Origin of the sequence: Sphingomonas sp. 22R3R2A-7, from assembly GCF_036856055.1 — a bacterium.
In the GTDB taxonomy this organism is placed as follows: Bacteria; Pseudomonadota; Alphaproteobacteria; order Sphingomonadales; family Sphingomonadaceae; genus Sphingomonas.
Window position 1 is genome coordinate 2,202,047 of the sequence record NZ_JASPFR010000001.1, and the last position, 114,851, is coordinate 2,316,897.

The following is a 114,851-nucleotide window of genomic DNA, read 5'->3' on the forward strand; positions in this document are numbered from 1 at the left end:
ATCGTGGTCGCCATGGTCGTGCGCATCGCCCGCGATCCGGTGCATCGCCTCGAGCACATCATCCAGCCGCGCCGGGTCGCCGATCGCGAGCACATGGCCCTCGCTCGCGGCGGTCAGCGGGTCCCCGTTCCAGTCGCACATCATCCCGCCGGCGCCTTCGACGACCGGCACCAGCGCGGCGAAGTCGTAGAGCTGGAGACCGGATTCGCAGACGACGTCGAGATGACCGCTCGCCAGCAGACCGTAGTTATAGCAGTCGCCGCCATAGACGGGCCCCTGCCGCGGATTGCCGCCCGAGATCGCGGCGACCAGCGCGAGATAATGCGGGACATCGCCCTCGCCGAACAGATGCGGGCTGGTCGTGGCGATCGTCGATCCCGCGAGATCGCGACAGGCGCGCGTGCGTACCGGGACGCCGTTGAGCGTCGTCGGCCGCCCCGCGACGCCGACCCAGCGTTCGCGCTGGACCGGCTGGTCGATGATCCCGAGCACGGGCCAGCCATCCTCGACGAGCGCGATCAGCGTCCCGAAGATCGCACGGCCGACGGTGAAGCTGCGCGTGCCGTCGATCGGGTCGAGCACCCATTTACGGTTGGTGACACCGACCTTTTCGCCAAACTCCTCGCCGACGATGCCGTCGCCCGAGCGTTCGGCGTCGAGCAGCCGACGCATCGCCGATTCGGCCTCACGGTCCGCGCGCGTGACGGGGGACTGGTCGTCCTTGATCTCGACGCCGTGCTCATGGCGAAAATAGGGTCGGATGACGTGGCCCGCAGCATCCGCGAGGCGGTGCGCGAGGTCGATATCGGCTTGGGTTACTGGCATATTCCCTGCCTATCGGCGCACGCCGTCATGAGCAATGGACGAGGCGCACGGCGCGGCGTAGGTCATTGCGATCCAACCGGAGTATCGCCCATGCGCCTCGTCTCGACTCTCGCCGCCGTCGCTCTTCTCACTGCCGCACCGGCATTCGCGGCGCTGGCGCCCGGCGCCAAGGCTCCCGACTTCACCACCCGTGGCGCGATCGCGGGCAAGGTCTTCACCGTCCACCTGGCGGAACAGCTCAAAAAGGGCCCCGTCGTCCTCTATTTCTTCCCGGCGGCGTACACGGGCGGCTGCAACGCCGAGGCGCATGCCTTTGCCGAGGCGATCCCCGCCTTCACCAAGGCGGGTGCGACGGTGATCGGCATGTCGGCGGACAATGTCGAGACGCTCAGCAAGTTCTCGGCAGAAAAGTGCGCGGGCAAGTTCGCGGTCGCGAGCGCCGGGCCAAAGGTCGTCGCGGGCTATGACGTCGCGCTGGGGAAGCAAGTGCTGGGTCGCAACGTGACGAAGCGGACCAGCTATGTCATCGGCAAGGACGGACGCGTCGCCTTTGTCCACGACAACATGAATCCGACCGATCATGTCACGACGACGCTTGCCGCAGTCGAGAACCTTAACCGGCGATAACGCATTAATCGTCATCGCTTACTAACCTTTTCGGGTTTATCTTGAAGCCGAATCGGGGGCGATAACATGCGAGATGCGCAGGGCGCACGGGCGATGGCAGTGGAGGGATTGTTCGAGCGGATCGGACAGTTTCTCCGTGACCACCGACTAAGCCCCGAACCGGCGCATTACAGCTTTGCCTACAGCGTGCTCGCCGCGCCCGATGGTCCGCTCGCCGCCACGGTGGCGCGGCTGACCGAGGGCGGCGTGCGTCTGTTGCGCAAGGATATCGAAGCACTCGGCGGACAGGTCGTGATCCCCGTGTCGACCGGCGACGCCGATGTCCGCAACGGCGAGGCGGACCGGCTGGTCGCCGAGACGCAGGAGCAGGTCAACGACTTCGCCTCGATCATGCAGACGATCCATGCCGAGACCCGCGGGCTTGGCCACGAGCTCGCCGAGAGCGCCGCGGCGATCACGATAGCGCCCGGACTTGCGGAGATCGACCAGATCACGCGGATCACCAGCGCGATGATCGAGCGGATCCGCGAATCCGAAGTGCGGCTGGCGACCGCGACCGAGGAAACCAACCTGTTGCGCGCCAAGCTGGCCGAGGCGCGCGACACCGCCCGGCGCGACACGCTGACCGGGCTTCCCAACCGCCGCGCGTTCGACGAGGCGTTTGCCGCGCGCGACCTCGATGCCGGCCCCTATTGCCTAGCGGTCTGCGACGTCGACCGGTTCAAGCGCGTCAACGATGCGTTCGGTCACGGCGTCGGCGACCGCGTCCTGACGGTCATCGGGCAGACCATCGCGGAGGGATGCGGTGGGCATCTCGTCGTGCGGCACGGCGGCGAGGAATTCGCGGTGCTGATGCAGGGCGTCAGCCTGAGCGATGCCGCCGCGCTGCTCGATTCGGTTCGGGCGATGGTCGCGGCGAAGCGGTTCCGCAACCGCGAGACCGACCGGCCGCTGGGGCAGGTGACGTTCTCGGCAGGCGTGACCGCGATCCACGCGGACGAAACCGCGGAGGCGGCGTTCCTGCGTGCGGACCGGCTTCTGTACACCGCCAAGGGCGATGGTCGCGATCGGGTGTGCACCGCCTGATCGGGTGCGGCGTCAACCGCGCCGATAAATGGGATATCCGGCCGGTCGGCATGGCGTAAATTGCTGTCTGGCCAAGGCCGCACAAACAATATCGGCTCGTTTCAGTCACATGCTGAATTGGCACGCTGCATGCAATGCCCTGGATATCGACGCCGGATGGTCCGGACGCCGACATCACAGGGACCGCCATCATGACCTTCCTCTTTGCCTCCGCCCGTATCGAAGCCGCCAAGCGCATCGCCGTCTCGTTCGTCGGCGCGGTCGTCTTCGCCGCGATCGCCGTCAGCGCCGCCGCTCCGATCGTCCCGATCGCCTGAGCCACGCGCCGCCTTCACCCCATCCCGTATAGCTGGAGACACACCATGGCCCGCAGCCTGCTGATCGGCCTCGCCGCATTTTCAACGACTGTCCTGCTGATCACGACGCACAGCGCCGCGTTCATCTGACCCAGGGTATCGGCACGCGCCGATCCGGTCAGGCGAGCACGCCTGACGACACCGGTCCGACCGGCGCCTCCTCCTCGCGCGAATAGGTCCCGACCAGGACCCCCGCGGCGAGCACATGACCCTTTATCGCCTCGACAAAGGCGGATCGACCGGGTGACGTCCCCGGATCCCCGAGTGCGGAGTCGAGCGCGAAAAGCTGGAAGACATAGCGGTGGAGCCCGTGCCCGGTCGGCGGATCGGGCGGCAGCCACCCCTCGCGCAGATATGAGTTGCGGCCGACATCCCCGGGCATCGCAGCGTTGGCCTGGCCGGCGCCATCGGCGACGATCGCACCCTCGGCAAGACCGTTTGCGTCGGCAGCGATGTTCCACACGACCGCGTGGACGAGTGGCTGCGGCGTCGGCGCGTCGGCATCCTCGACGATCAGCGCAAATGCCGCGGTGCCCGCCGGGGCGGCACCCCAGACGAGCGGCGGCGAGACACCGTCACCGTCCGCGGTAAAGCGCTCGGGCAGGCGCGCGTCGCGCGCAAACGCCGGGCTCGACAGGTCGAGCGACGCAAGTTGCGCGTCCGCCATCGCACCAGCGGCGAGGTCGGGTCGCGCGATCACGACCGCATCGGCGCCCGCGCGCCACCCCTGCATTGCATGACCGAGCCATGCGGGAAGATGTTCAAGCATTGCTTATCCTTCCGACGGACAGGAACCGGGACGGAAGGTCGGTCCGCCATCGCCATACCAGCGGCTGCGATCGCCCATGCTGTCCGCATCGTGATAACAGGCCTCGGGTCGTCCGGCATCGGCATCGCCGGCCTGGCTCGCATCCGCGGCGACCGCGAACATCCAGTTGTGATCGCCGCAATTATGCTGCTCGCAGCCCCAGGCAGCAACGCGCGGCCCGCGCCGGAAGATCGGCGTCTCGGGACCGTCGCGGGTCCGGATCAGCGTGCGGACCTTGTCGTCGCCGACCGCGTCGATCAACGCGTTCGCGACCTCGGTCCGGTCGAAGAAATCGACCCCGCCAACCGCGTCGTGCGGATATTTGCCGACATAGGCGGTGATCGGCGTCGTCTGCGCCTGCCCTGCCATCGGCTTGGGCGCGCGCATCGCCGGCGGCGTGAAGTTTCCGACCGCATCGGCCTGCGCCCGGTCGTCGGCCTTGCCGCAGCCCGTGAGCGCGAACGCCGCGAGCGCGATGGGAACGAGCCTGGCCATCATATGCATCGCATCCCCGCCTTCATGACCTTCCTCAACGCGCCGGCGGGGTCGAGGTTGCGATCCCGGGCGATCCTCCGGTTGGCGCGCACGCCCGCGAATATGCGCGCGTGCGGCACCGTGACCGTGTAGCATGGCAGCACCGGGGCGCTCCGCTCCGTCAAAGGGGCAGCATCATGGCCAAGAGCCAGAAGAAGTCGAACAAGGAAGTGCGCAAGCCCAAGGCCGAAAAGGCGCCCAAGGCGAATGCTGCGAACCCGACGACCAAGGGCAAGCCCGTCGAGATGACGACGCTGAAATGAGCGGGTCCGAGACGACGGCCGGGACCAGCGCCGAGGACAGCTATGTCTATGACGAGGCGACCGGCGAGTGGGTGGCCGCAGGCGCCGGGGCGGACAACGAGGCTGGCGAGGATGGCGAGGATGGCGTCGTCGTGCGCGATTCTGGTCGGCAATGTCCTCGCGGACGGGGACCAGGTGACGCTGATCAAGGACCTGACCGTCAAGGGCGCAGGTCAAACGCTCAAGCGCGGAACGCTGATCAAGTCGATCCGGCTTACCGGTGACGCGCAGGAGATCGACTGCCGATACGAGGGTATCAAGGGGCTGGTGCTGCGCGCGGAGTTCGTGCGGAAGCGCTGACGCCGGCGATGCGAGGAGCATGAAGCGGGCGATTCGCGCGCGTCCGCGTCGCGCGCCCGACGCTGCGGCGGGTGCGAATCACAACGCCCCCGCCGCGCTCATCGATAGTCCACTCATGACCGCGGTGCTTCCACCTTTAACGATCCGACCATGACCAAGAACAACAGTCACTGGTCGATGGTGCGTGCGATGCCCCGAGGAGATCATGGCCAGCCCCGGGCGAAAGCGAGCGGTAGTTGCTGTGGGGCCGTACTAGTCGGACAATTCACGCACGGCATTCGCCTCGCGCCCGTGCCGACCGATTGCTTCGAGCCGCGCTGCTGCTCCTGCAAGCGTTGCGAGGACTATTTGTCGATCGCCGCCGGCTCCGACGGTTCGCCATATTCTTACAACACCCGAATAATAGTATTATCGCGCCTCCGATTATAAACGATTTTTTATTGTCGTCCGATTTGCTTCTTAACTTCACTTCCTGCCGCTACTATTAAGTTCGCAATGCTGCCCATTGAATTGATTGATTTTTTCAAACTCAACTAAGCCCCGAATACATGGCGGCTTCACAATAGAAATTTCGTTCGAAAATTTCGCGTAATTGCATATTTTTGTTTGATTTCTGGCCCTCCCTGTCCCATGTTGAGACAAAGCGAGCGATATGACCGCTGAGGAGAGTGCCATGAATGAGCTTCACCGCTCTGTGATACAACCGCCGTCGTACCACGATGCCCCGCAGGCCATGTTCGGGCTTGTCGTGGGCCTTTCCATCAGCATCGTCATTTGGATGCTGATCGCGTTGGCGTTGATGCTGGCCTATGCGTAACAGGTCTTGGCAAGACCCGTGTGATACATGCTGCCGATCTGCGCCGCCTCATTTCTGACAAGCGGCGCAAGTTCTTGGGCGGAGGCATGACTTTCAGACTGTATGCGCCGGCACTCGTCTGCAGGTTCCAGTAAAGCCGGTCAGGCCATGTCTTGGTCGCAAGCATGGCCGCTGATCTTTAGGCCGGACATAGGCTGGCGGATGTGGCGCCGTCCCCTCCATACCGTTTTCGTGTAATAACGATGCGATTGCCCACGGCGGCGTTGGAGCTGGCGATTTCGACCAGACGGTTGTGACATCATCTGTCACGACATGATGCCCACCGCACTGCATGGCCAAGCGCGGCGGACCCCGCGCTACGGTCATCATGGGTACCCGAAACACCGCGGCTGTTCGCAATGCGACGCTGCGGCAACATCGATGCTGGCAGTGACACTCGCGAGCAGATCCGCGATCGGCTGACCAAGGCTCGTGTCGGCGGCCGCCTGCCACGCGGAACCCGACTCACGCTGCCCCTGACGCCTGTCCGTATGAAGCGATTATCCACGCTCACGACGGAATTCAAACCGCGCGCGCCACCACCTCCGCCGCTCACGCATCATCCAAACGTGATGCGTTCGTCACGCGCACGATACCGCCCCGTAATGTCGTTGACTTTTGTAATAAAAGTGTCAGCTTCGTTAACCAAGATGGGGAGCGGAACACCGTGTGGGGGCCAGTCGGATTGTCCATGATGATAGCGTCGCCGCTGGCTGCCGCCGCACCTGACGCCGTGGACGCCGCACCGTCGTCGCAACGCGTGATGCCGTCCCCGCTATGGCGCGGTGCGGCGCGTATCGGCCTGATGTGCGACACGGGGATCGCGCCCGCGCTATGCGACGTCATCGCCGACGAAGCGCGGCGGCGCTCGCTTCTGCCGGTAACCCCCATCTCGCGGGACCACCGCGCGACCAAGGCGGACCGTGACACCGTCATCGTTGCCGTCGCGATCGAACAGCATCCGCAGGGCGAACACCTCGTCGTCGTCGTCCGCCGCGCCGTCGAGATCGACGACGCCGAGATCGCCCGCGCGGTACAGTGTCGTATGGCACGGCACGGCGCCGCCACGACCACAGATCGACGACGTGTTGCAGAAAAGCCTGCCTCATCATCGCAACGCCGGGAACAGACCAGAATAGGCAGTCCGGGCGCGCGTACATATCCGCCGACACAGGGTTAAAACAGGGAGAATAGCATGACGTTCGAAGCATCCGGATCAACGGCAGGGTTCAATGACGGCGGGACGTACAATGATGGCGGGCCCGTTCCCCTCGCCGCTTCGCTCGACCCCAATGCGGGCGGCACATCCAATGACAAGACGATCTGGACGCTCGATCAGATCAACGCGAACTTCAATCGGTCGGGATATGACTGGTACACCAACAACTATGGCGAACTGAACGACGGCGTCCTCAACTATGGCTTCTGGCTCAACCAGGAGGAGCTGGCGAACAGCTATTACACCAACGTCACGGGCACGGTCGCGCTCAACGAATATTTCGATTTCACCGCGTTCAACGCCGGTCAGACGGCGCTTGCCCAGCGGTCGATGACGTTGTGGGACGATCTGGTCGCGATTTCGTTCGAGCAGACCAAGTCGGGGTCGGCGGACATCACGTTCGGCAATACCGCGACCGGTGGCGCGCAGGCCTATGCCTATCTGCCGTTCGGCAGCACCGACGATGCGGAGATCCTCGCGGATTTCGGCTTCGAGGATTATGGCCGGCTCGGTGGCGACGTCTGGATCGACGGCGGCGTCGCGTCGAACTTCTCGCCGCTGACCGCAAGCTATTACGCACAGACGACGATGGTGCACGAGATCGGTCACGCGATCGGGCTCAGCCATCCCGGCGATTATAACGCGCTCGACGACAATGACGGCGACGGCGTGCCCGATCCGATCACCTATGCGAGCGATGCCTTCTACGCGCAGGATTCACGCCAATACAGCATCATGAGCTATTTCGATGCGTATGAGACGGGCGCGCAGCATATCGACTGGGCGCTGCTGAACTTCGCCTATGCGGCCACGCCGCTGGTCCATGACATCGCCGCCATCCAGAAGATCTATGGCGCCGACCAGACGACGCGGACCGGCAACACCGTCTATGGCTTCAACGCCACCGCGGACAACGCCGTCTATGACTTCTCCGCCAATACCCGGCCGATCGTCGCGATCTGGGATGCGGGCGGCACCGATACGCTCGACTTCTCCGGCTGGAACACCTCGTCGACCATCGACCTCAACCAGGGCGCCTTCTCGTCGGGTGGCGGTGTCGACGACTTCCTGACGCTCGAGCAGGTCAATGCCAATCGCGCGGCGCTCGGCTTCGCAGCGCGCTCGCAGGCCAGCTACGACTTCTACGAGGACCTCAAGACGCAGCTCGGGCTCAAGAGCGGGTTGTTCACCGACAACGTCTCGATCGCCTATGGCGCGGTCATCGAGAATGCGATCGGTGGCGGCGGCAACGACCGGATCATCGGCAACGAGGTCGCCAACGCCCTCACCGGTGGCGCCGGCCGTGACATCTTCGAACTGCGCTCGGGCGGGACGTCGGGCGCGGATCGGATCACCGACTGGTCGCGCGGCGATGTCCTCGCCACGACCAAGGCGATCAACGACGCCAATGGCGACGGGATCATCACCTGGAAGGGTGCGTCGCTCACGCTCGACGGCAGCGACGGCGACCGCGTCGAACTGGTCGGCGCGCAGGGCAGCAGCGGACTGCGGCTGATGGGCAGCATCGACGGCGTCTTCTACTATGAGGACGCGCGGGTCCGCCCGGTCGCGTCGAGCGGGCAGAAGGTGTATGAGAGCGGTTTCGGCAACGACGTCCTGCGCGGACGCACGACCGCAAGCGCGACCGACGTCTTCTTCTTCGACACCGCCAACCCGGTGTCGTCGCTCGGCAACGATACGGTGTCCTTCACGAAGAACGACATCTTCGTGACCACGACCAAGCTCGCCGATGCCAACAACGACAACAAGATCACGTTCGGCAAGAACGGCGTGCTCGATCTGGGCGGCGATCATGGCAGCGTCGCGCTGAGCGGCACCTCCGCGCTCGAATATGACGGCGTCGTCACGAACAACGGCACCGAATATTACGTCTACAGCAATGTCGGCTCGGCCGTCGGTGTCGGCGCGCTGCACTTCTGACGCTCGGGGAGCGGCTCCGGCCCTCCCCCACTCGCCCGCGGCACAGCCGGGTCGCGGGCGCACAGGGCACAAGAACGAAGCCGCTCAGTCAGGGCGGCTTCGTTTTTTTGCATGGCGTCGAGGCATGACGATGCGGGATCGTGCACTAAACCGGCGGCCGCGCGCTTTGCGGCATGCCGCCGGCGATGATCAGATCAGACCCGATACCGTCCGATCAGCGAGTCTCAAGCTCGATCGCGCGCGTGGCACGGGGGCTCAACGCGCGCCGACATAGTCCTTGTACCATGCCGCGAAGCGCGCGAGGCCCTCGGGAAGCTGCGTCTTGGCTTCGAACCCGCAAAGCGCCTTCAGCTTGGACACGTCGGCATAGGTCGCGGTGACGTCGCCCGGCTGCATCGGCTTCATGATCATGTTCGCCTTGCGGCCGATCGCCGACTCGAGCGAGGTGATCATTTCCATCAGCCCGACCGGCTGGCTGCCGCCGATGTTGAGGATACGGTGGCCGTGCCGCGCCGGCGGGTTGTCCAGCGCGCCGAGAATGCCGTCCACGATATCATCGATATAGGTGAAATCGCGCGCCATCTTGCCTTCGCCGAACACCTCGATCGTCTCGCCCGCGAGGATCTTCTGCGTGAACGAGAAATAGGCCATGTCGGGTCGCCCCCAGGGGCCGTACACGGTGAAGAACCGCAATCCGGTCTGCGGACCGCCATAAAGCTTCGTATAGGCCGCGCTCATCAGCTCGCAGGCGCGCTTCGTTGCCGCATAGAGCGAAACCGGCTCCATTGCGGGCTCGTCCTCGCTGAACCCCTGCCCGCCCATGAGACGATCGCCATAGACCGAGCTCGACGAGGCATAGACGAGATGCTCGAACCCCGGCGCGTGCCGACACGCTTCCATCACCGAAAGATGGCCCGCGAGGTTGGACCGCTCATACGCGAACGGGTTCTCGATGCTGTAGCGGACGCCCGCCTGCGCCGCGAGATGGACCACGCGGGTCACGCGTGCGTCGCGGACGATCGCCGCCACCGCATCGGCGTCGGCGATGTCGACCTGCTCGAACCGGAAGCCTTCACGCCCCTCGAACGTCGCGAGACGCGCATGCTTGAGCGCCGGGTCATAGTAATCGTTGACGATGTCGATCCCGATCACCTGCTCGCCGCGGTCGAGCAGACGGTGGGCCGTCGCGTGGCCGATGAAACCCGCCACGCCGGTGACCAGAACCGGTGCAGTCATATCAGCGGCCAACCGCGTGATAGGTGAACCCGGCCGACTCGACCATGTCGCGCGGATAGATGTTGCGCAGATCGACCAGGATCGGCTCGCTCAGCAGCGACTTGACGCGTGGCAGGTCGAGCGCACGGAACGCATCCCATTCGGTGACGATCACGAGCGCATCGGCGCCTTCCATCGTCTCGTACGCATTCTCGCAATACGCCACGTCGGTCAGGACCTTCTGCGCCTGCTCGGTGCCCTCCGGATCATAGGCACGAATCGTCGCGCCGGCGTCCTGCAGCGTCTGGACGACGGCAATCGCGGGACTGTCGCGCATGTCGTCGGTGTTCGGCTTGAACGTCAGGCCCAGCACCGCGACGGTCTTGCCGCGAACATCGCCGCCCATCGCCGCGATCACCTTGCGGCCCATCGCACGCTTGCGGTTGTCGTTCACCGCGACGACCGCCTCGACGATGCGCTGCGGCGCCTCGTAATCCTGCGCCGTCTTCAGCAGCGCCAGCGTGTCCTTGGGGAAGCATGAACCACCATAGCCGGGACCGGCGTGGAGGAACTTGCCACCGATGCGACCGTCCAGACCGATGCCGCGCGCGACGTCCTGCACGTCCGCGCCGACCTTTTCACACAGGTCCGCGATCTCGTTGATGAACGTGATCTTGGTCGCGAGGAACGCGTTGCCGGCATATTTGGTGAGCTCGGCACCGCGACGGCTCATCTCGACGATCGGCGACTTGTTGATGTGCAGCGGACGATAAATGTCGCGCATTACCTGCATCGCGCGCTCGTTGTCGCCGCCGATGACGATGCGGTCGGGCCGCTTGAAATCGTCGATCGCCGCGCCTTCGCGAAGGAATTCGGGATTGGAGACGACCGCGAAATCGGCATCGGGGTTCGCCGCTGCCATCAGCCGTGCGACCTCGTCACCGGTGCCGACGGGCACGGTGGACTTGTCGACGATGACCGTGAAGCCCTGGATCGACATCGCGACCTCTTCGACGGCGGCGTAGACATAGCGAAGATCGGCGTGGCCATCGCCGCGGCGCGACGGCGTACCGACCGCGATGAAGACCGCGTCCGCGTCCTTCACCCCTTCGGCAAGGTCGGTCGTGAAGCTTAGGCGGCCCGCGGCGACGTTGGAGCCGACGAGGTGATCGAGGCCGGGCTCGAAGATCGGCATGCGACCGGCGAGCAGAGCGTCGATCTTCGACTTGTCCTTGTCGACACAAACCACGTCGTGCCCGAAATCTGCGAAGCAGGCTCCGGAAACGAGCCCGACATACCCCGAACCGATCATCGTAATGCGCATGAAGATTAAAAGCCTTGTATCGCGACCGTCCGGGTCCAGACTCGCCCCGGTCGGACAATGCTGCGCCGCGGAATTGCAGATTACGTGCAGTGACGCAACGCCTGTTCGCCGAGTCGACTGTACAACAAAGACACAGCGCGCCCGGTGCAAAACATTGCGCAGGGGCGGAATAGGATGGCCGCTGGAGTCACATCCGTCAGACGTCTGAACCGCTTTCCCGCGCACACATGCGACGGGATTGGAGCGTCATTCGCGTGGCGCTTTTCCGCTCGCGACGCGGTCGTACACCGCCAGGGTCTGCGCAGCGATGCCGTTCCAGTCGAACCGCAACCGCAGGGCGGCGGGATCGATGGCATAGGTCTCGGCCGGCGCCGCCAGCTTGGTCGCAAGATCGTCGATCGATCCCGTGCGGAAATAATGGTGCGCCGGCAGGCCGATGTCCGTGTTCGCCGGAATATCGCTCAACAGCATCGGCGCGCCCACCGAGCCCGCCTCGAGCGCGGCGATGGGCAGCCCCTCGTGGAGTGACGGCAGAACGAACAGGCGACAGCGTTGGTACAGGTCGCGCAGGGTCGCGCGCGTCTGCACGCCCGCAAAGACGACGTCGGCGTCCGCCATCGCGCGAACACGGTCGGCAAAGGCGCTCTCATGATCCGAGCCGCCAACCACCAGAAGCTTTGCACCCGGCATGCGGCGAACCGCCTCGATCAATTGGTCGACCGCCTTTTCGGGGACGAGTCGCCCCACCGTCAGGAAATAGTCGCCGGGCACGAAGCCCGCGGTCGCGAGCACCTCATCGGCGGCCGACCCCTGCTCGGGAAGCCGCGACGTGCCGTTCGGGATATAGACCAGCCGGTCGCGCGCAGCAGGGTTCTCGCGCGCCAGCGTCTCGCGCAGCGACGGCGCGACGACGATGATCGCCTGCGCGAACCGCAACGCGGCCTTTTCGCCGAGCCGCAGCATGATGCGCGCAAATCGTCCCCATTTCGCCCGTGCATAGTCCTCGCCGTGATGCGTCACCACCACGCGCAGCCCGAGGATCCGGGCAAGCGGCGTCAGCAGCGCGGGCCCGACCGCATGGATATGGATGAGATCCGCCCGCTGCCGTCGCGCATGGAGCACGGAGAAGAACGTACCGACGATCGCTTCGAGCCGTGCGTTGCGTGTCGATGGCAGCGGGACGACATGGAGGCCGTCATGGTCGAATGGCGCGCGGTTCACATAGGGCCGCCGCGCCAGGATCGTGACGTCGAGCCGTGGCGACTGTGACAGCGCGCGGGGATAGAGTTCCTCGCAGTGGCTTTCGACGCCGCCCATGATGTCAGGGATGCCGCGCAGCCCTGTTACGAATACTCGCATTGATCACGCCGCTCCGTTTGATCCGCGCCAACGCGACGATGCCAGTGGGCAGCGCGGGAACCTAGGCACTAGCGCCAAAGTCGTCAACGCGGCGTGAACCCGCCGGGTTTGGACACGCGCAAATGCCGTGTATGCACGCGGCTACTCTTCCATCGCGCCGGATCGGGCTTCATGCACTCCCCTCCCCCTGATTTCCAACCGATAGAGGGCGTGACGGCGCGCGCACACGTCCCGCTGTCGACGCTCGGCCGCTGGCGGATCGGCGGCCCGGCGGATCTTGTCCTGACGCCGACATCGACACGGTCGCTGGGCCTGACACTGGTCGCCGCACGGGATCTGGGCAAGCCGGTCATCATCATCGGTGACGGCACGAACCTGCTGTTTGCCGATGAAGGGTTTCGCGGCACGGTCATTCGCATCGGCCCGGCGATCGCGGCGGTACGACATAGCGGGCCCGGCCGGATCGAGGCGGAGGCCGGGCTCTGGGTGCCGAGTTTCGTACGCCTCGCCATCGGCGCGGGACTGGGCGGCGTCATCCATGCGATCGGCATCCCCGGTCGGCTGGGCGGGCTCGTCACGATGAACGGCGGCAGCCAGCGCAAGGGGATCGGCGATCATGTCGAATGGGTCGACGCCTTCGATCGCGATGGCGTGCTGCACCGGCTCGATCGCGATCAGCTGAACTTCGGATACCGGCGATCGCGGCTGCAGGACGGCAGCCTCGTCGTCGCGCGCGCGGGCTTTCTGCTGCCGCACCGCGCGTCCGAGGAGTCCCGCCGCGAGGCGATCGCGATCCTGGCGGCACGACGCGCAAAGTTTCCCCGCATCCACGCCAATTGCGGCTCGGTCTTCGTCAGCGACCCTGCGCTCTACCAGAAGATCGGCCCACCCGGCCAGGCCATCGAACTGGCGGGACTGAAAGGCGCGACGCAGGGCAGCGCCCAGTTCTCCCCCGACCACGCCAATTTCATCGTCAACCGGGGCGGCGCAACCGCGCGCGACGTGCTGTCGCTCATCACGCTGGCGCGCGATCGCGTCGCGGCGATGACCGGCGTAGCGATGCAGGCCGAAGTGCGCTATGTCGCGCCGAACGGAGCCGTGACTGCGGCACATGAAATCCGAGGGACTTAAGGCGGACTCGCTTCGTTCACCGATCATGACGTAGGGGCGCGACGGGCGCGCGGATGGGCAGGGCTCGCCAGGGCTATGCTCGAGAGATGGAGCGCGACGACGTGACTATTGTAACGCGGCACTCGGCCGAGGTGCCCGCCATGTCGCGCGACGGCGAAGGCGATACGCGGATCCTGACCGTCCGGCCGTCGCAATTGCGTGGCCAGGTCCGCGTCAGCGGCGCGAAGAACAGCGTCCTGCGGCTGCTTGCCGCGTCGCTGCTGACGCGCGAGCGGATCGTCCTTCACAACTATCCCGGCGAACTGCTCGACGCCATCGTTCATGTCGGGATGCTCGAGACGCTCGGCAAGACCTGTCGCGTGATCGGCGAGACGCTCGTGATCGAGGCCGAAACGGCGCCGCCATCGTCGACGCTGGCATGGCAGGGCCGCTCGATCCGCAACACCCTGCTCATTCTCGGCGCGATGGTCGCGCGGACCGGCGCCGGCGCCGTCCCCGCGCCCGGCGGCTGCGACCTTGGCGATCGCAAATACGATCTCCACGAACTGGTGCTGACCAGGCTCGGCGCGCGCGTCTGGGAAGAAAACGGCATGCTGCATGCGGAGGCGCCCGATGGCCTGCGCGGTGCCGAGATCACGTTGCCGCTGCGCTCGACGGGCGCGACGGAGAATGCGCTCATCGCCGGGTCGCTGGCGAAGGGGCGAACCACGCTGTGGAACCCGCATATCCGCCCCGAGATCATCGACCTCGCCCGGTTCCTCCGGTCGATGGGCGCGGCGATCACGATCAACGGCCAGGAAAGCATCGTCATCGACGGCGCGCCGACGCTCGGCGGCATCACGCACCGCGTCATGCCCGACAACATGGAAGCGATGACCTGGCTGATCGGCTCGGTGATGACCGGCGGCGATGTCGAGATCGTCGATTTTCCGTTCGAGGATCTCGAAGTCCCGCTGATCTTCCTGCGCGAAAGCGGCGCCAGGATCTTTCGCGACGGCCCCGTGGCGATCGTCCGTTCGGGCCGCCCCTACCCCGTCGAGATCAGCACAGGCCCCTATCCGGGGATCAATTCGGACATGCAGCCGCTGTTCGCAGCGATGGGCGCGTGCGCGCGCGGCGTTTCCCGGCTGGTCGATCTACGGTTTGCGGGACGCTATGGCTATCTCGACGAATTCGCCCGGATGGGCGTTTCGAGCGAAGTGCGTGACGGCGCCGCGCACATTACGGGAGGGGCCGCCATCGAGGGAGCCGATGTCCGCGCGCTCGATCTGCGCTGCGGCGCGGCGCTTGCGCTGCTCGGCATGGTCGCCCGCGGCGAAACCCGGATTGCCGACGCGTGGCAGATCGAACGCGGCTATAATGATTTTGCGCGGAAAGCGCATGAACTTGGCGCTAACCTGGCATATACAAATGCATGCTAAGACGCTGAGCAATAAGTTGCCTCGGCCGCTCTACTATTGGATTTCCGCATGACGGATGGCTTGTACGATCTGAATCCGCTGCGTGCTGCGTTGCGCGCCTGCAAACGACACTTCCTGTTCGCGGGGCTGTTCAGCGGCCTCATCAACATCCTCTACCTCGTCCCGTCGATCTTCATGCTCCAGGTCTATGACCGGGTCGTGCCGACGCGCGGCGGGGCGACGCTGTTCGTCCTCACGCTGATCCTGACGGTCTCGCTCTGCGTCTTCGCGATCCTGGACTCGGTGCGCATGCGACTGTTGCTGCGCGCGAGCGTCCGGCTCGAGCGGATGGCGGCATCGAACATCCTGCACCGCATCCTCGGTGCGGGCGGCGCGACCGCGCTGCAGCGCGCCACGGCGATGCGCGATTTCGATACGTTGCGCGGAACGCTGACCGGTCCGGCGATCATCGCGATCTTCGACGCGCCATGGGCACCGATCTACATCCTGATCTGCTTCCTGCTGCATCCGTGGATCGGCGCGCTGGCGCTCGTCGCGACGCTGCTGCTGACCGCGGTCGCCATTGCCAGCGACTTTGCCACCCGCAAGGGTGTCAGCGAGACCACGCTGCGCTCCAACGCGTCCTATCGGTCGCAGGATTATTCGATCCAGGCCTCGGAGGTCGCACGGTCGCTCGGCATGCGCGAAGCGCTGGTGCGCCGTCATCTGCATGAGCGCGCCGATCTTGTCCGCCGCCAAGGCGAAGTCGCCGAAAGCTCGGGGACGTTCCTTGCGATCACCAAGTTCCTGCGCCTGCTGTTCCAGTCGCTCGCGCTGGCGCTTGGTGCGTGGCTCGCGATCAACCAGAGCATCTCGGCAGGGTCGATCTTCGCCGCTTCGCTGATCCTGGGTCGCGCGCTCCAGCCGGTCGAGCAGATCCTCAATGCGCTCAAGAACGTGCTGGGCGCGCGCAACGCCTATCGCGGGCTCGACGAATTCTGCAAGCTTCCCGACATCACGATCGCGCGCACCGCGCTGCCCGCCCCGCGCGGCAAGGTCGAGGTCTCGAACCTTACCGTGCGCGCGCCCGGCAGCGACCGCGTACTGCTCAAGAACATCAACTTCGTCGTCGAGCCTGGCCAGATCGTCGCGCTCATCGGCCCGAGCGGCGCGGGCAAATCGACGTTGCTGCGCGTTCTCTCAGGCGGTCTCGAACCCGACGAGGGCGAGGTCCGCATCGATGATGCGCGCCTCGACGACTGGAACCGCGAGGACCTCGGCCGGCATGTCGGCTATATGCCGCAGACCCCGACGCTGTTCCCGGCGACGGTCCACGCCAACATCTCTCGCTTCCAGGCGGCGGTTGAGGGCGGTGGCGAAGCGCTGGACCTCAAGGTCGTCCATGCCGCGCAGCTGGCCGGCGCGCACGAGCTTATCCTGCACTTCGCCGAAGGCTATGATACGCGCCTGGTGATCCGCGAGGGCGGTGGCCTGTCCGCCGGCCAGCGGCAGGTCGTGGCACTCGCGCGCGCGCTGTTCGACAGCCCGTCGCTGCTGTTCCTCGACGAGCCGAACGCGCATCTCGACATGAACGGCGAATCGCGGCTGATGCACACGCTCGGCGAATTGCGCAAACGCGGCGCGACGGTGATCGTGTCGACGCATCGCACCGGGCTGTTGCAGGCGGTCGACAAGATCCTGCTGCTCCGCGACGGCGAAGTTCAGCTTTTTGCGAACCGCGAGGACGCGCTGCGTCCGCAATCGACGCCAGTCGGCGAGCAGCCCGACGGCGCGGCTGCGGGTACCGACGCGGGCCATAACGACGACGGCGACCGCCGGCTCGAAGGAGCGAATTGATGAGCGAAGGCGAACTCGTAGGCCCCGTCACGGCCAAGTCGCAGGAGCTGGTGCAAACCACCAGACCCGTTCCGGCGACACCCGAACTCGAGGATTCACCGCGCGACGCGCTCTGGATCGGCGGTCTCGTCGCGGTCCTGTTCTTCATCATCCTGATCGGCTGGGCGAGTTTCGCGCGGCTCGACGCCGCCGCCTATGGCGAGGGCCAGGTCTCGGTCGCCGGCAACCGCCAGACCGTGCAGCATCGCGACGGCGGCAACGTGCAGCAGCTCGACGTCCGTGAGGGGCAGCACGTCAAGGCGGGCCAGATCCTGATCCGCCTGTCGGGCGCCGAGGTGGCGGCGACCGAACGCGCGCTGGCGAACAGCGTCATCGACCTTCAGGCGCAGAAGGCGCGCCTCGAGGCGGATATCCGCGGTGGCCCGATCCAGTGGCCTGCCTCGTTCGCCGCAGCGACCGGCGATGACCGGGCGCTGGTCGCCAAGGCGATGCAGCTCCAGATCGCCCAGCGCGCATCGCGGCAGAGCCTGCTGGCGTCGAGCCGCAACGTCCTGCAACAGCAGGAAGCGCAGGTTTCCAAGCAGTCGGGCGGGTATAACGCGCAGGCCGGTGCCAGCGCCGCCCAGCGTGCCTCGCTCCAGGCACAGCTCGACCGGACCCGCAAGCTCGCCGACGAAGGCTATGTCTCGCGCAACTCGGTCAGCGCGCTCGAGCGCGCGGTGGCCGAAATCAACGGCGCCAACGCGGATTATGCTGCACGTGCGGCCGCATCGCGCGAGCAGATCGGCGAGACGCGCCAGCAGATCATCCAGACCGAGCGCAAGTCGATTGACGACAGTGCCAGCATCCTGCGCGATACGCAGTTCCAGCTGAACGAAGTGATGCCGAAATGGATCGCCGCGAGAGAACAGTTGGAACGCACCGTCATCCGTGCACCGATGGCGGGCAGAGTCGTCGGCCTGCGGGTCTTTTCGGTCGGGGGCGTCGTCCAGCCCGCGCAGCCCATTCTCGACATCGTTCCGGATGCAGCGCCGCTGATCGTCAAGGCGAACTTCCAGCCGAACGACATCGACGGCGTCTATGAGGGACGCGAAGCCGAAGTGAAGTTCCTGTCGATCCACGAACGCGACCTGCCGATCCTGCTTGGAACGGTTCGCAACGTCTCGGCGGACAGCCTTCGCGACGAGCAGAGTGGCCATACTTACTATAGCGCCGAAGTCGTGGTACCGAAGTCGCAGTTGGATCTGCTCAAGAAGATCCGCGGCGAGGATACCGGCGTTCGTGCCGGCGTACCCGTTCAGGTGCTGGTCAAGTTGCGTAAGCGTACCGCACTGCAATATTTTTTCGATCCGCTTACCGAAGCCTTCTCCCGGTCGTTGCATGAACGGTGATTGTCGGGTTCACGGTAGGCTTCCGGGAATGCTCTTGTGATGAATGGTGACACGCGCATGGCCGCAAAGACGAATACGCTGTCGGACGAGCTGCACGAGGGCGAGTCCGACGCCCGGCTGATCGATCTGCACCGGATCTTCGGGATCGCCCGACGTCGCCGCTGGTGGATCGTCGCAACGGTCGTGATCATCCTCGTGCTGACCGCCGTCGCCTATACGATGGTGCCGCGGCGCTACATGGGCACGGCGAGCATCGCGCTCGACCGGCGCGCGGATCAGATCATCGCTGGCCAGTCTCCCAACCAGGAGCTGCCGACCGATTCACCCACCGTCGACACCGCGGTCGAGGTGCTGACATCGCCCTCGCTCGCCGCACGTGTGGTCGACACGCTCAATCTGCAGCGCGAACCCGGCTTTGGTCAGGCGATCGACGGCCCCGTCCTCTCGCCGGCTGCGGCGCGATCGCGGGCAATCTCGAAGGTCCAGAGCGGGCTGGCGGTCAAGCGTACCGGCCTGTCCTATGCGATCGACACGAGCTTCACCTGGACGGACCCCAAGCACGCCGCCGCGGTGGTGAACGCGCTGGTCGACGAATATATCGCGAGCCAGCGCGACACCAAGGTCGACTCGCGGACGAACGACAACAAGCTGCTGCGCGAACGCCTGTCGCGACTGCGCGACGAGGTCATCCGCGCTGAAACGGCAGAGGCGCAGTACCGCGCGAACACCAACCTGATCGACGTGCAGAAGGACAGCACGGCGGTGCAGCAGGAACTGTCGTTCCTGAACACGCAATTGGCGACCGCGCAGGCCGACCAGGCAGCGGCCGAAGCCCGGTTGCGCGCGGCGCGCAGCGGCGGCGGCAATGCGGCGGCGGACTTCGGGTCGCCGGTGATCCGCGGCCTGCGCCAGCAGCAGGCGCAGCTGAGCGCACAGCGCGCGGACCTGGCGGGGCGGTACGGCCCGCTGCATCCCGATCTTGCCAAGCTCGACCGGCAATATGCCGACGTCAACAACAGCATCCGCGACGAAACCCGCCGGACGCTCGCCGGTCTCGTGGCCGACGCGCGCGTCTCGGCGGGCCGGACATCGGCGATCCGCTCCTCGCTCGACCGCGCACAGGGCGGGCTGCAGGCGGGCAACCGTGCCTCGGTCCAGCTGAACGAGCTGCAGCGCAACGCCGACTCGGCGCGCGGCCTCTATCAGGCGTTCCTCGACCGGTATCGCCAGTCGGTCGCCGGTGAAGGCACCGACAAGAGCAATGCTTCGGTGATCTCGCGTGCGATGGTCCCCGGCGGACCGGTCTTCCCCAACGCCGCGGTGTTCGGCGCTGGCGGCATTCTCGCGTCGCTGCTCGCCGCGGTCGGCGTCGTATTGCTGCTCGAGCTGCTCGAAAGCGGCTTCCAGAACCGACGCCAGGTCGAGGCGCGGCTTCATGTGCCCGTGATCGGGACCGTTCCCGACCTCGCAACGATCCCGGGCGCGCGGATTTCGAAGCGCGATCCGATGGCGCCAGCGAATTTCCTCGTCGAGAACCAGGGGTCGTTGTTCAGCGAATCGTTCCGCAGCATCCGGTCCGCGTTGAAGATCGGCCGCCCCGATCAGGTCGTTCGGTCGCTCGCGGTCTCGTCGGCACTGCCCGGCGAAGGCAAGACGACGATATCGATCTGCCTCGCCCGCTCCGCCGCGCTGGCGGGCGCAAAGGTCGTCGTCATCGATTGCGACGTCCGGCGTCGCACCTTCAGCCGCTCGGTCACCAATGACACGGCAGTCGGCCTGATCGAGGTGCTCGACGGCACCGCGCAGCTCGACAAGGCGCTGCTCCACGACACGGCGTCGGGTGCGTATATCCTGCCGCAGAGCAACACCAAGTCGATGAACTACGAACTGGTCGCGTCGCAGGCGATGTTCTCGCTGATCCAGTCGCTCTCCGAACGGTTCGACCTGGTGCTGCTCGATACGCCACCTGTGTTGCCACTGGCCGAGGCACGCGCGATCGCGGCGATGGCCGACGGCGTGCTGTTCGTGACGCGGTGGCGCAAGACTCCGGCGAATGCGAGCGAGCTTGCGGTCGATATGCTCGCGCGCGAAGGCGCCAAGATCTACGGCGTCGCGCTCTCGCAGGTTAATCTCAAACAGCAGTCGCGCGCAGGGTTCGGCGACGAGATGTCCTATTATCATCGCTTCAAGGGATACTACGCCGAAGCGGGCTGACGAGCTCAGCCAGGATCGAAAACGAATACGGGCCGGGAAATCACATTTCCCGGCCCGTATTTTTTGGCGTGAGGGCGGCGCTTCTTCGAGGGGGTGCGTGCGCCGATTTGGGACTTACGGCGTGATGGTGAAGCCGAACGTCGCCTGCAACTGGTTGAAGGTCCGGGCGGCCGGAATGCCGAGGATCTCCCCATTGCCCTTACGGTTGCGATAGCTCGCCGACGCGTCCGCGCGGAGATGCTTGCTCACCAGCCAGCGGACGCCGCCCTCGAGGCCATAGCCCTTCGACGTCGTATCGAGGATGACGAACTTCGATTGGCGGTATGACAGCGAGCTGGACAGGATCACGTTGCGCAGCAGCTCATGGTCGACGCCGATGTCGAATTCGGTGGCCAGCGCGGCAGGCGAGACCGCCGCCGCGACGTTCTGGAAATAGCGTTGCGCGCTGAACTTCACGGTCGTGAGCTCGGTCACGAGATAGTCGAGATCCGCCTGGAACCCGAGCGCACCGCGCGACTCGATGTTGGGATCCTTGAAGTCCGCATAGATGTACCCGAGGCCGAGACGTCCGCGGAGCAGCGGGGTGATTTCGCTGCTGACCCCGCCGAGAACCTCGATACCATCCGCATCGCGCAGGATCGGCCCGCGCGGCAGACGGAAGCGGCGCATGTCACCCGTGGCCGATAGGAAGAATATCGGGCCGGCACCCGTGCGATAGCCGAGTTCGGCGGATCCGCGGTACAGGCTGTAGTCGCGATATTGCTGATCGACGGGCTCGCCGGTCGGACGTTCGGCGTCCTCATAATTGTAGCGGCCGGCAAAACCCGTCAGCTGCGTCGTCAAATGGCCGAATTCCTTGGTGCCGGAAAGCTGGCCACTCGTCAGCGTATAGCGAACGGGTTGACGCGTCAGGATCAGATCGCCGGTGCCGCCGCGGCGGACAAACGCGCGCTCATGCTGGACGTCGGCGGAAATCGCGGAATCCTCGGCGATGTCATATCGCGACCGTACGCGGCCGCGATACGTGATCCCGCTCTCAGTGACGAATTTGCTATAGGCCCGTTCGTTGACATAGCCGTCGAAGCTCAGCGAGTTCCGCCCCCAGTTCGACTTCAGCGCGACGTCCGCACGCAGGATGCCATAGGCGTCGGATACGCCGTCCTGCTGCACATAGACGTTGCTGTCATAGCCGCCCCGCGCGGTCAGCGCGGGAAAGAGCGTGAAGCTGCCGAGCTGGATTCCCGACGGATCGAATTCCGGCCGCGACCGCGCGGCGACCGTGACGCCATTCACCGTGCGCTTGGCGGATGGCAAGACGGAGTCGTTGCGAAAGCCGATCACATCGCCGCGGGGCAGCGCGAGCGAGCCCGTCCCGATCGCCGGGGCGTCGGAGCGATCGCCTCCCGGCAGCGTAAGCGGTGTCGCCTGCGGTGCCGTCTCCGACAGAATTGCCGGCGTTCCGTCAGCGACCTGATCCTGCGCGGTTACCACCCCCGGTATCGCGCCGACCGCAAGCCCCGCAACGAAGAGTGCCGACCGCCGCCCCTGTGTCCTGTGTCGCACGCGCATTGCCTCAGTTAATGTTTGACCGCCCGGAACGCCGCAGGACTCAGAAGTACCGCTCGCCCACGCGGAGCACGTCGCCCGGGAGGACCTTCAGATTGGCGTTGATGTCGACTTCGTGCTCGGCGGTATCGCCCGCACGACGGACGAACACCTTGTTCTTGTTCGCGCGGTAGGTGAACCCGCCTGCCGTCGCGATCGCGCCGAGGATCGTCGCGTCTTCGCCGGCTGGATAACGGCCTGGCTTGGCCACTTCACCCAGTACGAAATAGGGCCGGAAATCGTAGACTTCGACCGCGATCTTCGGGTCCTTGAGATAGCCGGCGGCGTAGCGTGCGACCAGCGCCGCTTCCATCTCGCGCGCGGTCAGGCCCACGGCCTTGACGTCGCCGATCAGCGGCATGGTGATCGCGCCATTGCCCGACACCTGGAACTCGCCACTCAACGCGGGCTCGCCGAAGACGTTGACGCGCACCTTGTCGCCGAGGCCCAGTCGATAGACGTCGACGCGGGCGTTGATCTGTTCGGCGGTCAACGGCGTCTTGGGCTGCGTCGCGCAACCGGCCACCGCCAGCAGCGTCGCCACCGCCGCTCCGAAACCCGCAAACTTGCGTGCCGCACTGATCGCAGTCATCCAGCCCTCCTTGAATATCAGCGTTTGTCTATACTGACCGCGTGACCAAGCGCCATAGAGATACCGCGACGATTCACGACCGGAATGACCGTAATGGGTCGATTGCCACGACGGCATGGCATGGCTAGGCGAACATCGGGCCAAGGAGGAACGCGATGCGACGCAAGGTTTTATTCGCGATCAATTCGCTTGCGGGCGGCGGCGCCGAGCGCGTGATGGCGACGTTGCTCGGAGGATCGGAAGCGCGTGCGCGCGACTATGACTGCGCGATTGCGCTGCTCGACCGCGACGAGGAGGCCTATGCCCTCCCCGACTGGATCCGCGTCCACCGGCTCGACTGCAAACATGGCTTCGCCGCGAGCATCGCGGGGCTGACGGGTGTCGTGCGCCGCGAAAAGCCGGACGTCGCGCTGTCGTTTCTTACCCGGGCAAATGTCGCGACCGCCGCGGCGATGACGCTGCGTCGCCGTCCCTTCATCTTGAGCGAGCGGGTCAATACCACCGCGCATCTCGGCGAGGGGCGTGCCGCCACCGCGAGCAAGGCGATGGTCCGCCTCGCCTATCCGCGCGCGACGCGGATCATCGCCGTGTCGCAAGGCGTCGGCGATACGCTGGTCGAGGATTTCGGCGTCCGCGCCGACCGGGTCGTGGCGATCGCCAATCCGATCGACACCGACCGGATCGAAGCGCTGGCAGCCGAGCCCGCCAACGACCATAGCGCCGTACCGTTCGTCGTCGCGATGGGACGGCTGGTGACGAACAAGAACTTTCCGCTGGCGATCCGGGCCTTCGCCGCCTCCGGACTCGCGGGAAACCTGGTGATCCTGGGTCAGGGACCGGATCACGCCGCGCTGCGCGCGCTGGGCGACTCGCTCGGCCTTGGCGCGCGGCTGGTGCTGCCGGGATTTGCCGAGAATCCGTATGCGATCGTCGGCAAGGCGCAGTTTCTGGTGCTCAGCTCGAATGCGGAGGGATTTCCCAACGCGCTTGTCGAGGCGCTCGCGGCGGGGGTCCCCGTCGTGGCGACGGATTGTCGTTCCGGGCCTTCCGAGGTGCTCGACGTATCGATCGCGCCGGGCAACGTCGTTCCTGGTCAGGGTCGAGGGGGGCTGCTCGTCCCCGTCGACGATCTCGCGGCGATGACCGAGGCGTTCCGGATGATGGCCGACCCCGCCCGGCGTACGGCATTGGCCGCGGCGGGTCGCGCGCGCGTGCGCGACTTCAGCGTCGCGCACGCGGTCGAGCGCTACTGGGCAGTGATCGACGACGCGCTCGCGACCCGGCGGTGATGATCCTGCGCGGCGTTGCGACGGCGATCGCGGCGGTTGCGGCCACCGCGGCCCTGCTCCTGTCGCTTGCGCCATGGGCGGGTGACTGGATCGCCGCCGCAGACATCGCCGCAGCGGCGCTGCCGGTCGCGCCCGTGCTCGCGGTCCTCGCGATCGGCTTCGCCTGGCGGCGCTCCGTCATGCTCACCGCGATCGCCATGATCGCGCTCGGGATCGCGACGGCGACCTTTGCCTATGAGTGGCGCGACGCCCCGAAGGTCTCGACGCCCGGCCGGGGCCTCGTGATCATCACGCACAATATCGCCGTGCGCAACGCCGACCCTGCGGGCACCATCGCCACGCTGGCCGCGAGCGATGCGGACATCCTCATCCTTCAGGAGACCGAAGGCACGGTTCGTCCCTATCTGGGACAGCTGCGTCGCAGCTTTCCCTATGCGAGCGAGTGTCGCAAACCCTGTTCGCTGGCGATCTTCTCGCGGATCCCGCTCACGCGCGTCCGCTATCGATTCCGCGACGAGACCGGCAAGCCGTTCGGGCCGGGACTGGTCCAGACGCGCGTCAGGCTGCCGGGCGTGACCGGGGGATTCGTGCTGGCCAGCGTCCACCTGTCCCGCCGGCTGACTCTCGAGGGACAGAGCGAGGCACGCCGTGCGCTTGCCGAGGCGGCAGCCCGCGTGGGAACCCGGTCGCTCGTCGTCGCGGGCGATTTCAACCTGGTCCCATGGTCGGCCGCGATGCGGGATTTCGACGCCGCCGTAGCGCCGATGCGTCGCGTGACGCGCGGCCTGTTCTCGTTTCCCGCCGACTTTTCCGGCCATGCCGTGCCGGTCCCCGTGCTGCCGATCGACCATCTTTTCGCAGGTCCCGACTGGGGCGTTCGCGCCGTCCGACGTCTGCCCAGGACGGGGTCCGATCACTATCCGCTGCGTATTGAACTCGTCTGGAAAGGGCCCGACCACTGTGTTACGCAAGATTGTCGTTAACGTGCGACATCAGGGGGATAATCTATATGCGGCGGGCTCGTTGGTTGATGTGCGCGTGCTTACTTGCGGGCATCGCCGTGCAACCGGCGTCGGCAGATACGCTGGGTAATGCGATCGCCGATGCCTATCGCAACAATCCCCGCCTCGAGGCGCAACGTGCCCAGCTGCGCGTTCTGGACGAGCAGGTCATCCAGGCGGCCTCCCCGTACCGGTTGAACGTCGGCGTCGTCGCGAGCCTTTCCTATCAGGAACAGGTGCAACGCGCGGGCTTCTTCAACGACTTCCAGAAGTTCGATCAGAAGATGATGGGCGCGGCGGTGTCCGTCTCGCAGATCCTGAGCACGGGCGGCCGCACCGCGGCACAGCTGTCGGCGTCCGAAGCCGATGTGCTGTCGGGGCGCGAACGCTTGCGCGAGGTCGAGAACTTCATCCTGTTCGAAGTCGTCGACTCCTATGTCTCGGTGCGGCGCGACTCGCGGATCGTCGCGATCCAAGAGCGATCGGTCGGGTCGTACGAACGCCAGGTCCAGCAGGCGCAGGCGCGCGAGCGTGGCGGCGATCTGACGCGGGTGGATATCGCGCAGGCGCAGGCGCAGCTCCTCATCATTCGCACGTCGCTGGCGCAGGCGCGCGCGTCGCTCGAACAGAGCCGCGCGCGGTTCGCAGCGGTCGTCGGCCGCAACCCCGGCGTGCTTGAGCCGGAGCCCGCACTGCCGGGCCTGCCGACGTCGATCGACACGGCGTATCAGATCGCCGAGAAGGAAAGCCCGACCCTCTGGCAGGCGATCCTCAACGAGCGCGCGGGACGTTCGCGTGTCGCGGCAGCGCGCGCGGAGCGTAATCCGACGATCGCGACCGAGGGGCGTTACGGTTATAATGCACCCGCGAGCTACAATGTGCGCGATATGGGTCGCGCGCTGTCGGGCGTCGTGACGGTGACCGTGCCGCTGATCAATCAGGGTGTCGTCGGGTCGCAGATCCGCGCCGCGATCGCGAACCAGCAATCGCTGTCGTTCCTGATCGAGGACACGCGGCGCAGCGTCGACAGCGCGCTGCTCAACGCGTGGAACCAGTCCATCACGTCGCAAGATCAGGTGACGAACGGCCAGGCGGCGGTTGAAGCCGCGCAGGTCGCGCTCGACGGCGTCCGCCGCGGATTTGCCGAAGGCTTCCGGTCGAACTTCGAAGTTCTCGATTCGGAACAGCGGTTGCTGAACGCGCAGCTCATCCTCGCGAACGCGCAATATTCGCAATATGCCGGACAGGCGAACGTGCTCGCCTATCTGGGCAGGTTGCAGGCGGCGGCGATCGATCAGGCGGTCGCGATCTATGATTCCGCGGCCAATCTCGAAAAACAGAAGCGGAGCCAGTTGAGCCCGTTCACGGCCATCGTCCGCGCTTTCGACAGTATCCAGGTGCCAAGCAGCCGCAACCGCGCCGCGCCGATCCTCCCGCCCGCCACCGATACGACGGTCATCGCGGCGGTCGCGCCCCCGCCAAGCGGTCCGCTGGCGACCACGCTGCCCGTCGACCCGACCGGCCGGCCGACACCACCCGAAGGCGAGGCCCCCTCGCAGCGACGCTAAGCCCCTGCTAGATGGCCGGCGACGACCGCAACCGCTGCGGTCGATCGAAAGGACGGCGTATGGCGTACCGGCTTGGCATGTTGATCATATCCTTGGCGCTCGCGTCCGGAGCGCCGGCGAAGCAGCTGGAGTCGGGCGCGGCCGGGGGCGCCGGTACGGCCGGCCTGCCCGCTTCCGATCGTTTCGACGCGCGGCGGGGTGCCACGGAGCGGATCGCGCCGCGTGCCAAATCGGTCGTCCAGAACAAGCGCTATGGCAACGCCTACCGCCTGCTCGATGACCCGCTCGGGATCGCGAGCGGCAGCCGGTTCGAGAATATCGATGCAACGGTGCTGCGCGGTGGTTTTCGCTTCAAGGGTGATGCGCACGACATCGTCATCCGGAACACGACCCTGCGACTGGCCGCGCCGACGGCTGCGCCCGAACTGCCCGCGGGTATCGAGCTCCAGGGCAACGTCCACGACATCCTGGTCGACTCCGTCACCGCAAGCGGGTTTCAGATGATCCATCGCGAAAAGCGCTATACCAACGGCGATGGGTTCTCGAGCGAGCGCGGCGCCGCGCGGATCAGATTCCGTAACAGCACCGCCAACGACAACAGCGACGGTGGCTTCGACCTGAAGTCGACCGACACCAAGCTGGAGAACGTGTCGGCGGCGCGGAACGGGATTAATTACCGGTTCTGGGGCACCGGCACGGGTACGCGGATCACGAGCACCGATCCCGCCAAGGCGCATCTACAGATCAATCCCGGGGCCGACTGGCACATCAACACGCTCGTCGTCCGCTCGACCGAGCGCAAGCCGATCATTGTCGTGCATGGTCAGGGGCAGCTAACGATCGACCGGTGCGAACTTCATGTGCCGGCAGGCACGAAGATGATCCGTCTCGATGCCAAGGTGACGCCCGACATTCACCTCGGGACGGGATGCACGCTGCCCTGACGGCACCGAACGCGAAGCGGCCGGACAATAACGACGCACAGGCGTATGTCGGGCTCATTCCCTAACCCTGCGAGCTGGCAAAGTGGCCAGCCCCCTCAAGGGACGTCTAACTTCAGTTAAATTTGCGCTCTGCTCGACGGCCTTGTCCGACCGCGTAAGCTCTTGAGCCGCCTGTATTCAATGGGGGATGGCAAGTGACCGGCGAAACGTTCGGTCCGCGTTTTGGTTCCCAAGGTTAACGGAAATTAGACGTCTATGTTGAGAAGCCGTCAATTGGTCCGTGCCATTTCTATTGAACGGTTTTGGGTGATTCGTTGTGAGAAAGCAGCGAGTGACCCGCAGTTGCCGTGACATTCAGGGAACCAGAACGCCGTGCGGATAAACCCGCGCGCCGTCTGGAACGGGGGAACAGCGCATGACACTCGACGCAACCATCGGAAATGAGATTTTTCTGCAGGGTCAGTATCTGAGTCTGGGCATCAACGGCAGCGGCACGCTCGGGACGCGCGCCACCGCACCGGTCGGGTTCGTCACCGATGCGGTTAACGGCTATATCCGCCTGGGGCTCGTGGGCGACACGGATGGCTTCGGCAAGGGCGCCGCAGCGACGCGCGACGCGATGCTCGCGGGAACGCCCGTCGAGAGCTTTTCGATCGGCTACGACATCGGCGCCAAGCATTACACCAGCGTCAACAGCGAGCGGAACGGCAAGAGCCAGGTCGCCGGCGGCGTTTCCTCCGACCTGTCGAGCGATGGGATCGGCAAGGCCGGCTGGACGGGCGCGACGACCGAGGGCGTCAAGGTCGCGCAGACGATGTCGCTCGCCGATGGTGCGAAATACATCAAGGTCGACGTCACGCTGACGAACACGACGGGCAAGGCCGTCGCCGATCTGCATTACATGCGCTCGATCGACCCCGATCACGGCGCGACCTTCGATACCGTCAACACGGTGATCGAGCAGGGTGGCGACGGTGCTGATGGCGCATTGATCGCGGCCTATGCCTCCAGCGGCAAGACGCCGCTGTTTTACTACACCGCCGATGATCGCGCGATGGTCTCCACCTTTAAGGGGTACGTCAACGAGAACCCCAACGCCGCGGCGACCTTCGATGCCGCACCCGCCGAGGGCTTTTCGCTCAAGGGCGACAACGCGATCAACATCAATTTCGGCCTCGGCACGCTCGCGGCGGGTCAATCGACGACGTTCACCTTCTACATGGGGATCACGAACGACCTGAACGCGACCGTCGCCGAGATCAAGGCGAGCGCCGTCGCGCGCCCCGAGCCCGTCAACGCCGCTCCCGTTGCGGCCGACGACTTGGTCGCGATCGTGGCCGGCAAGAGCGAGAGCGGCAATGTCCTGACGAACGACCGCGACGGCGACGGTGACGCGCTCACCGCCAGCCTCGTCAAGGGACCTACGCATGGCTCGCTGCTGTTCAATGCCGATGGCAGTTTCACCTATGTCGCGGACAAGGGCTATGTCGGCAGCGACAGCTTCACCTACGCGGCAAGCGACGGGAAGGCCTTCGACAATGGCGTCGTCTCGATCGCGGTCGCGGCGGCGCCCGTCGTTCCCACCATTGCCCCGCCAGTCCTTCCCCCGTCGTCGTCGTCCCCCCGGTCACGCCGCTTGTCGCCAAGCCGTCGGTCCAGGACGGCAGCAGCTCCGCCTCGCAGACGCTCTCGGGCACGTCGGGCAACGACATGTTCTTCTTCGACATCGCGAAGAATACCGGCACCGACACGATCAAGAACTTCAGCCACGAGGACGTGCTCGCCACCACGGCCAAGCTTTTTGACGGCAATGGCGACGGCATCATCACCTTCGCAGCCAACCGCCTGTCGCTCGATTCGCCGAAGAGCAACGATTACGCGGTCATCGAGGGCGTTTCGGGTCTCCGCCTGATGGGCGCCGATTCCGCCGGGCGCTATATCTACGCGGATGCGAGCGTCCGTCCCAAGGGGGCGTCGGAAAGCAAGCTCGGCAACGACAAGATGTCGGGCGACTCGACCGACAAGAAGGCCAGCCAGTTCTTCTTCGACACCGCGATCGGGCTCGATCTCGGCCACGACACGATGTCGAATTTCGGCAAGAAGGACGTGCTGGTCACCACGGTTGCGCTGCAGGACGACGGCACCGGCCACGTCAAGCTCGGGGCCAAGGGCATGCTCGACCTGGGCAGCAGCGCGGGGATCGATCTGGGCGACGTCGCGATCGGCGGGCTGAAGGGCGCATCCGTTTCGATGCTCGAGTTCGACGGCGCGGTCTCGCACGACGGCATGACCTATTATGTCTACAGCCTCGACGGATCGGCGGCCGGCATCGCGACGCTGAACTTCTGATCCGGCGCCGTGCCGGGCGACCGCGGTTGCCCGGCACGGGTCTAGAGCGCGTTCGCACCCGAGCGCGGCAAACAAAGAGAGAGATTTCCGTGAGGAAATCTCTCTCTATCATCTCTCCCGAAGAAGAGCCGCGGGCATTAGCCTGCGGTGTTGTCGATGCCGTAGTGGTAGTACGTCACGCCGTTCACCTCGTTGGTGGACTGCAGGTACAGACCGCTGACGCCGACGAGGTCGATCTGGCCGCCATGTGCTGCGCCGTCATCACCCTTGGTGTTCATCATTTCGCCCGACAGATCCAGCACGCCGTTGTTGCCGAACTTGATCTGCACGCCTGCGTCTGCACCGGCCTTGCCGTTGAAGATCTGCGAGGTCGTGACGATCTGGTCGTCCGCGCCGAAGCCCGTGATCGTGTCGCCGCCGAGGTTCAGACCGAGTGCGGTGTCGTAGAAGAACTTCTTCGAACCCGTCGCCGCGTCAAACGTGTCGTTACCAACCTTACCCTCGGTGAAACCGGCAAGCTTGACCGTTGCGTCGGCATAAACATGCATACCGCCCTTTTCGCCAAGATAACGGAGCGACTTGCTCTCCATACCCTGCAGCGTGATCTGGTCTGCACCGGGATTCTTCTTCGAAGTGCGGTCGATGTCGAGGATACCGTTCGGACCGAAGTCGATGATGCCGTCGCCGTTGCCGTCGAAGATCTTCTGGTAGTTCAGGATCGTATCGTTCTTACCGAAGTTTTCGATGAGATCGTCACCTGCGTTTCCTGCACTGAAGCTGAACGCGGTCGCGCCGACGGTGTTGGCGACATTGTCGTTAGTACCATTGTTCTCAATCGAGACCTTGTCTGCCGTCGTGATCAGCTTGCTGTTGTCGCCGAATGCCATTGTCTTGTCTCCGCTACCGTCGTTGTTTGAAACCATGTTGTCACGTTTTGCCGTGCCCAACGCTTAATGCTTTATTAAGGATCGAGTTCAATTAATTCAGCATCGTTGTCAACGATTTCGCCGGCCGCCTGTCTCGCGATGGGACAGATCGGAATCTTGCATGCAGCAAGCAACGGTCCGGATATCAGGTTTCCGACGGACGATCCGGACCACCGGCAAAGTACAGCCGTCGAGATACGAAGATGTCTTCGCGCGGCGCTGATGGTTTTACGGGCCGGCTGGCCACTATGCCGGCCCTTGCAGGGCAATATGGATCGGCGTCTATAGTTGGATCGCCCCGCACACTTCGTGTGCGGTGCGGTTCAGCGCTTACCAGGCCGCTTCAAATACGGGATATGCGTCGCCAGAGCGGCAAAATCGGACCGCCGGAAGGCGACCATGTCGCGCACGGTGAAGCCCGTCATGCGCGCATAAAGGCCGACGTACAGGATCGTGGCCACGACGTAGGTGATGCTCGACGCCAGGGCGGCGCCCATCACGCCGTCGAGGCGAATCATCCACCATCCCAGCATGATGTTGCACACAAGCACCGGCGCCATGATGATCAACGACGCCCAGGGCTTTCCCTGACCGGCGAGGTTCGTGTTGAGAATCTTGAAGACGATAAACGCCACGACGCCCGGCAGGAGCGCGTTGCAGACCGCCGCGCTTTCGGCGAACTGCTTGCCGAACAGGAGGGGAAAGGCGAATCCCGAGACGATCGCTATGCCGATCGCGAGCACCGTCGCCGCGAGGAACGAGACGCGCGCCAGGACGAGCACCTTCGTCGAAAAGGCCTTGTCCTCCTTTGCATTGACGCTGCGCGACAGCAGCAGCGAACTGACTGCGGTGGGGATTTCCCAGATGAGTTCGGCGATGACCGTTGCCTGCGCATAGACGCCGACCTCGCGCAGCGTCGCGAACCGCGTCAGCAAAAGGATCATGATCTTGTAATTGAGCATCATGACGAACAGTGACGCGGCGTAGGACAAGCCCCGGCGTTGCAACCTGACCGCGACCTCCCGGTCGAACCCAAGGTACAGCCGCCCCTCCTTGGAAAGCAGATAGAGCGCGTAGCCGGATCCCAGCACCGAGGCACCCAGATTGGCGATCAGCACGCCGTACAGACCGAGATCCAGTGCCCACCCCAGGACGATGATCAGGACGAGTCGCAGCAACGCCGGCCGCCAGCTCGTCCGACGAAACGCCGCGATCCGCTGCCGCCCGAGAAAGACGCCGCTTGCATAGCTCGACAGCAGCGACGTCGGGATCGATGCAACCGCTAGCGCGCGCAGCATCCAATCATCGCGTGCGACGCCCGCATAGTCGAGATAGGCCAGCGCCAGCAGGACCGCGATCGTCCCCGCCAGCGGAACCAGCGTCAGCAGCGTCGGCAGCAGCCGCTCGAGCGGATAGATACCGCGCCCGAGGTGGAAGGCGGTGGACTGGCGGATCCCCATTTCGGAGAAGTTGACGGCCAATTGGGCCGGCACGAGCAGCGCCGCGACAAGCCCCCTCCCCTCGGGGCCGAGCAATCGGGCGAGGATGAGGCTCGTTATGAAATAGCTGCCCTTCTGGAAAAAGCGGCTGATCGCGACGGTTATGGCCTCCCAACCGAAGCCGGATGGTGCGCGCCGCGCTTGCGGGGAGGAACCGGCCTGGCGTGTCATCTCGACTATCAATCCTCTGGAGATGCCGCCCAGGTCGACAAGGCGGCGCGCCTAGCATATGCGACGCGTCGGTAAAAGCTGGGCGCTCCACTGCGGTCGCGGGCAAAGTGCAGGGAGGCATGACGTGACGGACCCCACTATCGCCGTGGTTATTCCGGTGCACAACAAGGAGCGCCACGTCGTCCGCTCGCTGGACGCCGCGCAGGGACAGACATCGCCGCGATTAATCGAACGTCGATTAGTCGACCTATGAAGTCGATGAGCACCAAAGTTTATCGATTTCATATTAACATCATGCGGACATCACTATGGCTTTGAAACATAAGTTATAACCGCGTCGACAGATGGTACTTTGCCAAGCGCTACATCATACCAACATTTCCGCTCCGACTGGCCTGTAAATTCTAACGCACAGTTCACGTTTGACGGTGAAAGACAGTACGAGGGGCCAACGCCGACACTTGAAGTATCCTTCTTTACGCGAACCACAACCAGACTTTAGGCCCATCGCCATTCCAGTAGTCAGTGAACGGCGAACGGCGAGCGGCGAGCGGCGAGCGGCGAACGGCGAACGGCGAACGGCTTCACTATTCGCCGATAAATGCTATCATACGCCCTTATTGGATGACGAGCCGCCTTACCCACGCGGCATGTCCAGCGATTGATCGATAAGCGACTCTCCGGCAGGCACCTACGTGTGTTAACGGCAATATCAGATTTCCCGCGGAGTCTATTACGCGATTAACAAGGAGAGCCATGCCTTTGACTGCTATACCCAAAGTGTCATGCATTACTGTTTTTTACAATAGAGGCGATCTTCTGGATCGCTCTGTCGATAGCCTCATTGATCAAACGTTACAGGATCTAGAGATAATCGTCATTGACGACGGGTCAACCGACGAGACTATGACGAAACTCAAATGCAAGTCCGACCCGAGGCTCAAAACTGTATTCCAGGCCAACATCGGCTTTACTGCCTCAATGAATCGAGCGATCCGAGCGAGCAAAGGCCGGTATATCGCCGTACACGGCGCTGGAGACATTTCCACCCCGATAGATTGGCCCTTCAAGCATCTTACCTTGACGCCAATCCAGAGGTCGGCGCCGTGGGCTGTCGCCGATCAGATAATGGACGGTTAACGATTTCAAACGATCATGTAAGGCGGGGCCCGATGCTGGCTATCATGCTCGAGTCAAATCCTTTCAGTCACGGCGAGGTCATGTTTAGGCGATCATTGTTTGATAAAGTGGGCGGATATCGCGAAGCATTCCGGTTTGCCCAAGATCGTGACCTATGGCTAAGAATGGGACGATATTGCGACTATGCTGTACTTCCGCAAACCTTATATTTCCGCGAGTACATATCTGGCAGTGTAACAAAGACTCCACAAAGTCTTTACTTACAGACACGACTTTCCAGCTTCGCCGTCCAATGCGCAAAGACTATCAACTCAAGTGGCCAAGACTTATTTGATGCGTTAGGGCCAAGCGCATTCTTTTTATCACCTGTCGAAAAGTCGCTTGCGCACAAATATACGCTATTTGGGCTTCGAGCGATCAGAGATCACGAGCCTGAAGCGGCCCACATATTCCTCACGGCAGCTTTTCGCGAACACTTTTCATTTTATACGTTAGTCGGAAAAATAGCTTTATCTGCCTCGCGCATCCCAAAGATTAATCATGCCGTTCGACGCATTTTGCAAATATTTACACCTCGCCCTCTATAGGATGATAATAGGCCTTACGCGCATTTTTGATTGCACAAAGCAACAGGCTAAGCCGGACATTGATTCACAAAGATTTGTAAAACCTATCAACTTTATCTGCAATAATTGACCATGCGTTTGCCGAGGATAAGTTCAACACCCTCGCATGTTTTCCAACGTTGTTTTCAGGTGATGCAATTGCCTGAAGTAATGCTGAAGCCGTTAGACTCTTTACTTGAACCACACCTTCACCGCCCAGCTGTCCATTTAATTCGCTGAACGCATCTGACTGGAGCGTAATGATGTCACAACCGCGCTCGGCAACCAGCATTGCCATACCGGAAGTTGACTCCGTTAGATAAGGTAGAGCAACAATAGTGCTTGCGGCAATTGCATCGACCAACTCCTTATCACTAAGCCTCTGATCAAACACATGTATGTTGCAGTTTGATCTACGTATTATTTCAATACGATCTCTTATCGACCTCCCATACGTATCGTCAGGAATTTTCCCGGCGATAAGAACGTCGTAATCCGGAAGACTGCCAGCGACACAATCAAGTAGCTGATCAAGCCCTTTATAGGGTTTTACGTCGCCGATGAACGAAACCACTCTGACATTGCTGCCGATGCCAAATTGTTCCCGAGCTTTTTCAGGTGATGCACTAGGCGGGTAGACATCGCCGTACAGGCCATGCGGAATTTGGCATGAACTAACGTTTCTTATCCTCGGAAACTTTACTCGAGCGTCCTTCTCCGCAGTTGCCGTCAGGTAAATTACCCCATCTAAAAGCCATACGAAATAACTCATCACGACCTTTTCAAGCAGCCGTCGGTTGCCTGAATGAGACTGTATATTATGCGCTGTCCACACGAGTTTGGCGCCTCGTGCCTTTTGTATTGTCAACATGGTTACAAATGCCAGTGTTCGCCGCACAAAAGCAAAGCCCGCCGCGGTCGCAACCTGCTGAGGCCAGTGAACATGAATAATATCTGGCCTCCCGAAGAATGTATCTAGCATTCCCGGATCAACCACACGCCAGCCGACCTTCTCCATTGCCTCAGAGAATAAGAAATTATATGGATTTTCTTTAAAATTCCTGCGCGCTGGGAACGCAAATACTAATCTGCGATGCAAGGTATTTTTCCTTTTTAGGCTCAGAATCACTTTCGAAGGCCTTACCTAGCTTTATGAGTGCGATCATCGAATAATGCTGGAGAATCGATGAGCTTCTCGTTGGGTGCGACATAGACCGGTCCGAGCATACGAACAGACCTAATTTCATCGCACAATTTCCGATATCGCCAAACGCGTTGATGAGGCACAACCCTACCGTTGCAGCCTTCCTCCTGATAATAAAAAAATACCGCGATGTTTGAGTTAACGTTATCTTTTACTAGTGCGACTTCTTAGCCGTCGCTGATTTTATAAGGTTCGAGAATGGGGGTGATCACCATAAGATGGTTCAGGGCCTTCTGGTTTTATGCAATCTAAGGGTGCCCCCCCGCTCAATCGGCCGCTCGAACGGCCACGGGTCGAGCATAATCGACCAATGCCCCCCAGCCAAGTGATGCGTGAGGATAGGCCTGCGTTAGCGCCACCGGTTCCATCGGCACCGCAATACGGTGTTCCCGGACCCGGAAAGACGCAAACGGAACGATGGAAACCCAGCCGAGAGTTCAGGCTTAGTGCGGTGAACCTAGGTGCCGGCGTGACAACGCCGGAGGAGCGCGAGTTCCAGCAACTGCGCCGCGAACCTACCGAGCGGAGGGCTGAGCGCGGCATTTGGAAAAAGCAATGGTAGCCTTTTGCTTGGCGAGAGAATCGATGAGCGGTCCGAGCCCCCTTTAAAGCACGGGACGATCTGGCTTTGATGCTGGATCTGCGAAGCGCTCGGTCTTTCGGGTAGTGGCTTTCATAATTGATCAGTTCGGACACCCAGCTCCCGCGCAAGTAGCAATAGTGTGTTCGCTTCCACGGCGCGCGCCAATTTCATCTCCACCGTCAGAAGGTGCGGTGCGCTCCGCGTCTGACACGTACTCCAGCCTACGGCCTGTCAACCGATTCGCACTGTATCAAGTACCTAATGCTGCGGTCGATCGGTGCAAACAACACCCTCGAGCATCGGTTGACCGTCGAGGCGCCACGTCGAGGCGGATTATCGGCCTCACTTGAACTAGGACTGCCGAAAGGCGGCACGTCACCGTGGTCATCGACCTGCTTTTGCCCCGCGTGGTCCCCCTCGACATGCCTAGGAGACCAGGAACGACATTTGACTGCCCGGATGAAGACCAGCCGGTTGCTCATGGCAAGTCGGTGATGTGCAAGCCTGACTCCCTGCTGCACCACTGGGAACGAGGATAGCAATATACGATCGGGCAGTCTCGGCGGTTGATGGCTGACAATTGGGCCATCTACGCGACGCGCGGGTCGGACAACGTCTGGAACGACCCAGCGAGGAATTCTTCTTCCACGAGATGAAGACCGAACGGGTCGGACGGAAGACGTATCGAATGCGTAATCGCGTATTGGAACCGAGCTGACCCGTTACGCGGCCCTCGCCTGATGCTAGGACACTAAAAGCGGAGCGTTACACCACATCGGGCGCACCGAAAGGCCTCGTCGCAGGCTCTATTGGTCGCTTTCGCAATGCGTGTCGGAACGAACACCAGGCCCCTCACTCGCTACTGCGACGCGGATCATCAAAGCATTGCGGACGGACTCCGAGGCCTAGTGTCCGTACAGCAGGCATATCGGCGTCAAAACTATGTTATCGTCGGACTGAAACACGGCGCAGATTATCAGGCAACCAAGAGCACCGCCCGACACAAGCGCACTATCACCAAGTTCGTGACTACGCCAAGAGCGCTGTGTTTATGACTAAATGTTTTAGCTGGTTCACAACCTACTCTCCCCGTTGTTTTGATCATCGTAATAACAACGAGGTTCGAACTCATAGTTTTGCAATTTCAGACGGCGCATAACGTCATCGCGCTATTGAGTGTCGCCCTCCTGCTTCTGAACGATATATCCTGTGTACCGGACATTGCCATGACGCGTGAAATGAATTCAACGCCGTTTTGGCTCTTGTACCGTCGGATCAGAACCCCAGTTGCGCGAGCCCTGCAGCGCTGCCAATCGCGCTATAGACATAATAATGCGTGTCACCGACGACACGCTCGCCGTCGAATTCCAGCGCGCCTACCGATTTCCCTGCCGTATCGGTGACCGTGAAGTCGCCCAGATCGATGCCGTCATGGCCAAGCGAGAACACACCGCCGGCCGCCGCCACGGTAGCGCCTGCGTCGCTGCCGCCGATCTTGGTGGTCGTGACGATGATATCCTTCGCCCCGAATTTGGTGACCTTGTCGTGCCCGAGCGACTGGTCAAGCGCGCTGTCGAAGAAGAACGCCCCCGCCTTCTTGTCGCCCGCGTCACCTGCCAGCGTGTCAGCAACGCCGAACTTGCCCTCCACCGCGCTTTTCGGACGCACCGACGCGGCGGCATAGGCGAAATGGCCATCGACCAAGCCAAGATAGCGCAACCCGGCATTGACGCCCTCGAGCTTCACGGTGCCCATCTTCGACCCGAGGTCGAGTACCCCGTTCGAACCATAGGTGATGATCCCGTCCTTGTTGCCGTCGTTCAGCATCTTGGCCGTCATCAGCAGGTCGGTGGCACCGAAGCCGATGATGCTGTCGGCCCCCTGCTTGCTGACCTGGTTGAAATAGAAGCTGTCGGCCGCGCTGGTTGCCTTGATCGTCTCGTTGGCGGCGTTCGATACGAAGTGGAGTGGCGAAATACTATCGCGAGGCGCTTCCACGGCAGGCGCGACCACGACGGGCGCAGGGGCGGCAGGCGCCTCAGCGACCGGTGTCGATACGATCGGCGCAGCAATGACCGGCACCGTGATAACGGGCAGCGTGACGACCGGCGCGAGCACGATCGGAAGCGTATCGAGCAACGAGCCGACCACGGGCACGTTCAGCCCGGCGTCGAGCGAATAGGGGCCCGTCGGAACAAGCTTTTCGACGGTCGTCAACGCGCCCGTCAGCGCCTTGCCCGCAACCAGCTTGGCGGTGCTGGCAAGACTGACGCTGACGTCGGACACGGTGAGCGTGCCGTTGTTATAGAATACGGCCGTGTTGCTGCCCGAGTCGGTAAAGCTGCCGCCGTCGATCGCCAGCTTGGCACCCTCGTTGAGCCAGACCTGCGCCTGGCTGGTGATTCCGCCGCGCTTGTGCGGATCGGTACCGACCGAGTCGATCATCGTCGCCTCGCCCCAGATCCGGAAGTTGCGGGCATTGTCGTCGGCGATCGCGCGCACGAGCGTCGTCCCGGTCGACTTGAGGTCATAGCCGGCGTCCGTGTTGCCGCTGGCCACGGTATCCTGGAACAGGACGTTGTACACGCCGCGCTCGGTCGCGAAGCCGTCGCCGTTCCAATAGCGCGAACTCGTCGTGTCGGTCGCATTGGCCATCGACGTGCGGATGATCTTCACGTCATGCGCCGTGCCGTCCAGATGCACGCCGATTGCGAAATTGTCGCCATCCTGCTTCAGGCTGTCGCCCCGCACATCCTCGATCAGGATGTTGCTGCTATTATACTGAAGCCGGATGACGCCCTTCGAAAAGCCGTCGACCTCGACGTCACGGATCGTAAGCCCGGTCACGGTCGCGGTCTTGTTCGCGCCACCCGCATAGTCCTCGAAGAACCGCGCGACATTGCTCGCATCGACATGCTCGATGGTGATGTTCGACACGTCGCCGGCGGCACGGAACACGGTCCCGGTGTTGTTGACCTGGAGGTTCTCGAAGTTGAGATTCCCGGCACCCGCCTGTAGCTTGAAGAGTTCGTTCCCGGCCGCGTTGCTGGCGGCATAGACGGAGGGCCGCGTGCCTTCGATCGTTGCCTCCATCGCGTTGCCGCTATGATCGACGCCCTTGATCGTGACGGCTGCGCCCGGCGTGCCGCCGCTATAGATATTGGTCGCGTCGGTGACCTTGTAGCTGCCGGCGTCGGCCAGCAGATGGACTTCACCGCCCGGCCCGGCCTTCTTGATCATGTCGTTGAGCTTGCCGATCGACGCGGCATTGGCCCAATCCGAGCCGCTCTTGTTGCCTGATCCCGTCGGGGAGATGTATGCGATGGGCATCGAAGGAATCCTGACACGGACGCGACACGGATGTGTGCGTGATGATCGCTGGATACCTTCGCCAAACTGCAATTGAGTATCGAGTTCCGGTAAAGAACTCGTTCATTACGATGAGGCAAAATTGATGGCGGATTTCTCGGTCGTAGTTCCGCTGTACAACAAGGGTGCGCATGTCGCGGCGACGATTCAGACTGCTCTTGCGCAAACTGCCCCCCGCGCGAGATCATCGTCATAGACGACGCCTCGACCGACAACGGCTTGGCAATCGTCCGCGAAATCGGACATCCGTCGATCCGGATCATCGAGCGCGATACGCCCGGCGCCGGGGGCTATGCCGCGCGTAATGCAGGGATTGAGGCAGCATCGGGTGCCTGGATCGCGTTTCTCGACGCGGACGATAGCTGGCACCCCGACCATCTGAAAAACCTGTCAGCCGCAATCGACAAGGCCCCCGAACCGGTAGGCTGCGCCTTCTCGGGAATCTGGATCGTCGAAAACGACACGCGCCGCCCGTATGAGGTCAATGAACGCTATGTGCGTCCTGGTGCTGCACTCGACCTGTCGGATATCGTCGAAGGCTGGCTCAACGCGCGCGATTGCCCGATCTGGACGGGGGCGCGGCATTTCGCCGCGATGTGCTGATCGACGCCGGGCTATTCCCTGCAGGTCGTGCCAAACGGGGAGGCGACAAGGACCTGTGGGTTCGCGCCGCCGCGATCACGAAGGCGGTGTATTCGCCCGAGAAGACCGCCAGCTTTCATCAGGACACGCAGAACCGGGTCTCGAACTTCACTGCGCACGTCGATCTGCCGATTCTGGTGTCGACGATCGACACGCTCATACCCTCGGCCGACAAGCGCTTGCGCCCTTTGCTCAAACGCCTTTCGAACCGCGAAATCGGACGATACGCACGGCGTTGCACAAAGGCCGGGACGCCGATCCCCGCCCCGTTCTACCGGTCGCTGCGCATGCCGCAGGGCGTGGGGCAGCTGGCCTATCTGATCGGGCTGAGCATGATCAGGCCGTATATGGCGTCGAAGCTGAAATAGGCCGCCGCTTCGTCGCATCATATTTGCGCGCGCTGACATACGCGTGGACGGTGCATCCGCATAATATGCCGTAAAGGATCATCCCCTCGATCTGCCAAAGTGGCATCGTCGCCATGTTGAGCAGAAAAAAGCTCAGATGCCCGCACAGCAGGATCGGTCTTGCTCTGGTCTTTGCCATTGCCGCCAGCGCGAACATCCAGATCCAGAAGAATAACGTCGCCAGCACGCCGAGGATGCCCAACTCATACAGCGCGGACACCAGCGTGTTATGCGCATAGACGACGAACACCCCGTTCCACGCATTCGGGCCGGACCCTATGACGTGCTGGATCGGACTGCTGTCGCGATAGCCATAGATATACTGGCTCCAGATCAATGGACGCCCCGACATCACATGCCGGTCATCTATATCGAATTCGCGCGGCGGCTTGATGATCGATGTCCCGCGTTCGATGACGGTCGCGATATCCGCGAAGCGCTCCTGCTGCGTCGAGCCGATGGCGACGCCGCCTATCCCGATTAGCACCGTCGCCAAACCGATCACCACCATGCGCTGCGCCCGGATGACGCCGCGCCACGCCCCGATCAGCGCGATGCCCCCCAGGAGCGGGGCAATCGCGACGATTGCCGTCCTGTAGTTGGCGAGCAATATCGAGAGGCAGAACATGCCGACCAGCGCGGTCTTTGCGAGGCCTGACATTCGCTGACGCAATGCGAGGACAAACAGACCGCCAGCCAAGGCGACGGAGAAGGCTGCCTCGTGATTGAAGCCGCCGATATAGCTGGCAGATCCATCCGTTTCCGATGCCTTTACCACGCCAAGCACGACCGAAAGCGCCTGGAAGGCGACAAGGATAAGAAACGGCAGGAACATCTTTCCCAGCGCCTTGTCCCACCCCGTCTCGGTTATCGCATCGATGACTGCCAGGATGATGACGGCCATGTAGATGTATTTGACCAGCATATCGACCATCGGCGAAACGCTGTGGTTGACGAAGCCGCTGATCGCGATGACCAGCAGGATCGGGTAAAAGGGTACGAGGCCGACATCAAATACGCCACGCGGCTTCAAAACCCACGCCCCGAGACCGCAGATGAAGATCGATCCGAGCGCGTTGTACGACAGCCCGGCGGGGGAAGCGCTGAACGTGATCGGATGAAAGGCGGACAGGATGAACCGCAGCCAGATCGCGAATATTACAAAGCGGGTGGCGCGCCCTTGGCTGCTCCGCAACGCCACGAACAGCATCGCAAGCGCCAGCAACGTCGCTGGAATGGATGCGTAATAGGGTAGAGCGCGCCCATTCGCGACAAGGGAGTCCATGGATGGCATACCTAGCCGATCACGCCGACGACCGCCAGCGCTACGGTCTTGACCACGCCCGGATCAACGCCGTAGGTCGCGTTGCACCGCAACAGGATACCTGATCGTGACACATGTCGACGAAGCTGATCTTGAACAGCTCGGAAAACCGCATCGCAGGGGCTGCATACGCCGCTTCAGTGCGTTACGTGCCGTCCTTGCAGCCGACCTTTACCGGTATTCCGGATCCGTCGATGCGAAGAATTTCCTGAAGCATTACCTCTTTACGCCCGGATACAAATACACGGTGCTGATGCGCCTGACGGGGTATCTCGCGCTCAAGCCCGCCAAGGCCGGCGGGCTGTATTTTCTGCTCAAGTGGATGCTGCTGCGGGCACGCTACAAGTTCGGGATCGCAATTCCCGAATACACGCTCATCGCACCGGGGCTTTTCATCAATCGGTTCGGCGGCATCTATTTCAACGGCGATGCCATTGTCGGCTACAACGCGAACATCACGCACGGATCGATGCTCGGCCAGGCCAATCGCGGCCCGATGCGCGGCAGCCCGACATTGGGCGCCCGCGTATTCATGGGCGCTGGATCGAAAGTGGTCGGACGCCTGACGATCGGCGACGACACGTCGATCGGTTCCAACGCCGTGGTGACCAAGGACGTGCCGCCGACGAGCGTGGTGGGCGGTGTCCCCGCGAAGCTGCTCTCACAGGCGGGCTCGCTGGGGTACGTCAACCGACAGGTCCCCGAGGCGCTGGTACGCCGGTGCGTCAATGCGTTTCATGGCCCCGTGCCGGCCGGATTCTACGACGGCTGACCCCTCTCACCGACGCGGCGTCATCCCCAGACGCGCCACCACGGTCGCCGGGCCTGAAGCTCGATGCCGCGCTCGGATGCCGCACGCGTCAGGTCACGGGCAAGAGAGCGCAGCTGGCGATCGTTCAACGCGACCTGGACCTTTGCCACGCGCTGTTCCTGATACGCCTCCACCGACTCGACGATCTGCATCGTCAGCACGATGCCGCTCATTCCCTCGCAGCGCTTCCATCCGGCCAGAGCGCCGGTTGCAATCGTAGACATGACACCCTCCCGTTATGAAACATCCTTAACGCGGATGCTGCCCCGTCAGCAATTCATATCCCAAGACAGCGGTTCGCGCGAGGCGATTGGCGGCATGGGGTTGCGACGCGTGGGACAGGCTGCATAGAGGCCACAAGACAATCGCAACCAGGAGTGCGAGAATGATCCGCCGAACTATCTCGAAGCTTTTTCCGAAGGCGGCAACGACAGCGACGCGCGCGATCGCCGCGCCGTACCCGATGGTCGAGCTGTTTCACTGGGAGCCCAAGGACGGCAGCCGGAATTTTGGCGACCACCTGTCGAAGATCGTCGTCAGCGGCGTCGGCATGCTGCGCGGGATGACGCTGGATGACGAGGTCAAAACCGCACGGCGACTTCTCGGCATCGGCTCCATCCTGCATTTTGCCAATGATGGCGACGTGATCTGGGGCAGCGGAATCAATGGCAAGGTTGCCAGCGGCGACATCCCTGCCCGGCACCTCGACATACGCGCGGTCCGCGGACCGAAGACCGCCGCGCGGCTGCGCGACATGGGAATGTCCGTACCCGATGTGTTCGGCGATCCCGCCCTGCTCGTACCGCGCCTGTTCAAGGACCGGTTCGTGCCGACGCCGAACCGCGACTATGTCATCGTCCCCAATCTCCACGACCTGCCGCTCGTCACCGATCAGACGCGCTTGGTCTCGCCGCTCTGGGGGTGGAACCGGTGCATCGAGGAAATCCTGTCGGCGAAGTTCGTGATCGCGAGCTCGCTGCACGGCCTGATCCTCGCCGAAGCCTTCGGTGTTCCGGCGCGCTATCTGCGCCTGTCCGAAACCGAGTCGACGTTCAAATATGACGATTACGCGCAAGGCACGGGACGCGCATCGCTCGACCCGGTCCGCTCGGTCGAGGAAGCGCTTGGCGAAGGCCCCCACCCCGCGATCAGTTTTGACGCCGATGCGTTGATCGCCGCGTTTCCGTTCGACCTCTGGCAGCGATAACGGTCTAGCGCGCGACAATCTGGCGCAGATACGCCGTAATCCGGCTGCCGATCAGCGCCCATTCCTGTCGCGACAGATCCGGGCCCCGCGGATCGCGCGGCTGGCGTGCCCAGTCGAGCGCCGCCGCAAGCTTCTCTGTCGTCAGATCGCCTTCGTACAGCCAGACCCACGCCTCCCCGACCTCGTTCTGCAGATCGACGAGGCTGCCGAGGCGTGGGGCGATGACGGGTCGTAACCGCGACAGCGCCATCAGCGCCGAGCCGCTGTTCAGGATGTCGCTATAGGGCAGCATAACCGCGTCTGCGCCGTCGATCAGCGCCTCGAGGGCAGCATCCTCGAGATACCCGAGCTGGATATCCACATTCGACACCCCCGCGGCGATCGTGGTCAATTCGCTGCCGAGATCGGGATCCTTGCACTGCCCCGCGATGACGAGCTCGCACCGGTCGGGCGACAGGCTCGCGACGAGCCGGGCGACGATGTCCGGTGCCTTGTATCGCTTGACCTGTCCTATGAAGGCGAGTCGGATCGGACGCGGGCCGGCGACGTCGCGGACAGACGGGACGGACCGCTCGCGCGATCGGTAATGGTCATGCGGTACGATGATCGACGGCACCGCATCCAATTGCGGATAGGTCTCGCAAAACAGGCTTTGCGAGGCTCGCGACAGGAAAATCAAACCGTCGACCGCACGGAGAAACACCGGCAGCCGGATCCGCGACACGCGCACCCCCGCGCTGGTGCTGTACCAGATTATGGCCGACCCATATGATCCGCTTGCGCTGGACATATTTCGCGATCAGCCGCGCCGTCAGGCTGCGCATGCCGCGAAACCGGTGGCTCAGGCTCTGCGCATAGAGGAATTCTCGGGCGAATGGAGAATGAGAACGTCACCGGCGGCGAGGTCACTCGCCTTATTCTGGTACAGTTCGCGAACGGTTACGCCTTCCGACGCGAGCGCATCGGCAAACATCGCCGAATAGGGGTTGGGCCCTCGCCAGGCAGGCCGCAATGCAACACGTAGTGTCCGGCTGGGCAAACCCTCATCCTTCTCGCAAACGCGGGAACGCTATGGCCACGCACTGAAAACGATACAAGTTGCGCCTTCCCATTTCGACGTGCGCTTTCTAACGGGTCACCAGACGCATACGCGCAGCGGCTGCGTCGATACGTTCGAAAGGAAGACGCTCGAATGAATGTGAAGCGCAAGCTTGCCGCGAGCAGCGTATGGACGGTGACCGCCAGCGTCTTCAACAACGTATCGACGATGGTTGTCTTCATCGCGCTGGCGCGGTTGTTGACGCCCGCGCAATTCGGGATCGTGGCCTTCGCCTCGGTCTTCATCGAGTTCAGCCGGATCCTCGTCGGCGCGGGCATCCCGGATGCGCTGATCCAGCGACCGGACTGGGACCGCGACGTATCGAGCACCGCATTCTGGACCAATATCGTGATCGGCGTCGCAATTGCCGCGATCCTGTGTTTCGTCGTAGCGCCGCTTGCGGGCGTCTATTACGACCAGACGTTCGGCTATGTGCTCGCGGCGCTGTCCGCGCTGCTGCTGATCGAAGGCGCATCGACCGTTCACACGGCCAAGCTACGACGCGAATTCCGCCACAAGATCATCGCGCGACGCAGTATGAGTTCGAACGTCATCGGCGGCGTGATCGGTGTCACGCTCGCCTATTGGGGCTGGGGCGTCTGGGCGATGGTAATCAGCCGGTTGTTCGCATCCGGCATGTCGAGCCTGTTGCTGTGGCGTTCGTCGGGCTTTCGCCCCCGGTTCCACTTCTCGTTTGCCGAATACCGGCAGTTTGGCCAGTTCAGTTCGCATCAATTGGGAAGCCAGTTGCTGGCCAACGGCAACTCCCAGGTCACGGCGTTGCTGATCGGCAGCTTCCTCGGGCCGGCGGCGATCGCCCAGTATCGCGTCGGATCGCGCGCGCTGAACATGCTTGTCAGCCTGGTCATCACGCCGTTGCAGTCGGCCTCGATGTCCGCCTTCTCGCGCGTGCACGAGAACAACCGACAGATCGGCCCCGCCTATCTGCGTGTTACCCGGGCGTGCGCGCTCCTGACCTGCCCCGTGTTCTTCGGGATGGCGGCGACGGCGCCCGATATCGTCCGCCTCGTGTTCGGTCCGAAATGGCACGAAGGCGGACTGATCATGATCGCGCTCGCGCTGGTCGTCGGACCGGCAACGCTCAATTATTTCCAAGGTCCCGCCCTGTCCGCCGCAGGACGTACCGGCCTCACCTTCTGGGCGACGTTGATCGGCTTCATCGGCAATCTGCTCGTCGCGTTATGCACCATCAGCTTCGGGCCGATCGCGGTGGCGGCGGGGCATACGGTGCGCGCGCACATCACGACGCCGCTCTCGCTGCGGTTCGTGGCGAAGGGGATCGGCGTATCGCCGTGGCGGGCGATCACGAACATCGCGCCGCCCTATCTGTGCGGCGCGATCATGGCGATCGCCGTCACGACGCTGCGCCTGTTCGTGCTCGATGATTTCCCGCCGCTTGGCCGATTCCTGCTTTGCGTCACGGCAGGCGGCATAGTGTATCTCGTCGCGCTTCTTGTCTTCGCACGCAAATTCACCATGGCGAACCTTCAGGAACTGCAGCCCCTGTTGCCGCGCGCGATCGGGCGGCACGTGGCACGGTTCACTCCTTCACCATCCAAGAGATGAACTGAGCAAATACTTGGACTTGCAGTGGCGAACAAATATAGGATGTCCACGGCATTAACCATCTTTGATAGAGTTGTTGCGCTATAAATCGGCTATTGGCTTCGCGACAGCGAAGGAAATAACTATGGCAGCAAGGGCTAACATTCGTCGGGTCAGGCCGATCGAAGTCGCTCCGGCAAGGACCGAGCGCGCGCCGGTTCAACTCCCCCGCCGGCGCATCGCCCGCCGGCGATCTCCAGCGCCGGGTCAGCGACGCCGCGCTGCGCGGATTCTATTCACCGACCAAGACGCCACGCTGGCGCGGACGGTCGCAGCTCGTCCTGGTGCTCGGCACCGTCGGCCTCTGCTGGGCAACGGTATTCGGCCTTGGGGCAGTGTTCCTCTACTAGCACCAAGATGGGCCAGCGCTCGGTCGGGCTTAATGTTTGAGACTTGCCCGCGTTCTGCTACACCCCACTCAAATGAACGGGCCGTTTGGACCGTGCGGGGGCAGGGGAACAGAATAATGACAAGCACGCCGGCCGTGGCAGCGCGATGAGCGCAACGTTGTCGCAGCATGTCACTTCTGTCACCGATGCCCAGACTATAAAACCGACGCTGCGTCTTGCCGTGATCGGGCTACGCGGAATGCCCGATGTCATCGGCGGCATTGAGACCCATTGTGCGCTGATATATCCGTTATTGGCCGCCGAAGATCACGACCTCGATATCCAGGTCCTGGCGCGCAGCAGCTACATGCCCGCCCGCACCGCGCAACTTGGCCGTGTCAATATTCGCGCGCTTTGGGCGCCGCGTACCAGCGGGCTCGAAGCGCTGGTCCATACGGGCCTGGCGCTGCTCTACACCGCCGTCCGTATCCGCCCGCATATCGTCCACATTCACGGCATCGGTCCGGCCTTGTTCTCGCCGCTGGCGCGGGTGCTCGGCCTCAAGGTCATCGTCACGCACCACGCGGCTGATTTCATGCGGCCGAAATGGGGCTGGGCCGCGCGCACGTCGTTGCGGCTCGGCGAGAAGCTGGCGGCGCGTTTCGCCCACCGCGTCATTTGCGTCAGCGCGACGTTGCAGGCGGAGTTCCTCGCGCGCAATCCGAACGCCCGGGACCGCACCATCACGATCCGCCACGGCATCGAGGCGCCATCGGAGACCGTCAGCGCACCCGCCGCATTTCTCGAGTCGCTTGGACTCGTGCGCGGAAGCTATGCCATCGTCGTCGGCAGGATCGACGAGACCAAGCGACTCGACGATCTGATTGCCGCGCACGCGGCCGCCGGCCCGGACGTCCAGCCGCTCGTGATCGTCGGCGCGGCGACCGCCGCGTCGCGATACGATGAGTGCCTGCGCGCGACCGCGGGACCGGGCGTCCATTTCATCGGCTATCACAGCGGCGAGGCGCTCGCGGCGATCTATGCCGGCGCATCGCTGCTCATCCATCCATCCGAGATGGAGGGTTTCGGCCTCGTCATCCTCGAAGCGCTGAACGCGGGTGTGCCGACGTTCGTGTCCGACATTCCGGTCCACCGCGAATTCGGGTTGCCCGAAGACCATTATTTCGACGTCGGCGACGTCCCCGCGATCACGCGCATCATGACGATGGGCGCTCGCCGGAAGATGCCATGGCCCCCCGCCAAGCCGATCGTCGCACGCCACCGCATATCACTCGCCGTACGGGCGTACAGCGACCTGATCCGGCAGGTCGCGCGCGGGACCGCCAGACAGGCTCAGCGCGTGGCGGCCAAGACCCCGTCAAAGGTATCCCAGTAGCGCGCGGCGATCACGGCAATGCGGAAGTCGTCCATCCGCCTGCGCGCCGCCTGCCCCAGCCGCGCGCACAGCGCGTCGTCGTCGATCCGCGCAAGCCCCTTGGCGAGGCCGTCGACATCGCGGTTGCAGACGAGCAATCCGTACTTTGCCTCGACAACCTCGCCAGGGCGCACCGCGACGCCGCCGAGCAGCTCGGCCGGCCCTGAGGGGCAATCGGTCGCGAGCACCGGGCGCCCCAGCACCATTGCCTCGGCGATCGCATTGGGGAAACCTTCGTTGCGCGACGCCGAAACGAGACAGCGCGCGCGCGCCATGATCGCGAAGGGTTGCTCGACGAACCCCGGGAGCAGGACCCGCCCGGTCAGTCCGGCCGCGGAGATCTGTGCCTCGAGCGCCTGCCGTTGCTCGCCATCCCCGAGGATCACGAGCGACGGGGCGGGATCGGCACGCCGGTACGCCTCGATCAGGTCGTGAAACCCTTCGCCTCGACCAGCCGGCCAACCGCCACCATGTAGCGCTCCGGCAGGTCGATGACTGGCCGCTCCGCGCCCGCCCGGGTGATCGCGTCGAGATCATAGGGATTGTGGATCGTGCGCGTCCTGCTCGGCGCGAGACCGAACGTATCGATCAGATCCTGCTGCACGCCTTCCGACACCGCCAATATCAGGTCGGCACGCGGATACAGCAATCGTGGCAGCAGCCGCAGCGTCCGCAACGCCGCCCCGGTATAGCGCCCGGCGAGATGCGAGCTCAGATGCATCCGCTCGCACAGGATCGTTCGCCAGGGACGTCCGACCCCGGCCACGGCGTTTGCCAGGTTCGACCGTACCAGCAGGCTGACGACCAGATCCGGCTGGAGCGCATCGAGGCATGACCGAAGCCGGGAGATACTCTTGAGCAGGCTTCCCCGGGCGTCGAGACAGTGGCGACCGTCCAGCGCCGGCAGGATCCGCCGTTCCGGTTCGTCATCGAGCAGGACGAGATGCATCTCATAGCGTGCGGCACGATCGCCAACCGCGCGCAGCACGGTATCGAGCGCCCGCTCCGCCCCGCCCTCGCCGATCGAATTGATGACGAACACGAGTTTCCGGCGACGGCTCATCGGTGTGAAACCCGCCGTAAACACTGCTTGTGAACCATGATCGACACGCTGCTGCTTCCCCATCCCGCACATGGCGATCCATCGATCCGCGCCCCGCCGCCGATCTAAACCCGCTGCCGGGACCGTCTAATGGAAACTGCGGCAGCAACAAGCTGGCGCAAGTGGCTCGGCATCGCGAACAGTGACGTCGATTGAATACCGACTGTCGCCGGTACCGAGGCTATAAGATCGTCGCGATGATCGTCCAGCACATGGCACCGGCGAGCCCCATCAGGATCAGGCCGACAGCGGGCGATGCGATCTTGGTACCGTGTTCCCGGCCCGATCGCGGTCCCAAAGCGGCGTCACCGGCCGAAGCGCTGGCCGGGGTTATCGTCAGAACGTTCGACGTCGGGCTGAAGGCTGCATCGAACTGCGCCTTGGTCAGCGCGGGGCGAAACAGGCAGCCATGGCAATTGCCCTTCCGCCAGGCGACGCGCGCGCCGGCGCTGCCCGCACCGGCCAGACCGACCTTGATCCGCCCGCCGACCGCCACGACGGTGTCGCTGGTGAAGGAGAATCCCTTGCGAGACAGGTTTTCGATCGTCACGTCGTAAGGCGCGGCGTCGACGTTCCGGACCGTGCTCGATCGCACGATCGGGGTGCGTTCTTCCGTTCGACGACAGGGCGTCGGCTGCGACGAAGACAGTGCGCTCATTGGCTCGCCTCAGGCGATCCAGCCGACAAAGGCGGCGAGTGCGACACCGAACACGATCGGCCCCGATGCGGTCGAGCAGAACCGGATGATCCGCTCGCCACGCGTGGGGACTTCGGGCGGGAGCAGCCAGGCATCGAAATCGATGCGGTCGTCGCGAAGCCGATCGTTGCTATGCGCATCGTCGTCGAAGGGTAGCGCTTCCACTGAGCGCGCATGAAATGTCGAACGGGCCATAGCGACGATTTGGACCACTTAGGTTAAGATGGCATATTCCGAGATGGTTAAGCAACGATACACGATATCACTTCCAAATGATTACATCACGACGCGGCAGCGTAATCATTACGCGGCCAGCATATCAGAAAGCGTTCTTGTGTACCACCACTCGTGCAGTGGAGACGAGAATTGCAAAATCCCGCCATACGGACCAGCCGACGATATATTCGAGATCGGCCTGAAGCCGTCGTGTCAGATCATCGCGGCGATGGGTCGCACCACGAAAGCCGCGTACCTGCGCCAGCCCTGTAATCCCGGGCTTGAGCGCGTGGCGATGCCAGTAACGTTCGTCGACCTCCCAGAACAATTGCTGCCCGGCGAGCGACCCGAGAGCGTGCGGACGCGGGCCGACGATGCTCATCGAGCCGAACAGGACATTGAGCAGCTGCGGCAGCTCGTCGACACTTGTCGCACGGATGAAACGGCCGACGCGCGTGATCCGGTCGTCGTCGCGCGAGGCGGACACCGAGCCGGCGGCATCGCCCCGGTCGGTGTGCATCGACCGGAATTTATACACCTCGAACAGCGCGTTGCCGCGCCCGACGCGTTGCTGGCGGAAGAACACGGGCCCACGACTGTCGAGCTTGATCAGCGCCGCCGTCAGGACGAAGACGGGGAGCAGGACGATCAGCGCCGGGACCGCGAACATCAGGTCGAAGACGCGCTTCACGAGCCGGCTCTGCGTGCTGAGCGGACCCGCGGCCACGACGAGTGTCGAGCGACCGTCGAAGGATCCCATGCCGATCGCACCGACCTGATCGAATTCGTTCGAGATGATCTCGCCGTTGATGCCCGCGCCCTTGAGCAGGACCGCCCATGGCCGCTCCTGCTCGGGCTGGCACGCGACGATGACGCGATCGACGCCGCGCAGACGCCGCGCGAGGCGATCGAGCATCATCGGATCGCGAACGTTGGGCCGCAGGTTCGTCGAGGCCGTGTCGATCACCTGATAATGCGCCGGCACGGGCACGACGACATCATCGAGGATCACGACATCGGACGTGATGCGTTGCCCGATAACGCGCTTGAAGATCTGCGCCAGAATCAACCGGAACGTGATCAGCAGGATGAAGCTCGCCGCCATGCCGACGCTGGTGGCGCTCCGCGGCTGGAACAGCAGGATCCTGAAATAATAGGAGATGAACAGGAAGCTGGCGAAGGCGAAGACCAGCGCCGCCGCTGAACGCGCGATCCCCACGCGTGCGCGACGCAGCACGTCGATCGAATAGGCGCCGTTGTTGAGCGCAGTAAGAATGTAGATCGGCAGTGTAACGACCACGACGTCCATCGCCGACTGCCATCCGATCGTGCCGTACCGGGCAATCATGCCCAGCTGGAACGCACCGACCACCGCGAGGACGTCGAAAACGACAAGTATGATATACAATACAACGCGAACTTCTTCGCGGTGCATCGCATTTCCTGCGCGACGCGAGCCCGCCAAGTGCTCACTGCTGTGTTGACCAGATTTCACCGCGTCAGCCCCTTGCCCTGCCGTAGCGACAGTTCCGTACAATAGCTCGATAGTTGAGATAGGCGCCCGCGGTAAACCAGCGATGCAGCCCGTCCGATGTCTCGTAATAGGATGGCGGAAGCGCGCCCGAGCGCGGAAAACCGAAACCGTGCATGGCATCCCTTTTTACGAGACGAAGCTTCGGGCCAAAATGCACCAGCATGCTCGACATGTTGAAGCTCCCCGCATGTCATGTCCGAGCCGCCATTGTCCAGCGATCTCAAGAGCAAACTTGACCGGTTTCTTTCCGTCGAACCGTTATGGGGCCGTATCGACGAATACAGGGCCGATCAAGGCGCCATCCGTCGCGATCGATGCGGCGGGAGCGGTTTGCGACGGCCTGCCCCGCACAAGCGCTGAAGCTGCCCGGACCGGGGCGCGTGGCGCCGCAACGCGGGGCTTACGCGTGGTCCTTCAGGAAGCAGGCCGCGCGCGCGACCCTGTCGCTACCGTTTATACGGTACCGGCTCGGTTACGCCTGCGTCGGTCTGTATCACCGGCACCATCGTGCCGTCCGGATTGTAGCGGAGCGGTTCGACCGTGACCGCCCGCCGGCCGATCGCGCCGTTCTGATCGCCGATCGCGAGCGTCGCATTGTGCAGGAAGAGATAGGACCGGCCCTTGAACGCGGCGATGCCGGGATGGATCGTGAAGCTGTATTTGCCCGAACCGGTCAGCTCGCCCCGATACGTCCAGGGGCCCGTGATCGCCGGCGCGGTGGCATAGGACACGCGTTCGTCGCGGTGCTTGCTCCGGTCGAGCGATGCATAGGTGAGGTAATAGAGCGCACCGCGCTTGTGCAGCCACGGCCCCTCCTCGAAATGCGGCGGCGTAATCTCGCGGATCGGCCCGTCGATCTCGATCATGTTGGGTTTCAGCTTGGCGATGTAGCATTGCCGGTTGCCCCACGCGATCCACGTCGTCCCGTCGTCGTCGGTCAGCACCGTCGGATCGATATCCTCCCAGCTGTGCGACCCCTTCGGCGTCATCTGGTTGGTGATCAGCGCCGCGCCCTTGGCATCGACGAACGGCCCTGTCGGCGAGTCCGCGACGGCGACCGCGATCGCCTTGCCCGGATGCGTGTCGTCATGCTCGACCGCCGCGTAGAACCAGTAGCGGCCGTTCTTCCGGATCGCCTGCGATGCCCAGGCGTCCTTCTTCGCCCATTTGAAATCGCTGACGTTCATGATCGGCCCATGCGGCGTCCAGTGCCGCATGTCGGTGGTCGAATAGACCCGCCATTCGCGCATGTTGAACATCTCGTCGCGCTGCGCTTCGTCGTGCCCGACGTACAGGTACAGCCGGTCGCCGACGACCAGCGGCGCCGGGTCCGCGGTGAAGATATCGCGGATGATCGGGTTAGAACCGGCCTTCGCCGGTATCCCTCCCGGTGCAGCGAGGCAGGGCGCCGCCGCCAACACCAGGCCCAGTCCGAGGCGTGACATGCCCAACACCCTGTCTCCTGTCGTTAGAAAGCGAAGCGCACGCCGACACGATAGATCCGCCCCATCACGTCGTACAGCGCCGGATTGACGAAATACGGGGATGGCGCAGGGTCGCGATCGAACAGATTGTCGACCTTGACGTAAGCGGTCGCCTTTTCGGTGACGTTGTACGTCCCGCCAATGTCCATGTAGAAAGCGCCGGGGACGAAATTACGCTCGATCGTCGGTCGGTTATTGGTCGATGCCGGGCAGCTTCCCGGTGCGCACTCGACATATTGATTGCCCAGCACGCCGTCGCTGAACCAGCGCTCCTGGATCAGCAACGAGAAATTGTCGTGCTCATAGGTCTGCACTGCAAGCCATTTCCAGTTGGGCGTGCTGCCGATGTTCACGCCCGCGGTATCGACCGGGATCGTGCCGGGGAGGCCGGTATCGGTCACGAACTTGCGGATGTTGGTGGCCAGCGCGCGGACCGTGAAGCTGCCCGGCAGCCCGAGCGGGCGACGCCAGCGATAGCTCGCCTCGATATCGAAACCGTCGGTGTCGATCGACGCGAGATTGAACGCCTGCACGTCGATGTAGTTGGGCCCGTTCTGATTGTTCAGATTGAACGCGTTGCAGCTCTCGGGAAGCACGTTCTGGAAACACAGGTTGACGATATCGGCGGCGCCGAGGCTCGAGATGACGTCGGTGATCTTGATCTTGTAATAGTCGACCGAGAGGCTGAGACCGGGGATCAGCGATGACCCCGAAAACGCCATCCCGAGCGTGGTGTTGCGTGCGATCTCGGGCGTCAGGTTGCGATTGCCGATCGTGTTCTGGATCGCCAGCACGTTCACGTTGCGGAACGGATCGAAGAAATTGGGCAACGTCGTCGTGACCGGTGCTGCGAACAGTTCCGACAGGTTCGGCGCACGGACGTCGCGCGACGTCACGCCGCGAATGCGAAAGCCGTCGACCGGCAGGTCCCAGGTTCCGCCGACCTTCCACGCCCATACCGTCCCCGATGTGCTGTAATCGGTGACGCGGGCCGCGCCGTTGACGTTGAGCCGTCCGGCGACATCCGAATTGAGCAGCGGGAGGTCGGTTTCGAAAAACGCTTCCTTGACGCTGTAGGCGCCGCTGCCGTTCTTGTAGTTGCCGGCATACCAGTTGTTGCCGCCGGAGAGCAGCAACGGGTCGGCCGGATAGGCGGCGTTGTTGGGCGTGCTGTCGCTGCCCGCGCCATAGGGATCGGCGCGGACCGAATAGAATTCGTGCCGGAACTCACCGCCGAACGCGATCGACACGGGCCCCGCCCACGAGCTGAACGGCGATCCCGAAAAGCTGAGGCTGGCAACGTCCTGCGTCTGGCGCGTGCGCTGATACGGTCCGTTCTGCGGCATGACATAGCCAAGCGCGCCCTGTGACGGGTTGCCGCCGAAGATGTTGAGCGGCTGGCACCCATTGGCGCGCGCGATAGGATCGGCGCACACGATCGCGCCGTTCAGCGTGGTCGCGTTGATCGCCTGGTTGAAGCGGTTCGACAGCAGGACATTGTCGACGTCGATGTCGCTGTAGTTCGTCCCGTGCGCATAATAGATGTCATAGCTCCAGTCGGAGCCGAGCACCGGCTGGCGCCCCTTGGCCCCGCCGACGAAGCGATATTGCCGGCGATCGGTACGCACCTGCGTATTGCCGAGCGCCGCGTTGCTCGTCCCGTATTGGAAATCGGTGATCCCCGCCGTCGCGCACGCCGCGCTGACCGAGGCGGGCACGAACGGATTGGCACACTGGATCGTCAGGTTCGGGCGGTTCTGCCCGCCGACGGGCTGGTTCTGCGTCTTGACCTGACCGATGTTCGCGCTGAGATAAATCTCGTTGTCGGGCGCGAAGTCGAACCCGATCCGCCCATAGCTGTTGAGCCGCTGGATCTCCGACTGGAGCGACCGCCCCGCATCGACATTCCCCGACAGGTCACCACCGAGACAGAAGCCCGGCAGGCATCCGTTGACGTTGCCCGCTGCGTCGCGCGCGGGAACGCCGTTTGATCCGTACTGGAACGCGAATGGATTGCCCGCCTGATCGAACGCGGTGCCCTGCAGCGGCCCCGCGGTGATGAGACCGTACTTGGTGTAGTTATAGGGTTGGGCAAAGTCGCGGTAGAGATATTGCGGCGAGCCGTCGTTCAGGACGTTGCGGTTGATGAGCGTCGACTGGCGGAACCAGTCGCGTCCGCCCGCCATGCCGATCCCCAGATCCGACCCGCCGCCAATCCCCTCTTCGCGCGCGAATTCGGTACTCGCGACGATGTGCAGCCGGTTTTCGAGGAAGCTCGTACCCGCGGCGAGCTGGACCAGCACCTGTTCGTTGTCGCCATAGGTGGTGATTCCGCCCTGCACATTGCCTTTCACCCCCTTGAAGCGGGTGTCGGTGATGAAGTTGACCACGCCGCCGACCGCATCCGAGCCATAGGATGCAGAGGCCCCGCCGTTGACGACGTCGACGCGCTTGACGAGCAATTGCGGGAACAGGCTGATATCAGGCACGCCGGTCACGTTGGCACCGACGACGCGCTGTCCGTCGAGCAGCGTCAGCGTCCGGATCGCACCGACGCCGCGCAGCGAGAAGGAACTCAGCCCCTGCTGCCCGCTCGAGGTGCTGAACGTGCCCGTGCTGGTGCCGGTCGATCCCTGCAGCGACGGCAGCTGCGCGATCGTCGTGAAGATATTGGGCTGTGCATTCGCCGCGATTGCCGCAGCATCGATCACCGTCGTCGGCGTTGGCGCGGTAAAGCCGCTGGTCGTGATACGCGATCCGGTGACGACGATGTCCTGCGCGGTCGGTTCGGCCGGCGGCTCGACCGCGCCGCCGGGCGCGGGCGCCGCCTGAGCCTCCGCCTCCGGGGTGGCGACCGGGGCCGGCGCGTCCGCAATATCCGCGTCCTGCGGCGGGGGCGTCTCGATCTGTGGTTGGGGCTGTGGCTGTGGTTGCACCTGGCTATTGGCCGGCGGCTGTTGCGCCCAAGCAGGCGTCGTCACGAGGCACGCCGCGATGACGGCGAGGCTCGCGGTGCGCAATCGATCAGGAACGGTGCCACCCGGCGGCTGAGCTTTCACGGACATCCCTATCTCCTCGTCGTGATCGGACACCGCAACGGTGTCGTCCGCCCCGCACGCATGTTTGCGTCTGATGCGGTAACGCTACCATAAGGATCGATGCTTAGGCAGTTATTGTCAAGTGTAACGATTAGGGCCGGTCCGGAACGGAAATCGCCGTGCCGGTTGAGCATCAGCGAGCGTGAACCGCGCCGTCCTGCGGCCTTGGCGGCATGATCAAAGCCAGTACGTTTAGCGCTATCAATGCTGCGGATCGCCGATAGATTGCGCGGTGCAGCCGGGCGCGTCGGGCTGTTCGGGTGGCGTCTGCCATCGCGAACGGGGCGACGCGGGAACCGGTGCACGGACGGACCAGAATCATCTGAGCCGCGGGGAGAGGATGTTCGTCGATGTCGACCGCCACGGTGCGCCTGTCATGTCTTGCTGGTGTCGCGTTGCTGATCCTCGCGCTCTTCCCCGCGGCGGCGGCGGCGGCACCGCGGCTCGACGGCGTGATTGGCGATCATGCCGTGGTCCAGCGCGGCCAGCCGATCCTTCTGACGGGGGATGCCGGGGCTGGGGAGACGGTGATGGTGACATTGGCAGGGAAGACGGTCGTCGTGCGCGCAGGACGGGACGGGCGGTTCTCGGCGCAGCTGCCCGCGCTGCCCGCGGGTGGGCCGTACGACCTGACGATCGCCGCGGCGAGCGGCGCGGTGGTGATGCGCGACATCCTGATCGGCGACGTGTTCCTGTGTTCGGGCCAGAGCAACATGGAGCTCGCGGTCGGCGACGCGCAGGACCTGATCCCCGACGCGCATCCCCCGGTCGACGCGATGCTGCGGCTGCTGACCGTCGCCAAGGTCGCGGCCCCCGCGCCGCTTGCGCGCTTTGCCGACACGCCGCGCTGGACGGTCGCGGGGCCGGCCAGCGTTCCGGGCTTCTCCGCCGCCTGCTTCTACATGGCGCAGGCGCTGCGGCGCACCGCGGGGGTCCCGATCGGCGCGATCCATTCGAGCTGGGGCGGATCGCGGATCAGCACGTGGATGAGCGGTACCGCGCTGCAGGACGCGGGGCTCGGCGACGACGCCGCGCTGCTGGCGCTCTATGCGCGCGATCCCGCTGCGGCGAAGGCGCGCGCCTCGGCGCTCTGGGAGCAATGGTGGCGGGGCGGATCGGGCGACCGGCCCGGCGCCGAACCGTGGCAGCCAGCCGCGGCGCTCGACTGGCGCGCCGTCCCCGCGATGACCAATTTCGAGCGCTGGGGCGTGCCCGAACTCGCCACCTACAACGGGATGCTCTGGTATCAGCGCACCGTCGAACTGACCGCGGAACAGGCGGGCGGCCCCGCGACTCTGGTGCTCGGGACGATCGACGATGCGGACCAGGTCTGGGTCAACGGCCGCGGCGTCGGTGGCAGCAGCCTTGCGTCGCAGGCACGGGTCTATGCGCTGCCTGCGGGCATGCTGACGCCGGGTCGCAACGTCGTGACCGTCAACGTGGACGACGTCTATGCCGATGGCGGGATGACCGGCCCCGCGGACTCGATGCGCCTCACGCTCGCCGATGGCAGCAGCATCCCGCTCGGGACGGACTGGCGCTATGCGATCGCCAGGCGGCTGCCCGGTTCGGCGCCGCGCGTGCCATGGGACGACATCAACGGCGCGGGCACATTGTACAATGCGATGATCGCACCGCTGGGCGCCACCCGCCTCGCCGGGATCGCCTGGTACCAAGGCGAGTCGGACACCGGAATACCCGGCTACGACCGCCGCCTCACGGCGCTGATCGCGGATTGGCGGCAGCGGTTCGCGAGCCCGGACGCGGCCTTCGGGATCGTCCAGCTGTCCGCCTATGGCAGCCCGTCCAGCACGCCTGCGGAAAGCGGCTGGGGGAGCGTGCGCGATGCACAGCGCCGCGTCGCCGCGAAGGATCCGCGCGCGGGGCTCGCGGTGACGCTCGACATCGGCGACGCGCTCGACATCCATCCGGGGGAGAAACACGCCGTCGGACAGCGGCTGGCGCAGGTGATGCGCGCACGCGTCTATGGCGAACGGGTCGCGCCCGCGGGCCCCGCGATCGCCGACGCGCGCCGCACGCCCGATGGCGGGGTCGCGTTGCGGTTCGACGGCGTGACGGGCGCGCTCCACGCCCGCAGCGCGGACCGGGCGATCGGATTCGAGCTGTGCGATACCGCCCCCGGAACCTGCCGCTATGCCAGTGGCCGGGTCGACGGGCGCGGCGTCACCCTGCCCGCGGATGGCCGCCCCGCAGTCCGCGTCCGCTATGCCTGGACCGAGGCGCCGATGACCAATCTCTCCGACGATACAGGCTTGCCGGTCGGCACGTTCGAGATCCCCGTCGAATGATCCCGCCCCGTCAGGCGGTTACCGCCACGCAGGAGACCGGCATGACCAGCCCGCGAACGATGGCCGGAGCGGATGCCCGCGCCGTGCCACGCATCGCCGCCCCGCGCTGGGCACTGGTCGCGGCGGCGCTGGGCGCGATCCTGTCGTCCGCGCACGCCGCGTCGCTGCCCGGTTCGCCCGGTTCGCCCGATCCGCTCGTGCCGACGGGGCGCTGGAGCGCGAACAGCGACGGGTCGGCGCCCGTCCCGCCGATGGGCTGGAACTCGTGGAACGCGTTCAACAGCGACGTCGACGAGGAGAAGGTGCTCGCCTCCGCGCAGGCGCTGGTCGATACCAAGCTGGCGACGCTGGGCTATCGCTACGTCAACATCGACGATGGCTGGTGGCTCAAGCGACGCCAGCCCGATGGCCGGATGATGATCCGCACCAGCCATTTCCCCTCCGCGCGCACCGGCGCGAACCCGAGCTTCCGTCCGCTGACCGATCGCCTGCACGCGATGGGGCTGAAGGCGGGGATTTATTCCGACATCGGCCGCAACAGCTGCGGCCAGATCTATACCCCCGATTTCAAGAACCAGCCCGAGGGCAGCGTCGCCGAACGCGAGGTCGGGCTTTACGGACATGTCGACGAGGACATCCGGCTGTACTTCGCCGAGTGGAACTTCGATTTCATCAAGGTCGACGGCTGTGGCGCGCGCGGACTCGCCGCGGATGCGCCGCGCGTCCGATCGGGCCTGTACCGCGCATTGCCGCCGCTGGTCGACATGCAGTCGCTCGCCGCGTCCGACGTCGCCGGGATCCGCCGCCTGTACGCGGCGGTCGGCACCGCGCTCAGGACGCATGCGGGGCAGCGCCCCTATGTCTATTCGCTGTGCCTGTGGGGGGCGGGCGACGTCCGCACCTGGGGCAAGGATGTCGGCAACATGTCGCGGACCAGCGACGATATCCAGCCGAGCTGGGCGCGGATGCTGACCAATCTCGACACGGTGACGCACCGCGCGCTCTATGCGCATCCGGGATCGTGGAACGACCCCGACATGCTGTTCGTCGGCACGGGCGATTTCGATGCCGCGCATCCGGTCGAGGCACGCGCGCATTTCGCGCTATGGGCGATGCTCAACGCGCCGCTGATCATCGGCTACGACCTGCGCAAGCTGACGCCCGACCAGCTCGCGATCTTTGGCAACGCGGACATCGTCGCGCTCAATCAGGACGCGGCGGGCAACCAGGCGGTGCTCGCCTATGATTCGGACGATGCCCAGATCTTCGTCAAGACGCTCGCCGACGGGAGCAAGGGCGTCGCGGTGGTCAACCGTACCGCGCAACCAGTAAAGGCGGTGCTGACCGCGGCGCAGTTGAAGATGACCGCGCAGGGCGATGTCCGGCTGCGGGACCTGTGGAGCAAGACCGAACGGACGTTCCGCGGCGAGACCGCACTGACGTTGGCGCCGCACGAAACGCTCGTCTTCCGCGCGACCGGCACGCATCGCCTGGCTGGCGGCGTGTATCTTTCCGAGCAGCCCGGGCGCGTCAATCCGGCGGTCGACGGGATCGCGCGGCCGACGCCCGATCCGACGATCCATCGCTCAATCACGCCGTGGACGGGCACGCGCGGGCCGGGCGACCATCCGCAATATGGCGGCTGGGGCGGCGCCGAGGCCGACCGCGCACCCTATGGCGCGCCGATCCGGATTGCGGGCACCGCGTTCGATACCGGGATCGGCGTTCTCGCCAACGCGCGGCTCGAGGTTCGCAACCAGGGGTCTGCGCGCTTCACGGCCAGGGTCGGCGTCAACGATTCGGCGCCCTCGCGAGCCGGCCGGGTCGTGTTCGAGATCTGGGGCGACGGCCGCTTGCTCGCGCGTTCGAAACCGATGGCGTTCGGCGATGCCGCAGCACCGATCGAGGCGCGAGTCGCGGGCGTCGGGATAGTCGAACTCGTCGCGCGCGGTGACACCGAAGGCATGGCGAGCCCGGCGATCTGGGCGGACGCCGCGCTCATCCGATAGGCCATCGGTCTAGGGGCAGCCGCACGTCAGCGCGCGGTGCGTGCGCGCGTCCCCTCGGGCTTGAGCGCGGACAGGCGGAACTCGTCGATGTCGAGCCATCCGCGGCTCGCGCCCGGCGCATAGCAGAACAGCGCGAACTGCTCGCCCTGAAACGTACCCGTCCGCCACGCGAAGGCGAGCGGAAAGCTGCCGCCCAGCGTGGTCCAGCGCGCGCCGTCGAGGCTGTAGGCGACGCGCGCGCGATCGGTCGTGAAATCCATGTCGGTCCGCAGCCACAGTGCGTCGCCGCGCGCGACCATGGTCCGCGCGCGGACCTGCGTCTCGGCGCCGCCGACCTTGTCCTCGGTCAGCTCCATCTCGATCGCGATCCTCCCGTCGTCGGCGGGTGCGACGGTCAGGTTGCCGCTATATTGGCCAAGCGTACCGAAGCCGCAGCGATCGCCCGGGGCGAGATGGCGGACGTCGAGCTTCACCTCGCCGCGGCTCGCGGGCCCCTGCCCCTTTTGCGTCAGCGTGTTGCGTGCCGACCAGAAGCGGTCCGCGACCGTCGGGCGCAACCGCAGCCAGCCCGGGCGATCGGTCAGCGACCAGCGGGCAGGATCGGGATTGTGGTTCCATTGCCATTGCAGCCCGAGCGACGCGCGGGCGAAGTCGTCCGACGTCGCCGGCTCGGCAAAGGCGAATCCCGGGACGGGCTTGGCCGCGCGATCGGGCACGCGCCCCGGTGCCGCCGGCGTTCCCCAGACGGGCCAGTCGTCACGCCAGAATACCGGGCTCAGATTGGTCATCCGACCGATCGCGCCGCTGTCCTCCATGACGAAGCCGAACCATCGCCCGTCGGGCAGGTCGACCAGCGCACCCTGGTGGCCGCCCGTCTTGTCGTCGATCTGGTCGCGCGTCTCCCATGGTCCGAACAGGCTGCGCGCACGCGATACGGTCAGCCCAAGCCGCGGCGGCAGCGCGTTGAACAGATAATAATACGCCCCCCGCCGGATGATCTTCGAACCCTCGGCCCCCTTGATGTAATGGATCTTGCGCGACGCGGTGACGCGGGCGAGCCCGGCGTCGAGCGTCAGCAGCGTGATCGTCCCGTCCGCGCTGCTCGCGGTCGCGACGAAGGCGCGGCCGTCGGGCTCGATGAACAAGGCGGGATCGAACGCCTCGCGGTCGAGCTCGTGATACGCCCATGGCCCGCGCACGTCCCTGGCATAATAGATCCGCGTCTTCTGCCCGACCGGCGTGTTCGCGAGATAATAGGTCCCCGCATGATGGCGCAGGCTCGAGGCGTACAGGCCCTTGCGGTACGCGTTGCCCCCCTTGAGGTCGTATTGCGGACGCCCGTCGAGCCGGTCGACCAGATGCGAGGCGATCGTCCAGTTCACCAGGTCCCTGCTGTGCAGGATCGTGATCCCCGGGACGTTGGCAAAGGTGGTGGTGGCGAAATAATAGTCGCGCCCGACGCGGATGATGTCGGGATCGGGATAGTCCGCGAACAGTACGGGGTTGCGGAAACTGCCGTCCCCCTGATCCGACCGCCACACCTGCGCGGCGGACCCCGAGGTGAGCAGCAGCGCGGCAATCAGCGCCATCCCCGCTTTGCGCCCAGCGCTCATCGACCCGCCCCCGTGCGAGCAGACGGCAGCATCGTCCCGCGATATCCGTTCATGCACGCTCTCCCTCAGCGCAGGTCAAGGATGACGACCGACTTCGCGGGCAAGGTCGTCGTCAGCGCACCCCCGAAACCTGTGCGCCGGCAAAGGGCTGCGGCGTGACGGTGTCGGGCCGGTCGAAGCTGTTGTGCGCATCCATCCCGGTGCCGGTGATGATCCGTCCCGACACCTGACCCGCCTGCATGCCGGCAAGCGATACCGAGACCGGGATCGCGCGGTTCGGATCGAGATTGACGAGCGCGACATGCACCTGCCCCGCGGTGTCGCGCACCGCCGACACGCTCACCGCGGGAATCGCGACCTCGTCCTTGTGATACCAGGGCGAGGTCAGGTCGACCGGCAGGGCGGTCGCGCCCTGCCAAGGCTTGTACAGGTCGAACACCCAATAGGTCGGCGTCTTCACCATCCGCGGCCCGTCGGTCAGCAGCATCGCCTGGAGCACGTTCACCATCTGCGCGATCGCCGCCATCCGCACGCGGTCGGCATGACGCGCGAAGATGTTGATGTTGAGCGCGGCGACGACCGCATCGCGCAACGAGTTCTGCTGTTCGAGGAAACCGGGGTTGCTGCCGGGCGTGGGATCGTACCACGTCCCCCATTCGTCGACCGCGAGCATCACGCGCTTGGCGGGGTCGTGCTTGTCCATGATCGCCGAATGCTTGGTGAGGAACTCCTCCATCCGCAGCGTGTGCGCCATCGTCGTCGCCCATTCGCGTTCGGGAAAGCCCAGCGCCGGGCCCTTGTCGTTCCAGTCGCCCTCGCGCGGCCGCGTGTAGTAATGCAGCGCGAGCCCGTCGATGTTCTTGCCCGCGATGCGCATCATCGCCTCGGTCCACTCATAGTTCGAGTCGCTCGGCCCGCTCGCGATCTTGAGCATCGGACCGTTGCCGGACTTGGCGAACAGCGCGTAGCGGTTGGTCAGGTCGGCGGCATATTCGGCGCGCATGTTGCCGCCACAGCCCCAGAGTTCGTTGCCGATGCCGAGATACCGGACCTTCCAGGGTGCCGCGCGGCCGTTGCGCGCGCGTTCCTTGGCGAGCGCGGTGCTGTCGGTCGCGCTGCTCATGTAGTCGACCCATTGCGCGGTCTCGGCGGGCGGCGCGCTGCCGACATTGGCCGAGACATAGGTGCTCGCGCCAAGCCGCTCCATCAGCCCGAAATATTCGTGCGTCCCGAAACTGTTGTCCTCGTTGACGCCGCCCCAGTTGGTGTTGATCTTGCCGGGGCGGGCCTTGGCGGGGCCGATGCCGTCGCGCCAGTGATATTCGTCCGCGAAACAGCCGCCCGGCCAACGCACCATCGGCACGTCGATCGCCTTCATCGCCGCCAGCACGTCGCGACGATAGCCGGCGTCATTGGGGATCTTCGAATTCCGCCCGACCCAGATCCCGCCATAGATGCCGTGACCGAGATGTTCGGCGAACTGGCCGAACACGTCGCGTTCGATCCGGGGCCCGGGCGTATCGGTGCGCACCGTGGCGGTGGCGTGCTCCCCCGCCGGTACGGTCTGCGCCGCCAGCGGTGTGCCGCCCATCCCCGCCGCGATCAGTGGCAGGATCGCGCCACGGACATAGCGGCGCATCTGCTGCCGCACTGTTGCTGTCGGCGTGAATCGTGGACGCATGACGGGGGTATCTGCCAAGGCTTCGCTCTCCATGTCGCACCCGTCCGGCGATGCGGCGGTGTATGTTATCGTTACCATGAGCGTATGGATCGGGTGCCGATCCGTCAACGCCGCGTGCGACGGGCACGCGCCCGGACAGCCGTCGCGACCGCCTGGCGGTGTTCTGCTTGATCACGGTTCGATCAAGTTCATCCCGCCGTTCGTTGGGGTCAACGTCTTTCCCCCAAGTACTAACTTTGATCCAGGTTATAGTTAAAGGTCAACTTTGCGGTCGGAGTTGCCGATTTCATGCTGGACCGCTCCTCAAGCTATTTACAAAGCACAGTCTTTTCGCCGATCTCCAACGCCCGGCGTGCCTTTGCATCTTGTCTCGATCGGGCTTAGGCCTATTGCGGATAGGTTGATTTGCAGCGTTGAATACGCCGCAACGTGCGCGTACGGGGCCTTCGTAGAATGGAGCACATCATGGCGGAAGACACGACCGATCTCAGCGCAGTTGAACTCGCGACCGAGTTGACGATTGCTTGGCTGGGAAACCCCAATACCCGGACCGCGGCCGAAGACGTTCCGGCATTCCTCGGCAAGATACACGAGACCGTGACCTTGCTGCTTGGCACGCCCGCCGAAACCGCACCGGTCGAAGCGGTCGCTGAATACACGCCCGCGGTGACCGCACGGAAGTCGCTTGCGTCGAAGGATCACATCATCTCGATGATCGACGGCAAGTCGTACAAGACTTTGCGCCGACATCTCGCGACGCATGGCATGACGCCGGCGGAATATCGCGAGCGCTATGGTCTTAAGGCCGATTATCCGATGGTCGCCGAGAACTATTCGGAAAGCCGTCGCGCGATGGCCAAGAAGATCGGTCTGGGTCGCAAGCCCGGTGCGCGCAAGACCGACGAACCGGCCCCCGCCGCTGCTGCAGCCGCGCCGGCGCCACGCAAGCGCAAGACCGAGACCCAGACCGTCGCGGAATAAGCGTCCGCGCGAATGCGGCGACGCCAACGCCGGGGCGCCAACGCCGGCGCGCCGACGCCGGGACGCCAACACCGCGACGATGATGCCCGAAGGGGGTGGCCGGTCGTCCGCCCCCGTATCCGGACCTACCGGCCGAACTGCCCGCGGCGGTAGAGCAGGGTGATCGCCACGCGGCGGTTGCGCGGGTCGCTGGGCGTCTTTGCGATCAGCGGCTCGCGATCGGCGACGCCCTCGATCCGTTCGAACCGCGCCTCGGGCGTTCCCCCCGCCAGCAACCGGCGGCGCGTCGCCTCGGCGCGTCCCGACGACAGCATCCAGTTGTTCATCGCGCGCGGATCGCCATAGGGCACGCTGTCGGTATGGCCGCGGATCATGATCGCATTGCTCGACCCCGCGATCGATCCCGCGATCATCCCGATCAGGTCCGCCGCCTTGCTGTCGAGCGCGGTCGTGCCGAGCGCGAACATCGAATAATCGGCGTCGTCGACCAGGTCGATCCGCATCCCGTCCTGCGTCGGCACGAACCGGACATGGCTGGCAAGCCGCGACAGGCTCTTCGACCGCTGGATCTGGCTCAGCACCTTGCGTCGCATCTCGGCGAAGTTCTTGCGGTCCTCGGCGTTGAGCGTGTCGAGCCCCTTCATGTTGCCCTTCGGCCCGGTCCCGGTGTTCGCACCGCCCTCGCCCGCATTCGGGATCGCGATCTGCGGGAGGCTGGTCTGCCCCGCCTGCGGACCGATCTTGTTCTTCGACAGGATCGACTCGCCGCCGAGCAGCGCACCGCCGCCGATCCCGAGCGTCCGCGTGTCGATCAGCGTCGGCGCGAAATAGTCGGCGATACCCTTGCGCTGCTTCTCGGTCGTCGCGCCGAGGATCCACAGCAACAGGAAGAATGCCATCATCGCGGTCACGAAATCGGCATAGGCGACCTTCCACGCGCCGCCATGATGCCCGCCATGCCCCTCGATATAGACCTTCTTGACGATGATCTTGGGCGGCTGGTTCGCCCCGTGCGGCGCGCGTGCCACCTTACTTGCCTCGCAGCCCGTCAAAGACTTCTGCGAAGCCCGGCTGGTTCCTGTGCGCGATCCCCGAGCGCGCCGCCTCGATCACCAGCGGCTGCGGATGGCCGTGGAGCGAGGCGATGATGATCTGCTTCACCACGCCGTAGATCGAGGCATCCGCGTCGAGCACCTGCTTCAGCCGGTTCGCCAGCGGCGCAACCATGCCGTACGCCAGCAGCACGCCCATGAACGTGCCGACGAGCGCCGACCCGATCATCGAGCCGAGCACCGACGGCGGCTTGTCGATCGATCCCATCGTCTTCACCACGCCGAGCACCGCCGCGACGATGCCGAGCGCGGGCAGCGCGTCGGCGAGGCTGGTCAGCGTGCCGTGCGCGCTCTCCTCCTCGTGATGATGCGTCTTGATCGACTGGTCCATCACCTCCTCGACCGCATGCACGTCGAGCGTGCCCGACGAGACGACGACGAGGCGCAGCGTGTCGGCGATCAGATTGATCAGCGCGTGATCCTTCAGCAGCTTGGGATATTCGGCGAACACCGCGGAGGAATTGGGATCCTCGACATGCGGCTCGAGCGCGATCGGCCCGTCGACGCGCAGCATCTTCATCAGCTTGCTGACGAGGAAGATGACGTCGAGATAATCCTGCTTCTTGTATTTCGGGCCCTTGAAGACCTTCATCAGCCCGCCGCCGAGGCCTTTCAGTTCCTTGCCCGAATTGCCGATGATCAGCGCGCCGGCGGCCGCGCCGCCGATGATGAGCATCTCGTGCGGGATCGCCTCGAGCACGGGGCCGAGCGCGCCGCCGGTGAACGCGAATCCGCCGAACACCATGACGAGCAGGACGACGATGCCGATAATCGGAAACATGGTGCTGGAAATTCCCCAAAGGCCGGAGAGCCGGCCCTGTCACCGGAGGATTAACCGGATTTCGTAGCCATCCGGTTACCAACCCCGCCCGATCCGTCCTATAAATGCGCTCAGCGCAGATAATCGAACAGCGACAGCGCGCTGAGCTTAGAGAAGCTCGCCTGCGTCGCCGACAGGATCGTCATCGTCTTCTGCAATTCGGTGATCGACGTCGTGATGTCGGTGCCCTCGATCGACTGGCGGGTATCCTCGCGGTCGACCGCGACGTCCTTCAGCCGCGCGGTTTCGAGATCGACGCGCGAGGCGCGCGCGCCAAGCGACGCCTGGATCGTCGACACCTGCTCGGTCGCCGCATTCAGGTCGTCGAGCGCGGTATCGAGCGATGCGGGATCGTAGCTGTCCGACTGGAGCGCGGCCGCGATCGCGCCAAGCACCGCAAGCGTATCCTTGCCGCCCGCGGAGAGCACGCGCGATGCCGATTCGTTCGCCTGAACGGTCTGGCCGTCGCCAATTGGCACCGGCGACACGCTCGTCGTTGCCAGCGCATAGCCGCCGCCCGGCTGCTTGACCGCCGCCGGGCCGCCATCCGCGCCACCGAAGATCGGCTGGCCCCGCAGATCCTTGACGTTGGCGAGGCTCGCGATCGAATCGACGATGCTCGCGATCTCGACGCCGATCGCCCTGCGCGCGGCATCGTTCAGCGTGCCGTTGCGTGCCTGCACCGTGAGTTCGGACGCGCGCTGCAGCTGATCGGTGATCGCGCTGAGCGTCGTGTCCGACTGCTTCAGCACCGATGCCGCCGTCGTCAGGTTCGCGGCATAGGCCTTGTCGTCGGCGGTATCGCGCGCGATCCCGGCAAGCCGTTGATAGGCGGCGCTGTCGGACGAGGGCGCGGCGAATTTCTTGCCGGTCGAGATCTGCGTCTGCAACGCGTCCGCCTGCTTCGACAGCGCGTTCATCGCCTTGGCCGAGCGGTCGTAGAAGAGGCTGGTTGCGATCTGCATAAGGCCTACCGGATCTCGAGGATGGTCTGGAGGATGTCGCGCGCGGTCTGGATGACGCGGCTCGACGCCTGATACGCCTGCTGGAAGCGGAGCAGGTCGACCGCCTCGCTGTCGAGATCGACGCCGCTGCCCGAATCGCGGGCGGTCACCGCGCCGTCGCGGATCGCACCCTGCGCATCGCCGACCAGCCTGCGCTGTTCGAGCGACGCCGCGTTGCTCGTGATCATGTTGGTCAGCCGCTGTTCGCTGCCCGTGGTCGGGTCGCGCGTCGCGAGCAGTGCGGTCAGGTTCGACGCATCGCGCACGCCACCGGTGTCGCTCGCCGCGGCGATGCCGCGCGGGTCGGTCAGCACGACGGTGATGCTGGTCGGCGTGGCACCGGTCGCGAACAACGGCGCACCGGGCTTGCCGTCGAGATCGCGCCCCTGCGCCTGGATGTCGTTGACCTGCTTGGTGAAGTCGGTCGCGATGCCATTGAGCGTGTCGCGCGCCGCGACGATCTTCTGTGCGCCCTCGGCATAGCCCGCCAGTGCACCGCCCGACGGCGTCACCGCCGATGTCGTGCCGGTCCGCTGGACGACGAACCCGACCGCGCCCTCGTCATTCTTCAGATAGCTGACATTGCCCGAATCGGGGCCCGCCACGAACACCGGGCCGTTGGCCCCGCCGAGCCGCACGGTCGCGCGGCCGAGATCGTCGAAATCGGCGCTGATATCGGTGATCGTGCTCATCTGCTCGAGCAGTTGGTCGCGCTGGTCGGCGAGCTGCGCGGCGTTGGTCGACCCCTTCTGGCTGCGTGCGATGCCGTCATTGACCTTGGCGAGCGCGGTGCCGAACGAATTGAGCGTCTGCGTCGCCTGACGCGTCGCGGTGTCGAGATCGGCGGCTGCGGTATCGAGCGCCTTGCCGGTGGCGGTGAACGCCGCCGCGGCGCTGGCCGCCGATTCGAGCATCACCGACCGCGCCGGCACCGATGTCGGGTCCGCCGACAGCGTCTGTGCCGCAGAGAAGAAACTGGTCAGCCGGTCGCCGAGCTTGTTGTCGGTCAGCGACGTCTCGATCCGCCCGAGCCAGGCCGCCGCGGTCTCCGTCTTGGCGAGGTCGGACCCCGCGTTGCGGACCGCGAGCGAGCGGAACGTGTCCGCCGAGCGCGAGATGCCGGTGACGGTGACGCCGTTGCTGCCCGTCGCGACGCTTGCGTTGATGCCACTGCCGATCGAGGTCACCTGGCCGAGCGCCGTCGTCCGCCGGGTATAGCCCGCGGTGCCGGTGTTCGCGATGTTCTCGGACACGGTGTTCAGCGCGGTCTGGTACGCCCGCACACCCGACGCGCCGATCGACAGGAGGTCGCTCATGGTGACGGCTCTGCCGCGCTTGGGTTAAGATCGGATTGCGATTTGGCGAGAAAATCGGTCATCGCCTTGCCGATGCCGAGCGGCGTGTGCTCCGCCATCGTCTGTGCGACGCGCGCGTCCTGCATTTCGGTGAAGGTGTCGAGCGCCTTCGATTCGAACAGCGAATCGCTGAGCTTTGCCTGGCGCATGCTCTTCAGCATCATGCCGGTGAAGACCGCCTCGAACTTCTTGCCCGCCTTGTCGAGATTGTCGTTCGACTTGAGCCGGCTCGTGTCGGTCGAGATGCCGCCCGCATTGACCGGGCCGGGGGCTGCGATCGGGCTCACAGGACGATCAACTCGGCCTTGAGCGCGCCGGCTTCCTTCAGCGCCTCGAGGATCGCGACGAGGTCGGCAGGCGATGCGCCGATCGCGTTCACCGCCTTGACGATGTCGGCGAGCTTGGGCCCCGGGTTCAGCAGGAACATCGGGCGACGTTCCTCCTCGACCGCGACTGCGCTGTTCGGCGTGACGACGGTCTGGCCCTGGCTGAACGGCGCGGGCTGGCTCACCTGTGGCTTCTCGTCGATCCGCACCGTCAGCTTCCCATGCGTCACCGCGGCAGGCCCCACGCGCACCGCGGAGTTTATAACGACCGTTCCGGTGCGCGCATTTACGATTACTTTTGCCGAGGGCTCGGCGGAGATCACGTCGAGATTCTCGATCGTCGACATCAGCGTCGCGCGAACGTCCGCGCCGACGGGCGCGCGGACCGCGACCGAGACCGCGTCGATCGCCTGCGCGCTGCCGAAGCCGAGCTTCGAATTGATCGCGCCCGCGACGTTCTGCGCGGTGGTGAAATCGGCGCGCGCGAGGTTGAAGGTCAGCATCGGCGCGCTGTCGAACCCGGTCGCGACCGCGCGTTCGACGGTCGCGCCTTCGGGAATGCGGCCGGTCGAGGGGACGTTGACGACGATCTTCGACCCGTCGGCGCCCTCCGCGCCGAGCCCGCCGACCGCGAGATTGCCCTGCGCCATCGCATAGATCTGGTTATCCGCGCCGAGCAGCGGCGTCATGATCAGGCTGCCGCCGCGCAGGCTCTTGGCCTTGCCCATCGACGCGACGGTAATGTCGAGCCGCTGGCCGGGCTTGGCGAAGGGCGGCAGCTCGGCGGTGATCATCACGACCGCCGCGTTCTTCATCCCCGGATTGGCGTTGGGCGGCAGCTGCAGCCCGAAGCGCGACGCGACCGCCTTCAGCGACTGGACGGTATATTCCAGATTGTCGTCGCCCGTGCCGGGCAGCCCGACGACGATGCCGTAGCCGGTCAGCTGGTTCGACCGGATCCCCTGGAACCCGCCCAGATCCTTGATCCGGTCGGCGGACGCGGGTGCAGCGATCAGGAGCGAGGCCAGCGCAAGGACAACCCACCCTGCCGTTCGTGTCGAGTAGAGACCGAGCGTGTCGAGGGCTCGGATCGAGACACATGTCCCTCGATACGCCATCTCGACAAGCTCGATGGCTACTCGGGACGAACGGAAATTGGGGCGGCGTTGGTATGTGCGCATGGGCGTGACCATCAAAACGGGCTGACGACGGAGAAGAAGCGGCTGAGCCACCCCTGGCGGCCGGCGCGGGCGACGTCGCCCTTGCCGGTGTACGAGATCTGCGCATCGGCCACGCGCGTCGACAGCACGCGATTGTCGCGGTCGACATCGGCGGTGCGCACCAGCCCCTTGATCTTGAGGAACTCGTCGCCGCGGTTGAGCGTCACGCGCTTCTGCCCCTGCACGAGCATCGTGCCGTTGGGATAGACTTCGGCGACCGTCACGCTGACCTCGCCGGACAGCGAATTCGCCTGGTCGGCGGCGCCCGCGCCGTTGAAGTTGCGCCCGCCGCTGATCGTCGCATCGGCGCGGCTGAACAGGTTGAGCGCGCCCGTCGTCGGCGGCGTGATGCTGGCCGACCCGCTGCTGTCGAGCTTCGAGCCCGAGGATTTTGACGCCGCGGTGCGCTCGACGAGCACGATCGTCAGCGGATCGCCGACTTTCCGCGCGCGCCAGCCCTCGTACAGCGCGGCATAGCCGTCCTGCGCCTGGAAGATCGATCCGGTTGCAGGCGACGCCACGGGCACGGGCAGCGGCCGTGCGACGGTGAAGTCCTCGACCGGCTGCTTCTTGCCGAACAGGCTCGCCCCGGCCGCGAGCGGCGACAGCGTGCCGGCGACAATCGCGAGGAGCGCGATCGGCGCGCGCGTGGGGATCGGAAATGCCATGATTCGCCCTGCGATCAGATGTTCTGGTTGACGTATTTGAGCATGTCGTCGGTCGCCGAGATCATCTTGGAATTGACCTCGTACGCGCGCTGCGTCTCGATCATGTCGACGAGTTCCTCGACGACGTTGACGTTCGACGCCTCGAGCATGCCCTGCCGGACGCGGCCACGGCCGTCCTGCCCGGCGACGCCCAGATTGGCGGCGCCCGACGCGGCGGTCTCGACGAGGTAGTTGTCGCCGGTCGCCTGGAGCCCGGCGCCATTGGCGAAGCTCGCGACCTGGATCTGGCCGATCTGCTGCGCCTCGGACTGGCCGGGGACCGTCGCCGACACGGTGCCGTCCTGGCCGATCGTGATGTTCGTCGTCCCCTCGGGCACGGTGATGCCGGGCATCACCTGATAGCCCTCGCTCGTCACCATCAGCCCCTCGGGGCTGCGCGAGAAATTGCCCGCGCGCGTATAGCCGAGCGTGCCGCCGGGCATCTGCACCTGGAAATAGCCGTCGCCGTCGAGCGCGAGGTCGAGGCTGTTGCCCGTCGTCTGCATCGACCCCTGCGTGTCGATCCGCGCGGTGCCCTGGATCCGGACGCCGGTACCGAGGTTGAGCCCGGTCGCGTATTTGGTCTCCGACGTCGACTGCGCGCCCGGCGCGGTCACGACCTGGTACGCCAGCGTCTCGAACGCGGCGCGATCCTTCTTGAACCCCGTCGTGTTGACGTTGGCGAGGTTGTTCGAAATGACCCGCATGCGCGTATCCTGGGCGTCGAGCCCGGTACGCGCGATGTGCATGGCGGAACTGCTCATGGCCTAATCCTTCCTTAGCTCGGCAGGCGCATCAGCGATGCACCGCTTTCATCCATGTCCTTGGCGGACTTCAGCATGTTGGCCTGGACCTCGTAGCTGCGCTGGTTCTCGATCATGTCGACCAGCGCCTGCGTCATGTTGACGTTCGATCCCTCGATCGCCCCGCCCTGCACCTTCGCATCGAGATCCTCGGGCAGCGCGCCGCCGCCGCGCACGCGCAGCAGGTTGTCGAGCCCCTTGACCGTGTCCGACCCCTTGGTGTCCGCAAGCTTCAGCTTGTCGATCACCTGTGGGTTCTTCGCGTCGCCGCCCTGCGGCACGATCGAGATCGTCCCGTCGCCGGCGATCGACAGCGTGTCATAGGGCGGGATCGTGATCGGCCCGCCCGATCCCATCACCGGGAAACCGTCACCCGTCTGAAGCACGCCCGACGGCGCGATCTCGAGGTCGCCGCGCCGCGTATAGGCTTCGGAGCCATCCGCGGCCTGGACCGCGAGCCACGCCGTCGCACCGGTCACCGCGACGTCGAGCGGGCGACCGGTGGTCTGGATCGCGCCGGGCGCGCGGTCGGCGTCGGTCACTTCCTCCGACGTCGGCGCGCGCGCCTCGAACTGCTGGCCGCCACCCTTCAGGTCGATCCGGTCGAACACCACGCGGTCCGCGCGGAATCCGGTGGTCGACGCGTTCGCCATGTTGTTGGCGATCGCCGACTGCGCCGCCATGTGCGCACGCAGTCCCGTCGCCGCGGTGTAGACCAGCTTGTCCATTCAGGGTTCTCCGTCCGCGCCCTGGATCAGCTGCGGATGTTGAAGATGGTCTGCGAGATCTGGCTCGCGGTATCCAAGGCCTTCGAGTTCGCCTGGAAGTTGCGCTGCGCCGCGATCAGCGAGACGAGCTCCTCGGTGATGTCGACGTTCGACCGCTCGATCGTCCCCGACATCAGCTTGCCGAAGCCGTTGACGTCGGCGATGCCGAGCTTGGCCTCGCCCGAGATGCCCGTCGCCGACCAGTAGCTGCTGCCGAGCTGACGCAGGCCCTCGGGGTTCGAGAAGTTGGCGAGCATCACCTGGCCGAGCGCCTGCGTGTCGCCGTTCGAGAAGCTCGCCTTGACGATCCCCGACTCGTCGATCGTCACGCCCTGGATCTGACCGACCGCCTTGCCGTCCTGATTCCGCGCGCCGACGTTGAACGCCGAGGCCAGCTGCGTGCTGTCGAGCCCGAAGGTGAAGCCGAACTGCTGCGTCGTGCTGCTGCCTGCGGTGGTGAACGGGTCGAACGCGATCGCAGTGGTCGGCGCGGTCAGCTTGCCGTCTCCGTTGAAGTCCAGCTTGACGCTTGGCGCACCGTTCGTCGTCATCGGCTTGTCGCCGACATAGCTGAACACTTCCCAGCTGCTGGTCTGGTTATTGCTGGCATCGGCCGTGGTCGTACGCTTGAAATAATTGGTCAGCGTCTGCGCGTTGCCGCTCGCGTCGTAGATCGTCGTCTGCGCCGACTGGTTGTAGCTGGTCGGGTCGAACCGGTCGAACGTCGTCGTCGCCGGGATCGCGGCATTGGCGCTGAGGTTCAGCGACATCGACACGTTCGCGGTCGGAACCGCCTTGCCGCTGGTCGCGGGAAGCTGAAGGCTGACGGCGGAATCGAGCCCCGATGCGACGACCTTGCCCGAACCGTCGACCGGATAGACCTGCAGGTGGCTGCCGTTCGAGATCCACCACATAGCGGTCGGCATCGACCAGGAAGCCGCCATTGCGCGTGTAGTTGACGTTCAGCGCGGTCGTGCTCGGCTTGACCACGAAGAAGCCGTCGCCCGACACCGCCAGATCGAGCGCATTGGCCGACTGGATCAGGTTGCCCTGGCTGAACTGCTGGCGATTGCCCTGGACGACGGTACCCGAGCCGATCTGCTGCGCGGGGTTGAGCGACACGCTCGACGCGATCACGTCGGCGAATTCGGTGCGGCTCTTCTTGAAGCCGTTGGTCGAGACGTTCGCGAGATTGTGCGAGATCGTCGACATTTCGGTCTGCGAGGCCTGGAGGCCGGACAGCGAGGTATAGAAGGACATCGGGTTACTCCTGGAATTCTGACAATCGGCGGGCGATCAGCCGATCTGGCGAACCGCGGTGACGGGGACCTCACCGAGGCCCGGTAGCGTGAGGATGGCGGCACCGGTCGTCGTCGAAACCGACTGGACCGGCGCCCAGACAAGGTTCTGTGATGCAACGGTCGTGCCATTATTCTGGGCGTTGACGATGACCTTGAACGGCCCCGTCCCGGCATCCTCGCCGGTCGCGGTCTTGCCGTCCCAGTCGTAGTTCACGGTGCCCTTGTCAGCGCTGCCGAGCGACATCGTCTTCAGCACGCCGCCATTGGCGTCGGTGATCGTGACGTTGACGTTGCTCGCGGCCGCCGCCAGCTCGATCCCGCCGGCAAGCCCGCCGCTGGTCCGCCCATAGGCGGTGTCGCCCGCGGTCAGCACGGTCTTGCCGACATAGCCCATCGCGTCGCTCGCGCTGGTCGCATTCAGCTTTTCGGCGATCGACTTCATCGTGCTGCTCATCTCGGAAATACCGGCGAGGCTCGAGAACTGCGCCATCTGCGCGACCATCTGCGTGTTGTCGACCGGGTTGAACGGGTCCTGGTTCTGCATCTGCGCGGTCATCAGCTTTAGGAAGTCGGACTGGTTCAGCGTCGTCGAATTGGACGCCGTGGTGGTCGTCGCCGCGGTGCTCGCGCGCGTGATACCGAGGTTCGAAAGCGTGGAATCGAAGGAACTTGCCATGATCAGCGGCCTAGCTTGAGGGTATCGATGATCAGCGACTTCGCGGTCTGCATCACCTCGACATTGTTCTGGTAGCTGCGCGCGGTCTCCATCATGTCGACCAGCTCGCGCGTTTCATCGACCGCCGCCTCGAAGATGTTGCCATCCTTGTCGGCCATCGGGTTGTTCGGATCGTAGCGCTTGGCGGGTGCCTCGCCCGCGGTGACGACCTTCTCGACATCGACCGTCGACATCCCGCTGGCGGCGTCGAAGCTGGTGCGGAACACCGGCTTCATCGTCTTGTACGCGGCGTCCGCCGACCCCGCGACGCCGCCCGCATTGGCGAGGTTCGACGCGGTGGTGTTCATCCGCAGCAGCTGCGCGGACATCGCGCGGCCCGCGACCTGGAAAATCGTCATCGGCGCGTTGGCCATCGCTCAATCCCCCTTCAAGGCGCGCGTGACCTGGCTGATCCGCCCGTTCAGGAACGACAGCGTGGTCTGGTACTGCACGGCGTTTTCCGCGAACGCGGTCTGTTCCTGGTTCAGCTCGACGGTGTTGCCGTCCATCGAGGTCTGCGTCGGCACGCGGTATCTGGTCGCGCCGCCGATGCCGCCCGCGCCCTCGGTTTCCAGCGACGCCAGCGCCGACTTGAAGTCGATGTCGCGCGCCTTGAAGCCGGGGGTCGAGGCATTGGCGATGTTCGACGCGAGCACCCCCATGCGCTGCGATCGCACCTCGAGGGCCGCACCATGAACGCCGAACAGCGAGTCACCTGACACTGGACCGAACTCCCGCGCTGAATTGCGCAAGCGTTCCAAAGCAATGCCCGTGCCAGTTCACTCGCGCCGACCGGATGATGCCGCCCTGCCGCCCGGCGGCAATCGTGCGGCAATCGCACCGGCAACGCCTTGCCGCCCCGGAAGCAGTAGCGGCAAGCATGCCGGCAGCCATTCGTCCGAGCGGCGCGCTGCGCGCAGATCGCGAGGAAGACGCACTATCGTCCCGTGTCATGGCGCACGTGAACTGGGCGCACGCGAACTGGCCCGGGCCTTGCAGAGATTCGCGGGACATGAACACGCTTGCCCATCTGATCGACCCAGCCGCGATCGCCATCGTCGGCGGTGGCACGATCCTCGCGGTCGCCTTGCGGACACCGCTGCGCGACCTCGTCCGTGCGCTCGCGGCGTTGAAGACGCTCGGTCGCGCCCGGCTCGAGGGCGACGCGCTGCTCCAGCAGATCGCGGCGCTCGGCCGTATCGCGCAGCGCCACGGCGCGATGGCGCTCGACCGCACGGTCATCGCCGATCCCGACATCGCCGCCGGCATCGCGGCGATCGTCGACGGCGCGACGTCCAGCGACATGGCGACGCTGCTCCAGCATCGCCGTCATGCGCGGATCGAGCGCCACGTCGCCGCCGCCGAGGTCTGGGCCGGCGCCGCCGAGGTCGCGCCGGCGATGGGCATGGTCGGCACGCTGATCGGGCTCGCGCGGATGTTCGCGACGATGAGCGATCCGACCGCGATCGGCGGCGCGATGGCGATCGCGCTGCTTGCGACACTTTATGGTGCGTTGCTCGCCAACCTCGTCTTCATGCCGATCGCCAACCGTCTGCGCGCACAGGGACGCAACGAGGCGTTCGAACGCGCACGGATCGAGGCGCCGCTGGTCGCGCTCGCCGCGCGCGAGGCGCCGCGCGCGCCGCTGATGAGTGTCGCGTGATGGTCGGCGAATATCCCGACCGCCAGCCGGGGCGGCCGCTCTGGCTGATCACGCTCGCTGACCTCGCGCTGCTGCTGGTCGGATTCTTCGTGCTGCTCCAGGCGACGCAGACCGCAGGGGATCGCCCCCTCGCGCCGCGCGCGCTCGCGGCCGGGTTACGCGAGGGGTTCGGCGCGCCCGCCACCGCAACGGCCGAGATCGCGCGACCGCGATTTCCAGCGGCGCCCGCGGCCCTGCCCGTTGCGGCGGCCGGCATGCTCGACTTCGCGGTCGGCTCGGCGGCTCTGCCGACATCGCCCGCAGCGCTGGCGGGATGGGCGAGCGACGCGGTCCGCGATCCACGCGTCCAGTTGACCGTGACCGGTTCGGTCGACGGCACGCCCGGCGATGTCGACCCCGTCACGCGCAGCGCGGCGATCCTCGCCTCCGACCGTGCGCGCGCCGTCGCCGCCGCGATCGCGCAGGTCGCCCCCGGACGCGTGACGCTCGCGACGTCGCCGACCACCGGCCGCCGCGCCGCCATCGTAACCCAAGCCTTTGTCGGCGAACCGCCAAGGACCCCCTCATGATGCTCGCCTTGTTGATGATCGCTGCCGGCGCACCGTCCGCCGGCTTCCAGGATATCGCCGCGCTCGATCGCTCGGTCTCGGCCTTTACCGGCCGCCCCACCGGTGCCGAGGGCGGTGCACGGACGTCGGTCGATTCGCGCTTGCGGCTCGCGACATGCCCGACCGTGTCGATGTCGTGGCGGACCGAGGCGCATGATGCGGTCGTCGTCGCCTGTGCCGGACCCGCGTGGCGCATTTTCGTCCCCGTCATCCGGCCGGCAAATGCCCCCGCGCCGCAGCCGGGGGCCGCACCCGCCGGCGGATCGAGCGTCGCGTTCGTCGCCAAGGCGCCGCCCGTCATCCGTCGCGGCGATCCGATCGTGATCGAGGCCGGCACCGAGGGCTTCTCGATCAGCCGCGAGGGGGTCGCGATGGCCGATGCCGCGCCCGGCGCGCGCTTCATGGTCAAGGTCGACGACACGCGCACCCCCGTCCAGGCGATCGCGGTCGCGAGCGGCCGCGCGACGCTCCCGGGCTGGGCGAATTAATTTTGTTAAAGCTTTTGCGCATCCGGCCGTTTCCTCCTCTGTCAGCAAGAACCAGAGGGTGCAGACATGGTGGAATCGATCGGTGCGAAGCCGTTAACGGGCGGAGAGCGCAGCGTCGCGCGGATCGCCGCGACGATGCCAGCCGTGCAGACTGGCGTGCAGACGTCGGCGCAGATCGGGGCGCAGATCGGGGCACAGCCCGCGGCCCGGCAGGTCGACGCCAAGCCCTCCGCCACCTCGTCGATCGCGCTCGCGCAGACGATGGCCGCCGCCGCACCGATCAACGAGGCGCGCGTCGCCGCGGTCAAGAAGGCGGTCGCCAACGGCACCTTCCCGATCCTGCCCGCGACCATCGCCGACCGTCTTCTCGCCTTCAAACTGGAATGGGCCCCGCATGACAAGGCGTGACGCACTCGTCCGCGTGATCGACGCGCTGCACGCAGAGATCGCCGCGCTCAAATCGAACGACGTCAGCGCGCTCGAGCGCGCGACCGCGGCCAAGCTCGACGGCATCAGTGCGGTGGCGACACTGGGGACCGGTCCCGCCGGCCCCGAGCTGCGCGAGCTCGCGGATGAGGCGAACCGCCTCAACGAGACCTGCCGCATCTATACCAACCTGATGGCGGCAAATGTTCGCCGCCGCCTGCAAACCTTGACCGGCGAGGGCGGCATTGCCGGCTATCGCCCGCGCATGGGTGCCGCCTACGCCTGATCTCGACGGTCGTGCGCGAACTGGCACGCCCCTTGCTGAGTAACGTCCTGAAACAGGGACATTACACGCGGGATGACCGTCAATCCTATCACTACCGGCCGGATCCAGTCCGCGATCGCGCTTGCGAGCAGCAAGACGGGCGTGGATTTTGGCTATCTGCTCGGCCAGGCGAAGCTCGAAAGCGGGCTTAACGCCAATGCCAAGGCCGGCACGTCGAGCGCGTCGGGCCTGTACCAGTTCATCGAACAGAGCTGGCTCGCGGTCGTCAAGAAGCACGGCGCCGAGCATGGTCTCGGCTGGGCGGCGGACAGCATCGGTCAGTCGTCGGGCGGGCATCTCGGCGTCGCGGATGCCGGCACGCGCCAGGCGATCCTCGCGCTGCGCAACGATCCCGCCGCCGCCTCGATGATGGCGGCCGAGCATGCGTCGGACAACAAGGACGCGCTCGAGGGCAAGCTCGGCCGCGCGGCGACCGGCACCGACCTCTACATGGCGCATTTCCTGGGGCTCGGCGGCGCGTCGAAGTTCCTGACGACGATGCAGTCCAATCCGGATGCGACCGGCGCCGCGCTGTTCCCCTCCGCCGCGCGCGCCAATCGCGGCGTCTTCTACGAACCCAACGGCAACCCGCGCTCGCTGTCGCAGATCTATGCGCGTTTCGCCGACAAGCTCGGCAGCGCCGCCGCAGGCGCGACCGGTTCGGCGACGACCGGCTCGGTCCGGTTCGCCGCGCAGGCGCTCGACATGGACGGCAGCACGGTCGTCACGGGCAACAACGAAAGCGCCGAGGACGCGCTCGCCTGGGCGACGTCGACGATGGGCCGGTTCGGCACCCGGAATGCGAGCTTCAATGCGGGCCAGACTTCGGCGAGCCTGCTCCGCCCGACGCCCGACACCGCGCGGCTCGCCTATCTGATGCTCGCAAAGATGGGGGCTGAACCCATGAACCGCCTGCTCTCCAACGCGCGCGCGTCGGTCCTGCCGCTCGCGATCCTGATGCTCGTGCTCGTCATGGTCGTGCCGATCCCGGCGTTCATGCTCGACATCTTCTTCGTCGCGAACATCGCGATCAGCCTCGCGGTGCTGATGGTCGCCCTGAACGCGCAGAAGCCGCTCGACTTCTCCGCCTTCCCGACCGTGCTGCTGTTCGCGACGCTGTTCCGCCTCGGCCTCAACGTCGCCTCGACGCGTATCGTGCTCGTCCACGGCCATGAGGGCGAGAGCGCCGCGGGTCACGTGATCGAGGCGTTCGGGACGTTCCTGATCGGTGGCGATTACGTCGTCGGCATCTTCGTCTTCGCGATCCTGATGATCATCAACATGATCGTCGTCACCAAGGGCGCCGGCCGCGTCTCCGAAGTCAGCGCGCGCTTCACGCTCGATGCACTCCCCGGCAAGCAGATGGCGATAGACGCCGATCTTAACGCCGGCCTCATCACCCCCGACGAGGCGAAGGCCCGCCGCATCGAGGTGTCCACCGAGGCCGATTTCTACGGCTCGATGGACGGCTCGTCGAAGTTCGTGAAGGGCGACGCGGTCGCGGCCATGCTGATCCTCGCCGCCAACATCATCGGCGGTCTGATCCTCGGGCCCGTCAGCCACGGCATGACGATCGCCGATGCCGCGCACAACTACATCCTGCTCGCGATCGGCGACGCGCTTGTCGCACAGCTGCCCTCGCTGATGCTGTCGATCGCCGCCGCGTCGATCGTCACGCGCGTCACCTCGGACAAGGATCTCGCCGGCCAGATCGGCGGCCAGTTCGGATCCCCGCGCACCTGGACGCCCGTCGCGGTGATCCTCGCGCTGCTCGGCGTCCTGCCCGGGATGCCGCACATGGTGATCCTGCCCGCCGCGGCGATCGCCGGGTTCGCGGCCTGGAAGCTGCGTCAGATCGAGCGCCGCCCCGCCCCCGTCGTCATCGCCCCCGTCGAGGCGATCGACCAGTCGAAGATCGGCTGGGACGAGGTCACCGACGGCATGCAGGTCAATCTCGACATCGGCTACGGCCTGGTCCCGCTGGTCGACGACCGCCGCGGGTCGCCGCTGATGGGGCGCATCACCGGCGTCCGCCGCCAGCTGTCGAAGGAGTTGGGCTTCGTCATCCCGCAGGTCCGCGTCCGCGACGACATCAACCTTGCGCCCTATGTCTACCGCATCATCGTCAACGGCGTCGTCGTCGGCGAGGACACCGTGTCGCCCGACGACATGCTCGCGCTCGACACCGGCCAGGCGTTCGGTTCGCTGATCGGCAAGACCACCAAGGATCCGACCTTCGGGCTCGACGCGACCTGGATCTCGACCGCGGACGCCGACGCGGCGACCGGCGCGGGCTATCTCGTCGTCGATCCCGGCACCGTGGTCGCGACGCATCTCAACCACATGCTCGGCCAGAACGCGTCCGAGCTGCTCGGCCCCGACGAGGTCCAGGCGTTGCTCGACGGCCTGAAGGAGCGCGCGACACAGCTCGTCACCGCGCTCGCGCCGATCCCGATCACCACGCTGACGCAGGTCCTCAAGGGCCTGCTCGCCGAGAACATCCCGCTCAAGGAATTCCGCAGCATCGCCGCCGCGATCGCGGTCGCAGCCCAGCGCAGCCAGGATGCCGAGGAGATCATCGAACTGATCCGCCCGCGTCTCGGCGCGCTGATCATCCAGAAGCTGTGCGGGATGCGCGAGCCGCTCCGCGTGATGACGCTCGAGGGGCATCTCGAAGGGCTGCTCGGCCAGGCGATGCGCGCCGACCAGTCGCGCCGCCACGTCATCGAACCCGATCTCGGCCGCCGCATCGTCGAGGCGCTGCAGAGCGCCGCGCAGCCGCTGATCGCCGAGGCCAAGCCGTTCGCGCTGGTCGTCCAGCCCGCGATCCGCCTCGCGATCCGCAAGCTGGTCCGCACCTGCCTGCCCGATACCCCGGTCATGTCGTTCTTCGAAGTGCCCGAGGACAAGGCGGTCGAGGTCGTCGCGGTCATCGGCGCACCGCAGCAGGCGCTGGCCGCATGAGCGCCGAACCGATGAAAGCCGCGTTCGACAACGCCCGCCCCGCGCGCGCGGGCGAAATCCCGGCGGGGCCCCTCACCTATCGTCCCCAGCAACGCCCCGGCGGCGACCCCGACCAGCTCGTCAAACAGCATCTCGCGATGGTCCGCCGGATCGCGTGGCACGTGCATGGCAGCATGAGCAGCATCGTCGAGGTCGAGGATCTGGTGCAGGTCGGGCTCGTCGCGCTGGTCGAGGCGGCGGCCGGCTTCGAGGAGCGCGGCACGCCCTTCAAGGCCTATGTCGCGACCCGCCTGCGCGGCGCGATGATCGACGAACTGCGGCGCCAGGCGACGACGACGCGCGGTGCGATGCGCCGCCGCCGGCACTATGCCGACGCCATTTCCACGCTCACCGCCCAGACGGGCAAGGCCCCGGGAGAAAACATGATCGCCCAGCATATCGGCGTCAGCATCGACAAGCTGCGCAGCGACTATGTGACCGCGGACGCGATCCGGTTCGATTCGATCGACGAGGTCTATGCCGACGACATGCCGTGGTTCGCCGACGATACGCCCGACGCGTTCGAACAGCTCGCCGACAGCGACCTGCGCGACGCGCTGATCGCCGCGATCACCGCGCTGCCCGAACGCGAGGCGCAGGTGATCCAGCTTTATTATGTCGAGGAAATGAACCTCGAGGAGATCGGCGCGGTCTTCGACATCGGCGCCGCGCGCGTCTGCCAGATCAAGGCGTCCGCGCACGCCAAACTGAAACGCGCGCTGGCGCGGAAAGTCTGAGCCACGGCAATCGGCGGCCCCGTATCTGTATCGGCAGGGCCGAAGCCCGCACCGGTTCCTTCGCTGTATTGTGAGACTTGACGGGTCGAGCGACCGCTCCCCGTCGTCATCCTGACCCTCATCCTCATCCTCATCCTGACCAAGGCCGGGCTATTGCACCGTGCCCGGGGCGACGAACGGATCGCAGAGCCATCGCTATCCCGGCCCACGGTCGCCCCGACGTTGCCCCCGGTATTCGGCGGGGCGCCCGGCGGTCTGCATCGGCGAGCGTTTCGCGTGCGCCGAGCCGGCTACCCCGAAAACCGTCCGTCATCCTGACGAAAGTCAGGACCCAGAGCCAAGACCGGCACCGCGTGTAATCCTGGGTCCTGACTTTCGTCAGGATGACGAGGACGGATAGGTAGTCATGAATAGGTAGCCACGGAAAGACGGCGGCGGATAAGCGACTACAGACAAATGCCCCGCCCGCCCCTCGCCCCGACGCACAAAAACCCCGGTGGCCAAAAGCCACCGGGGTCTGCGCATCCCGTTGCCGGGACGGTCCGACTGGCGCCGACACCCACATGGGGGGCGGTGCCGGCGCCGGGATCGGATTACTGAAGCAGCTTCAGCACGCCCTGCTGGCTCTGGTTCGCCTGCGCGAGCATCGCGGTCGACGCCTGGCTCAGGATCTGCGCCTTGGCGAGCGCCTGCGTTTCGGCCGAGAAATCGGCGTCCTCGATGCGGCTCTTGGCGTCCGACAGGTTGGTCACGTTGGTGGTCAGGTTGTTGACGACGGACTCCAGACGGCTCTGCCCTGCACCGAGCGACGCACGGGTCGTGTTGACCGCTGCAAGGGCGTTGTCGATCAGCGTCAGTGCCCCCGTCGCGCCCGTGTCGGTTCCGACGTTAATGCCGCCCGAAACGCCTGCAGGCGTTGCTGCCACATAGAGCTCGTCGTTTTCTTCCAAGGTCACTTCCTTGCCAATGTCCGCATTGGTTACAGCGGCTCCGCCCGCCGTGCCTTCAAACGCAACATCTTCGGCCGTAATGACATAACGAGTACCCACTCGGGAATCCGCTGCGGTAAGCGGCGACGTTAGGCCAGCGTCAGTAGCCGCCGCCGTTGTGGTGCCACTTACAGCAGAAAGATCCATTTTGCTGATAGTCAGATTGACCTGATCCGTAGACTTTGATCCCGTCTGAACGTTGATATCTTTATTCGCAGTCTTGCTGAAAAGATCGACGCCATTAAAGGTCGTTCCCGAAATGCTCACAAGCTGCTTCTGAAGCTCAGTGACTTCGGTCTGCATATTAAGACGATCGGCATCCTTGTAAGTGCCTGATGCAGACTGCACAGCAAGCTCGCGCATCCGCTGCAGAATGTTGCTTGCCTCGCCGAGCGCCCCGTCTGCGGTCTGGGCAAGCGCGATCCCATCATTCGAATTACGAATGGCCTGGTTCATCCCCTTAATCTGCGACGTCATCGACGTGGCAATCGCGAGGCCAGCTGCGTCGTCCTTCGCCGAGTTGATGCGCTTGCCAGTCGACAGGCGCTCCATTGCGGTCGACAGCGCGCTGTTCGCGCTGGTCGAGGCACTGGCGGCACGCATCGACGAGATGTTGGTCCCGATAACAGTCATGATAGATCTCCTTCACGCCGGCTATCCCGCCGCCCCCATGGCGAAGGACCGAGCCGTCAGGATGGGTAACGGCCGCCCCGCGCCGGGCTTTAGGAAAAAATCTGCGCCTCGCGCACCGGCGTGGCGCGCTCCCGTACACGCGCGCGCGAACGCGCCCGGAAATAGTTTGCCGCGATGCGGCACGATTTAACCGGGAATTTACCAGCAAGGCCGCATTCCCCGAATCGTCACAGGGGGACTTCATGCGTTCGATCTTTCCATCTGCCGCCGTCACGGCGCGCAAATACGCGCTGGTCTCGTCGCTGCGCGCGCAGGGCTTCGGGATCGGATCGCTCGAAACCGCCCAGCCGGGTGCGAACGACCTGTTCCTGGTCGCCGAGGGCGAGGCGGTCGCCTACCCCGCGCGCACCGTGGTGATCGGCTCCGAAGGCCGCCACGTCACCCCGTCGCGCAACGGTACGCCCGCGCGGATCAGCTTCGCCCCCGAGGACACCGCGGTCGGCAACGGCTTTGCCCGCGCGCTGATCGGCGGGCCCGACATGCCGACCGCCGCCGACCCCGAATCGCTCGCGCTGCTCGCGCTTGCCGAGCGCGTCGCCGCCGCCGACATCACCGTGCTGATCAACGGCCCGACCGGCACCGGCAAGGAAGTGCTCGCCCGCGCGATCCACAATGGCTCGCCGCGCAAGGATGGCCCGTTCATCGCGATCAACTGCGCCGCCCTCCCCGAGTCGATGCTCGAGGCGATGCTGTTCGGACATCAGAAGGGCGCGTTCACCGGCGCGTCGTCGGGCGGCGAAGGCTTTTTCCGCGCCGCGAACGGCGGCACGATCCTGCTCGACGAGATCGCCGAGATGCCGCTGACGCTCCAGGCCAAGCTGCTCCGCGTGCTGCAGGAGCGCGAGGTCGTGCCGCTCGGCGCGACCGTGCCGCAGCCGATCGACGTCCGCGTCGTCGCGTGCGCCAACCGCGATCTGCAGGGCGAAGTCGCCGCCGGCCGGTTCCGCGCCGATCTCTATTACCGGCTCGCGGTCTTCCCGCTGTCGACCAAGTCGCTCGCCGAGCGGCCGCAGGATATCCCCGCGCTCGCCGCGACGATGATCCTGCGCCACGCCGGCAACCGCAACGTCATTCCCTGGCCCTCGCGCGAGGCGATCGAGCAGCTGATGCTGCACGACTGGCCGGGCAATGTCCGCGAGCTCGAGAATGTGATCCAGCGCGCGCTGCTGTTCTGCGGCGGCGACACGATCGAGGCGAGCCACATCCTGTTCGACCGTCCCGTCACGATGACCTTCGCGCCGCGCACCGCCCCGGTCGCGCTGCCGGTTGCGGTCTCCGCCGACACGCCCATCGACACGCCGACCGATACGCTCGGCAACATCGTCCAGATGAGCGAGTTCGCCGCGATCCGCGAGACACTGAAGGCGTGCGGCGGCAGCCGGATCGAGACCGCGCGCCGCCTCGGCATCTCGGAGCGCACGCTGCGCTACCGCCTCGCCAAGGCGCGCGAACAGGGTGAGGACTTCGCCCGCGTGATGTCGGCATGAGCGGCGTCAGCGGGATCGGTGGCGGCGCGATGAGCGTCGACCGCGTCATGGCGCTGCGCTCGCAGATCCTCGAGCGCAACCAGGCGCTCGCGCGTGCCAGCCAGACCGGCCCGACCGTCGCGCCGACCGAGGCCAAACCCGTCAGCTTCGGCGACACGATGGAAACCGCGCTGAAGAGCGTGAACGAGGGCCAGACGCAGGCCGCCAAGCTCAGCGAAAGCTATGAGCGCGGCGAGACCGTCGACATCGCCAAAGTGATGCTCGCGCGTCAGCAGGCCTCGGTCGGGTTCGAGGCGACGCTTCAGGTCCGCAACAAACTCCTGTCCGCCTACAAGGACATCATGAGCATGCCGGTGTAATGATATGAGCACTGCCCTCATCCCCGCTTCGCCGGCCAATGGCTCGGGTCTTCCCGAGAAGTTCGCCAACCCGCTCAACCAGATCAAGACCGCGTTTGCGCAACCGGCCGTGCGCCGCTCGCTGCCGATGGTGCTGATGATCGGCCTGATCGCCGCCGCCGCGCTCGCGTGGATGACGCTGTCGTCGCCGACGCAGAAGACGCTGTTCACCAACCTGCCCGACGCCGACAAGGCCGCGGTCTCGTCCGCGCTGTCGACCGCGAACATCAAGAGCCGGATCGACGATTCGACGGGTTCGCTGACGGTCGCCGAGGAGGATTATTCGCGCGCCCGGATGCTGCTCGCGGGTCAGGGCCTGCCTAAGGCGGCACCCGGTGGGTACGCGATCCTCGACCAGCTGCCGATGGGCGTCAGCCGCGCGGTCGAGGGCGAGCGGCTGCGCCAGGCGCGCAGATCCGAACTCGCACGCTCGATCCAGGAGATCGACGCGGTCGCCGAGGCACGCGTCCATCTCGCCACGCCCGAAGCGTCGGTGTTCGTCCGCGACAATGCCGCGCCCTCGGCGTCGGTGATCCTCAAGCTGCAGGGCGGCCGGTCGCTGAGCGACGCGCAGGTCGCCTCGATCATCAACCTCGTCGCCTCGTCGGTGCCCGGCATGAAGCCCGATTCGGTGACGATCGTCGACCAGATGGGCGCACTGCTTACGAAGCCCGACGGCAGCGACGGCGTCGGTGCGGCAGGCGACAAGCGGATCGAGATCCAGCGCCGCGTCGAGGACAAATATCGCGCGCAGCTGACCCAGTTGCTCACCCCGCTGGTCGGCGCGGGCAACTTCACCGCCGAGGTCCAGGCCGACGTCAATCTCGACGAGACGCAGGCGACGCGCGAAAGCTATGACAAGCAGGGCGTCCTGCGCGCCGAGACGGGCAACTGGACGGGCAACCAGAAGGACGGCGCCGCGACGCCGGGCGGGATCCCGGGTGCGCTGAGCAACACGCCGCCCCCCGCCAGCACGCTGCAGCAGCCACAGCCCGCGACCGGCAATCCCGGCACGCCGCAGCCCGTCGCCGGGGGCCCCGCGCCCGACGCGATGAAGCAGTCCGACCAGTATCAGCGCGCCTATGACCTGGGTCGCGAGGTGTCGGTGACGCGCGCGACGCCGGGCAGCGTGAAGCGCCTGTCGGTTGCGGTGCTGCTGCGCGATCCCGACAAGACGCGCCGCACCGCGATGGAGATCAACCAGATCACCGATCTCGTGAAGAGCGCGGTCGGCTTCGACCAGGGCCGCAACGACAACGTCACCGTGATCAGCCGCAAGTTCGCCGGCGCGGATGCCACGGCGGATGCCGGCCCCGCCTGGTACGACAATGCCTGGCTGCCGGTGCTGGCGCGCAACGGGACCGCGATCGTCATCGCGCTGCTCGTCCTGCTGCTCGGCGTACGGCCGATCGCCAAGGCGTTGATGAAGAAGCGCGAGGATGCCGCCCCGCGTCCCGCCTTCGGCCAGGCGATCGAGGGCGCCGACGGCGAGGCCGCCGAGGGGCTGGGCGGTCCGGTCGTCGCCGCGCCGGTCAGCCTCGACCAGCTCGAGAGCACGCGCGGCTATGACCAGCGGATCGGCGCGGTACGCGGCTTCACGCGCGACAACCCGACGCGCGCCGCGCTCGCCGTTCGCGACATGATCAAGGCGGACGCACGCTGATGGAGGCCCTGCGCACCTATACCGGCGTCGAGCGCGCCGCCGTGTTGATGATGCTCGTCGGCGAGGAGGAAGCCGCGGCGATCCTCCAGAAGCTCGAGCCCGAGGAGGTCCGTCAGCTCGGCGCGGCGATGTTCAAGGTCGCCGACGTGTCCGAGCAGGAGGTCGAGACCGTGCTCGACGATTTCGTCGACCGCGCGCGCGAGCGCACCGCGATCGGGTTCGACCCGCGCCCCAAGATCGAGGCGGTGATGAACCGCGCGCTCGGCCCCGAAAAGGCCGAGAGCGTGCTCGCGCGGATCACGCCGGCCGAGGCGGCGTGCGAACTCGAACTGCTCGACTGGCTCGACGCGAGCGAGATCGCGGCGATGATCGAGAAGGAACACCCGCAGATCGCCGCGGTGCTGATCGCCAATCTCGATGCGTCGGTCGGCGGCCAGGTGCTCGAGCTGATGCCCGACGCGGTCCAGCCCGACATCCTCCACCGCATCGCGCGGCTCGGGCCGATTACCCCCGAGGCGGTCGACACGCTGCGCACGCTGCTCGCCAACCGCACCGGCACCGGGTCGAGCGGCCAGGGCGTGACGCTGGGCGGCACGCGCGAGGCGGCGAAGATCCTGTCGGGCGCACGCAAGGCGACCGAACAGCGCGTCATGCCCAAATTGTTCAAGATCGACCGCGACGTCGCCAAGGCGATCGAGGAGGCGATGTTCGTGTTCGACAATCTGCTCGAGCTCGACGACAAGAATCTGGGCACGCTGATCCGCAACGTCGATGGCGAGATCCTGACCAAGTCGCTCAAGGGCGTCGACGAGGCGGTGCGCAACCGTTTCCTCGGCTGCATGTCGGCGCGCGCCGCCGACGGCATCCGCGACGAGATGGAGGCACGCGGGCCGATGAAGCTCGCCGAGGTGCTCGAGGCGCAGAAGGCGATGATCGCGATCGCGCGCGGGCTCGCCAAGGACGGCACGATCATGATGGGTGGAGGCGAGGACGACTATGTCTAGTTTCGTCGCCGGCTTTGCCGCCCGTCATGACAATGCGGCACAGCTGCTCGCGAGCGCGTTTGCGCCGCCGATGGGGTTCGCCCCCGCCGACATCCGCGACCGCGCCGCGCCCTCGCCGCGCCGCGCGAGCGGTTTCGCGCCACAGGCCGCCACCCCGTCCGCACCTGTGCCCACCCCCACCGGCCCGAAGCATTTCAGCCCGGCCGACAAGGACAGCAACCCGACCGAGGGCTGGGATCCGCTCGATCCGGCCAGCGAGACCGAGAGCTTTCTCGATCCGCTCGCGGCGGCGCATGCCGCGGGCTATGCCGAGGGTCTCGCCGCCGCCGCGGCCGTGACGCAGGGCAATGCCGCGCGCGACCAGGCGCTGCTCGCCGGCCTCGCCGCCGCGCTCAACACCGACCGGGTCGACCGCGATCGCGTCGCGATGCAGTTGCGCCAGACCGTGCTGTTGCTCGTCGGCAAGCTGGTCGGCGAGATCGGCATCGCGCCCGACCTGCTCGCCGGCCGGATCGAGGCCGCGACCGATCTTCTCGCCGATTCGGCCGAAGCGGCGTTGCTGCGCGTCAATCCCGAGGATGTCGCGCTGATCGACGGCAAGCTCCCCAAGTCGATCTTTGCGGCGGGCGATGCGAGCGTCGCGCGCGGCAGTTTCGTGCTCGAAAGCGCGTCGACGATCGTCGAGGACGGCCCCGCCATGTGGCTCGACCAGCTGGCCAGCGCGATTGACCGCGTCGCCGTTCCCAAAAGGCCGCCTGAGTGCTGAACCGCTTTACTGCCGACTATCTCGAAACGCTCGGCAACGCCGATTTCGTCGCCGCACCAAAGGTCTCGGGCCGGCTCGCCTCGTTCGACGGGCTGTTGATGGAAGCGGTCGGCCTGACGCTTCCGGTCGGGACGGTGTGCACGGTGGGCGAGGGATCCGCCAGCGTCGAGGCCGAGGTGATCGGCTTTCGCAACGGCCGCACGCTGTTGATGAACCTCGGCGGCCCCGCCGCACTGCTGCCGCGCGCGCCGGTCAAGCCGATCGGTGCGCCGGGCGAGGCCGAGGTCGGCGCGGCGCTGCTCGGTCGCGTCGTCGACGGCGCGGGCAAGCCGATCGACGGGCTCGGCCCGATCCGCGGCGCCGGACGCTGGCCGATCGCGGGCAAGCTGCAATCGCCGCTCGACCGCGGCCGCGTGCGCACGCCGATGGATGTCGGCGTGCGCGCGATCAACGGGCTGCTGACGATCGGCCAGGGCCAGCGCGTCGGCATCATGGCGGGCTCGGGCGTCGGCAAGTCGGTGCTGCTCGGCATGATCGTCCGCGCCGCGCAGGCCGACGTGATCGTCATCGGCCTGATCGGCGAGCGCAGCCGCGAAGTCGCCGACTTTCTCGAGACGAAGGTCGCCGGCGCCGCGCGCGCGCGCTCGGTCGTCGTCGCGGTGCCCGCCAATCACTCGCCCGTGCTGCGCATCCGCGGCGCACTGCGCGCCACCGCGATCGCGGAAGGCTTTCGCGCCGAGGGCAAGCAGGTCCTGCTGATCATGGATTCGCTGACCCGCGTCGCGCATGCCGGCCGCGAGATCGGCCTCGCGCTCGGCGAGCCCGCTTCCGCGCGCGGCTATCCGCCGTCGGCGATCGCGATGCTGCCCAACCTGATCGAGCGTGCGGGCGTCGACGTCCACACCGGCGGGTCGATCACCGCGATCTACACCGTGCTCGCGGACGGCGACGACGGCAACGACCCGGTCGTCGATTCGGCGCGCTCGATCCTCGACGGGCATATCGTGCTGAGCCGCCAGCTCGCCGAGCGCGGCGTCTATCCCGCGATCGACATCGGCCCCTCGGTCAGCCGCGTGATGACCGACATCGCCGACGCCGCGCATGTCCGCGCCGCGCGCGTGCTGCGCCGCAATCTGGCGACCTACGAGGAGAATCGCGACCTCGTGCTGATGGGCGCCTATCGCGCGGGCGCCGACCCGGCGATCGACAATGCGATCGCATGTCACGGCGCGATCATGGAATATATCCGCCAGGATTCGGACGAAAAGGTGTCGCTCGACGATGCCGTCGCCGAGCTGATTGGCGTGTTCGGCAATGGCTGATGCGCGCGCGAAGACGCTCGCCCGGATCCACCGCGTCCGGACGCTCCAGCTCGGGCTGATCCGCGCGGACGAGGCGCGCGCGCACGACAAGTTCGCGAGCGAGATCCGCTTTGTCCGCGCGCATCTCGAGCCTCGCCGCCGCGGTCGCCCCCACCCCCGAGGTCGCGGTCGCGGTTTCGCTCGGTGCGTCGGCGCACTACCGCGAACGCCTCCAGCAATCCGCCGATGCGGCGATCGAACGCGTCCGCTCCGCCGAATATCAGGTCGAGCGCGCGAGCGACGCGACGCGGTCCGCCAAGCGCGACCAGAGCGCGGTCGAAAAGCTCATCGTCCGCGCGCAGGCCGATGCCGCGCTCCGCGAACTCCGCGCGCTCGAAGACGCGCCCTCGGTCCGAAAGATCCGGCACGATCCTTGCTGAGCACGGTGCGAGACGTCCGCATCCGAGAGACCGCATGATCCAGCCCGCGCTAGTATCCCTGCCGAGCATCACCCCCGCCGCCACGCCACGCACGGCGGGCAGCGATGGCGCGGGCGATTTCGGCGGGACGCTTGCGACGTTGCTGGGGTCGGGAACGGTGGACACCGCCATTCCCGACATTGCCGCCCCGAGCAGCCCCGTCCCGAGCAGTACAATCGCTTCACCGGTGATCGATGACGTCATCCGGCAGCCCGCCGCCGTAACCGGCAAGGCCTTGCCGGTTGCGGGGCCGGTGGTCGAGACGCACACGCTGCCGATGATGCCTGAACACGCCGCGATCGCACCGATCGGCGTCACGTCCCCGACAGCCGCTATCATCGTCGCAACGCCGCTGCCTGTAACGCCGCTGCCTGCGGGGCTACGTGCGAGATCGCTATCCGCTCCGGATCTCCTGCCCCAGGAGCCGTCGGCAGTCGACGACGCAAGCGATGCGCTGCTGACTCCACGTCCCGCCCCACAGCCCCCCGCGAGCCCGGCGCCGACTCCGACCGGGCAGGCGATGCTTCCACGTCGGGCTGCACGGCTCAGCGTGCCAGGCGACGACCGCCCGGACGTGCCGGCAGAGACGGAGGACGCGGACGACGCCGGGACACCCGCGCCGCCGCTCGCCACGCAAGAGGCCATCCCGGCGGTTCCGCTGGTCCCCGCGGTCCTTATCCCGGTCCCGGTCGCGGTCGCGGACAATGACGCGATGCCGCGCGCCGGCGACGGACCGGGCAACATCCCGGGCGCGGTGGCTGGCGCCTCTGTGGCCATTGCTGCACCTGTTTCGCTTGCGAACCGCGACCCAAGCATTGCGCAGTCCCCGATGGGCGACACCCGGCCGCCCGATGCCGTCATCCCGACGGCGACCTCGAACGCGGTCCCCTCGCCCCTGCCCACCTCGACACCAGCGGGGACACCGGAGCGATACGGCTTCGCGCACCTCCATGGTCTCGTCGAATCGCGCATCGATGTTGGCGGCGCTCCACTGCAAGCGGCGCCCGCCCCCGACCTTCCGCCGCGATGGTCGACACAGGACACGGCCCCGTCGAGGTTCATCGTCGCGCAGCCGCCTCTTACGCTGGCCGTACAGCCCCAACCCGGCACCGTCGCATCGGCGGCGCATGTGTTCGGCGTGGCGATCCAGGCGGCGGCGCATGGTCGCGACGAGCCGGCGGATACGCCAGCGATCGGCCCCCTCGCCGCACCGGTGGCAACGCCCGCGATCGCGTCGATCGCGCATGCCGATCCGCAGGCGCCGCTCGACATGCGCCACGAGCGTTGGCCGACCGCGATGATCGAGCGGATCGAGGTGCTGCGCGATGCGGCGAATGCGACCGATACGCGGATCCGGCTGATCCCCGATGCGCTGGGCGCGATCGATGTGTCGGTGCGCAAGGACGGCGACACGCTCCACGTCCACTTCACCGCCGAGCAGGCCGCGACGCGGACCCTGTTGCAGGATGCGCAGCCGCGACTCGCCGAACTCGCGGACGCGCGCGGGCTGAAGCTTTCGCACGGCGCCGTCGAGACCGGCGCGGGCACCGGTCAGCACCAGCAGCGCGCCGCGACCCCGCAGCCGCAGCCGCAGCAGCCTTCCGCGCCCGCGCGGCGGCCGCGCGCCGATGGCGGCGCCGACATCGATTCCACCGACACACGACTCGCGTGAACTGAAGGACCCCGCTGATGAGCGACACGACTGACACCCCCGCCGCGGCCGACGCGAAGGGCAAGAAGAAGGGCAAGCTGGGCAAGATGCTGATCGGTGGCGTCGCGCTGCTGGTGCTCGTCGGCGGCGGCGTCGGCGCGGGCGTCTATGCGTCCAGCGCCGGGCTGATCGGTGGCGGGCACGGCGCTGCGGTCGACGACGGCAAGCCCAAGCTGGTTCCGAAAAGCGAGCAGAAGCCCGCGTCCGCCGAGGGCGAGGGCGAAGGCGGCGGTCATGGCGGCGGCGAGGACGAGGCCCCGGCCGACGATCACGGCATGGCCACGCCCAAGGGCGGCGGCGGCGATCGCTATGCCTCGACCTACTTCGCGATGGAGAAGGAATTCACCTCCAACCTCCAGGACTCGTCGCATTTCGTCCAGGTCGGCGTCGCGGTGTCGACGCCGTACGACAAGACTGTCATCGAGCACCTCAAGACCAACGAGATCGCGGTGCGTTCGGCGATCCTGATGACGCTCGGCGAGGCGACCGAGGAACAGGTCTTCACCGCCGACGGCAAACGCCGTCTGCAGAAGCAGCTGGCCAAATCGATCAACGACACGCTCACGCAGAAGGAAGGATTCGGAGGGATCGGTAACGTTTACTTTACCAGTTTTGTTGTTCAGTGACTCATGGTTAACGCCCCACCACCAACGAAGCGCGAGCGGCGCGAGCGGGATCGACCCGAGGTCGCGCATCACGGTGTGCTGGGGTCGACCAAGCTCAACCCGTTCGGCGACCTGCACACGCTCCAGCACCTGTCGGCGCGGTTCGCGCGCGCGATCCGCGGCGTGTTCGAGCCGCTGTTGCGTCAGGAAGTCCGCAGCTGGGCCGAACCGCTCGTCGTGCAGCGCTTTGCCGATTACCGCGCCGAACGCGCAGAGGGACTGGTCGCCTGGCTGCCGCTGGTGATGACCCCGGGCGCCGCGCAGGCGCTGTGCGTGATGGACGGCCGGTTCGTGCTCGAACTGCTCGACCTGTTCTTCGGTGGCACCGGGTCGGTCGCGCCCGTGTTGCCCGCGGAGTTCTCGCCCGCGGGCGAGGCGATGATCGCGCGTATCGGCCAGATGATCGCGACTCCGCTCAAGACCGCCTGGGAGCCGATGGCGCGGTTCGACTTCACGCCGATGCGCGTCGAGACGAACCCCGCGATGATCGCCGATCTCGATGGCGAGGACGCGATGATCGTCACGCGCTTCGGGATCGCGGCGGGGGCGGGCAAGCCCGTGTTCCTCGACCTCGTCTATCCGGTCACCGCGCTCAAGCCGCACGCGCCGTCGCTCACCACCAAGGTGCTGGGCAAGACCGCCGAGCCCGATCCTGCCTGGCGCAACGAACTGACGCGCGCGGCGATGAACATCCGCTTTCCGATCCGCTCGGTGCTCGCCGAGCCCGTCGTGTCGCTCCAGATGCTGATGGACCTCAAACCCGGCGACGTGATCCCGATCACAATCTCGGGCGACGTTCCCGTGATGGTCGGCAACGACCGGCTCGGCTGCGGCACGGTCGGCACGTCCAACGGCTTCGCGGCCATCCAGCTCACCTCCATTACCCGTATCGACGAAGGATTCGCAGCATGACCGACATGGCCGGTACTTTTCCGGTCGACGCCGCCGTGGCCGCCAATTTCAGGCTGCTGCAGGACGTCGATGTGAAGCTGACCGTCGAGATCGGCTCGACCAGCCTGACGCTGCGCGAACTGCTCGCGCTGAGCGAGAGCAGCGTGATCGAGCTCGATCGCCAGGCCAACGAGCTGCTCGACGTGTTCGTCAACGGCACGCTGATCGGGCGTGGCGAAGTCGTCACCGTCGGCGAACGCTTCGGCGTGCGGATGACCGAGCTGGTCAACCCCGACAAGTCGCTCGCGGCGCGCGGCTGATCCGATGCTCTGGTCCTATATCCTGAAACTCGTCATCCTCCTGCCGCTCGTCTGCGGGCTGATGGTCGGCTGCCTGCTCTTGTGGCGCAAGTTCGAGAGCCGGATGCCCGGCAAGCCGACGTCGCGGCTGATCGGCGTCAAGGAAACGATGATGATCTCGCCGGGCCTTCGGCTCGCGGTGATCGATTTCGAGGGCCGCCGGCTGCTCGTCTCGGTCGGCCGCGGCGGCGTGCACCTGATCGACAAGGTCGACGCATGAGCCTGACCGTCACGCGCAAGGGGTCGGGCCCGGCGCTGTTCACGCCGTTGCAGGCAAGGACGCGGTCGCGTGGCGTCGCGTGGCTGTGGGTCGGCCTCGCGCTGCTGGTCGCGCTGTTCCTCGCCATGCCCGCCTTCGCGCAGGCGGTCCCCGCCCCCGCCAGCCCCGCGGTCGGCGACGCGGTCGACCGCGCGCTCGGCCAGCTCGGCGGACAGGCGGCGGGCAACACCGGGCAGAGCGGCTCGCTGTCGCTGTCGCTGCAGGTCCTCATCATCATGGGGCTGCTCACGGTCCTGCCGGGCATCCTGCTGATGATGACCAGCTTCACGCGGATCATCATCGTGCTGGCGATCCTGCGCCAGGCGCTCGGGCTGCAGCAGACGCCGCCCAACCAGGTGCTGCTCGGCCTGTCGCTGTTCCTCAGCTTCTTCATCATGGCGCCGACGATCACCCAGATCAACACGACCGCGATCCAGCCCTATGCCGCGGGCCAGCTCGCGGGGACGCAGATGATCACGACCGCAGGCGTCCCGCTCCACGCGTTCATGGTCAAGCAGACGCGGATCAAGGACGTCACGATGTTCGCCGAGATGGCGAAGTCGGGCCCCTATGCGTCGCCGCGCGACATCCCCTTCTCGGTCCTGCTGCCGGCCTTCGTCACCAGCGAGCTCAAGACCGCGTTCCAGATCGGCTTCCTGATCTTCCTGCCGTTCATCGTCATCGATCTCGTCGTCGCGACCGTGCTGATGTCGCTCGGCATGGCGATGCTGTCGCCGACGATCATCTCGATGCCGTTCAAGCTGCTGCTGTTCGTGCTCGTCGACGGCTGGGCGCTGACGATGGGCAGCCTCGCCAACTCGTTCGCGACCTGACCCGGTGGACGCGCAATATTTCCTGACCATCGCCAACCAGACGATGTGGGTGCTCGCGCTCGCCAGCGCGCCGATCCTGATCCCGGCGCTGCTCGCGGGGCTGATCCTCGGCATGATCCAGGCGGCGACGTCGATCAACGAGCAGACGCTGTCGTTCGTCCCCAAGCTGATCGTCGTTGCGGTGTCGATCATGATCTTCGGCAGCCTCATCCTCGGGCTGCTGAGCGACTTCACCGTCAGCATCTTCGAACGCATTCCCGATCTGGTGAAATAAGCGGATGCTGGGCTTCGGCCTCTCGATCGAGCCGCAGCTCTGGGCGCTGATCTTCGTGATGGTGCGGATCGGCGCGACGTTCATCGCCGCGCCGGTGTTCGGCAACGTGTCGGTGCCCGTCACGGTGCGCGTCACGCTGTCGGGCGCGATCGGCTTCCTCGTGCTCGCCACGCACCCGATCCAGCCACCCGCGCAGATCTTCGCGACGTCGACCGTGCTCGCGGTCGCGGCCGAGGCGCTGGTCGGGCTCGCGCTCGGCTTCGTGCTGCAGATCGCGTTTGCCGCGCCGGTGATCGCCGCCGAGATCATCGGCGGGTCGATGGGCCTCGGTTTCGCCTCGTCGGTCGATCCGCAGAACGGTCGGTCGAGCCCCGCGCTCGGCCAGTTCTTCTCGATCATGCTGACCTTGCTGTTCCTGTCGATGGACGGCCACCTCGTGCTCGTCGAGATGCTCGTCAAAAGCTATGACGTGATGCCCCCCGGCGCCGCGTGGCTCGGCGTCGATCGGTTGCGCGGCATCGCGTTCTTCGGCGGCTATGCGTTTCTCGCCGGGCTGCTGCTCGCGCTGCCGGTCGGCTTCCTGCTGCTGTGCCTCAACATCGTCGTCGGCATGATCAGCCGCGCAGCACCTGCGCTCAACCTGTTCTCGGTCGGCCTGCCCGCGAGCCTCGCGGTCGGCGTCGTCGCGCTCGCGATCGGCTTCCCGGCGATGGGCGACTATATGGTCGTCATCATCCGCGAAGGCCTCGAAGCCACGCAGAGCCTGGTGCTCGGCTGATGGCAGACGAATTCGGCGAAAAGACAGAAAGCCCGACCGAAAAGCGCAAGAAGGATGCGGTCGAGAAGGGCGACATCCTCCGATCGCGCGACTTCGCCACCGCGCTCAGCATGCTCGCGGGCGTCGCCTGGCTGATCTATGCCGGCCCCTCGCTGATCGCCGCGTGCAAGGCGGTGATGGCGTCGAGCTTCCAGTTCGGGCGGGCAGACGTCGAGGACTTCTCCCCCTGGCGCCCGCTGCAGGAGGCGGGGTGGAAGCTTGCGCCCTCGCTCGTCACGCTGTTCGTGGTCAGCCTCGTCGCCGCGGTGCTCAGCCAGGCGGGGCTCGGCTCGCTCGGCTTCAACGGCAAGCTGCTCGCGCCCAAGTTCACGCGCATCAACCCCGCCTCCGGACTCAAGCGGATCTTCGGCCCGACCGGCTGGATCGAACTCGGCAAGTCGCTGCTCAAGGTCGGCTTGCTCGGCACGATCGGCGGCTGGATGCTGTGGCAGGCGTCGCACACGACGATGGGGCTCGCCTCGTCCGCCGATCTCAACCAGGCGCTGACGACGCTCGGCGGGACCTTCTCGTCGATCCTGATCGCGATGGCGTTCGGGCTCGTCGCGATCGCCGGGATCGACGTGCCGATCCAGATCATCCGCCGCCTCGGCAAGATGCGCATGTCGAAACAGGAGGTGAAGGACGAGCACAAGGAGAGCGAGGGCAATCCCGAGGCCAAGGGCCAGCAGCGGGCGAAGATGCGCGCGATGGCGAGCGGCAACATGCGCAAGGCGGTCGGCGAGGCGCATGTCATCCTGACCAACCCGACGCATTTCGCGGTCGCGCTGCGTTATGATCGCGGCAAGGACCAGGTGCCCGTCGTCGTCGCCAAGGGCCGCGGCGCGACCGCGCTGGCGATCCGCGAACTCGCCGTGGAAAGCCGCGTACCCGTGCTCGAATATCCGCTGCTCGCGCGTGCGGTCTATTACACGAGCAAGGAGAACCAGGAGGTTCGCGACGACCTGTACATGGCGATCGCGACCGTCCTCGCGTTCGTGTTCGGGCTGAACGCCGCGGCAGGCGGCACGCCGATGCCGCAGCCCGCGATCACCGTGCCGGTCGACGCGCGCTTCGACGAAAACGGTGTGAAGCAGGCCTGACCCACCAATCCTCCCCCGCAAGGGGGAGGTGGCAGGCGCTTGCCTGACGGAGGGGGAGGTAAGGGATGACGCCGGTTGCGTGTCCTCCCCCTCCGTCGCCTTCGGCGCCACCTCCCCCTGGCGGGGGAGGATTTTATGAAAAGGGTCTAAAGATCCGGCGGCCGCGGTCGTTACCTCTTTCGAGCGCGCGAGAATTACGGGTGCAAGGATTACCGGCATGGCCATTTCGACGACGAGCAGCACCGCGACGCCGACCCCGGCGGTAACGCCGACGCCGACCGCGGCGAGCGTGACGAAGAACGCGGCGCAGTCGCTGCTGACCTCGCTCAACGCCGGCTCGGGGATCGACACCGCCAGCCTGGTCCCCTCGCTGGTCGAGGCGCAGTTCGCGGCCAAGACCGCGCAGCTGACCGCCAAGTCGAACACCATCACCACGCAGATTTCGGGCCTGAGTGCGCTCAAAAGCGCGATCTCGGGATTCGCATCGGCCTATTCGGCGCTGGTCAAGGGCGGCACGCTCACCAGCCAGCCGACCAGTTCGAACGCCGCGCTCGGCGTGAGCGCGCTGGCCGGCGCCAAGGTCGCCGGGCTGTCGTCGACGATCTCGGTCAACCAGCTCGCCGGCGCGCAGACGATCCGCACGACCGCGCCCATTACCGATCGGACCGCTGTGATCGGATCCGGAAGCTTCACGTTGACCTTCGGCGCCGCGACCTACGACGCCGCGGGCACGGCGATGACCGGCTTTACGGCGGGCAGCGGCACGCCCGTAACGTTCAGCGTCACCGATGCGAGCCTCGACGGGATTGCCGCCGCGATCAACGCGCAGGGCGCAGGCATCACCGCCTCCGTCGTGACCGACTCGGACGGCAGCGCCTATTTGTCGATGAAGGGCGCGACAGGTGCGTCACAGGCGTTCACGCTTGAGGCGACCGATAAGAGCAGCAAGCTCGCGGACTTCAACGTCGGTCCCGACGCAAATAACACCAGCGTCACCGCGACCGCGCAGAATGCCAGGCTGACCGTCGACGGGATCGCCGTCGAGCGCGCGAGCAACACGATCAACAACCTCGTCCCCGGCGTGAAGCTCCAGCTCAACACCGTCTCGGACAAACCCGTCACGCTCGGCAGCACGACCCCGACCGCGGCGTTGTCGCAGGCGATGTCGGACATCGTCGAAACGTATAACGAGGTGCTGTCGACGCTGACCGAACAGACCAACCCGATGACCGGCGTCCTTCGCGGCGACACCGCCGCGCAGTCGCTGCTGCGATCGCTCAAGACGCTGACGCTGACGCCGTTGTCGACCGGCGCGTCCGCGGGCGCGCCGACGACGCTCGCCCAGATCGGCGTTGCGACCAACCGCGACGGCACGCTCCGGCTCGACTCGGCGGCGCTGTCGAGCGCGTTGCTGACCAATGCGGGCGCGATCGAGACGATGCTGAACGGTTCGGCAGACGGCAAGGCGGGGCTTGGCGCGGTGCTCGCATCGTTCGCCGCCGCCGCGACCAGCACGACGACGGGGCTCGGCGCCTCGCAGACGCGCTACACCGCGGCCCAGAGCGCGATCCTCGATGCCAAGGCCAAGATCGCGGATCAGTCGGATGCGATGACGACCCGCCTGACGCAGCAATTCTCGAGCATGAATTCGCGCGTCTCGTCGTACAAGTCGATCCAGACCTTCCTCACCAACCAGATCGCGGCGTGGAACAAGAGCGACTCGTGATGTACGCGACGACCCTCACGCGCGATCCATTCGCCACCTATCGCCAGATCGACGCGGTCGGCCGTACGACGACCGACGGACCGGGGTTGGTCCAGCTGCTCTACAAGGAACTCGTCGCGGCCCTGCGCGCGGCTGCCTGGGCATCCGACAACCGCCAATATGCGACCAAGAGCGACCGTGTGACGCGCGCGACCGCGATCCTGTTCGCGCTCGAGGCGGGGCTCGACTTCGAACGCGGCGGCGCTGTGTCGGAGACGCTCGCGCGGCTCTATGCCGGGGCGCGCAGGACGATCGTCGATGCCTCGCTCGGACAGGACGGCACGGTCTTCCGCACGACCGCGGACACGCTCGACGAGATCGCGCAGGCCTGGCGGACCGCCAGCGCCGCCTGACCGCTACCGATCGAACCAGTGCCGCTGGACGAAGTACAGCACGATCCCCACCGCGATCAGCGTCGAGGCCCCCGCGATCGCATCGAACGCCCAGGGCTCCTCGGCAAAGGGCAGCCCCTTCACGTTCATCCCGTACAACCCGGTCAGGAACGTCAGCGGCAGGAACACCATCGCTGCGACCGAGATGATCAGCGAGCGATTGTCGATCTGCTCCGCACGCAGGTCGGTCAGCGCCTCGTGCGTCAGCGCCGAGCGTTCACGGATCGATTCGAGCTCCTCCGCCATCCGCGCCGCACGGTCCGCCGCCGCCGCGAGATGCAGCCGGTCGTCGTCGCGCAGCCAGTCGCCGGGCAGCGCGGCCAGCTTCTCGAGCGCGGCGCGCTGCGGGTTGAGAAACCGGCGATAGCCGATCGCGGCGACGCGGACCTGGCTCACCGTCCGGCGAAGCGCGAAGACGTGCTTGGCATCCAGCCGCTCCTCGCAATCGTCGAGTTCGTCGCCGAGCGCGGCGACCTCGGGGTCGAGATCGGTGGTGATCGCGGTCGCGAACGCGGTAATCAGGTCGCCCGGATCGCGCACGCGTCCCGCCTCGACTTCCTGCTCGACCAAGGGAATTGCGACCAGCGGCTTGCGCGTCAGCGAATAGACGCGCCCCTTGACCACCCAGATGCGCAGCGACGCGAGCAGATCGGACAGAATCCATCTCCTCGCGCGTCCGCCCGCGAAGGTTGAGGAACGCGCCTTCACCGACCGCCTCGCACCGTGGCCGCGTCTCGGTCGCGGTCAGCGCATCGATGACGTACGTCTCGAGCTTGGCCTCGTCGCGCAGCCATGCCTGCGCCTCCTCCTCGTTGGTCGACAGATGCACCCATACCAGATCACCGCTCGCATCCGGCGCCTCTTCGACGGGGATCCGCGACGCGACGCCGTTGCTGACCTTGAACCCGAAACCGCTCAACCACCCATCTCCACATCGACGACCAGCCCCGGTCCCGTCCCGCTCGGCGCCGCATCGCACGCGATCCGCGCGGCATCGGCGCGCGCGCGGTCGAGGATCGCGGGCGGCACGTCGGCGCGGTGATAGACGCGGTCCGCACTCGCAAGCGCACGCGCCTGGCGCAACGTCAGGTCGTCGGGATCGGGCGACGCGAGCGACATCCGCACCAGCGTTCCGTCCTGCACCGCCCCGCCGTCGAGCCAGCTGGCGACGTCGCGCGATGGCCCGAGCGGATCGAGCACGCCGCCGGGGGCGAGCGCGTCGGCCAGCGCGCGTCGCCGTGCGCCACCGTCGGGAAACCGCGCGCGCATCGCGCCCCGCGCCTTTTGCAGCGCGCTGGCCAGCCCGCCCAGATCCGCCGGCACCAGCGCCTCGAGTCGCTGCCGGAGCGCCGCCGCCAGCCCGGCCGATGCACCGCCCGTGCCGATCGCGATCAGCACGGGCTCACGGTCGACGATCGCGGGCAGCGTGAAGTCGCAATGCGCCGACCGGTCGACCGCGTTCACCAGCACGCCGCGCGCTTTCAGCCGCGCGACCGCCGCCAGCGCCTCCGCCTCGTCGTCGATCGCAACGATCGCGAGCGCAGCGACCGCGGCTTCGTCGGTGACGACCTGCGCGCCGGCACGGTCGAGCAGCCGGCGTTTCGCATCCGCCGCCTCGCCTTCGCCGAGCAATATGACCGGGCGGCCCGCCAGCCGCACGAACAGCGGCAGGCTGTGCAGGCTCACCGCTTGAGCCATTCGGGCACGCGCTCGGCGGCCAGGATCGTCTCGGGCTCGATCCGATCGGCGACCACCGCGAACCGGTCGCCATCGACCAGCACCTCGGGCACCAGCGCGCGGCTGTTATAGGTCGACGCCATCGTCGCGCCATACGCGCCAGCGGTGCGGAACACGCCCAGATCGCCCGACTGCACGACGTCGATGTCGCGCCCCATCGCGAAGGTGTCGCCCGTCTCGCACACCGGTCCGGCGATGTTCGCGGTCATCCGCTCGCCACCGGGCTCGACCGCGACGAAGTCGTGATAGGCATCGTACATCGCGACGCGCGCGAGGTCGTTCATCGCCGCATCGACGATCACATAGGGGTTGGTGACGCCCGGCTTCACCCAGATGACCTTGGTCAGCAGCACGCCCGCATTGCCCGCAATCACGCGCCCCGGCTCGAACATCAATTCGACGTCCCAGCCCGCGGTCGCGCGCGCGACCATCGCGCCATAGTCGGCCGGGCTCGGCAGCACGTCGTCAGGCCTGTACGGCACGCCGAGCCCACCGCCGAGATCGACCCGGCTGATCACATGGCCTGCCCCGCGCAGCTCGGCGACGAGTTCGCCGATCCGCGCATAGGCCGCCTCGAGCGGGGCGAGATCGGCAAGCTGGCTGCCGATATGGATCGCCACCCCGCGCAGGTCGAGCCCGTCATGCCTTGCCAGCCGGTCGAACATCGCCGGCGCCTGGTCGATCGGCACACCGAACTTGTTTTCCTTGCGCCCGGTCGAGATCTTCGCGTGCGTGCCGGCATCGACGTCGGGGTTCACGCGCAGCACCGCCGGTGCACGAATGCCGCGATCGCGGGCGAGTGCGGCAAGCACCTCGCCCTCTTCCTCGAGCTCGAGGTTGAACTGGCCGATCCCGGCATCGAGCGCGCGGGCGAGCTCGTCGCGGGTCTTGCCGACGCCCGAAAACACGATGTCCGACGCGGGGATGCCCGCGGCCAGCGCGCGCGCCATCTCGCCCGCGGACACCACGTCCGCGCCATAGCCCTCGTCGGCCAGCACGCGCAGCACCGCGACGTTCGGATTGGCCTTGATCGCATAGGCCAGATGCACGCGCCCCGCGCCTTTCAGCGCGTCGCGGAACACCTGCGCATGACGGCGGAACGTCGCGGTCGAATAGACATAGACGGGCGTCCCGACCGCCTCGGCGATCGCGGGCAGCGCGACGTCCTCGACATGGAGAACGCCGTCGCGATAGTGGAAATGGTCCATGCTTGCTTACAATCAGTTTGGCGGCGGCAGGTTGAATTCGTCGCTGCGCCGTTCGCGCGAATTCGTCAGCAACTCGTCGCTGCGCTCGGGGCGCTGCTGCGTCGTCGGCGTCAGCAATGCAGCGGGCGTCGGCGTGGTCTTGGCGCCATAGGGCGCCACGGGGAGCGATTTGCCGGGTTGGGGCTCAAGCCCGTCGGCGGCACCACAGCCCGACAGCGTCAGACCGGCGAGCGACAGCGCGAGCGTCAGGCGGGCGGTGAGGGTCAGGCGCGTCATTCGCTCGTCTCCCGTGCGGCGCGGATCGCGGCGCGTACATTGGCGGGCGCGGTGCCGCCGAAGCTCGTCCGGCTCGCGACGGACGCGTCGACCGACAACACGCCATAGACGCGATCGTCGATCCGCGTGTCGATCGCCTTCAGATCCGCGATCGACAGCGCATCGAGCGCGATCCCCAGATCCTCCGCGCGTTTCACCGCACGCCCGGTCACATGGTGCGCCTCGCGGAACGGCAGCCCCGCCTCGCGCACCAGCCAGTCGGCGAGATCGGTCGCGGTCGCAAACCCCGCCTCGGCCACCGCGCGCATCCGCTCGGTCCGGAACGTCGCGCTTTCGACCATCCCGGTCATCGCCGCGATCGACAGCGCGAGCAGGTCGTGCGCCTCGAACACCGGCGGCTTGTCGTCCTGCATGTCCTTCGAATAGGCGAGCGGCAGCCCCTTCATCGTCACCATCAGCGCGGTCATGCAGCCCATGATCCGCCCCGAATGGCCGCGCACGAGCTCGGCGGCGTCGGGATTGCGCTTCTGCGGCATGATCGAGCTGCCCGTCGACCACTGGTCGCTGAGCGCGACGAAGCCGAAGGGCTGCGACGCCCAGAGCACGAACTCCTCCGCCAGCCGCGACAGGTGCAGCGCGCACTGCGTAGCGGCGACCAGATAGTCGAGCGCGAAGTCGCGGTCGCTGACCCCGTCGAGCGAATTGGTCATCGGACCGTCGAACCCGAGCGCGCGCGCGGTCATCTCGCGGTCGATCGGGAACCCCGTCCCCGCCAAGGCTGCAGAACCCAGCGGCGAGCGGTTCATCCGCACGCGCGCATCGGCAAAGCGGCTCACGTCGCGCGCGATCATCGCGTGATACGCCATCAGGTGATGCCCGAGCGTCACCGGCTGTGCGGATTGCAGATGCGTGAACCCCGGCATGACGCTCGCGGCATGCTCCTCGGCCCGCACCAGCAGCGCCGCCTGGAACCCGCCGAGCGCCGCGAGCACCTGATCGATCGCATCGCGGACCCAGAGCCGGAAATCGGTCGCGACCTGGTCGTTGCGCGACCGCGCGGTGTGCAGACGCCCCGCGACCGGACCGATCGCCTCGGCCAGCCGCGCCTCGGTCTGCATGTGGATATCCTCGAGCACGAGATCCTCGACGACGCCGTTGGCGGCATAGTCCGCCGCGACGCGGTCGAGTCCCGCGGCGATCGTCGCGGCGTCCTCAGCCGACACGATACCGCGTGCGCCGAGCATCGCGACATGCGCCTTGGAGCCGGCGATATCCTGCTTCCACAGTCGCTTGTCGAAGGGGATCGAGGCGTTTATCTCCCGCATGACCGCGGCCGGACCCTCGGCGAAGCGTCCACCCCACATCGCATTGGAGCCGTCCATGTCCTCCCCTTCTCTGCTCTCAAGGGCGTCGATCGTCTGTCTCCTGGGTAGCGCAATGCTGGTCGCGGGCTGCGATAGGAAATCGACGGCTCCGGAGCAAGCAAACGCGGCAGGGTCCGCCGTCGGCCCCGCTGCTGGCAACACCGCGACATCGGACGAAGTCGCCCCCTCGCCCGACGAAGCGACCGGCACCCCTGCCGCCCCGGTCGAGAAGATCGACCGCAGCCACAAGGGCGAGACGGGGCCGGCGATCAGCTTCACCGCCCCCGATGGCAAGGCCGTCACGCTCGCCAGCTTCAAGGGCAAGCCGCTGCTGCTCAACCTCTGGGCAACCTGGTGCGCACCCTGCGTCGCCGAGATGCCGACGCTCGACGCGGTCGCGGGCAGCCTGAAGGGCAAGGTGCAGGTCGTCGCGGTCAGCCAGGATCTGCAGGGTGCGGAGAAGGTCACGCCGTTCTTTGCGCAGAAGGCGTTCACGACGCTTAAGCCCTATCTCGATACCAAGGCGGCGCTCAGCATCGCGTACCAGGCGAACCTGCCGACCACGATCCTGTACGATTCGACCGGGCGTGAGGTCTGGCGGATGCTCGGCGGCTATGAATGGAACACCCCCGCCGCCGCAAAGCTGATCGCCGAGGCGCGCTGAACGCCCCGCACGACGACGCACCGCTTCGGAGCGAAAGCCGGAGCGGCGCGGCGTCGGCGGCGTGATCCTGCCCTGTCATCCTGCGGGGTCCTTCGGGATCACGGACCTGGCACTTGCGATCTGCTGTACCCCTCCTTCACCTTGGTCTCGACCGCGATGTCGGTGCGGTAGCGCGGCAACGTCTCGGCATCTGCGCGATCGGGAAGGATCATGACGCGCGCCCGCTGGCAGTGGCGGCTTTCGCGCAGAGCGGCACGAGACACAGCAGCGCGGTCAACAGCCAGAACGCGGCGGGCAGGCCGATGCCCTGCGCGACAAAGCCGATCGCGGCGGGACCCGCAAGGATCCCGGCGTAACCGATCGTCGTGACCGCGGCGATCGCGAGACCCGCGGGCATGACGGTCTGCTTGCCGGCCTGGCGGAACAGGATCGGCACGACGTTCGACGCGCCAAGACCGATCAGCAGGATCCCGAACAGCGCAACCGCTGCGACCGGCGCCAGCAGCATGACGCCATAGCCGAGAAGCAAGAGCAGCCCGCCCCACAGCATCGTCCGCCGATCCCCGAGCCTGCCGACGATCGCGTCGCCGGTCAGGCGGCCTGCGGTCATCGCCACCGCAAAGACGCTGTAGCCGAGCCCCGCCTGCGTGACCGGCAGCAGCCCCTTGCCGCTCAGCAGCAACGCCCCCCAGTCGAGCATCGCGCCTTCGGTCAGGAAGGTGATCGCGGCGAGCGCAGCAAGCAGCACCACGATCCCGCGCGGGACGACGACCAGCGGGGTCTCCTCGGTCCTCGGGGTCGCGATCAGCCGGGGCGCGGCCAATGCGAGCGTCGCGATCATCAGGACGGATGCCGTGACGACCCCGGCGACCGGACTGATCTTCATCGACAGGACGGCGGTCAGCAGCGCGGATCCAACAAAGCCGCCGACGCTGAACAACCCGTGAAACCCGGACATCAAGGGCGTGCCGGCCTGCTTCTCCACCTCGACCGCATGCACGTTCATGCCGACTTCGATCACGCCGAGGAATGCGCCGAACAGAAGCAGCGCGATCGCCATGGTGGGGACCGTCGGTGCGAAGGCCAGGAAGGGCAGCAGGATCGCCTGCCCGATGCCGCCGATGAGGATCGCGGGTCGCGCGCCGAGCTTCGACGTCAGCGGCCCGGCAAGCTGCATCGCGCCGACCGAGCCAAGCCCCAGACACAGCAGCAGCAGCCCGAGCGATCCGTCGCCGATCGCCAGTCTCTGCTTGGCAAGCGGAACGAGCGGCGCCCAGCAGGCGAGCCCGAAGCCCGACACGAGAAAGGCCAAACGCGTCGCAAGGCGCGCGCCGGAAGTGGGGTTTTGCACGGGTGCTATCCTCGGATCAGGGCTGGGCTTGCGCGGCGGCGCGCACAATCGTTGCGCCCGCCTCCGTCAGATCGCGCACGATGTCGGCATCGGCGTCGTGCTCGACGACGATCTGTGCGAGCGCATCGACGCCACACACGCGGTGCGGGGCGTGTCGACCGAGCTTGTCGTTCGTCGCAAGGACGATCGTCCTGCGGCTCCGCGCGACCAGCGCGCGTTTGAAAACGGCGTCGGCGGGGTCGTACGCACTGACGCCCCCTCGGCGGATACCGCGCATGCACCAAGCACGCACAGGTCGATGTTGAGGCGCGCGATCGCCTCGAGCGCCGTTCCATCGACCGCGCCGCCGACCAGCCGGTCGATCATCCCGCCGATCACCAGCAGATCGATGGCGTCACGATGCTGGACCGCGGCGGCGATCGTGACCGAACTCGTGGCAATGGCAAGATCGAGTTGTGGCGGCAGCCTCTCGACAAGCGCGAGATTGGAACTGCCATTGTCGACGAAAACGAAACTGCCCGGTTCCACGAACCGAAGCGCGGCGTCGGCCAGCATCTGCTTGCGCTGCACGTCCTCGCCGACGCGTGCCGCCATCGGGGTCGCCCCCTCGACGATCGGCAAGGCGCCGCCATAGACGCGGCGACACAGGCCCTCCGCCGCCAGACTGCGCAGATCGCGCCGGATCGCGTCCTCGGAAACGCCAAACTCCCTGGCAAGCGCGCCTGCACGAACCGGTTGGCCCGAGGCGAGGCGGGCTAGGATCGTGTCGATACGGCTTGAGGGAAGGTCGCTTGACATCCACCGTCCCTACCACTGAAACCGTGCACAAACAAGAAGACCCCAACGGTCATCATGCAACATCGGGTATCGCCTGTCCCCAAGCGGTCTTGGACGGCCGTCTCTCGATCGCTGGGAAACGCCGCCGCCAGATCGCATCGGCGACGACTGAAAGCGTGTCATTACGCTTGCGCCGTCATCTATCACGCTGGAGCTGTCATCGCTTCGATTGATTATTGGCCGGCGCTATGGTCCAAAGCAATATCAGCCCTTGGACAAGAGTACTTCGATGAAGATCGGTCCCGCTGTCATTATGTGCACAACAGTCCTGATGACAAGCGCGTCCGCTAGCTTGAATGCTAGTCCCTCTAAGTACCGCGCGCCGATACATCACAAGGCGCGGGAATGTCGCATGCCTTTGGGTTGGGACACCGTAGCAGCCCGCAAACCGCAATTCGTCATTTTCGGTGAAGTACATGGAACACGGCAGGCACCTGCCTTTGTCGGTGATGTCGCATGTGCGCTAGCTGCCCGTGGCGAACGCATCCTTGTTGCCATTGAACATTCGGCAACTGAAAATGCCATTTTGCAAAAAGCTTGGAATCTGTCGGATGCGCAATTTTTAAGCGCATTGAAGAGGTCAGGATGGTCTGACCCGAACGACGGCACCAGCAGCGAAGCAATGTCGACCCTCCTCGTCCGGCTACATCGCCTGGCAAATCGGGGTCAGTCGATCGACATGGTTGCGTTCAATGGCGCGCGAGACGAGGCGCAGAGTCGCCAGTTTTCCAATCTTCCCGGCCAGGGACCGCATGAGGCGGCACAGGCCGACAATATTCGGCTCGCCGCGAGGGCGCGCGCATACGACCGGGTCCTTGTTCTGGTTGGCAATGCGCATGCGCGTAGACGTCCGATCGCGCGTGCTGGTGCGTCGTATGAGCCCATGGCAATGCGGCTAGGTTCGCCGTCAGATACTGTCACCCTCAATATGCTGACCGCGGGTGGAACGGCCTGGAATTGCGTGCTGAAGCCGGGTCTAACGCCCAACCCTGGCGTGGCGATTACTCCGAAAGATATTGCATGCGGCAGCTACCCCTTCCGGGGGCTCACGGATCTGCATCGCCCTGCGTTTATCAAACTCGGCGCGCTCCCCGGCGCTGAGACAGATGCCGACTACGACGGAATTTTCTGGCTAGGTAAAGTCAGCACCTCGCCGCCATCAAATTGAGCGAGCCCACCGGTGCCCGAAGTACCGTCCGCCCAGTGAAAATACCCCGAGGTGCAGTCTTTCCGCCATTTACCGAGCCCGGACACACCTGAGGTTCGATCCTTTTGGGAAAAGTGGCCGCCCGCAATGTCGGCTATTGCCACTCGCTTTCCTCTGATCACGACGTTCTAAACGGACCTCGGAAGCAGAAGCGGTCAGCGGGGCGATGAACGGGTGTGCGGTGTTGCGAAGCGCGGATCGGCGCACGGGAAGCAGCCGCTTTACGCCTTGCCGAAGCCGCTCGGAGCACGAAGCAAGCGGCAGCACCACGCCCTGCCCCCACCGAGACAAGACGCGCGGACGGCCGCTCCTGCCACGGAGGTCCAGTTTCGCTGTCAAAGGATGAAGCGCTGGATGCCCCGTGAGGATTCGAACCTCAATAGGCGGTATCAGAAACCGCAGTCTTACCATTAGACGACGGGGCATCAGCGAGGGCGCGATCTAGGCGGGGCTTTGCCGCCTGTCAACGCCCCGATGTTGCCGATTCGCCACGTCGCTTGCGTAATCGCCGGGCTGCGCTACATTCGTTGCCAAGCACCGGGCGGGTATTTTCCCGCGGCGGCAGATATAGATAGTGAGTTTTGCGGCGATGGGGGATGTTTCCGCCCGAATGCCGTCCCGGCAGGGTGGTCCTGCCCGTCCGGCGGCGATCCGGCCCAGTCGTGGGCGATGGCCCGATGCGCAGGCCTTTGCCGCGCTGGATCTCGGCACCAACAATTGCAGATTGCTGATCGCACGCCCGCAGGCCGGCGGATTTGCGGTGATCGACGCGTTCTCGCGAGATCGTCCGACTCGGCGAAGGGCTCGCCTCGACCGGCCAGCTGAGCGACGCCGCGATCGAGCGGACGATCGCCGCGCTGCGGGTGTGTTCGGAGAAGCTGAAGCGCCGCAACGTCACGCTCGCGCGCTCGGTCGCGACCGAGGCGTGCCGCCAGGCGCGCAACGGCCCCGCCTTCATCGCGCGCGCGCTCGCCGAGACGGGGATCCATCTCGACATCATCACCGCGGAGGAAGAGGCGCGGCTGGCGGTACTCGGCTGCCATGCACTGATCGAACCCGGCAACGACCCCGCGCTGATCTTCGACATCGGCGGCGGCTCGACCGAGCTCGTGCTGGTCGATACGTCGACGCCGATCCCGACCGTGCTCGACTGGCATTCTGCCCCTTGGGGCGTCGTGTCGCTGACCGAGCATGCGGGCGGCGGCAAGGGCGAGGCGGGCCGACGCGCGGCCTATGTGCGGATGCGGCAGGTCGTCGCGGACAGCATCGCGCCGTTCGCCGCGCGGCTACCGGCCAATGTCGAGCGGCCCCGGCTGCTCGGCACCAGCGGCACCGTGACGACGCTGGGCAGCGTGCATCTGGGGCTAAGCCATTACGACCGCTCGGTGGTCGACGGGTTGATCGTGCCCGCCAGCGCGATGCGGCGGATCAGCGCGAACCTGTCGCACATGGCGATCGAGGAGCGGGCGAAGCTCGCCTGCATCGGAAACGAGCGCGCCGACCTGGTGGTCGCGGGCTGCGCGATATTGGAGACGATCATGGACATCTGGCCCGCCGAACGGCTCGGCATCGCCGACCGCGGCATTCGCGAGGGCATATTGCGCCGCCTGATGGGCAGCCCGAAGCCATGAGCCGTGGTGGTTCGGGCGGGCATACCCGCGTCCTCACCGCGCGCAAGCGGACCGCGCAGTCGACGCGCTGGCTCGAGCGCCAGCTGAACGACCCGTACGTCAAGCGCGCCAAGGCCGAGGGCTATCGCAGCCGTGCGGCGTACAAGCTGACCGAACTCGACGAACGGTTCGAGGTCATCAAGGGGTCGAAGCGCGTCATCGATCTCGGGATCGCACCGGGCGGCTGGGCACAGGTGATCAAGCGCCGCCTGCCCAAGGCGGCGGTGGTCGGTATCGACCTGTTGCCGGTCGACCCGATCGACGGCGTGACGATCTTCCAGATGGACTTCATGGACGATGCGGCACCCGCGATGCTGATCGATGCGCTCGGCGGCGCGCCCGACCTCGTGCTGTCGGACATGGCGGCGAACACCGTCGGCCATCCGCAGACCGACGCGCTCAGGACGATGGCGCTGGTCGAGGCCGCGCTCGATTTCGCGTGCGACGTGCTGGAGAAGGGCGGGACGTTCGTGTCGAAGGTCTTCGCGGGGGTGCCGATTCGGCGCTGGTCGCGGAGATGAAGCGCAACTTCACGACGGTGAAGCATGCCAAGCCGCCGGCGAGCCGCAAGGGCTCGGTCGAGTGGTTCGTCGTGGCGCAGGGGTTCAAGGGTCGATCGGTGGACCGGGAGCGCTGATCCACCGATCGACCCGGCCAGCGCCGCCCTTCGGCGTCTGACGACGCGGCTTTGCCGCGGCGGGGTGGTTGCGGGGCCTGATGGCGGCGGCATCGCCGGCGCCCCTGCCCCCTGCCCCCTGCGCCCTTCAGGCTTAATTCCGTGTCCCGCGACCCGGCCCCCTCCCCCCGTTCGTGCTGAGCGTAGTCGAAGCACCCTAAGTCCCATGCCCTTCGACTACGCTCAGGGCGAACGGCGTGGGGGTGGCGAACCACGTGGGGGGGCGAACGGTGTGGGTGTGGCGAACCGCGTGGGGGGTGGCTAACCGCGTGGGGGTGGCGACCGATGGCCACCTGCACCGTAAAGGCGAACCGGCTCGCGCTACACTCCCTCCGCCTCACCCCCAACGACACCCGCGCAAAGAAAAGGCCCGCGGACCTTCTGGTCCACGAGCCTTTCAATCAGACCAGTCAAGCGATGCCGCAGCATCGTTCGCCGGAAACCGATCAGGGTCAGATCGCAACATGGCCCGGCTCGCGCCGCACCACGTCCGTGCGATCAACCCTCGTAATCGGCACCCAGATTCTGATTGCGCGGCGGGGCGGCGGCGGTGAGGCGCAGCGCCTCTGCCGATGCCGCGAGGCTGCCGACGGCATCGACCTCGTCGTCATCGTCGACGCGGACCTTCTGCAGGCCCTGGATGACCGATTCCTTGAGATGCGCGGGCTTGACGTTCTCGTCGGCGATCTCGCGCAGCGCGACCACCGGGTTCTTGTCGCGATCGCGGTCGAGCGTCAGTTCGGCGCCGCCCGAGATCTGCCGCGCCCGCTGTGCTGCGAACAGCACCAGGTCGAACCGGTTGGGGATCTTGTCGACACAATCTTCGACGGTAACGCGCGCCATGACGCTTCCTTCGCAACAAACACCGATAGGGAGAATGACGGCGCCTACCCACACCCCGCCGCAAAGTCAAGATTTTGCCGTCGGGGGGCGTCCACGTCCCCCCGCGCCGCATGGCCGCGAGGTTGCATCGGCCCGAGCCTGTGTCCACTAGCTCGTACCATGACCATGCCCGCCCCCCAGCTCGATCGCACCACGGCCCCGCAGGCGGTGGACTCGGTCTTCACCGTCGACGGCAACCGGCTGACGCTGCTCGAGGCGGGCCCCGAGCGGCTCGAGGCACTGATCGGGCTGATCGACGGCGCACGGCATTCGTTGCGGATCCTCTATTACATCTACGCCGACGACGACGCCGGGCAGCGCGTGAACACCGCGATGATCGCGGCGGCGAAACGCGGCGTGACGGTCTCGCTCATCGTCGACGGCTTCGGCAGCGACGATGCGGCGAGCGTCGACTTCTTCGACCCGCTCAAGGCCGCCGGGATCGCAGTGTGCCGGTTCTCCGCACGGTTCGGCCGGCGGTATCTGCTGCGCAATCACCAGAAGCTCGCGCTGGCGGACGGCGAGCACGACGACGCACGGATCATCGTTGGCGGCTTCAACGTCGAGGATGATTATTTCGGGACGGTCGCCGACAATGCGTGGCGCGATCTCGGCCTGCTGATCGAAGGCCCGGCGGCGGGACGGCTGGCGGGCTATTTCGATGCGCTCAGCGGGTGGATCCATCAGCCCAAGGGCAAGCTGCGCAAGCTCAACCATGCGCTGCGCCGCTATAGCGAGACGCAGGGACCGATGCGCTGGCTGATCGGCGGGCCGACGCGGCGGCTGTCACCCTGGGCGCGGGCGGTCCGCGACGACATGCGCCGCGCGACGAGTATCGACATCATCGCCGGCTATTTCACGCCAAGCCCGACGATGCTGCGCAGGCTGGATCGTGCGGGACGCCGCACCGACCGCGTGCGCATCGTCACCGCCGCGAAATCGGACAATAACGCGACGATCGCCGCCGCGCGGTTCACCTATGCGGGGCTGTTACGCAAGGGCGTGCACGTCTTCGAATATCAGCCGACCAAGCTGCACACGAAGCTCTACGTGATCGACGACGCGGTCCATATCGGCTCCGCCAATTTCGACATGCGCAGCCTGTTCATCAACATGGAGCTGATGATCCGGATCGAGGACGCCGCCTTCGCCGCGCATGTCCGCCGCTATGTCGAATCCGAAATCGCATGCTCGACCGAGATCACACCGGCGCTGTACAAGGAAAAGACCGGCTGGCTGCAGCGCGTAAAGCAATTCGGCGCGTATTTCGTCGTCGCGGTCGTCGATCCCAATGTCTCGCGCGGACTGAACTTCGGGGTCGAGGACTAGGGCGCTAACGGTCGGCGGCGACGCTTACTGCGCCGCCGTTCCGCCGACCGTCAGGCCGTCGACCAGCAGCGTCGGCTGGCCGACGCCAGCCGGCACCGACTGCCCGCCCTTGCCGCACATCCCGATCCCTTCGTCGAGCGCGAAGTCGTTGCCGATCCCGCGCACCTTGGTCAGCGAGCTCGGCCCGTCGCCGATCAGCGTCGCACCCTTGATCGGTGCGCCCAGCTTGCCGTCCTCGACCAGATACGCCTCGGTGCAGCTGAACACGAACTTGCCCGACACGATATCGACCTGTCCGCCGCCGAACGCCTTGGCGAAGATACCCTTCTTCACGCGGCTCAGCAGCTCGGCGGGGTCGTCGTTGCCCGCCTTCATGAAGGTGTTGGTCATCCGCGGCATCGGGGCGTGTGCATAGCTTTCACGGCGGCCATTGCCGGTCGCCTCGACACCCATCAGCCGCGCGTTGAGCCGGTCCTGCATATAGCCCTTGAGGATGCCGTCCTCGATCAGCACCGTCTCGCGCGTCGGCGTGCCCTCGTCGTCGATCGTCAGCGATCCGCGGCGATCCTGGAGCGAGCCGTCGTCGACGACGGTCACGCCCTCGGCCGCGACTCGCTCGCCGATCCGGCCCGAAAAGGCCGACGTGCCCTTGCGGTTGAAATCGCCCTCGAGCCCATGGCCGATCGCCTCGTGCAGCAGGATGCCGGGCCAGCCATTGCCGAGCAGCACGGTCATCTCGCCCGCTGGCGCCGCGATCGACTCGAGATTGACCAGCGCCTGCGACAAGGCCTCGTCGATCGCGCGGTTGTACGTCTCGGGCTGGAAGAGGTCGGTGTAGAGATAGCGGCCGCCGATGCCGTAGCTGCCCGTCTCGCGACGGCCGTTCTGCTCGGCGACGATCGACACGTTCAGCCGCACCAGCGGCCGGACGTCGGTGGCGATGAAGCCGTCGGCGCGGACGATTTCGACCACCGACCATGTCCCCGAGAGGCTGACCGACACCTGCGCGACGCGCGGATCGCGCGCGCGCGCGGCGGCGTCGATCGTCTGGCACAAATTCACCTTGTCCGCGAACGGCACGAGGTCGAGCGGATCGGCGGCGGTGTAGCGGTGGCGGTTGGTGCCCTGTGGCGGGCCGGCCTTGGCGGCGACGCCCGGCTCGATCAGCGCCATCGTCTCGGCGGCGCGGCGGATCGCGGCGGGGGTCATCTCGTTCGAATGCGCGAACGC

General features: G+C 65.8%; 102 protein-coding genes, 1 tRNA gene and 7 pseudogenes (2 of these 110 running past the window's edge). 60 read left to right on the forward strand and 50 right to left on the reverse strand.

What is annotated here, in order from left to right; all coding sequences use genetic code 11:
* On the reverse strand, positions 1–825 hold the 5' portion of the coding sequence (locus tag QP165_RS10495) for an inositol monophosphatase family protein (protein ID WP_333995589.1). The gene continues 6 nt to the left of window position 1, outside the view; the window shows 825 of its 831 coding nt (coding positions 1–825); its start codon is at positions 823–825; the stop codon falls past the left edge of the window.
* Positions 826–915: 90 nt separating this feature from the next.
* Here QP165_RS10495 and QP165_RS10500 point away from each other — a divergent pair, with 90 nt between their 5' ends.
* The 3 genes from QP165_RS10500 to QP165_RS10510 all read left to right on the forward strand — a co-directional run bounded on the left by QP165_RS10500 (position 916) and on the right by QP165_RS10510 (position 2,855).
* The gene (locus QP165_RS10500) at positions 916–1,452 is read left to right on the forward strand and encodes a peroxiredoxin (RefSeq protein WP_056018044.1); all 537 of its coding nucleotides are present in this window, start codon (positions 916–918) and stop codon (positions 1,450–1,452) included.
* A 66-nt stretch (positions 1,453–1,518) separates the two neighbouring features.
* On the forward strand, positions 1,519–2,538 hold the full coding sequence (locus QP165_RS10505; protein WP_056018046.1) for a GGDEF domain-containing protein: 1,020 nt from the start codon (positions 1,519–1,521) through the stop codon (positions 2,536–2,538).
* Positions 2,539–2,729: 191 nt separating this feature from the next.
* Positions 2,730–2,855 carry a hypothetical protein gene (locus QP165_RS10510; protein WP_268795883.1) on the forward strand — a complete coding sequence of 42 codons (126 nt, stop codon included), beginning with the start codon at positions 2,730–2,732 and terminating at the stop codon, positions 2,853–2,855.
* Positions 2,856–3,012: 157 nt separating this feature from the next.
* On the opposite strand, the gene QP165_RS10515 is transcribed toward QP165_RS10510, so the two are convergent.
* Positions 3,013–3,663, reverse strand: coding sequence for a YbhB/YbcL family Raf kinase inhibitor-like protein (locus QP165_RS10515; RefSeq protein ID WP_333995590.1), 651 nt, complete (start codon positions 3,661–3,663; stop codon positions 3,013–3,015).
* Between the two features lie 3 nt (positions 3,664–3,666).
* Complete coding sequence (locus QP165_RS10520; protein WP_333995591.1) at positions 3,667–4,197, reverse strand: hypothetical protein; 531 nt, start codon at positions 4,195–4,197, stop codon at positions 3,667–3,669.
* 176 nt (positions 4,198–4,373) lie between these two features.
* Here QP165_RS10520 and QP165_RS10525 point away from each other — a divergent pair, with 176 nt between their 5' ends.
* From QP165_RS10525 to QP165_RS10545, 5 genes and pseudogenes are all read left to right on the forward strand, one after another.
* The gene (locus tag QP165_RS10525; RefSeq protein ID WP_268795884.1) at positions 4,374–4,499 is read left to right on the forward strand and encodes a hypothetical protein; all 126 of its coding nucleotides are present in this window, start codon (positions 4,374–4,376) and stop codon (positions 4,497–4,499) included.
* Positions 4,496–4,838: pseudogene (locus QP165_RS10530) on the forward strand (alkylphosphonate utilization protein). The gene QP165_RS10525 and the pseudogene QP165_RS10530 overlap by 4 nt, the downstream one beginning before the upstream one ends.
* A 673-nt stretch (positions 4,839–5,511) precedes the next feature.
* Positions 5,512–5,655 carry a hypothetical protein gene (locus tag QP165_RS10535; protein ID WP_333995592.1) on the forward strand — a complete coding sequence of 48 codons (144 nt, stop codon included), beginning with the start codon at positions 5,512–5,514 and terminating at the stop codon, positions 5,653–5,655.
* A gap of 772 nt (positions 5,656–6,427) precedes the next feature.
* Positions 6,428–6,874 (forward strand): hypothetical protein, encoded by a 447-nt coding sequence (locus QP165_RS10540; protein WP_333995594.1) that lies wholly within the window; start codon positions 6,428–6,430, stop codon positions 6,872–6,874.
* 15 nt (positions 6,875–6,889) lie between these two features.
* The gene (locus tag QP165_RS10545; protein WP_333995596.1) at positions 6,890–8,854 is read left to right on the forward strand and encodes a M10 family metallopeptidase C-terminal domain-containing protein; all 1,965 of its coding nucleotides are present in this window, start codon (positions 6,890–6,892) and stop codon (positions 8,852–8,854) included.
* Positions 8,855–9,109: 255 nt separating this feature from the next.
* On the opposite strand, the gene QP165_RS10550 is transcribed toward QP165_RS10545, so the two are convergent.
* From QP165_RS10550 to QP165_RS10560, 3 genes are all read right to left on the reverse strand, one after another.
* On the reverse strand, positions 9,110–10,090 hold the full coding sequence (locus QP165_RS10550) for an SDR family NAD(P)-dependent oxidoreductase (RefSeq protein WP_333995597.1): 981 nt from the start codon (positions 10,088–10,090) through the stop codon (positions 9,110–9,112).
* A gap of 1 nt (position 10,091) precedes the next feature.
* Positions 10,092–11,393 (reverse strand): UDP-glucose dehydrogenase family protein, encoded by a 1,302-nt coding sequence (locus QP165_RS10555; protein WP_056018060.1) that lies wholly within the window; start codon positions 11,391–11,393, stop codon positions 10,092–10,094.
* Positions 11,394–11,639: 246 nt separating this feature from the next.
* Entirely contained in the window at positions 11,640–12,752 is a 1,113-nt protein-coding gene (locus QP165_RS10560; protein ID WP_333995600.1) for a glycosyltransferase family 4 protein, read from the reverse strand.
* A gap of 210 nt (positions 12,753–12,962) precedes the next feature.
* On the opposite strand from QP165_RS10560, the gene murB reads away from it, so the two are divergent.
* The 5 genes from murB to QP165_RS10585 all read left to right on the forward strand — a co-directional run bounded on the left by murB (position 12,963) and on the right by QP165_RS10585 (position 20,745).
* Positions 12,963–13,883: a UDP-N-acetylmuramate dehydrogenase gene (murB, locus tag QP165_RS10565; protein ID WP_333995602.1), complete on the forward strand. Its 921-nt coding sequence runs from the start codon at positions 12,963–12,965 to the stop codon at positions 13,881–13,883.
* 101 nt (positions 13,884–13,984) lie between these two features.
* Positions 13,985–15,304: a UDP-N-acetylglucosamine 1-carboxyvinyltransferase gene (locus QP165_RS10570; protein ID WP_333995603.1), complete on the forward strand. Its 1,320-nt coding sequence runs from the start codon at positions 13,985–13,987 to the stop codon at positions 15,302–15,304.
* Positions 15,305–15,352: 48 nt separating this feature from the next.
* Positions 15,353–17,140, forward strand: a complete 1,788-nt coding sequence (locus QP165_RS10575; protein ID WP_333995605.1) for a type I secretion system permease/ATPase — start codon at positions 15,353–15,355, stop codon at positions 17,138–17,140.
* Positions 17,140–18,531 carry an HlyD family type I secretion periplasmic adaptor subunit gene (locus QP165_RS10580; protein ID WP_333995606.1) on the forward strand — a complete coding sequence of 464 codons (1,392 nt, stop codon included), beginning with the start codon at positions 17,140–17,142 and terminating at the stop codon, positions 18,529–18,531. Before QP165_RS10575 ends, QP165_RS10580 begins: the two co-directional genes overlap by 1 nt.
* Positions 18,532–18,588: 57 nt before the next feature.
* Entirely contained in the window at positions 18,589–20,745 is a 2,157-nt protein-coding gene (locus QP165_RS10585) for a GumC family protein (RefSeq protein WP_333995607.1), read from the forward strand.
* Between the two features lie 114 nt (positions 20,746–20,859).
* Here the strand turns inward: QP165_RS10585 and QP165_RS10590 are convergent, their stop codons facing one another.
* Positions 20,860–22,308, reverse strand: coding sequence for an outer membrane beta-barrel protein (locus QP165_RS10590; RefSeq protein ID WP_333995608.1), 1,449 nt, complete (start codon positions 22,306–22,308; stop codon positions 20,860–20,862).
* Positions 22,309–22,354: 46 nt separating this feature from the next.
* The gene (locus tag QP165_RS10595) at positions 22,355–22,942 is read right to left on the reverse strand and encodes a polysaccharide biosynthesis/export family protein (protein WP_056019112.1); all 588 of its coding nucleotides are present in this window, start codon (positions 22,940–22,942) and stop codon (positions 22,355–22,357) included.
* 155 nt (positions 22,943–23,097) lie between these two features.
* Here QP165_RS10595 and QP165_RS10600 point away from each other — a divergent pair, with 155 nt between their 5' ends.
* The 6 genes from QP165_RS10600 to QP165_RS10625 all read left to right on the forward strand — a co-directional run bounded on the left by QP165_RS10600 (position 23,098) and on the right by QP165_RS10625 (position 30,093).
* Positions 23,098–24,231 (forward strand): glycosyltransferase, encoded by a 1,134-nt coding sequence (locus QP165_RS10600; protein ID WP_333995609.1) that lies wholly within the window; start codon positions 23,098–23,100, stop codon positions 24,229–24,231.
* On the forward strand, positions 24,231–25,214 hold the full coding sequence (locus QP165_RS10605; protein ID WP_333997001.1) for an endonuclease/exonuclease/phosphatase family protein: 984 nt from the start codon (positions 24,231–24,233) through the stop codon (positions 25,212–25,214). Before QP165_RS10600 ends, QP165_RS10605 begins: the two co-directional genes overlap by 1 nt.
* Positions 25,215–25,291: 77 nt before the next feature.
* Positions 25,292–26,800 carry a TolC family protein gene (locus QP165_RS10610; RefSeq protein WP_056018080.1) on the forward strand — a complete coding sequence of 503 codons (1,509 nt, stop codon included), beginning with the start codon at positions 25,292–25,294 and terminating at the stop codon, positions 26,798–26,800.
* Positions 26,801–26,877: 77 nt separating this feature from the next.
* Positions 26,878–27,744, forward strand: a complete 867-nt coding sequence (locus QP165_RS10615) for a hypothetical protein (RefSeq protein WP_333995611.1) — start codon at positions 26,878–26,880, stop codon at positions 27,742–27,744.
* A gap of 415 nt (positions 27,745–28,159) precedes the next feature.
* Positions 28,160–29,656, forward strand: coding sequence for an Ig-like domain-containing protein (locus tag QP165_RS10620; RefSeq protein ID WP_333995613.1), 1,497 nt, complete (start codon positions 28,160–28,162; stop codon positions 29,654–29,656).
* Complete coding sequence (locus tag QP165_RS10625) at positions 29,656–30,093, forward strand: hypothetical protein (RefSeq protein WP_333995614.1); 438 nt, start codon at positions 29,656–29,658, stop codon at positions 30,091–30,093. The genes QP165_RS10620 and QP165_RS10625 overlap by 1 nt, the downstream gene beginning before the upstream one ends.
* 137 nt (positions 30,094–30,230) lie before the next feature.
* Here QP165_RS10625 and QP165_RS10630 read toward each other — a convergent pair whose 3' ends face one another.
* Entirely contained in the window at positions 30,231–31,040 is an 810-nt protein-coding gene (locus tag QP165_RS10630) for a hypothetical protein (protein ID WP_333995615.1), read from the reverse strand.
* Positions 31,041–31,342: 302 nt separating this feature from the next.
* On the reverse strand, positions 31,343–32,689 hold the full coding sequence (locus tag QP165_RS10635; protein ID WP_333995616.1) for an oligosaccharide flippase family protein: 1,347 nt from the start codon (positions 32,687–32,689) through the stop codon (positions 31,343–31,345).
* 756 nt (positions 32,690–33,445) lie between these two features.
* On the opposite strand from QP165_RS10635, the gene QP165_RS20025 reads away from it, so the two are divergent.
* On the forward strand, positions 33,446–33,829 hold the full coding sequence (locus tag QP165_RS20025; RefSeq protein ID WP_443019281.1) for a glycosyltransferase family 2 protein: 384 nt from the start codon (positions 33,446–33,448) through the stop codon (positions 33,827–33,829).
* Between the two features lie 32 nt (positions 33,830–33,861).
* Entirely contained in the window at positions 33,862–34,416 is a 555-nt protein-coding gene (locus QP165_RS10640) for a hypothetical protein (RefSeq protein ID WP_333995617.1), read from the forward strand.
* A 64-nt stretch (positions 34,417–34,480) separates the two neighbouring features.
* Here the strand turns inward: QP165_RS10640 and QP165_RS10645 are convergent, their stop codons facing one another.
* Positions 34,481–35,563, reverse strand: coding sequence for a glycosyltransferase (locus tag QP165_RS10645; RefSeq protein ID WP_333995618.1), 1,083 nt, complete (start codon positions 35,561–35,563; stop codon positions 34,481–34,483).
* Between the two features lie 1,933 nt (positions 35,564–37,496).
* The gene (locus QP165_RS10650) at positions 37,497–39,551 is read right to left on the reverse strand and encodes a hypothetical protein (protein ID WP_333995619.1); all 2,055 of its coding nucleotides are present in this window, start codon (positions 39,549–39,551) and stop codon (positions 37,497–37,499) included.
* 120 nt (positions 39,552–39,671) lie between these two features.
* Here QP165_RS10650 and QP165_RS10655 point away from each other — a divergent pair, with 120 nt between their 5' ends.
* Complete coding sequence (locus QP165_RS10655) at positions 39,672–40,193, forward strand: glycosyltransferase family 2 protein (RefSeq protein ID WP_333997002.1); 522 nt, start codon at positions 39,672–39,674, stop codon at positions 40,191–40,193.
* Complete coding sequence (locus QP165_RS10660; protein ID WP_333995620.1) at positions 40,148–40,600, forward strand: hypothetical protein; 453 nt, start codon at positions 40,148–40,150, stop codon at positions 40,598–40,600. The genes QP165_RS10655 and QP165_RS10660 overlap by 46 nt, the downstream gene beginning before the upstream one ends.
* Here QP165_RS10660 and QP165_RS10665 read toward each other — a convergent pair.
* Positions 40,569–41,924 carry an O-antigen ligase family protein gene (locus QP165_RS10665; protein ID WP_333995622.1) on the reverse strand — a complete coding sequence of 452 codons (1,356 nt, stop codon included), beginning with the start codon at positions 41,922–41,924 and terminating at the stop codon, positions 40,569–40,571. The two genes, QP165_RS10660 and QP165_RS10665, sit on opposite strands and share 32 nt — an antisense overlap.
* Before the next feature lie 106 nt (positions 41,925–42,030).
* Here QP165_RS10665 and QP165_RS10670 point away from each other — a divergent pair, with 106 nt between their 5' ends.
* Complete coding sequence (locus QP165_RS10670; RefSeq protein ID WP_333995624.1) at positions 42,031–42,735, forward strand: serine O-acetyltransferase; 705 nt, start codon at positions 42,031–42,033, stop codon at positions 42,733–42,735.
* A 20-nt stretch (positions 42,736–42,755) separates the two neighbouring features.
* Here QP165_RS10670 and QP165_RS10675 read toward each other — a convergent pair whose 3' ends face one another.
* Complete coding sequence (locus QP165_RS10675) at positions 42,756–42,998, reverse strand: hypothetical protein (protein WP_156350159.1); 243 nt, start codon at positions 42,996–42,998, stop codon at positions 42,756–42,758.
* Positions 42,999–43,159: 161 nt separating this feature from the next.
* On the opposite strand from QP165_RS10675, the gene QP165_RS10680 reads away from it, so the two are divergent.
* Positions 43,160–43,981: a polysaccharide pyruvyl transferase family protein gene (locus QP165_RS10680; protein WP_333995627.1), complete on the forward strand. Its 822-nt coding sequence runs from the start codon at positions 43,160–43,162 to the stop codon at positions 43,979–43,981.
* A 4-nt stretch (positions 43,982–43,985) separates the two neighbouring features.
* On the opposite strand, the gene QP165_RS10685 is transcribed toward QP165_RS10680, so the two are convergent.
* The gene (locus tag QP165_RS10685) at positions 43,986–44,705 is read right to left on the reverse strand and encodes a glycosyltransferase (RefSeq protein ID WP_333995629.1); all 720 of its coding nucleotides are present in this window, start codon (positions 44,703–44,705) and stop codon (positions 43,986–43,988) included.
* A 468-nt stretch (positions 44,706–45,173) separates the two neighbouring features.
* Between QP165_RS10685 and QP165_RS10690 the strand changes: the two genes are divergently transcribed.
* Together QP165_RS10690 and QP165_RS10695 are read left to right on the forward strand one after the other, a co-directional pair.
* Entirely contained in the window at positions 45,174–46,667 is a 1,494-nt protein-coding gene (locus tag QP165_RS10690) for a lipopolysaccharide biosynthesis protein (RefSeq protein ID WP_333995630.1), read from the forward strand.
* A 627-nt stretch (positions 46,668–47,294) separates the two neighbouring features.
* Positions 47,295–48,431: a glycosyltransferase family 4 protein gene (locus QP165_RS10695; RefSeq protein WP_333995631.1), complete on the forward strand. Its 1,137-nt coding sequence runs from the start codon at positions 47,295–47,297 to the stop codon at positions 48,429–48,431.
* Here the strand turns inward: QP165_RS10695 and QP165_RS10700 are convergent.
* The 7 genes from QP165_RS10700 to QP165_RS10730 form a co-directional block, all read right to left on the reverse strand.
* Positions 48,389–48,856: a glycosyltransferase gene (locus QP165_RS10700; RefSeq protein ID WP_333995632.1), complete on the reverse strand. Its 468-nt coding sequence runs from the start codon at positions 48,854–48,856 to the stop codon at positions 48,389–48,391. The two genes, QP165_RS10695 and QP165_RS10700, sit on opposite strands and share 43 nt — an antisense overlap.
* A gap of 38 nt (positions 48,857–48,894) precedes the next feature.
* Positions 48,895–49,533, reverse strand: coding sequence for a glycosyltransferase (locus QP165_RS10705; RefSeq protein WP_333995634.1), 639 nt, complete (start codon positions 49,531–49,533; stop codon positions 48,895–48,897).
* 220 nt (positions 49,534–49,753) lie between these two features.
* Positions 49,754–50,230, reverse strand: coding sequence for a PilZ domain-containing protein (locus QP165_RS10710; RefSeq protein ID WP_333995635.1), 477 nt, complete (start codon positions 50,228–50,230; stop codon positions 49,754–49,756).
* Between the two features lie 9 nt (positions 50,231–50,239).
* Positions 50,240–50,434, reverse strand: coding sequence for a hypothetical protein (locus QP165_RS10715; RefSeq protein ID WP_333995637.1), 195 nt, complete (start codon positions 50,432–50,434; stop codon positions 50,240–50,242).
* Positions 50,435–50,588: 154 nt separating this feature from the next.
* The gene (locus QP165_RS10720; RefSeq protein ID WP_333995639.1) at positions 50,589–51,893 is read right to left on the reverse strand and encodes a sugar transferase; all 1,305 of its coding nucleotides are present in this window, start codon (positions 51,891–51,893) and stop codon (positions 50,589–50,591) included.
* A gap of 572 nt (positions 51,894–52,465) precedes the next feature.
* Complete coding sequence (locus tag QP165_RS10725; RefSeq protein ID WP_333995641.1) at positions 52,466–53,464, reverse strand: glycoside hydrolase family 43 protein; 999 nt, start codon at positions 53,462–53,464, stop codon at positions 52,466–52,468.
* 23 nt (positions 53,465–53,487) lie between these two features.
* Positions 53,488–56,568 (reverse strand): TonB-dependent receptor plug domain-containing protein, encoded by a 3,081-nt coding sequence (locus QP165_RS10730; RefSeq protein ID WP_333995643.1) that lies wholly within the window; start codon positions 56,566–56,568, stop codon positions 53,488–53,490.
* Between the two features lie 383 nt (positions 56,569–56,951).
* Here QP165_RS10730 and QP165_RS10735 point away from each other — a divergent pair, with 383 nt between their 5' ends.
* Both QP165_RS10735 and QP165_RS10740 read left to right on the forward strand, forming a co-directional pair.
* The gene (locus QP165_RS10735; protein WP_333995645.1) at positions 56,952–58,910 is read left to right on the forward strand and encodes a sialate O-acetylesterase; all 1,959 of its coding nucleotides are present in this window, start codon (positions 56,952–56,954) and stop codon (positions 58,908–58,910) included.
* Between the two features lie 41 nt (positions 58,911–58,951).
* Positions 58,952–60,919 (forward strand): NPCBM/NEW2 domain-containing protein, encoded by a 1,968-nt coding sequence (locus QP165_RS10740; RefSeq protein ID WP_333995646.1) that lies wholly within the window; start codon positions 58,952–58,954, stop codon positions 60,917–60,919.
* Positions 60,920–60,945: 26 nt separating this feature from the next.
* Here QP165_RS10740 and QP165_RS10745 read toward each other — a convergent pair whose 3' ends face one another.
* Together QP165_RS10745 and QP165_RS10750 are read right to left on the reverse strand one after the other, a co-directional pair.
* The gene (locus QP165_RS10745) at positions 60,946–62,532 is read right to left on the reverse strand and encodes a glycoside hydrolase family 43 protein (protein ID WP_333995648.1); all 1,587 of its coding nucleotides are present in this window, start codon (positions 62,530–62,532) and stop codon (positions 60,946–60,948) included.
* A 65-nt stretch (positions 62,533–62,597) separates the two neighbouring features.
* Positions 62,598–64,123: pseudogene (locus tag QP165_RS10750) on the reverse strand (alpha-N-arabinofuranosidase).
* 555 nt (positions 64,124–64,678) lie between these two features.
* Here QP165_RS10750 and QP165_RS10755 point away from each other — a divergent pair.
* Complete coding sequence (locus tag QP165_RS10755; RefSeq protein WP_333995649.1) at positions 64,679–65,194, forward strand: MucR family transcriptional regulator; 516 nt, start codon at positions 64,679–64,681, stop codon at positions 65,192–65,194.
* Positions 65,195–65,319: 125 nt separating this feature from the next.
* Here the strand turns inward: QP165_RS10755 and QP165_RS10760 are convergent, their stop codons facing one another.
* The 14 genes and pseudogenes from QP165_RS10760 to QP165_RS10825 form a co-directional block, all read right to left on the reverse strand.
* A complete protein-coding gene (locus QP165_RS10760) occupies positions 65,320–66,222 on the reverse strand; it encodes a flagellar motor protein MotB (RefSeq protein WP_056018129.1) in 903 nt (300 codons plus the stop codon).
* Between the two features lies 1 nt (position 66,223).
* Positions 66,224–67,087, reverse strand: coding sequence for a flagellar motor stator protein MotA (gene motA / locus QP165_RS10765; protein ID WP_031394196.1), 864 nt, complete (start codon positions 67,085–67,087; stop codon positions 66,224–66,226).
* Between the two features lie 110 nt (positions 67,088–67,197).
* On the reverse strand, positions 67,198–68,091 hold the full coding sequence (locus tag QP165_RS10770; RefSeq protein ID WP_333995652.1) for a flagellin N-terminal helical domain-containing protein: 894 nt from the start codon (positions 68,089–68,091) through the stop codon (positions 67,198–67,200).
* A 5-nt stretch (positions 68,092–68,096) separates the two neighbouring features.
* Entirely contained in the window at positions 68,097–69,446 is a 1,350-nt protein-coding gene (gene flgK / locus QP165_RS10775; RefSeq protein WP_333995654.1) for a flagellar hook-associated protein FlgK, read from the reverse strand.
* Positions 69,443–69,772 (reverse strand): rod-binding protein, encoded by a 330-nt coding sequence (locus QP165_RS10780; protein WP_056018136.1) that lies wholly within the window; start codon positions 69,770–69,772, stop codon positions 69,443–69,445. Before QP165_RS10780 ends, flgK begins: the two co-directional genes overlap by 4 nt.
* Positions 69,769–70,992 carry a flagellar basal body P-ring protein FlgI gene (locus tag QP165_RS10785; protein ID WP_333995656.1) on the reverse strand — a complete coding sequence of 408 codons (1,224 nt, stop codon included), beginning with the start codon at positions 70,990–70,992 and terminating at the stop codon, positions 69,769–69,771. Before QP165_RS10785 ends, QP165_RS10780 begins: the two co-directional genes overlap by 4 nt.
* Before the next feature lie 11 nt (positions 70,993–71,003).
* Positions 71,004–71,699: a flagellar basal body L-ring protein FlgH gene (locus tag QP165_RS10790; protein WP_333995658.1), complete on the reverse strand. Its 696-nt coding sequence runs from the start codon at positions 71,697–71,699 to the stop codon at positions 71,004–71,006.
* A gap of 14 nt (positions 71,700–71,713) precedes the next feature.
* Entirely contained in the window at positions 71,714–72,502 is a 789-nt protein-coding gene (gene flgG / locus QP165_RS10795; protein ID WP_056018140.1) for a flagellar basal-body rod protein FlgG, read from the reverse strand.
* A 14-nt stretch (positions 72,503–72,516) separates the two neighbouring features.
* The gene (gene flgF / locus QP165_RS10800; protein WP_056018142.1) at positions 72,517–73,269 is read right to left on the reverse strand and encodes a flagellar basal-body rod protein FlgF; all 753 of its coding nucleotides are present in this window, start codon (positions 73,267–73,269) and stop codon (positions 72,517–72,519) included.
* Between the two features lie 26 nt (positions 73,270–73,295).
* Positions 73,296–74,252 carry a flagellar hook protein FlgE gene (locus QP165_RS10805; RefSeq protein WP_333995662.1) on the reverse strand — a complete coding sequence of 319 codons (957 nt, stop codon included), beginning with the start codon at positions 74,250–74,252 and terminating at the stop codon, positions 73,296–73,298.
* Positions 74,253–74,259: 7 nt separating this feature from the next.
* Positions 74,260–74,568 (reverse strand): annotated as a pseudogene (locus QP165_RS10810) (flagellar hook-basal body complex protein); the annotation flags it as partial.
* A 36-nt stretch (positions 74,569–74,604) separates the two neighbouring features.
* Complete coding sequence (locus tag QP165_RS10815) at positions 74,605–75,285, reverse strand: flagellar hook assembly protein FlgD (RefSeq protein WP_056018146.1); 681 nt, start codon at positions 75,283–75,285, stop codon at positions 74,605–74,607.
* A 2-nt stretch (positions 75,286–75,287) separates the two neighbouring features.
* Complete coding sequence (gene flgC, locus QP165_RS10820) at positions 75,288–75,698, reverse strand: flagellar basal body rod protein FlgC (RefSeq protein ID WP_056018148.1); 411 nt, start codon at positions 75,696–75,698, stop codon at positions 75,288–75,290.
* 3 nt (positions 75,699–75,701) lie between these two features.
* Complete coding sequence (locus tag QP165_RS10825; protein WP_443019368.1) at positions 75,702–75,986, reverse strand: flagellar basal body rod protein FlgB; 285 nt, start codon at positions 75,984–75,986, stop codon at positions 75,702–75,704.
* 350 nt (positions 75,987–76,336) lie between these two features.
* Between QP165_RS10825 and QP165_RS10830 the strand changes: the two genes are divergently transcribed.
* The 7 genes from QP165_RS10830 (at position 76,337) to QP165_RS10860 (ending at position 82,574) form a co-directional block, all read left to right on the forward strand.
* Positions 76,337–76,987, forward strand: coding sequence for a motility protein A (locus tag QP165_RS10830; protein WP_333995667.1), 651 nt, complete (start codon positions 76,337–76,339; stop codon positions 76,985–76,987).
* Positions 76,987–77,556 carry a hypothetical protein gene (locus tag QP165_RS10835; RefSeq protein WP_333997003.1) on the forward strand — a complete coding sequence of 190 codons (570 nt, stop codon included), beginning with the start codon at positions 76,987–76,989 and terminating at the stop codon, positions 77,554–77,556. Before QP165_RS10830 ends, QP165_RS10835 begins: the two co-directional genes overlap by 1 nt.
* Positions 77,556–78,083 (forward strand): flagella basal body P-ring formation protein FlgA, encoded by a 528-nt coding sequence (locus tag QP165_RS10840; protein WP_443019369.1) that lies wholly within the window; start codon positions 77,556–77,558, stop codon positions 78,081–78,083. The genes QP165_RS10835 and QP165_RS10840 overlap by 1 nt, the downstream gene beginning before the upstream one ends.
* A gap of 66 nt (positions 78,084–78,149) precedes the next feature.
* Complete coding sequence (flgM, locus tag QP165_RS10845) at positions 78,150–78,491, forward strand: flagellar biosynthesis anti-sigma factor FlgM (protein WP_333995669.1); 342 nt, start codon at positions 78,150–78,152, stop codon at positions 78,489–78,491.
* Entirely contained in the window at positions 78,478–78,795 is a 318-nt protein-coding gene (locus tag QP165_RS10850) for a flagellar protein FlgN (protein WP_056018157.1), read from the forward strand. The genes flgM and QP165_RS10850 overlap by 14 nt, the downstream gene beginning before the upstream one ends.
* 942 nt (positions 78,796–79,737) lie before the next feature.
* Entirely contained in the window at positions 79,738–81,798 is a 2,061-nt protein-coding gene (gene flhA, locus QP165_RS10855; RefSeq protein WP_056018161.1) for a flagellar biosynthesis protein FlhA, read from the forward strand.
* Positions 81,795–82,574, forward strand: coding sequence for a FliA/WhiG family RNA polymerase sigma factor (locus QP165_RS10860; protein WP_333995672.1), 780 nt, complete (start codon positions 81,795–81,797; stop codon positions 82,572–82,574). Before flhA ends, QP165_RS10860 begins: the two co-directional genes overlap by 4 nt.
* Positions 82,575–83,167: 593 nt before the next feature.
* Here QP165_RS10860 and QP165_RS10865 read toward each other — a convergent pair.
* Complete coding sequence (locus tag QP165_RS10865; protein ID WP_333995674.1) at positions 83,168–84,196, reverse strand: flagellin N-terminal helical domain-containing protein; 1,029 nt, start codon at positions 84,194–84,196, stop codon at positions 83,168–83,170.
* Positions 84,197–84,438: 242 nt separating this feature from the next.
* Between QP165_RS10865 and QP165_RS10870 the strand changes: the two genes are divergently transcribed.
* The 18 genes from QP165_RS10870 to QP165_RS10955 all read left to right on the forward strand — a co-directional run bounded on the left by QP165_RS10870 (position 84,439) and on the right by QP165_RS10955 (position 100,381).
* Entirely contained in the window at positions 84,439–85,743 is a 1,305-nt protein-coding gene (locus QP165_RS10870) for a sigma-54 interaction domain-containing protein (RefSeq protein WP_333995676.1), read from the forward strand.
* Positions 85,740–86,102 (forward strand): flagellar hook-basal body complex protein FliE, encoded by a 363-nt coding sequence (gene fliE / locus QP165_RS10875; protein ID WP_056018168.1) that lies wholly within the window; start codon positions 85,740–85,742, stop codon positions 86,100–86,102. The genes QP165_RS10870 and fliE overlap by 4 nt, the downstream gene beginning before the upstream one ends.
* Positions 86,103–86,106: 4 nt before the next feature.
* Entirely contained in the window at positions 86,107–87,804 is a 1,698-nt protein-coding gene (gene fliF, locus QP165_RS10880) for a flagellar basal-body MS-ring/collar protein FliF (RefSeq protein WP_333995679.1), read from the forward strand.
* Positions 87,804–88,808, forward strand: a complete 1,005-nt coding sequence (gene fliG / locus QP165_RS10885; RefSeq protein ID WP_056018172.1) for a flagellar motor switch protein FliG — start codon at positions 87,804–87,806, stop codon at positions 88,806–88,808. The genes fliF and fliG overlap by 1 nt, the downstream gene beginning before the upstream one ends.
* Positions 88,801–89,574, forward strand: coding sequence for a FliH/SctL family protein (locus QP165_RS10890; RefSeq protein WP_333995681.1), 774 nt, complete (start codon positions 88,801–88,803; stop codon positions 89,572–89,574). The genes fliG and QP165_RS10890 overlap by 8 nt, the downstream gene beginning before the upstream one ends.
* Positions 89,568–90,896 carry a FliI/YscN family ATPase gene (locus tag QP165_RS10895; protein ID WP_333995683.1) on the forward strand — a complete coding sequence of 443 codons (1,329 nt, stop codon included), beginning with the start codon at positions 89,568–89,570 and terminating at the stop codon, positions 90,894–90,896. The genes QP165_RS10890 and QP165_RS10895 overlap by 7 nt, the downstream gene beginning before the upstream one ends.
* A 110-nt stretch (positions 90,897–91,006) precedes the next feature.
* Entirely contained in the window at positions 91,007–91,315 is a 309-nt protein-coding gene (locus QP165_RS10900) for a hypothetical protein (protein ID WP_333995685.1), read from the forward strand.
* Between the two features lie 34 nt (positions 91,316–91,349).
* Positions 91,350–93,026 (forward strand): flagellar hook-length control protein FliK, encoded by a 1,677-nt coding sequence (locus QP165_RS10905; protein WP_333995686.1) that lies wholly within the window; start codon positions 91,350–91,352, stop codon positions 93,024–93,026.
* A 17-nt stretch (positions 93,027–93,043) separates the two neighbouring features.
* Positions 93,044–93,691, forward strand: a complete 648-nt coding sequence (locus tag QP165_RS10910) for a flagellar basal body-associated FliL family protein (RefSeq protein WP_333995688.1) — start codon at positions 93,044–93,046, stop codon at positions 93,689–93,691.
* Positions 93,692–93,694: 3 nt separating this feature from the next.
* Positions 93,695–94,642, forward strand: a complete 948-nt coding sequence (locus tag QP165_RS10915) for a flagellar motor switch protein FliM (RefSeq protein WP_056018184.1) — start codon at positions 93,695–93,697, stop codon at positions 94,640–94,642.
* Positions 94,639–94,941: a flagellar motor switch protein FliN gene (gene fliN / locus QP165_RS10920; protein ID WP_056018186.1), complete on the forward strand. Its 303-nt coding sequence runs from the start codon at positions 94,639–94,641 to the stop codon at positions 94,939–94,941. Before QP165_RS10915 ends, fliN begins: the two co-directional genes overlap by 4 nt.
* A gap of 4 nt (positions 94,942–94,945) precedes the next feature.
* Positions 94,946–95,200, forward strand: coding sequence for a flagellar biosynthetic protein FliO (locus tag QP165_RS10925; RefSeq protein WP_031394023.1), 255 nt, complete (start codon positions 94,946–94,948; stop codon positions 95,198–95,200).
* Positions 95,197–96,072: a flagellar type III secretion system pore protein FliP gene (gene fliP, locus QP165_RS10930; protein WP_333995692.1), complete on the forward strand. Its 876-nt coding sequence runs from the start codon at positions 95,197–95,199 to the stop codon at positions 96,070–96,072. Before QP165_RS10925 ends, fliP begins: the two co-directional genes overlap by 4 nt.
* Before the next feature lie 4 nt (positions 96,073–96,076).
* Positions 96,077–96,346 (forward strand): flagellar biosynthesis protein FliQ, encoded by a 270-nt coding sequence (gene fliQ, locus QP165_RS10935; protein ID WP_056018190.1) that lies wholly within the window; start codon positions 96,077–96,079, stop codon positions 96,344–96,346.
* 4 nt (positions 96,347–96,350) lie between these two features.
* Complete coding sequence (fliR, locus tag QP165_RS10940) at positions 96,351–97,124, forward strand: flagellar biosynthetic protein FliR (protein WP_333995695.1); 774 nt, start codon at positions 96,351–96,353, stop codon at positions 97,122–97,124.
* Positions 97,124–98,263 (forward strand): flagellar type III secretion system protein FlhB, encoded by a 1,140-nt coding sequence (gene flhB, locus QP165_RS10945; protein WP_333995697.1) that lies wholly within the window; start codon positions 97,124–97,126, stop codon positions 98,261–98,263. Before fliR ends, flhB begins: the two co-directional genes overlap by 1 nt.
* Before the next feature lie 217 nt (positions 98,264–98,480).
* Positions 98,481–99,989 carry a flagellar filament capping protein FliD gene (gene fliD, locus QP165_RS10950; protein WP_333995699.1) on the forward strand — a complete coding sequence of 503 codons (1,509 nt, stop codon included), beginning with the start codon at positions 98,481–98,483 and terminating at the stop codon, positions 99,987–99,989.
* Complete coding sequence (locus QP165_RS10955) at positions 99,989–100,381, forward strand: flagellar export chaperone FliS (protein WP_056018200.1); 393 nt, start codon at positions 99,989–99,991, stop codon at positions 100,379–100,381. Before fliD ends, QP165_RS10955 begins: the two co-directional genes overlap by 1 nt.
* A gap of 3 nt (positions 100,382–100,384) precedes the next feature.
* Here the strand turns inward: QP165_RS10955 and QP165_RS10960 are convergent.
* The 5 genes and pseudogenes from QP165_RS10960 to argH form a co-directional block, all read right to left on the reverse strand.
* Positions 100,385–101,339, reverse strand: a pseudogene (locus tag QP165_RS10960) (CorA family divalent cation transporter).
* Entirely contained in the window at positions 101,336–102,106 is a 771-nt protein-coding gene (locus tag QP165_RS10965; RefSeq protein ID WP_333995702.1) for a precorrin-2 dehydrogenase/sirohydrochlorin ferrochelatase family protein, read from the reverse strand. The pseudogene QP165_RS10960 and the gene QP165_RS10965 overlap by 4 nt, the downstream one beginning before the upstream one ends.
* The gene (lysA, locus tag QP165_RS10970) at positions 102,103–103,365 is read right to left on the reverse strand and encodes a diaminopimelate decarboxylase (protein ID WP_333995704.1); all 1,263 of its coding nucleotides are present in this window, start codon (positions 103,363–103,365) and stop codon (positions 102,103–102,105) included. The genes QP165_RS10965 and lysA overlap by 4 nt, the downstream gene beginning before the upstream one ends.
* A 12-nt stretch (positions 103,366–103,377) precedes the next feature.
* Positions 103,378–103,641, reverse strand: a complete 264-nt coding sequence (locus tag QP165_RS10975; protein WP_333995705.1) for a hypothetical protein — start codon at positions 103,639–103,641, stop codon at positions 103,378–103,380.
* Positions 103,638–105,005 carry an argininosuccinate lyase gene (argH, locus tag QP165_RS10980; protein WP_333997004.1) on the reverse strand — a complete coding sequence of 456 codons (1,368 nt, stop codon included), beginning with the start codon at positions 105,003–105,005 and terminating at the stop codon, positions 103,638–103,640. The genes QP165_RS10975 and argH overlap by 4 nt, the downstream gene beginning before the upstream one ends.
* 73 nt (positions 105,006–105,078) lie before the next feature.
* Between argH and QP165_RS10985 the strand changes: the two genes are divergently transcribed.
* Positions 105,079–105,669: a TlpA family protein disulfide reductase gene (locus QP165_RS10985; RefSeq protein WP_333995706.1), complete on the forward strand. Its 591-nt coding sequence runs from the start codon at positions 105,079–105,081 to the stop codon at positions 105,667–105,669.
* Between the two features lie 208 nt (positions 105,670–105,877).
* On the opposite strand, the gene QP165_RS10990 is transcribed toward QP165_RS10985, so the two are convergent.
* The 3 genes and pseudogenes from QP165_RS10990 to QP165_RS10995 all read right to left on the reverse strand — a co-directional run.
* Positions 105,878–107,020 carry an MFS transporter gene (locus tag QP165_RS10990; protein ID WP_333995707.1) on the reverse strand — a complete coding sequence of 381 codons (1,143 nt, stop codon included), beginning with the start codon at positions 107,018–107,020 and terminating at the stop codon, positions 105,878–105,880.
* Positions 107,021–107,036: 16 nt separating this feature from the next.
* Positions 107,037–107,297, reverse strand: a complete 261-nt coding sequence (locus tag QP165_RS20030; protein WP_443019282.1) for a hypothetical protein — start codon at positions 107,295–107,297, stop codon at positions 107,037–107,039.
* Positions 107,285–107,818, reverse strand: a pseudogene (locus QP165_RS10995) (DeoR/GlpR family DNA-binding transcription regulator); the annotation flags it as partial. The pseudogene QP165_RS10995 and the gene QP165_RS20030, both read right to left, overlap by 13 nt.
* A 268-nt stretch (positions 107,819–108,086) precedes the next feature.
* Between QP165_RS10995 and QP165_RS11000 the strand changes: the two are divergent.
* Positions 108,087–109,025 (forward strand): hypothetical protein, encoded by a 939-nt coding sequence (locus QP165_RS11000; protein WP_333995709.1) that lies wholly within the window; start codon positions 108,087–108,089, stop codon positions 109,023–109,025.
* A 390-nt stretch (positions 109,026–109,415) separates the two neighbouring features.
* Here the strand turns inward: QP165_RS11000 and QP165_RS11005 are convergent.
* A tRNA-Gln gene (locus QP165_RS11005) sits at positions 109,416–109,489 on the reverse strand.
* A 185-nt stretch (positions 109,490–109,674) separates the two neighbouring features.
* Between QP165_RS11005 and QP165_RS11010 the strand changes: the two are divergent.
* Both QP165_RS11010 and QP165_RS11015 read left to right on the forward strand, forming a co-directional pair.
* Positions 109,675–110,695, forward strand: a pseudogene (locus tag QP165_RS11010) (Ppx/GppA phosphatase family protein).
* Positions 110,692–111,371, forward strand: a pseudogene (locus tag QP165_RS11015) (RlmE family RNA methyltransferase). Before QP165_RS11010 ends, QP165_RS11015 begins: the two co-directional pseudogenes overlap by 4 nt.
* Positions 111,372–111,908: 537 nt before the next feature.
* Here QP165_RS11015 and rpoZ read toward each other — a convergent pair.
* On the reverse strand, positions 111,909–112,253 hold the full coding sequence (gene rpoZ / locus QP165_RS11020) for a DNA-directed RNA polymerase subunit omega (protein ID WP_031439727.1): 345 nt from the start codon (positions 112,251–112,253) through the stop codon (positions 111,909–111,911).
* A gap of 159 nt (positions 112,254–112,412) precedes the next feature.
* Here rpoZ and QP165_RS11025 point away from each other — a divergent pair, with 159 nt between their 5' ends.
* On the forward strand, positions 112,413–113,621 hold the full coding sequence (locus QP165_RS11025) for a phospholipase D-like domain-containing protein (protein WP_333995710.1): 1,209 nt from the start codon (positions 112,413–112,415) through the stop codon (positions 113,619–113,621).
* Positions 113,622–113,645: 24 nt separating this feature from the next.
* On the opposite strand, the gene tldD is transcribed toward QP165_RS11025, so the two are convergent.
* Positions 113,646–114,851: the 3' portion of a metalloprotease TldD gene (gene tldD / locus QP165_RS11030; RefSeq protein ID WP_056673054.1), read on the reverse strand. It continues 225 nt past the right edge of the window; 1,206 of the gene's 1,431 nt are visible here — the last part of the coding sequence; its start codon lies off the right edge, out of view — the gene reads right to left on this strand; the stop codon is at positions 113,646–113,648.

Bases quoted from the DNA above. Each gene is read 5' to 3' on its own strand.
- QP165_RS10620 (WP_333995613.1), top strand. From the start codon at position 28,160: ATGACACTCGACGCAACCATCGGAAATGAGATTTTTCTGCAGGGTCAG.
- motA (WP_031394196.1), bottom strand. From the start codon at position 67,087: ATGTTTCCGATTATCGGCATCGTCGTCCTGCTCGTCATGGTGTTCGGC.
- QP165_RS10665 (WP_333995622.1), bottom strand. From the start codon at position 41,924: ATGGACTCCCTTGTCGCGAATGGGCGCGCTCTACCCTATTACGCATCC.
- QP165_RS10595 (WP_056019112.1), bottom strand. From the start codon at position 22,942: ATGACTGCGATCAGTGCGGCACGCAAGTTTGCGGGTTTCGGAGCGGCG.
- fliD (WP_333995699.1), top strand. From the start codon at position 98,481: ATGGCCATTTCGACGACGAGCAGCACCGCGACGCCGACCCCGGCGGTA.
- QP165_RS10890 (WP_333995681.1), top strand. From the start codon at position 88,801: ATGTCTAGTTTCGTCGCCGGCTTTGCCGCCCGTCATGACAATGCGGCA.
- QP165_RS10705 (WP_333995634.1), bottom strand. From the start codon at position 49,533: ATGAGCCGTCGCCGGAAACTCGTGTTCGTCATCAATTCGATCGGCGAG.
- QP165_RS10755 (WP_333995649.1), top strand. From the start codon at position 64,679: ATGGCGGAAGACACGACCGATCTCAGCGCAGTTGAACTCGCGACCGAG.
- QP165_RS10510 (WP_268795883.1), top strand. From the start codon at position 2,730: ATGACCTTCCTCTTTGCCTCCGCCCGTATCGAAGCCGCCAAGCGCATC.
- QP165_RS10735 (WP_333995645.1), top strand. From the start codon at position 56,952: ATGTCGACCGCCACGGTGCGCCTGTCATGTCTTGCTGGTGTCGCGTTG.
- rpoZ (WP_031439727.1), bottom strand. From the start codon at position 112,253: ATGGCGCGCGTTACCGTCGAAGATTGTGTCGACAAGATCCCCAACCGG.
- QP165_RS10770 (WP_333995652.1), bottom strand. From the start codon at position 68,091: ATGCAGATCGCAACCAGCCTCTTCTACGACCGCTCGGCCAAGGCGATG.
- QP165_RS10725 (WP_333995641.1), bottom strand. From the start codon at position 53,464: ATGTCACGCCTCGGACTGGGCCTGGTGTTGGCGGCGGCGCCCTGCCTC.
- QP165_RS10905 (WP_333995686.1), top strand. From the start codon at position 91,350: ATGATCCAGCCCGCGCTAGTATCCCTGCCGAGCATCACCCCCGCCGCC.
- QP165_RS10785 (WP_333995656.1), bottom strand. From the start codon at position 70,992: ATGCGCACATACCAACGCCGCCCCAATTTCCGTTCGTCCCGAGTAGCC.
- QP165_RS11025 (WP_333995710.1), top strand. From the start codon at position 112,413: ATGACCATGCCCGCCCCCCAGCTCGATCGCACCACGGCCCCGCAGGCG.
- QP165_RS10790 (WP_333995658.1), bottom strand. From the start codon at position 71,699: ATGGCATTTCCGATCCCCACGCGCGCGCCGATCGCGCTCCTCGCGATT.
- fliF (WP_333995679.1), top strand. From the start codon at position 86,107: ATGAGCACTGCCCTCATCCCCGCTTCGCCGGCCAATGGCTCGGGTCTT.
- QP165_RS10860 (WP_333995672.1), top strand. From the start codon at position 81,795: ATGAGCGCCGAACCGATGAAAGCCGCGTTCGACAACGCCCGCCCCGCG.
- QP165_RS10730 (WP_333995643.1), bottom strand. From the start codon at position 56,568: ATGTCCGTGAAAGCTCAGCCGCCGGGTGGCACCGTTCCTGATCGATTG.
- flhB (WP_333995697.1), top strand. From the start codon at position 97,124: ATGGCAGACGAATTCGGCGAAAAGACAGAAAGCCCGACCGAAAAGCGC.
- QP165_RS10505 (WP_056018046.1), top strand. From the start codon at position 1,519: ATGCGAGATGCGCAGGGCGCACGGGCGATGGCAGTGGAGGGATTGTTC.
- QP165_RS10695 (WP_333995631.1), top strand. From the start codon at position 47,295: ATGCCCGATGTCATCGGCGGCATTGAGACCCATTGTGCGCTGATATAT.
- QP165_RS10550 (WP_333995597.1), bottom strand. From the start codon at position 10,090: ATGACTGCACCGGTTCTGGTCACCGGCGTGGCGGGTTTCATCGGCCAC.
- QP165_RS10585 (WP_333995607.1), top strand. From the start codon at position 18,589: ATGGCCGCAAAGACGAATACGCTGTCGGACGAGCTGCACGAGGGCGAG.
- QP165_RS10865 (WP_333995674.1), bottom strand. From the start codon at position 84,196: ATGACTGTTATCGGGACCAACATCTCGTCGATGCGTGCCGCCAGTGCC.
- QP165_RS10710 (WP_333995635.1), bottom strand. From the start codon at position 50,230: ATGAGCGCACTGTCTTCGTCGCAGCCGACGCCCTGTCGTCGAACGGAA.
- flhA (WP_056018161.1), top strand. From the start codon at position 79,738: ATGAACCGCCTGCTCTCCAACGCGCGCGCGTCGGTCCTGCCGCTCGCG.
- QP165_RS10560 (WP_333995600.1), bottom strand. From the start codon at position 12,752: ATGCGAGTATTCGTAACAGGGCTGCGCGGCATCCCTGACATCATGGGC.
- fliP (WP_333995692.1), top strand. From the start codon at position 95,197: ATGAGCCTGACCGTCACGCGCAAGGGGTCGGGCCCGGCGCTGTTCACG.
- QP165_RS10680 (WP_333995627.1), top strand. From the start codon at position 43,160: ATGATCCGCCGAACTATCTCGAAGCTTTTTCCGAAGGCGGCAACGACA.
- fliN (WP_056018186.1), top strand. From the start codon at position 94,639: ATGACCGACATGGCCGGTACTTTTCCGGTCGACGCCGCCGTGGCCGCC.
- QP165_RS10745 (WP_333995648.1), bottom strand. From the start codon at position 62,532: ATGAGCGCTGGGCGCAAAGCGGGGATGGCGCTGATTGCCGCGCTGCTG.
- QP165_RS10635 (WP_333995616.1), bottom strand. From the start codon at position 32,689: ATGACACGCCAGGCCGGTTCCTCCCCGCAAGCGCGGCGCGCACCATCC.
- fliG (WP_056018172.1), top strand. From the start codon at position 87,804: ATGGAGGCCCTGCGCACCTATACCGGCGTCGAGCGCGCCGCCGTGTTG.
- flgK (WP_333995654.1), bottom strand. From the start codon at position 69,446: ATGAGCGACCTCCTGTCGATCGGCGCGTCGGGTGTGCGGGCGTACCAG.
- QP165_RS10840 (WP_443019369.1), top strand. From the start codon at position 77,556: ATGCTCGCCTTGTTGATGATCGCTGCCGGCGCACCGTCCGCCGGCTTC.
- QP165_RS10975 (WP_333995705.1), bottom strand. From the start codon at position 103,641: ATGACGCGCCTGACCCTCACCGCCCGCCTGACGCTCGCGCTGTCGCTC.
- flgM (WP_333995669.1), top strand. From the start codon at position 78,150: ATGGTGGAATCGATCGGTGCGAAGCCGTTAACGGGCGGAGAGCGCAGC.
- QP165_RS10555 (WP_056018060.1), bottom strand. From the start codon at position 11,393: ATGCGCATTACGATGATCGGTTCGGGGTATGTCGGGCTCGTTTCCGGA.
- QP165_RS10815 (WP_056018146.1), bottom strand. From the start codon at position 75,285: ATGGCAAGTTCCTTCGATTCCACGCTTTCGAACCTCGGTATCACGCGC.
- QP165_RS10575 (WP_333995605.1), top strand. From the start codon at position 15,353: ATGACGGATGGCTTGTACGATCTGAATCCGCTGCGTGCTGCGTTGCGC.
- QP165_RS10985 (WP_333995706.1), top strand. From the start codon at position 105,079: ATGCTGGTCGCGGGCTGCGATAGGAAATCGACGGCTCCGGAGCAAGCA.
- QP165_RS10650 (WP_333995619.1), bottom strand. From the start codon at position 39,551: ATGCCCATCGCATACATCTCCCCGACGGGATCAGGCAACAAGAGCGGC.
- QP165_RS10915 (WP_056018184.1), top strand. From the start codon at position 93,695: ATGGTTAACGCCCCACCACCAACGAAGCGCGAGCGGCGCGAGCGGGAT.
- QP165_RS11000 (WP_333995709.1), top strand. From the start codon at position 108,087: ATGAAGATCGGTCCCGCTGTCATTATGTGCACAACAGTCCTGATGACA.
- QP165_RS10835 (WP_333997003.1), top strand. From the start codon at position 76,987: ATGGTCGGCGAATATCCCGACCGCCAGCCGGGGCGGCCGCTCTGGCTG.
- argH (WP_333997004.1), bottom strand. From the start codon at position 105,005: ATGTGGGGTGGACGCTTCGCCGAGGGTCCGGCCGCGGTCATGCGGGAG.
- QP165_RS10955 (WP_056018200.1), top strand. From the start codon at position 99,989: ATGTACGCGACGACCCTCACGCGCGATCCATTCGCCACCTATCGCCAG.
- flgC (WP_056018148.1), bottom strand. From the start codon at position 75,698: ATGGCCAACGCGCCGATGACGATTTTCCAGGTCGCGGGCCGCGCGATG.
- QP165_RS10690 (WP_333995630.1), top strand. From the start codon at position 45,174: ATGAATGTGAAGCGCAAGCTTGCCGCGAGCAGCGTATGGACGGTGACC.
- QP165_RS10825 (WP_443019368.1), bottom strand. From the start codon at position 75,986: ATGGGGGTGCTCGCGTCGAACATCGCCAATGCCTCGACCCCCGGCTTC.
- QP165_RS10850 (WP_056018157.1), top strand. From the start codon at position 78,478: ATGACAAGGCGTGACGCACTCGTCCGCGTGATCGACGCGCTGCACGCA.
- flgF (WP_056018142.1), bottom strand. From the start codon at position 73,269: ATGGACAAGCTGGTCTACACCGCGGCGACGGGACTGCGTGCGCACATG.
- QP165_RS10515 (WP_333995590.1), bottom strand. From the start codon at position 3,663: ATGCTTGAACATCTTCCCGCATGGCTCGGTCATGCAATGCAGGGGTGG.
- fliR (WP_333995695.1), top strand. From the start codon at position 96,351: ATGCTGGGCTTCGGCCTCTCGATCGAGCCGCAGCTCTGGGCGCTGATC.
- QP165_RS10605 (WP_333997001.1), top strand. From the start codon at position 24,231: ATGATCCTGCGCGGCGTTGCGACGGCGATCGCGGCGGTTGCGGCCACC.
- QP165_RS10600 (WP_333995609.1), top strand. From the start codon at position 23,098: ATGCGACGCAAGGTTTTATTCGCGATCAATTCGCTTGCGGGCGGCGGC.
- QP165_RS10640 (WP_333995617.1), top strand. From the start codon at position 33,862: ATGCTGGCTATCATGCTCGAGTCAAATCCTTTCAGTCACGGCGAGGTC.
- QP165_RS10675 (WP_156350159.1), bottom strand. From the start codon at position 42,998: ATGTCTACGATTGCAACCGGCGCTCTGGCCGGATGGAAGCGCTGCGAG.
- QP165_RS10580 (WP_333995606.1), top strand. From the start codon at position 17,140: ATGAGCGAAGGCGAACTCGTAGGCCCCGTCACGGCCAAGTCGCAGGAG.
- QP165_RS10870 (WP_333995676.1), top strand. From the start codon at position 84,439: ATGCGTTCGATCTTTCCATCTGCCGCCGTCACGGCGCGCAAATACGCG.
- QP165_RS10545 (WP_333995596.1), top strand. From the start codon at position 6,890: ATGACGTTCGAAGCATCCGGATCAACGGCAGGGTTCAATGACGGCGGG.
- flgG (WP_056018140.1), bottom strand. From the start codon at position 72,502: ATGAGCAGTTCCGCCATGCACATCGCGCGTACCGGGCTCGACGCCCAG.
- QP165_RS20025 (WP_443019281.1), top strand. From the start codon at position 33,446: ATGCCTTTGACTGCTATACCCAAAGTGTCATGCATTACTGTTTTTTAC.
- QP165_RS10910 (WP_333995688.1), top strand. From the start codon at position 93,044: ATGAGCGACACGACTGACACCCCCGCCGCGGCCGACGCGAAGGGCAAG.
- QP165_RS10830 (WP_333995667.1), top strand. From the start codon at position 76,337: ATGAACACGCTTGCCCATCTGATCGACCCAGCCGCGATCGCCATCGTC.
- QP165_RS10525 (WP_268795884.1), top strand. From the start codon at position 4,374: ATGGCCAAGAGCCAGAAGAAGTCGAACAAGGAAGTGCGCAAGCCCAAG.
- lysA (WP_333995704.1), bottom strand. From the start codon at position 103,365: ATGGACCATTTCCACTATCGCGACGGCGTTCTCCATGTCGAGGACGTC.
- QP165_RS20030 (WP_443019282.1), bottom strand. From the start codon at position 107,297: ATGCGCGGTATCCGCCGAGGGGGCGTCAGTGCGTACGACCCCGCCGAC.
- QP165_RS10805 (WP_333995662.1), bottom strand. From the start codon at position 74,252: ATGGCGGCTTCCTGGTCGATGCCGACCGCTATGTGGTGGATCTCGAAC.
- fliE (WP_056018168.1), top strand. From the start codon at position 85,740: ATGAGCGGCGTCAGCGGGATCGGTGGCGGCGCGATGAGCGTCGACCGC.
- QP165_RS10740 (WP_333995646.1), top strand. From the start codon at position 58,952: ATGACCAGCCCGCGAACGATGGCCGGAGCGGATGCCCGCGCCGTGCCA.
- QP165_RS10535 (WP_333995592.1), top strand. From the start codon at position 5,512: ATGAATGAGCTTCACCGCTCTGTGATACAACCGCCGTCGTACCACGAT.
- QP165_RS10500 (WP_056018044.1), top strand. From the start codon at position 916: ATGCGCCTCGTCTCGACTCTCGCCGCCGTCGCTCTTCTCACTGCCGCA.
- QP165_RS10625 (WP_333995614.1), top strand. From the start codon at position 29,656: ATGGGCGCCGATTCCGCCGGGCGCTATATCTACGCGGATGCGAGCGTC.
- QP165_RS10615 (WP_333995611.1), top strand. From the start codon at position 26,878: ATGTTGATCATATCCTTGGCGCTCGCGTCCGGAGCGCCGGCGAAGCAG.
- QP165_RS10520 (WP_333995591.1), bottom strand. From the start codon at position 4,197: ATGGCCAGGCTCGTTCCCATCGCGCTCGCGGCGTTCGCGCTCACGGGC.
- QP165_RS10925 (WP_031394023.1), top strand. From the start codon at position 94,946: ATGCTCTGGTCCTATATCCTGAAACTCGTCATCCTCCTGCCGCTCGTC.